This window comes from Bacteroidales bacterium, assembly GCA_041671145.1.
GTDB lineage: Bacteria > Bacteroidota > Bacteroidia > Bacteroidales > JAHJDW01 > JAQUPB01.
Map to the genome: position 1 here is coordinate 1 of JBAZBZ010000004.1, position 115343 is coordinate 115343.

Here is a 115343-nt window from a genome sequence, read left to right on the forward strand (position 1 = left end):
ATCATATACATGGAACATTTCTCTGACGGGCTCAGATATAACAGTTGCTCCAACCTTAACAACAACATACACAGTAACAGGAGTAAATGCATCGGGATGTTCAGGAACTGGTCAGGCAATTGTAACAGTGAACTCAAAACCAGGCGTAACAGCAACGGGAGGAACAATTTGCAACGGAGGAAACATAAACATTTCGGCAAACAATGCAACAACATACACATGGAATACGGGCTCAAGCAGTAATCCGTACAATGTAAATCCGACAACAGCAACAACATATACGGTGACCGGAACAAATGGAAATGGCTGTACAAATACATCACAGGCAGTTGTAACCGTAAACCCAAAACCAAATATAACAGCCACAGGCGGCTCAACATGTGCAGGCTCGCCAATATGTATAACTGCAAGCAACGGAGTTAGCTATACATGGAACACTAACTTTGTTGGTAGTTCGTTGAATGTGTCTCCAACAATAAACACAACATATACAGTAACCGGAACAGATGTGAATGGATGCACAAACTCTACAATAGCAGCAGTAACAATAAATCCAAGCATTACAATAAGCACAACAGACAAGACAATATGCAATGGAAGCACAACAATTATTTCCGCATCAAACGGCACATTATATACATGGAGTACAGGAGCGTTAACTTCAGATATAACAGTAAGTCCAAATAATACCATCACATATTACGTAACAGGCATAAACGCACAAGGATGCACAGGTACAGGACAAGCAGTAGTAACAGTAAATCCAAAACCAAACGTAACAGCAACCGGAGGAATAATTTGCAACGGAAACATCTTAGCAATAACGGCAAGCGGAGCAAGTAGCTATGCGTGGAGCGGAGGGCTTGGAGCGGGAAGTTCTATTACAGTTAATCCAGGTGTAAACATAACATATTTTGTTACAGGAACAGATGCAAACAGTTGCACAAACACAGCAGAAGCAGTAGTAATTGTAAACCCATTACCGAATATAACAGCAACCGGCGGCTCAACATGTGCGGGTTCTCCAATGAATGTAATTGCAAATAATGGCAACAGCTTTACATGGAATACCGGTTTTGTTGGCAATCCGTTAAATGTAACACCAGTTGTAAATACAACATATTCAGTAACCGGAACAGATAATAATGGATGTACAAACACAGCAGAAGCAACAGTAACAATAAATGCAACAATTTCAATAAATACAACAAACCCTGCAATCTGCAACGGAAATACAACAATTATTTCAGCATATAACGGAACACAATATACATGGGAAACAGGAGCAACGATATCTGATATAACAGTAAACCCAACCACAACCACAACATATTTAGTAACAGGAATAAATGCACAAGGATGCTCAGGCACAGGGCAAGCAGTGGTAACCGTAAATAATTTACCAAATGTAACGGCAACAGGAGGTACAATTTGCAATGGAGACAATATAAATATAATTGCAAATAATGCGACAACATATACTTGGAATACCGGTTCAAATAACAATCCGTATAATGTAAATCCCAACACAACTACAACGTATTCAGTAACCGGAACAGATAATAATGGATGCACAAACAGCACTCAGGTAACAGTAGCAGTAAACGCATTGCCAAACGTAACTGCAAGCGGAGCAACAATCTGTAATGGAAATAATATAGATATTACAGCAATCAATGCTATCACATACACATGGAATACCGGCTCAAACAACAATCCATATAATGTAAATCCGAATCAAAGCACAACCTACACTGTAACCGGAACCGACAATAACAGTTGCACAAACACAGCACAAGCAATAGTAACAGTAAATCAAAAACCAAACATAACAGCAAACGGAACAACAATCTGCAACGGAGCAAACGCAAGCATTACAGCAAGCGGAGGTACAAGTTACACATGGAGTACAAGTTTTACAGGTAACCCGTTGAATGTTGCACCAACAATAACAACAACATATTCAGTAACCGGAACAGACATGAATGGCTGCACAAACAGTACGCAGTTGGCAGTAGCAGTAAACGCATTGCCAAATATAATAGCCACAGGAGGCACAATTTGTAATGGAAACGACATAAACATTACAGCAAATAACGGAATAACATATACATGGAACACCGGCTCAAATGACAATCCATATAATATAACTCCAAACCAAAATACAACATATACAGTAACCGGAATAGATAACAATAGTTGCACAAACACAGCAGAAGCGTTAGTAAACATAAACCCATTACCAAATGTAACAGCAGCCGGCGGCTCGATGTGTGAAAATTCATCATTTGCGATAACAGCAAGCGGAGCAAACACATATATATGGAATGATGGAACAACAATAAATCCTAAAACAGTATCGCCGAAACAAACAACAAGTTATACAGTAACAGGCACGGATAATAACTCATGCACAAACGTTGCATCATGCAATGTATGCGTAATGTCGGCATTAATACTAAATGTATTTCCGAGCGAAATATGCAACGGAGGAACAGCAACAATATCGGCAACAAACGGTAGCAGTTACACATGGAATACAGGAGCAACCACATCAACACTGACAGTATCGCCAACAGTAACAGCAACATATTATGTAACGGGAACAAATATAAACGGATGTACGGCAACATCTTTTGTATCGGTAACAGTAAATCCAAATCCACAGGTAAATGTAGCAGACAAAGCAGTATGTTTCGGAGTAGCAGTAACATTAAATGCAACAGGTAACGGAGGAACAACACCATATAATTATAACTGGTCTCCGGCAACCGGCTTAAACCAAACCACAGGACAAACAGTAACAGCAAATCCGGCAATAACAACAATATACACAGTAACAATAACCGACAACAAAGGATGTGTTGGAACAAACACCGTAAATGTAGGCATATCACCACAGATGACAGCAATAATAATAAACAAGCAAGATGCAACATGCAGCCAAGCAAATGGAAATGCAACAGTAAATGCAAGCGGAGGAACACCATACACAACAGGAATGATAAATTATAATTGCTTGTGGAGCAACGGAGCGACAACACCAACAATAAACAATCTGAAAGCAGGAACATATACGGTAACAGTAACTGATTCACTCGAATGTACAGCAACAACGACAGTAACAATAGGCGATACGCCGCCATTAACACTAACACTAACAACAACACCAGAACACTGCAATAGAGCAGACGGAACAGCAACAGCAACAGCAAACGCACAGGGAGGAAGCAACTACACATACGTTTGGAATACAGGAGACACAACAAAAACAATAAATAAATTAACAGAAGGAATATACACTGTAACTGTAAAAGGAACATGCAAAATAACAGGAACAACAACTGTAAACGAAACATCGGGTCCACAAGCCGATTTCACTTACACTCCTTCAATTCTTGATATATTTGAAAACACAACTGCATTATTTGAAGATTTATCAACATCAGGCGGACAACAAATAGTAAAATGGCAATGGAATTTTTATGATGATAATTCAATATCATACATAAAGCATCCTACACATACATACCAAGAACCGGGAACTTATACGGTTTGTCTCAAAGTTACCGACTCTGAAAATTGCACCGATTTAATATGCAAGCCAATTGTTGTAAAAGATATTTTCACAATTTACATACCAAATGCTTTCAGTCCGAATGGGGATTTGCTCAATGAAGGGTTTATTCCAAAAGGATACCGCATTGACCCGAACGATTTCAAAATGCTCATCTTCAACCGTTGGGGAGAAGAAATATACAAAACTACAAATTTCAACACCCCATGGAATGGAAGGTACATGAATAAAGGCGATTTGGTACAGGTTGGTGTTTATGTTTACAGAATTACCATAAAAGAACTTGATGGACCTAAGCATGAGTACATTGGAAGGGTTAGCGTGATAAGATAAAATAGTTTAAAGTTTCTGATTTTGTTGTTAGTTGTAAGAATTTCACAACTTCAAAGTTTAAAAAAATAAAATGGCAAATGGATTAAATCTGTTTGCCATTTCTTTTTTAATAAAAAAATATATATACTTTTGCAAATATTTGAAATCAATGAATACAATATTATTCAACAAAATAATTTTCGGTCCTGTTTTCAGTAGACGTCTTGGACGTTCGCTCGGAATTAATTTGCTTCCAACAAATAAGAAGTGTTGCAATTTCAATTGTATTTATTGCGAGTGCGGATGGACTACTAAAAATAATATTGAAAAAGAAGAGTTTCCACCTGCCATATTAGTGAAGGAAGCATTGGAAAAAAGATTAAATGAATTAATTGCAACAGGGCAGGAAATTGATAATATTACTTTTGCGGGAAACGGAGAGCCAACAATGCATCCGGAGTTCATAAAAATTATTGAAGATACAATTTCCATACGCAACAAACTGATGAATAATGTTAAAATATCAGTTTTAACAAATGCTACTTCCCTTGCCAATTCTAAAATTTTAGAAGCCCTTAATAAAATTGATAATTGTATTTTAAAGCTCGATACCGGAAAAGAAAGCACATTTAAAATTATTAATCAACCTGTTTCAAATATTACACTCGGTGAAATTGTAAACAATATCAAAAAATTTAAAGGAAAAATAATTATTCAATCACTGTTTGTAAAAGGTTTTATCAACAACACTAAAATTGACAACACAACAGAAGAAGAAATAAATGATTGGCTTAAACTTATTAAAGAAATAAAACCTGAGCTTATAATGATTTACCCGATAGCACGACCAACTCCATCAGGAAATCTGGAGAAAATTTCAAATGAAAAATTAAAGACAATTGCCGAAAAAGTTATTAAATCTGGCATAAAAGCAATTGCTTATTGATATATTCATTATATTTGAAAACAAATAAAATTTATTGTATGAAATATCCATGCAAACAAAAAAAATGCACAAACCGTAAATGATTAAATGAGCAACGCAACTTTTAACAAAGTAATGCATGGATATTCACGAGCAGGTTGTGTGGTTGGCTTTTGCGGGAGTGAGTAACTAAAAAAGTTTATTAACTAAAATAGCAAATTAACAGCAGAAATTTCAATTGCTTACAAAATTTAAACACATGAAAAAAATATTCCTCATAATTGCAATAATGACAATATTTTCATTTTCATTTGCACAAAAAATAAAAGTAAAAAGCAACAGGGAAAGCATAGGAGGAGGAAAGAATGATGTTTTAACCGTAACAATTTATGAAGCAAATGAAGACGCTGCTGAAAAATCGTGGCGAAATATTATGAAAGGTTATGGAGCTAAAGTAAGTTCCGGAAGCGAAATTGTTGCGAAAGGCGCTACAATTAAAGATATACTCGATAAGCCAATTGATATTTATGCAAAAATTCAAAAGGGTTCTGACGGAATTACTTTTATTGTTGCTTTTGATTTGGGAGGAGCTTTTTTAAGTCAATCTACACATCCCGATAAATACAGAGTTGCAGAAAAAATTATTCGCGATTTTGCCGTTGATGTTACAAAGGAAGCATTTGAATTATTGCTGAAAGAACAAAATAAAAAACTTGACGGTATTCAGCATAAATTCGATAAACTTGTAAAAGAAAACGAAAAATTACATAGCGAAATTGAAAAATATAAAAAAGAAATTGAAAATGACGAGAATGATATTAAAGAAAATCTGACAAATCAGGATAACACAAAAAAAGAACTTGAAACCCAGAAGAATACAATTGATGAAATTGGAAGCAGACAGAAAAAAATAGAGTACTAAATCGGTAAAATCTTAAAAATACTTATGGGTAAACCATTGATTTTTGTTACGAATGATGATGGAATTGATGCAAAAGGATTAAGGGTTGTTATTGATATAATGAAAGAAATAGGAAACGTTGTTGTTGTTGCTCCCGACAAATGTCAGTCGGGAATGTCGCATGCACTAACGGTAAACGCACCTATAAGATTAAAAAAAATCAAAGAAGAAAAAAATTATGTTGAATATAAATGTTCGGGAACGCCTGTTGATTGTTTAAAAATTTCATTGAGCCAAATTCTCAAACGCAAACCCGACTTATGTATTTCGGGAATAAATCACGGTTCCAATTCATCAATAAATTTTTTATATTCAGGAACAGTGGCGGTAGCTTTAGACGGAGCATTGCACGGAATTAATTCCATTGCATTTTCTGTTTGTGATATTTCTCCCGAAACTGATTTTTCGCATATAATAAAACATGTAAAAACAATAACACTTCAAACTCTCAAAAACGGTTTGCCGAGAGGAACTTGTTTGAATGTAAACATACCGCAGGCAAACGGAAGTGAAATAAAAGGAATAAAAATATGCAAGCAGGCAAAAGCAAATTGGAACGATTATTATGTTGAAAAAACCGATGCGTCGGGCGAAAAATTTTATATGCTTGCAGGCAGTTTCGAAAATCAGGATAATGACGAATGTGCCGACCATTGTGCAATTGAGAATTATTATATTTCTGTAGTACCTTTACATATTGATTCTACAAATTATAATTTTATTGATAATTTAAAAACATGGAATTATGAGAAATAAATTCGACAATTTGTGGCTGGGATTATCTCTTGGATTAATTGTTCCGTTCATAGTATTGATAATTTTTTATTACAGCAAACACAAAGCATTAAGTGTTAGCGAATTTATTTCATTAATGAAAGGAATGAACATTTTTACGAAAATACTCAGTTTATGTGTTGTTCCGAACCTTGGTTTATTTTTTATTTTTGTCAGGAAAGATTTTCTTTTTTCAGCAAAGGGTGTTTTATTTGCAACATTAATATATACAATTATTGTTTTTATTTTGTTTTTTGCATTATAAAGTTTAGGAATGAAATATTATATTATTTGTGGTGAGGCATCGGGTGATTTACATGCTTCAAATCTTATGAAGCAAATTAAATTGCTCGACCATGAAGCTGAATTTCGCTTCTGGGGCGGCGACCTTATGGAGAAACAAGGCGGAAAAATCGTAAGGCATTATAAAGAGCTTTCATTCATGGGCTTCTGGGAAGTTATTTCAAACATAAGTGTTATAATTAAAAATATTGAATATTGTAAAAAAGATATTCTTGAATATAAACCCGATGCATTAATACTTGTTGATTATCCTGGATTTAACTTGCGCATCGCCGAATTTGCAAGAAAAGAAAACCTAAAAATATTTTATTACATCTCTCCTCAGATATGGGCATGGAAACAATCGCGTGTAAAAAAAATAAAAAGAGACGTAGATAAAATGCTTGTAGTTCTTCCTTTCGAAAAAGATTTCTATAAAAAATTAGATTTTGAAGTTGAATTTGTCGGACATCCATTGCTTGACGCTATTGATGACTTCAAACAAAATATTATAAGCAATGAAATTTTTATTAATAAAAATAATCTTAACGAAAAACCAATTGTTGCATTGCTTCCGGGAAGCAGAAAACAGGAAGTTTCAAAAATACTTCCAATAATGCTCGATTTGCAATCAAACTTTGAAGATTATCAATTTGTAATTGCCGGAACCGAAGCAATTTCAAAAGATTTTTATTATGAACTCATTAGAAACAGAGATATAAAAATTATTTACAATCAAACTTACCAGTTGCTAAATCATTCTTATGCAGCACTTGTGAAATCGGGAACAGGAACGCTGGAAACTGCATTGTTTGAAGTTCCCGAAGTTGTTTGCTATAAAGCAGTGAGAACATCATACTTCATCGCAAAATATCTTATAAGTTTTAAACTAAAATTTATTTCGCTTGTTAACCTTATAATGAACCGCAAGATTGTTTCTGAGCTTATTCAGGAAAATTATAAAAATATAAATTTGAAAAATGAACTCGGCAAAATTCTTAATGATAAAGAATGCCGCGAAAATATGATAAAAGAATACAAAGAATTAAGAAAAAATCTTGGCGGTATTGGCGCTTCAAAAAGGTCTGCTGAAATAATTATTGACTATCTTAGAAAAAATTAGTTCGTTGTTTAAAATGTTTGTTGTTTGTAGTTAAAAAATGTAAGTTTATTAGGTAAAGCCAAACTATATATTCTTATCCATGTACCCCTAAATTATAAAAATATTTTCTTTGATGAAATGAACTGAAACAACAACAAACAACGAACCACAAACTTTTTAAATTATTCTAAAAAATAATAATTAATACCTGATGTTAAAAAAACTATTAATTTCTCTTCTTATAATACTTCCTTTTATTTCAAATGCTTCAAGAGTGAGGGTGCGTATTCTATCGGGAACTGATATAGCTTCCATGTTTTTTATTCCTGTATCCAATAATTATGAAATTTTTTCCGACACTAATAAAATTTATGAACTTTCAAAAGCCGACACATTATTTATTTTAGTGGAAAATAAATTCATTAAGCTCAAAGCAAAAAATGGCAAAATAGGTGTATTTGAAAAAATTTATCTGAAGAAAAAAGGATTTATGAATAATTTCAAAATCAAATCTCTGCATCCCGAAAGCAAAGAATTTATGTTTGATGATGATTTGGAAATTTCAGTTATTGATAATAAAAAATTACTTCTTATTAATAATGTTGATATCAATTATTATGTTGCCGGTGTTATGGAAGCTGAAGGCGGAAGACAAGCAAATATGGAATTTTATAAAGTGCAGGCAATATTATGCAGAACTTTTGTAATGAGCCACTATCGCCGTCACGAAAAAGAAGGATATAATGTTTGCGATAAAGTTCATTGTCAGGTTTACCGAGGCAGATGCAAGCAAAGTAATATTCTCATGGCGGCTCTTTCAACCAAAGGAATGGTTATAGCAAGCGATTCAAACAATCTTATAATTGCTTCTTATCATTCAAACTGCGGAGGACAAACTGTTAATTCGGAAGATGTATGGTCGAAAAAAATCTCTTATCTGCGTTCAGTAAAAGACAGTTTTTGTGTACATTCTTCAAATGCCTTCTGGACAAAAAAAATTTCCGTAAAGGATTGGGAAAAATATTTACTGAAAAAATATAAATTAACACCAAAAGACAGTTTACACAAAAACGTTGACTTTAGCTTTCACCAACCGCATAGAAAAGTATTTTTATATGACAGCACAAAAATAAATCTTCGCGAAATCCGTACCGACTGGAATTTAAAATCAACATTTTTTGAAATCACCAGAGATGGAGATAATCTTATTTTCAAAGGCAGAGGATTTGGTCATGGAATAGGACTTTGCCAGGAAGGCGCCATGAAAATGTCGAAACTTGGCTACAATTTCCGAGGTATAATAAATCATTATTTTACTAACGTAAAAATAGTTTATCAGGATATTCCTAAATAAATAGTTTAAAGTTTGGCTACTTTAAACCTTAAACTTTAAACTATTTTCTATATTTGCAGTAACCCAACATTATAAGCTTTTATGTTTTTCTGGAATCAGGCACCGTTGTTCAGATTAATTATTCCATTCATTATCGGTATTTATGCCGCAATTCAGTTTCAAAAAGACAATCCATTTTTAAAAATTTTATTAATAATTATTTTTCTTTCTCTGCTATTTTTCACTTTCTTAAAAAAATTGAAATATGGTAAACAATGGTTCTATGGGCTTTTGTTAAATTCTGCTATATTTTTTTCCGGATACCTTATAACTATTTCCAATATTGAAATTTTTAGTGAATATCATTTTTCAAAACAAATGCAAAAATCCGGTATGGTTGTCGGAAAGGTTATAAAGCCGGTAGTTATCAAGGAAAAAACCGTAAAAGTAATAACAGAGATTGAAACATTATATGATAAAAACTATTGGCAAAACAGCCAAGGAAAAGTAATTCTGTGGCTTCAAAAAGACAGTGCATCACAAAAAATTGAATATGGTGATTTGTTATTATTAAACTCTGCATTTACGGAAATTAAACCGCCGCAAAATCCCGAAGAGTTAGATTATAAGCGTTATCTGTCGTTTCGCAACATATATCATCAGGCATATATTAAAAATTCACAGTGGAAATTAATTGCAAAAAATAAAGGGAATTTTTTTATGGCTTTTGCAATAAAACTTCAGAAAAAAATTCTGAATATATTCAAAGAAAATAAAATTGAAGGAAGAGAATATGCAGTTGTTTCCGCATTAGTAGCCGGTTATACCGACAATATCGATACTGAAACTTTAAGGGCTTTTGCCGATACCGGCGCAATGCACATACTTTCTGTTTCGGGTTTACATGTCGGAATTATTTACTATGTTTTAAATTTAATATTACTTTTTCTGAACAAATACAAGTACGGAAGAATTTCAAGAGTTATAATTTTGATTTCTTTTTTGTGGTTATATGCATTTATTACGGGATTGTCGCCTGCTGTGCTGAGAGCAGCAGCAATGCTGAGTTTTGTTATTATCGGAAAATCATTAAAAAGAGATGTAAATATTTATAATACTATTGCTGCTTCGGCATTTCTATTACTTATCATAAATCCTTTTAATTTAACCGATGTGGGTTTTCAATTATCATATCTTGCAGTCGTAGGCATTGTTTTTATTGAGCCATACATTCATAATGTTGTAATCTTTAAAAATAAAATTGCCGAAATCATCTGGAAAATGTTCTCGGTATCAATTGCAGCACAAATAGCTACTTTCCCGCTCGGAATATTTTATTTTCATCAGTTTCCGAATTATTTTCTTGTTTCAAATCTTATTGTTATTCCGCTGAGCACTATTGTTATTTATCTTGCAATAGCTGTTATTGTTTCATCTCCGCTTCATTTAATTTCTTTTTATCTTGCAAAAGCATTGGCATTTTTCACTTTGCTGATGAACAATGTGATTTTTTATATTGAGCATTTACCATTTTCAAAATTTTACGGCATGTATATAAATTCATCCGAAACATTGATTTTATACCTGATAATTTCTTTTATCCTTTCTTTTATAATTCTGAAAAGACCTGTATTTGCAAACATAACCATGGCTTTGCTTGCTATTTTTATTTTATTCACACTAATTGAAAGATTTGAAAATTTAAAGAAAAAAGAATTTGTGGTTTATTCCATAAACAAAACTTCTGCAATAGGTTTTGTTGATAAAAATAAAAATATTCTGTTATCAAATTTTAAAACAAACGAAGCCGGCAATTTTTCTTATCATCTCTCAAATCATTGGAATAAGCTGGGTTATAAAAAACCTGATACTTCAATAAATTTATCAGCAGGGTTAAAATATTTTTCTGATAATTTTTTTATTTATAATAATTGCATTCAATATTATGATAAAAAAATAATGATTATAAATAATAAAGATTATGATTTTTCAGGCGATAAAAAATTAACATTCGATTATGCAGTAATAACAGGTAATTCAAAAATTAAAATAAAAGATATACTTTCAAAAATAAACGTTAAAACAATTATTATTGATTCATCAAATTCACTTTATAAAACAAAAAAATGGCTCGAAGAATGTGAAAAGTTTCAAATTGCTTGTCATGCCGTTTCACTTGACAAAGCTTTTGTGATTGAGCTTTAAATAATTTAGTCATTGGTCATTAAGTCATTAGTAAAACTTCGATATTCAAAATTCGATGTTCGGTATTCGACATTTACAAATCAACAAACTTTATTTGCTAAATTATTAATTGTTTTTATTTTCTGATTGTAAAATAAAAATAATAAATTAATTTTACTGAAAATAATTATTTATTGTCCGACTAAAATAAGTAGTAAAAAGAATTTTTTTAAAATAAGTAAAAAACACTCATATAAAATTTGGACTAAAGTCCAAAAGGTGTTTTTTTGAGTAGCCACGACCTTAAGGTCGTGGCAATAAAACACAGCACAAACGGGCTTTAGCCCTAAAATAATATTTTTTAACCGGACAATAGTATAAAATAACCTGATTCTATATAACTTTTTGTATGGATAAAAATAAAAACACCACAAATTCACAGCTCAAAAATATTTCTGAAAGTAAATACTTAAAAGGAAAATTACCTTTACTTTGGCTTGCAATAGCGATTTTTTTGGTCTTTTCGAAATCTCTGTTTTTTGATTATATTTACTTTGATGACAACCTGCTGATAAAAGAAAATCTTTTTAACCTGAAGAAAATTTCATACATTAGCCATGCTTTCAAAGAAGATGTTTTTAATTTAAACGGACAGGGGTCATATTACCGTCCTGTTTTTACAGTAACACTGATTTTAGATGCAATTATAGGAAACGGAAATTTCGGATGGTTTCATTTTACAAATATTATACTGCATATTATTGCTTCTTATTTTGTATTTCTTTTATTTCTCGAACTTAGTTATCGGAGAAAAAAATCATTTATTTTCAGTTTTATTTTTGCACTTCATCCTATAATTACACAGGCAGTTGTGTGGATTCCCGGAAGAAACGACAGTTTGCTTGCGGTTTTTCTACTGCCATCAATAATTTATTTTATCAAATACTTAAAAACAAATTCGGTTAAATATATTTTTCTTCATTTAATATTTTTCATATTGGCAATTCTGACAAAAGAAACTGCTGTTATTTTTATTCTTATCGGCGGCTTTTATTCATATTTCATTCTTAAAAAGTCTTCAAAAAAATATTTGCTGTTATATTCAGCGTGGATTCCTGTGCTGGCTCTCTGGTACATTGTCAGAAAATTTGCTATGTGTATAAACCCCGAAGTATCATTCCTGGAAATAATTAAAACTATTCCCGGAATATTTTCCTATTTGGGAAAAATAATTTTCCCTTTTAATCTTTCCGTTCTTCCTGTTATGGAAGATATTTATTTTTCAATTATAATCGGAATTATTGCAACTTTAATTTTAATTTATTTTATTAATAAAGATAAAGAAAAACGATTGAACTTTTTATTTCTGGGAATTTTGTGGTTTGTATGTTTTCTTGTTCCTTCCTTTTTAATAAAATTTACAAATGATGTGGTTTTCTCCGAACATAGAGCTTACATTCCTTTAATAGGAGTGTTAATAATGCTTATGGAAATTAGATTACCTGTAAAAGCTGATTCTACTGATAAAAATCTTAAAACGGTTTCATTTATTGTTATAATCATACTTGCAGCTACATCATTCATATATAGTTTAAAATTTAAAGATAAATTCACATTCTGGGAAAATGCAGTAAAAACATCGCCTTCAAATTCTTTTAACTACACCAATATAGGTTCGCTATATTGCAAAGATGAAAAATATGAAATTGCAGAAAATTATTTAAAGGAAGCATTGAAGATTCACGAAAATGATTTTCTCGCTAATACCAATCTTGGTTATATTTGCATGAAAACCCATCGTGATAAGGAAGCGCAACAATATTTTCTGAAAGAAATTAAATATAATCCTAATTGCAGCGATGCATATTTATTTTTAGGATTGCTGTATATGAGAAGCGCAAATAATCCCGATTCCATTGCAATTATCTGCTGGAAGAAAGCAATTGAAATTAACCCTCACAAAAGTGATGCCTATTATGAACTGGCGTTATATTATACATTTAAAAGAAATAATGAAGCACTTGAAGAGCTGAAGAAGAAATCTTCAAAATATTTAATAGACCAGCAAATATTTAAAACCTGCGAAGATAAAATCCGGAATTTCAGAAAACACGGAACTTTGAAATAAATTACGAAGTGGTGAAGTAATGAATTTGAGAATTTGAGAGAGTTTTGTAAATTCGCAAAAAGATAAAATAATCCAATTATGGAAATTGCAAAAAAATTCGACCCCGCCTTGTTTGAAGATAAATGGTATAAATACTGGACAGAAAAAGGTTTTTTTAAATCTGTTCCCGATGCGAAAAAACCATACACAATAGTTATTCCTCCACCAAATGTTACAGGTGTTTTGCACATGGGACACATTTTAAATAATACTATTCAGGACATTTTAATAAGAAGAGCACGCATGCAGGGGAAAAATGCCTGCTGGGTTCCGGGAACCGACCATGCTTCAATTGCAACAGAAGCAAGAGTCGTAGCAAAATTAAAAAATGAAGGCATTGAAAAATCAAATTTAACAAGAGATGAATTTTTGAAACATGCATGGGAATGGACTCATAAACACGGCGGAATAATTCTCGAACAACTTAAAAAACTTGGTGCCTCGTGCGATTGGGAAAGAACAAAATTTACGATGGACGATGATATGTCCGAATCGGTTATTGATGTTTTTATTGATTTACACAAAAAAGGATTTATTTACAGAGGTGTTAGAATGGTTAACTGGGACCCTAAAGCTCTTACTGCAATTTCAGATGAAGAAGTAAATCACAAAGAAGTAAAATCAAAACTTTATTATGTTCGTTATAAAATTGATGGCACAAATGATGAATGGCTGTCAATTGCAACAACACGTCCCGAAACAATACTCGGTGATAGTGCCGTTTGCGTTCACCCCGATGATGAGAGATACAAAAAACTAAAAGGAAAAAATGTAATTGTTCCATTAATAAACCGCAAAATTCCTGTTATATTTGATGAATATGTTGACATGAGTTTTGGAACAGGAGCATTAAAAATTACACCTGCTCACGATATTAACGATTATAATCTTGGCATTAAGCACAAACTTAAATCAATAGATATTTTCAATGATAACGGAACTCTCAACGAGAATGCAGAAATTTTTATAGGTGAAGACAGATTTACAGCACGCGAAAAAGTTGTAGAAGAATTAAAACAAAAAGAACATTTAGTAAAAGTTGAAGAAATCACAAATAATATAGGTTTTTCGGAACGTACCGACGAAATTATAGAACCAAAACTTTCGCTCCAATGGTTTTGTGATATTACCAAAATAGCAAAACCAGCACTCGAAGTAGTTGAAAACAACAAAGTTAGAATTCATCCTTCAAAATATAAAAACACTTATCGCCACTGGATGGAGAATATTCACAACTGGTGCATTTCGCGTCAATTATGGTGGGGACACAGAATACCTGCATATTACCTGCCCGATGGCGAAATTATTATTGCCAAAACAAAAGAAGATGCCTTTAAAATAGCGAAAAATAAAAATGCAAATATTAAAATCGAGAATTTAAAACAAGATGAAGATGTTCTTGATACATGGTTTTCGTCATGGCTATGGCCAATTTCTGTGTTCGACGGAATAAGAAAGCCAAATAATAATGATATTAAATATTATTATCCGACTGATGTTTTAATTTCTGCTCCTGATATTCTTTTCTTCTGGATTGCACGAATGATAATGGCTGGCATTGAATACAGAAAAGATATTCCATTTAAGGATGTGTATATAACAGGAATGGTTAGAGATAAGCAAGGGCGGAAAATGTCGAAATCGCTTGGTAATTCACCCGAGCCGATGGAACTGATAAAACAATACGGAGCCGATGGTGTTCGTGTTGGAATGATGCTTTGTTCTCCTGCCGGCAACGACTTGCTTTTCGATGAAGGACTTTTGGAGCAGGGTAGAAATTTTTCAAATAAAATATGGAACGCATTTCGCCTGATAAAAGGATGGGAAGTTGACGGAAACATTCAACAACCTGGTTATTCAAAAGTAGCGGTTGAATGGTTTGAGGCAAAATTCAATGAAAGCATTGAAACAGTAAATTCTCATTTTGAAAAATACAGAATTTCCGAGGCATTGATGATAATGTACAAATTGATGTGGGATGATTTTTGTTCATGGTATCTGGAAATGATTAAACCGGCATATCAACAGCCAATTGATAAGAAAACTTACGATTCAACAATTGAAATTTTTGAAAAGCTACTAAAATTTTTACATCCCTTCATGCCTTTTATTACAGAGGAAATATGGCATTTAATAAAAGAAAGAACAACTCAAGATTGTATAATTATTTCCAGATTGCCCGATGTTGAAAAATACAAAAAAGAAATTATTGATGATTTTGAATATGTAAAAGAAATTATTGTTTCTGTAAGAAATATACGACAGAGCAATAATATTTCTTTTAAAGAAAAAATAGAACTGAAAATTAAAAAAACTTCTTCAACTTTCGATTTAAAATATTTTGAGGAATTAATCATTAAGCTTTTAAATCTGACTCAAATAAATTATGTAGAGGAAAAACCTCAGGGAGTAATATCATTCCTTGTTAAATCAGATGAATTTTATATTCCGTTTAATATAACAGGTGATGTTGAATCTGAAATAAAAAAACTTAAAGAGGAAGTTTATTATCTGGAGGGGTTTTTAAATTTAGTGAATAAGAAACTTAATAATGAAAAATTCGTAAAAAACGCAAAAGTTGAAATAATAGAAACAGAACAAAGAAAAAAAGCCGATGCAGAATTAAAAATCAGCGTAATTAAAGAAAAAATAAAAAACTTTGAAAAAAAGTAAAAAATGTCAGAAGCATTAGATATAGTAGGTGAACCCAAAAAAATAATTTTTAAAAGAGTTGTTAACTCGGGTATTTTATTTGCTTTGTCTTTTATTTCAATAAATTTTATCCAGAATTTGGTTAGTGCTATTATTGGTGAATTCTATAATTTAAGCCCGATTTTATTTTTTTCTCATGTAAAATATACAAATAAAATTATTTTTAACCACTATTCTATTTTTATCAATTATTTATCAGGACCTTTTACTTGTTTAATAATAGCGGTTTTGTCGTTCAGATTTTTCAATGCTTTAAAAAGAACAGGCGGACTTTTAAAAGTATTTTTTCTTTGGCTGGGAATAATCGGCTATGTGATGTTTTTTGGGCAATTCGCAATAACTTTAGTTTTTCCCGAAAGACATGTGGGTTCAATTTATAATTTTTTTGATATTAGTATAACTTATGAAGTAATTTCTATTCTGGCTTCCTTTTCAAGCATGGCAGTTTTGGGCATTAATATTTCAAAGTATTTTATGTATTTGTCGCATACCCGCTATTATATAAAACACAGCAGCACAAGACAGGAATTCGTAATGCAAACCGGTATTTTATCATGGATATTAGGATTTGTATTATGTTTTCTTTTTTATATACCATTCCATAATTTTTTCATTATATTAATGCTTATTTTTAATGGTATTGTTGTTGGTGTTGTTTATTTTTTCTCAAAAAATAAAAGCAACAAGTCCGTACACATATCCCGAAATCAGTCATTTTCTAAAATTTCAGTAAAAATAATTTATGTACTTGTTATAATGTGGATAATCTTTCATCTCACTCTTGCTAATGGAATAGCCATATAGTGTTGTGTTAAATATAAAATGACGTGAAGGCGAAGTTAGAAAAATCGAAAATGCCAAGCGTACAACTTCCAGCTTCATTAAATACAACAAAATATATTTAACTTATTCTTAAGAGTTTATTTTTTTATAAGCTATCAGCTTATCATAAAGAGTTCCTGGTTGGCGGTAATATACGTAAATACAATACTGATTTTCTGTTTCATAGTACGAACCTTCAATATATGATTCGTCGGCAGTTTTATTGTTGTTTTTCAAAAGCACATAAATATAATTATAGTATCCCTGTTTAAGATATAAAGTAGCTTCATAAAGATTTCTTTTGGGATTATATTTCATTTGCGATTCTTTTGAAAATTTCCAGCTTGTCAATCCACCAAATAAATACACATTTCCTTGTAATTCCAAAGGATTGTACTGCAGGCAAAAATGAACATAAGTATAATCTGCTTCAACTTCGCTGTTCCCTCTGTCCTGATTTATAATTGAAAATTTTCCGTCTATATCATTAAATGAAAGATGTGTTTTTCCCGAACGTTTCACATCACAGAGAAGGTAAACTTGATTTCCGAGCGAGTCGTAGGTTATTTTTCTGATATTTACAGATTGGTATACTAAGCTTCTTATATCAACTTGTCTGAATTCGTTGCCAGCAATAAATGTATTTCCTTTTTCATAATCATATATCAGTTCATTGCCTCTAATAAAAAGTGGTTTCAGATTCCTGATTGCATTATCCCATCTGTCGTTTTGAGTAATTACGATATTCAAATCGGTTAAAGGATTATTTATTAAATATGAACCTGTTTTAATAACAAAATCCACTTCGTGTCTCGAATCCCTGTATTCAATGGAAGTTGCCCGCTTTACATTTACTTCAACTGTTACTAAAGGTTCTACAAGCATAAATCTGCGGGTGATTATTGTATTTTCTTTATCATTTTCGAGATATACTTTCAATAAGTAATTTCCTGATTTTGTGAGCATAAGATTTTCATTCGGAAATGTAAAGCTATAATGTGTATATTTCTGAATTGTATTAACGGAATAGCTGTAATTTCTAATATTATCTTCGGTAAATCCGTCAATATATTCAAGGGCTTGCATATTTGAGGGTTGCCAGTTTGCATTGCAATGAATTACGGTATAAGAATAATTTTTTAAATCGCCATCGAGGTCATCAAAACTTAATTTTAATTTTTCTGTTCCGTTAAGTTCAATTATTGGGGGCGAAAACTCCCATGTCTCCTGATTCAGCAAAACTGTTCTAATATTGCTTTTATAAACATAGTCGTCATAATGAAAATAATCTTTTTTATAATATTCGGTTGTGTCGGTTTGCGCTTTACAGCATAAACAAAGTAAAAATATTAAAATTGTAAAATTAAATTTATGTATTTTCAACATCGTAGTATATTAGTTTTCGACAAAACTACAAACTATAAACTATAAACTGAAAACTATTTTTAAATGTCTCCGTTTTCAATTTTCAGAATTATTTCTTCAATGGCTTTATCTTCACCGAAAGGGTCATATTCATATTTAAGATTATTTTCAAAAATACGGGCTAAGGTTTGCCAGAATATTGCCTGAATAGCTCCTCTGAATTCTTTGATAATCTGATATGAAGTTTTTCCTGTTTCTCTGTCAATAAGTTTAACAAGAATTTTTCCCTGCGAATAGGTGAGGTCTCTTATATCTTTTTCAAACTGAGCTTTCAATGCATTTTCGGCATTTTTCATCAATATTTTTTTGCTTCTTTCATCTTTTATGTGAATCAGAATTGCTTCATATTCTTTCATTTTTACACCTGCTATTTTTGCAAGCGGATATACTCTTTTAACATTTCTAACAAGCCGGTCCCATTGTCTTTTTTCTTTATTGGTTTTAAAAATTTTATTTCCAAATATTTTTATTTCTGTGAGTTCGACATAAGGAATAGTATCGCCATCAATTACAATTGCTTTAACTTTTATTCCTCCTGCTATTTTTTCCTGAGCATCAGTACTTTCGCATCTGAGGAGTAATAAAAAAAAGATTGGTATGAAAATAATTTTATTCACAATAAACTTTATTATACATACAAATATATAAAACAACAACTATACCATTAAATTTTCAATCATTTTTAAACTGACGGAGTGACTCAAAGTCACTCCGTCAGTTAATCATTTCTACCGTTAACTGATTCATTGCTGCCGTTAACTTATTTGTGCTTTGAAAACCATTTAAAATGTATTATTTTTACAATAATTTAATAACGGTTTTATGTAAAATTCATCAAAAAATTTTTTATTAAAACAATTTTTATATATTTGCTATCCTAAAAATTTGTAAAAAAATAAAGTAAATAAAATAATTTAATAACCTTAAAATTTTAAAAAATGGCTAAAAACAAAAGTAATCAGGGACAAAGTTTAAAAGAAACATTGCAATCAGCTTTTGCGATGTCATCTATTGTAATAGCATTAGTTATTGCATGGATTGTTTTTAAATACATAATGGGTAATCCGGCGAATTTTCAAGATGGTAATCCTGAAGGAAATCCATTGCCAGGAAACTATTTAGCTATTATATATAAAGGAGGAATGATAGTTCCACTATTAATCTCTCTTTTAATTATATTAATAACTTTTTCAATAGAAAGATTTATAATGATTTCCAAGGCAAAAGGAAAATCGAATTTAAATGTTTTTGTAAAAAATATACAGAATTTATTGAATGATAATAAAATTGAAGAAGCATTAATAGAATGCGACAAACAAAAAGGTTCATTAGCTAACATTGTTAAAGCTTGTTTGTCAAAATACAGAGATTTGCAAAATGACGAGAGTTTATCAAAAGAGCAAAAAATATTAGCGATGCAAAAGGAATGGGATGAGTCAGCAGCACTTGAATTACCAATGCTTTCTAAAAATCTTGTTATTCTTTCAACTATTGCTTCTATTGCTGTGTTAATAGGTCTTATTGGTACGGTATTAGGAATGATTAGAGCATTTGCCGCTCTTGCACAAGCTGGTTCGCCCGATGCTTTAGCTCTCGCAACAGGTATTTCCGAAGCTCTTATCAATACTGCCTTTGGTATCAGTGGCTCAACTTTAGCAATTATATTGTACAATTTTTTCTCAACTAAAATTGATGCTTTAACCTATAAAATGGATGAAGCCGGATTCAGCTTGGTACAAACATTTGCAGCTCAGACAAAGAGATAAGTAAGTTTATAGTTTTTAGTTTATAGTTAAAACTTATAAGTTATGCCAAAAATTAAAGTCCCGACCAAATCACCCCATATTGATATGACACCGATGGTGGACTTGTTTTCGTTGTTGTTAACTTTTTTTATGCTTACAACATCATTCAGACCGCAGGAAGCCGCAGTTATTGATTCACCGTCTTCTGTTTCTGAAAAACAAGCTCCCGATAAAAACATAATGACTATTTATGTAGATAGTACCGATAAGGTTTTTTTTAATATTGATAATGGTGCCGATTCATCAACTCATTTCAGAAAAGAAATTTTCATGGAAATGGCAAAGCAATATAGTGTAACCCTTGATGAAAAAAGAGATTTAAAAATAATAGATAAGTTTACTAAATCCTCTTCCTTTGGAATGCCTTTTAAGGACATTCCAAAATGGGTTTTGTTAAGTAAGCCAAAGGAAAAAGAAAAAATGCAAACAGGAATACCTCTTGACTCTGTAAACGGAAGAGCATCTGAATTATTTTACTGGGTTAGAATTTCAAGATTAAAAAATCCTAATGTCGAAGTTGTGATAAAAGGTGATGCTAATGCTAATTATAAAGCAGTAAAAAAAATAATGGATATTGTTCTCGAAAACAAAGTGCAGAAATTTAACCTTATTACAAATCTTCAGAAAGAAGAAGCAAAATTATAATAATTAATTTTTAAAAATAATATATTATGGGCGAAATTATTCAAGAAGAAAGCAGCCAGAAAAAAGGCGGGAAAAGGCGTCCTAAAAAGCATTCTACACATATTGACATGACTCCGATGGTTGACCTTATGTGTTTGCTTATTACTTTCTTTATGCTTACAACTGCTTTCAGTAAACCAAAAGTAATGGAAATTACCATGCCCGATAATACTGATACAACAACTACTAAAAACAAAACAACTGTTAGAAAAGATTTGACTTATCATATTATTTTGGCAGGCGGAGATAAAGTTTACTGGTATCAAGGTGCCATTGATAAAGAAACACCTAACCCGTCACTTCATCAAACAAACTTTAGCAAAGATGGATTAAGAAAATTTTTATTGGAAAAAAATAAAAAAACATTTGAAGAAATAGTTAAATACAAAGAAAAGCTGATTAAAGATAAACTTATTGTTGCAGATTCAACTATGACTAAAAGAATTAAAGAAATAAAGAAAGAAGATAAAAAGGCACCGGTTATTCTTATTAAAGCTGCAGATGATAAAGTAAAATACAAAAACATCATTGATGTTATTGATGAAATGGCGATATGCAATATTGGAAGTTATGCTATTGTTGACATAACTCCACAGGAAAAGAAATTATTAGAAACAGCTGTTAAATAAATATTGATTAAAACAATATTGTAATTATGGCAAAAGAAAAAACAGAAAGTTTAGATGAGATAGTATTCTCAAACAGATATAAAGAATACGGGGCATATTATTTGCGTAAGGTTTACAAAAAATATGTTACACGCTCTTTGTTAATATCTATTGCAGCATTATTACTTGCTGTGTTAATTCCATTTTTTATCTGGAAACAAACTCTTGCAGTTAAAGAAGATAAAACTGTATCTGCTGATTTTGCAAAAATGGAGAAACCAACTGAAGAAGCACCACCACCACCACCACCACCTCCTCCTCCCGAAGCGATGGAGCAGAAAGTAAAATTTACTGCACCAGTTGTTACAAGTGATACAACAGTTGAAACAGCAAGCTTGAATCAGGAAGACATGAATCAGGCACCTCCGCCTCCGCCAACTGATGAAATAGTTGTATCGGATGTTAAAGAAAATAACGTTATTGTAGAACAGGCACCTCCTGTATTTACAATAGTTGAAGAAATGCCTTCATATCCCGGAGGCGATGAAGCCCGAATGAAATTTTTACAGGAAAATATCAAATATCCTCAAATGGCAAAAGAAAGCGGTATTCAGGGAAGAGTATTTATTACTTTTGTAGTTGACGAAAACGGTAAAGTTATAGATGTAAAAGTTTTGAGAGGCATTGGCGGTGGTTGCGACGAAGAAGCTGTGAGAGTTGTTAAACAAATGCCTCCATGGGTACCCGGAAAACAAGCAGGAAAAGCAGTTAGAGTTCAATACAACATGCCGGTTGTATTTACACTTCAATAAAAAATATGTAAATCATTATAAGCCATTGTTGAAAAACGGTGGCTTTTTTAATATATAAAACTAAAACGCTACAGATTCAGATTAAACTTATATATTTTTTCATTAATAAAATATTATGCTTAAAACAATTCTTGAACATCGTACAATTCGCAAATACAAGAGCAAAGCTGTAAGCGAAGATATTTTAAATAAAATTCTTGAAGCTGGTTTCAGAGCTTCAACAACAGGCAATATGCAAGTTTACAGTATCATTGTTTCTAAAGATGAAGCTAACAGAAAAAAATTATGGGAAATACATTTCAAGCAGGATATGGTTTTACAAGCACCTTTGCTTCTGACTTTTTGTGCCGACTTCAATCGTTTTAATAAATGGTGCCAGCAAAGAGATGCAGAGCCAGGGTATGATAATTTTCTTTCATTTTTCACTGCTTCTATTGATGCATTACTTGCTGCGCAGAATGTTGCTGTTGCTGCCGAATATTTTAGTTTGGGAATTTGTTATCTTGGCACTACAACCTATCAGGCAGATAAGTTAATTGATTTTTTTAATTTACCAGAAGGAGTTATTCCGGTTACAACTTTGGCTGTTGGTTATCCCGATGAAAACCCCGAGCTGGTTGACCGTTTGCCTACACACGGAATTGTACACGAAGAAAAGTACCATGATTACTCAAAAGAAGATATTGATAAAATTTATAAGTTAAAAGAATCACTACCACAAACTGCAGAATTATTGAAAATAAATAATCTTCCGAATCTTGCACAAATATTTACAAAAAACAGGTATTCTAAAAAAGATAATGTGCACTTTTCAAAAATATTTCTGAAAGCTATAGCCGACCAAAAATTTATGAATAATGAATAAATAAGTTTGTAGTTTAATAAGTTTGTGATTTGTTGTTAAAAAAGTTATTTTTCATTGGTCATTAAAAAATGAGGTAATACCTATACCTACCGAGAATGACTCAAAAATAAGTGCATATTATATAAGCACATCAACAAAATTACTCAACATATAAGCAGAATTGCTATTATTTGTAAGTGTTCAAATATCCAACAATATCTTCAAAGAAAATTTTAAATTCATTTTGGTATAAATCATAATTTCTTTTCAGTTCTTCGGTGGCTTTATTAAGATTAGAATAAAATTTTGTTCGTCCTTCTAATCTTTGAAAAGCAAAATTAATTCCTTTAAAAGTTAAATATGATAAAAGCAGATTTTTAAATCTCCCATATATCAATGCATGCTGAAATCGCAAAGGAAAAAGAAAGCGATGTTTTTTTAAAATCTTATAACTTCTTAAAGCAAAATTTTCGAGAGTTTCTTCGGAATAAATTTTCCAGTTAATTGCTAAAAAATGGTCGCAATAAATATCAATAATAACAGGGGTGTAATGAGAAAATTTTTTCCGTAGCCGTTTTTTACTTTCTTCAATTACAGCATGTTCGTCAATAAACTTGTCAATTTTGCGGTGAAGCCCAATGCCTTTTATTATTTCGGGTTTGTAATTTTTTATTTTATTGCCTTTAATAAAATCAGCAAGCACACCGCCAACCATCATTTCTTCGGAATGTCGCGATAAGTATAAATGTGCGAGATAATTCATAATTGGCAATTTTTAACTGAAAACAGGAAACTTTTTTATTAACTGAGTTTGTCTGATAATAATTTCATTTCCACTGCAGGAGCAATATTCTCATACAAGATGTTGTAAACAGCCTTTGTTATTGGCATTTCAACCTTATAGGTTTTGTTTATTTCCTTAATTGATTTTGCTGCATAATAACCTTCGGCAATCATTTTCATTTCGAGTTGTGCCGATTTAACGGAATATCCCGAACCGAGCATTGTGCCGAAAGTCCTGTTGCGGCTGAATTGCGAATATGTAGTAACAATCAAATCGCCGAGATAAACCGAACTTGATAAATCCCTGTCAATTGGGTGAACTGCATCAATAAAGCGTTTTATTTCCTGCAAACCATTTGAAATTAGTACTGCCTGAAAATTGTCGCCATAACCTAAACCCTTACAAATGCCGACAGCAATGGAAATAATGTTTTTTAAAACAGCAGAATATTCTGTTCCATAAATATCATCCGATAAAGTTGTTTTAACGTATCTGCAATTAAAAAAACCTGCTACTTCTTTTGAAAGATTTATATTTTGTGAAGCGGCAGTGAGATAAGTAAGTTTTTCAAGAGCAATTTCTTCGGCATGAGACGGACCGCTTATAACAACAAAATCCTGAAAAGAAACATCATAAATCGTATTAAAAAAATCGCCGATAATAAGATTATGTTCGGGAACAATTCCTTTAATTGCAGAAATTATTTTTTTATTTTTAAATATTTCTTTCGGTAAATTTTTTATCGAAACGGCAAGGAATGCAGCAGGAACAACAAAGAGCAAATGAGTAGAATCAGTAATTATTTTTTTCAGGTCGGTGCTAATATTAACCCTTTCGGAATTAATTTCAACCGAACTCAAGAATAAAGGATTGTGATGAAATTTCTTGATATTATCAACGATTTCGGGTTCTCTCGCCCACCAGTTAATGGAACCGTTATTTTCCAAAAGAATTTTTACGATTGCAGTTGCCCAGCTTCCGCTGCCGATTACTGCTATTTTATTTTTACTTTCCATCAATTTATAAATGATTAAAGAAAACAAAAATAGCAATAAAAAATAATAATTGAATTTTTAATGTTTTTGTAAATTTGATTTATCCTTAATTTGCTCATATTTTGTCTTCAATATGGGAAAAACAGCAGGAGCAATAGCCGAAACAGGTTTATACAACAAGGAATTTGAAATTGTTTTTTCAGTAATTAAAATTTTATTTGAATCGATGGAAGCAGCAATATAAATTATACAACTGATAATAAAAGCCATTTTTAGCAACCCGAAAAAGCAACCTGTTATTTTGTTAGCAAATCCCAAAGCAATTGCATCAACAAATTTTTCTAAAATTTTTGCAAACCAATACAAGCCGATAAGTATTAATATAAAAGTAACGGCAAAGGAAATTATCTGCAAAAATCCGGAATGTATATATTTTCCGAGAAGATTAGCTGTAAAATATGAAAAATGTATGCCACCGTAAACAGCAACAATTAAAGTAATAATTGATAAAATTTCTAAAATTAAACCTTTTCGGAAGCCTTTAAACGCAGTCCACAATAGAGGAACTCCAATTACTACATCAAGAAAATGCATTAATTAGCAGGGTTATCAACTGAGATATAAATAGTTTTATTTACGGTTTGATTTTTTATTAGACGTATATTGCCACTTCCATAAATAATACTTTTATAAACATGGTGAGTTACATTCGATGTGTCTGTATATGTTGAATCACCATAAGTTCCAGATTCGTAACCACTTAATGCTTTTTTCACTATAACTTTAAGTATAGCAGGATAAGGAAAAGTATGGCTTACTCTGCCAGAATAATCAGTTGTCAGCGTGCATTGTTCTTTATCAAGCTTTGGGTCAACACCTTTTCCGATTATTACTTCACAACCGGGAACTACTTTATTGTCCAAAGTATATTGGATTGTGATATTAACAGGGTATTCTTCTTTATTACAACTTAAAGAAAAAAATATTAACAGTATTAGTGCATTTATTGTAAATGCAATATATAGTTTATTTTTCATACATTAAAAAAATTTATTATTATTGTACGATAATTTAGAAGTCAAAGTTATATTAAAAATTATAAAATACAAAATTTATCACAAGTTATTTTATAAATAAGACACATAAATTTATAATTTGATTGCACGAAAATGCATTTTTTTTCAATAACTTTAAAAAAATTAAATATATGAAAAAGAAGTTTTTTTTAATTACAACGCTCATTTTTGGTGTTTTTGTTATTTTTTCATTTATGGTGAAAAAAAATAATTATCGAGCAGGTGAAACTATTGTACAGATTTCAACTGAATTAGGGAATATTAAATTAAAACTATACAACCAGACTCCCGGACATCGCGATAATTTTATAAAGTTGGTAAAACAAAATGTTTATGACGGGACACTTTTTCATCGCGTAATAAAAGGTTTTATGATTCAGGGCGGCGACCCCGAATCCAAAACTGCAAAGCCCGGACAAATGCTTGGCAACGGCGAAACTGGTCCAAGAATTCCCACTGAATTCGACAGTACTTTATTTCACAAACGGGGAGCACTGGCTGCTGCAAGGGACGATAATCCGGTGAAAGCTTCTTCAAGTTGCCAGTTCTACATTGTTCAAGGCAGAAAATTTACAGAACAGCAATTAAAAGACATGTCGAAAACTATAGGAATGAAATTAAATAAAGAAAAAATTCAGGCATATACTACAATCGGTGGCGCTCCTCACCTCGATGGAAATTATACAGTTTTTGGTGAAGTCATTGAAGGAATTGAAGTAGTTGATAAAATTGCAGCTATTGAGGTTGATGCTAATAATCGCCCACTTAAAGATATAAAGGTTACAATGAAAATTCTTGAGTAACCCAAATTTAGTTTAAAGTTAGACAGCTTTAAAATTACCAGCAGACATAAAAACTTGAACTTTAAACAATACTTTTAGAAATCCCCTAAAAATATATTTGAATTTTAACTATATTTGAAATCCTAATTGATTTAAGCAAAAAAATATGCAGGATAAAATTAATAAAATTCTTAAAGAAATTGAAAGCTGTAAGCCATTAAATAACGATGATTCGGAACAATTTCGAATTAAATACCTCGGGAAAAAAGGTGTTATTAATGATTTATTTGTTGAATTTAAAAATGTAGCTCCCGAAAACCGCAAGGAAACAGGAATATTGCTGAATCAATTAAAAAGTAAAGCTGAAGAAAAGTTTGAATTTTATAAAAAAGAATTTGACAAACATTCAGATATTTCAGGTGAAATTAAGGATTTGACATTATTTTCAAATGAACTTGAACTTGGTTCACGGCATCCCTTATCAATTGTGAGAAATGAAATTATCCAAATCTTTTCACGCCTCGGTTTCAATATTTCGGAAGGACCTGAAGTAGAAGACGACTGGCATAATTTTACCGCTCTCAATTTTCCCGAAGAACATCCGGCAAGAGATATGCAGGACACTTTTTTTGTTCAGAAAAATCCCGACATCGCTTTAAGAACGCATACTTCATCGGTTCAGGTAAGGGTTATGGAAAATACGAAACCGCCAATTAAAACAATTTCTCCGGGAAGGGTTTTCAGAAATGAAGCTATTTCTGCAAGAGCTCATTGCATTTTTCATCAAATCGAAGGATTATACGTTGACAAGAATGTTTCTTTTGCCGATTTGAAGCAAACACTGATTTATTTTGCAAAAGAAATGTTCGGTGAAAAAACCGAAATCCGCTTGCGTCCTTCATTTTTCCCATTCACTGAACCGTCAGCTGAAATGGATATTTCATGCAATATATGCGGCGGAAAAGGTTGTAATATCTGCAAACACAACGGCTGGGTAGAAATTCTTGGCTGCGGAATGGTTGACCCGAATGTTCTCGAAAATTGCAAAATAGACAGCAAAAAATATACCGGCTTTGCTTTCGGCATGGGCATTGAACGCATTACAATGCTTAAATATCAAATAAAAGATTTACGATTGTTTTTCGAAAATGATGTAAGGTTTTTGAAACAATTTAATTCTGCATTATAATTTTTTTGCAAAATCTTCAAACTTAAAACCCTTGATTACCAAAGACACCATAGATGATATTTTCAGTGCAGTTCGCATTGAAGAAATAATAGGCGAGTTCGTTACTTTGAAAAAAAGAGGCGTGAACTTTATCGGCTTATGCCCCTTTCATAATGAGAAAACTCCTTCATTTACGGTTTCGGCAACAAAAGGAATTTATAAATGTTTCGGTTGCGGAAAAGCAGGAAATGCTGTGAATTTTTTGATGGAACACGAACACTTCACTTATCCCGAAGCATTGCGATTTCTTGCAAAAAAATATAATATTGAAATAAATGAAGACAAATCCGATTTAGCGGAGAAAAGCGAACAGAACAAAAAAGAACCGCTTTTTATTGTTTCAGATTTTGCACAAAAATATTTCTCCGAACTTTTATTTGACAGTGATGAAGGAAAAGCAATAGGACTTTCATATTTTACAGAAAGAGGATTTAGTGAACAAACCATACGAAAATTTCAACTCGGCTATTGTTCGGAAAAGTGGGATTTATTTACTCTTGCAGCATTGGACAAAGGTTATAAACTGGAATACCTGAAAGAAGCAGGTTTAACAATAGAAAAAGAAGGAAAATATTTTGACAGATTTCGCGGCAGAGCAATGTTTCCAATTCATAATTTATCGGGAAGAGTAATTGCTTTTGGAGGAAGAGTGTTTAGTTCGGAAACTCAGGCAGCAAAATATGTAAATTCTCCCGAGTCGGAAATATACAGCAAAAGCAATGTTCTTTATGGAATGTACTTTGCCCGCAATTCAATAATTGAAAACAAAAACTGCTATCTTGTTGAAGGTTATACCGATGTTATTTCACTTCATCAGGCGGGAATTGAAAATGTTGTTGCTTCTTCGGGAACGTCTTTAACAACCGAGCAAATACGCCTTATCCGCAGATATGCAAATACAATTACAATTTTGTATGATGGTGATTCTGCTGGAATTAAAGCTTCTTTCAGAGGTATTGATATGATATTTGAAGAGGGCTTGAATGTAAAACTTGTTCTTTTTCCCGAAAATGAAGACCCTGATTCGTTTACAAAAAAACACAGAGTATCGGAAGTAAAAAAGTTTATTGATGATAATGTTACAAACTTTATAACTTTTAAAACTCTTGTACTTTTTGAAGAAGCAAAACACGACCCAATAAAAAGAGCCGAATTTATTAGAGAAATTGCAAACACCATTGCTTTGATTTCCGATGGAATAGTTCGTTCAGAATATATAAAAGAATGTTCCGAAACAGTTAAAATTTCCGAACAAATACTTAATCAAGAAATAAATAAAATAATAAGAAAAAAAGCAAGCGAAAGAAAAACAAACTTTTACGAGGTAGAAGAAATCAATGAAGAAAAAATAATCGCAGACCGACAAATAATTATTGGAGAGAATGATGTAGAATCACAGGAATGCAATATTATAAGGTTGCTGCTTGATTATGGACAGAAAGAGCTTATTTTTAAAGAAAAAAAAGAAAAAGAAATTATAGAACATAAAATACATGTTGCAGAATATATTATTAACGAACTCTTAAATGATATTGAGTTTGAAAACCCTTTATACAAGCGGATATTTGATGAATTTGCAATGGAGCTTAAAAATAATAATATATTACAACAACAGCATTTCATAGACCATGATGATAAAGAAATAAGAGAGCAGACAATAAATATAATATTGAGTTCCGAAAAAAATAAGATAAGTGAAAACTGGAAAAAGCACGGTATAGTTATTAATGATGAAGAAAAGGATTTGCCAAAAACAATTATACAATCTATTTCAGTTTTGAAACTGAAAAAAATACTAAAATTAAAAGAGGAAGCACTTAGTAGATTAAAAACAACAATTAATGATGATGAAATATTGTTTTATCAGAATTTATGCAAAAGATTAGATGAAGCCAAGCAAATTATAGCTAATTCAAAAGAATTAGGAAGAATAATTGTAAAATAAACTTTTTTGAAAAAAAATATTTTGTTTTTAAAATAATAATAACTTATCTTTGTCAAAGAAAAAAAACAAAATTATATAGTATATTTTAATAACTAAAATCAAACTAAAATGACAAAAGCAGACATAATAACAGAAATCAGTAACAAAACAGGCGTTGAGAAAGCAGCAGTTCAGGCAACTATTGAGGCATTTATGAATAGCGTAAAAGGTTCATTGGAAAGCGGAAAGAATGTTTACATGAGAGGATTTGGAAGTTTTATAGTAAAGAAAAGAGCAAAAAAAACAGGAAGAAATATTTCAAAAAATACTACAATAATAATTCCCGAACATTTTATTCCAGCTTTCAAACCTGCTAAAACATTCGCAAATAGCGTAAAAAATAAAGTGAAAGTTACTGTAAAAGTATAATTTTAAATTTTAATAAACTTTATATTTTATAAAATAAACTTTTTTTATAAGAATTTTTTATAAATTTGCGTGATTATTATAAAAAAGATATTTTTTAAAATATAAAATTTAGATAAAACCAAATGCCTAGCGGGAAAAAAAGAAAAAAACAGAAAATGAATACCCATAAGCGAAAAAAGCGTCTGAGAAAAAATAGACACAAAAAGAGCTAATGTATTTTCGCCTTTATAAACAATAATTTTCACGAAACTCATACTTCCTTTTCTATTGAGAATTCAGGAATGGGCTTTATTTTAAATTAATTTGATTATTTTTAAACTTTTAGCTTTCATTTTGAGTATAAGTGAAATATAAATACTATTATTGTGAACAATGAACTTATAATAAGCTCTCACTCAAATGAAGTTATTATCGCTCTTTTAAATGAAAAACGATTAGTTGAGCTTCACAAAGAAAAGAGTAACAGCAACTATTCCGTCGGGGATTTGTATTTCGGCAGGGTAAGAAAAGTAATTCAGGGACTTAATGCAGCTTTTATTGATATTGGTTACGAAAAGGATGCCTTTTTGCATTATCTTGATTTAGGACCAAATTTCAACTCACTCAACAAGTTTGTTAAATCAGTTACTCTCAATAAAAATGATGTCTTATCTATTGAAAATATTGTATTTGACCACGAAATACCAAAGACCGGCAAAATATCACATGTTCTTGCTCAAAACAACAATATTTTAGTTCAGATAGTTAAAGAACCTATATCAACAAAAGGACCGCGACTGACAAGTGAAATCTCTCTTGCAGGCAGATATGTTGTTTTAATTCCGTTTTCAGATAAAATATCAATTTCACAGAGAATAAAAAATCAGGATGAACGCATACGTCTGAAAAAATTAATTCAAAGCATAAAGCCAAATAATTTTGGCGTGATTGTTCGTACTGCTGCTGAAAATAAAAAAGTAGCCGAACTTGATACAGATTTAAAAGATTTGGTTAACAAATGGAATCTGGCAATAAAATCAATTTCTTCGGCAACGCCGCCTCACAGAGTATTTAGTGAATTAGACCGTACATCAACAATTTTGCGTGACATTCTCAACTCATCTTTCAACAGTATTCAAGTTGATAATCAAAATATGTATGATGAGGTTTCAAAATACATACAGACAATAGCACCTGAAAAAAAGGATATCGTTAAACTCTACAAAGGGAAAGAATCTATTTTTGAATTTTTCGGGGTGGAAAAACAAATAAAAAATACTTTCGGAAGAATTGTAAATCTTAAAGGTGGTGCATATTTGATAATAGAGCATACCGAAGCATTACACGTTGTTGATGTTAATAGCGGTCACAGAATTAATTCGGAACATAATCAGGAAGCAAATGCACTTGAAGTGAATCTCGAAGCTGCTACAGAAATTGCCCGTCAACTAAGATTAAGAGATATCGGCGGAATTATTGTTGTTGATTTTATCGACCTGCGGTCACCTACAAATAAGAAATTATTGTATTTGCGACTCAGAGATGAAATGAAAAACGACAGGGCAAAACATAATATTATTCCTCCAAGTAAATTTGGATTGGTGCAGATTACACGTCAGAGAGTGCGTACAGAAACAAGTGTCAATACTGTTGAAAAATGCCCCGCGTGCGATGGCACCGGTGAAATAAAGGCAAGCATAACTTTTGTTGACGATATTGAAAGTGACATTAAATATATTTTTGATGAACTGAACCAAAAGCATTTGCACCTTGAAATTCACCCTATAATATATCCTTACCTTAAAAAACTTCAATGGAAATGGTACTTTAAATTTAAAAAATGGATAAAAATAAAAAGTTCGAATTCCTGTCATTTACTCGAATGTCGCTTTTTTGATAAAAATGATGATGAAATAAAACTTTAAAATCTACTGTATCAATAAATTAATTCCGCAACGATGTGTTTTAAATATTCGGTAAGTGCTCATCAGTAATCAGTTGCAAAATGTTTCTATTTTTAATATTAACAAAAAAACAAAAATCTATCGAAATGTTATTTGAGGAAAATTTTTGGAAAAATTTTTAGGGTGACGCATTGTCGAAGTCAGGAAAAGACAGCATACTGCATATACTTCTGGATTTTTTGGTGACTTGGTGTTTTTGTTTTACCGAACTACCCTTATTATGCAAAAGACCTCAAAAACATTAATTTTTGAGGTCTTTTAAATTACCAATTAGTTATATTTAAAAAAAATCAAATTACTTTTTCGACTAAATCTGCCAGGCGATTGGAATAGCCAACTTCATTATCATACCACGATATTACTTTTACGAAATTATCGCTAATAACCTGTGTTAAGTTTGAATCGAAAACTGAAGAATGAGGATTGCCGATTATGTCGCAACTTACAATCGGGTCTGTGCAATATTCAAGTATTCCTTTCATTTGTTCTTCTGCTGCTTTTTTCATTGCTGCATTAATTTCTTCTTTAGTTGCTGCTTTTTTCAATTCGCATGTCAAGTCAACAACAGAACCATCGGGAGTGGGAACTCTCATTGCAAAACCATCGAGTTTTTTATCAAGTTCTGGAATAACAAGTGCCACAGCTTTTGCTGCTCCTGTTTTTGTGGGAATTATTGACATTGCTGCTGCTCTTGCCCTGCGCAAATCTTTATGCGGAAAATCAAGAATTACTTGGTCGTTTGTGTACGAATGAATAGTGTTCATGAGTCCTCTTACAATACCGAAATTGTCGTTCAACACTTTTGCAATCGGAGCGAGGCAATTGGTAGTGCATGATGCATTGGAAATTAATTGATGTTCTTTTTTTAGCATATTATCATTAACACCCAGGACAATTGTAATATCAACATCTTCTTTGTTATCGGCAGGAACAGATAATATTACTTTCTGAGCACCGGCTTGCAAATGTTTTGATAATTTTTCCCTGTTTCGGAAAACACCTGTTGATTCAATCACCACTGGTACACCCAAAGTTTTCCACGGCAGATTTGCAGGGTCTCTTTCTGCATAAATTTTTATTTTTTTGCCGTTTACAATAAGATAATCCCCTTCAACAGCAATATCACCGGGGAAACGTCCGTGAATGGAATCATATTTTAGCAAATGCGCTAAAGTGCTGCTATCGGTTAAATCATTAATGGCAACAACATCAATATTACTTTTATTAAGAATTGCCCGAAATGTAATTCTGCCAATTCTTCCAAATCCGTTAATTGCAATTTTAGTTTTTTCCATAAGTTTTTCGTTTATCATTATTAAATGTGTAAAATTATATATAAAAAAGCGAATATTAAAATAATTTTCTAAACTTCTTTATTCAAAAATCAAGTAAACGGTAAAAATTAAAAAAATTTGCAACCTTTTGTTCAAAACCCCGTCTTATAAAAAAGATTAAATTTTTTTTTAAAATATTTTATTGAGTATTTTTATAGGGTTAATCTGGAAAATATTTTAAACGAATTCGTTTTAAATGAAGATACGTGATGATACCGAACTTGTTGAAAAATGCCTTCAGAATGTAAAGGAAGCACAGGAAATATTATATAAGCGATTTGCTCCTAAAATGCTTGGAGTATGTATGAGATATGCTAAAGATAAAATGGAAGCTGAAGATTTTATGCAGGAAGGATTTATAAAGGTTTTTTATAATTTGCAGAATTTTCGTAATGAAGGTTCGCTTGAAGGATGGATTAGAAAAACCATGGTCCATACGTCAATAAATTTTTACAAAAAGAATTTGAAATTATTGTATTCTCATGAAGAAACCAATATGTATGAAAATAATCCCGATGTTAATCCCACCCAGATTTCTTTAATGTCGGCAAATGAGTTAATGAAAGTAATACAGGAACTGCCGGAGGCATATCGAATGGTCTTTAACCTTCATATTATTGAAGGATATAGTCACGGGGAAATAGGAGAAATATTGGAAATTCCCGAGAATACTTCAAAATCACAACTTATGAGAGCAAGAAAACTTTTGCAGGAAAAATTAAAAAGCATCAAACCTGTGGCGTTTTCGGATAAATCCGATATTGATGATAATACTAATACTGCTGCAAATACTGATGTCATCAATAGTTCTAATACTAATGCCGATACAAGTACCGAAGAAAAACAAACTTTACTTTAATATGGTTTTATCATTGCGTCTTTGTTAGCGGTTATAAAAAATATTTAAATAAAAATTTTAATAATAAAAAAAGACAAAAAACTTATAATTATCAAATAGGAAGATTGGTAGTTCCGCAGTATAAAATAATTTTTTTAAAAATTTGTTTCTATTTACTTCAAAATATATAACTTTAACCCCATTATTTCGTATAAAGAAAATCTTAACACAAAAAGTTTAAACATTATGAAATTTAAATTATCAGCAGTAGTAATAATTTTCGTTGGAATATTTCTTAGCTGCAACAGAGAGTATTACGATTTGCCAAGAAAAAAAATTAAAGGTCCTCTCGAAACAATATGGGTTAACAACAACTTGTATTTTGATGAAACCGAAGTTACAAACGTTGAATGGCGTTATTATTTAGAATGTATTGCCAAAAAATACGGTAAAAATTCACAGCAATATCATAATGCATTGCCCGATACTACGGTTTGGCTGGATACCTTAAATAAAAATCAGGCACTTGTTAGTTTGTATTATAGAGATTATAATTATGCTAATTACCCCGTAGTTGGTGTTACTTATGAACAAGCAATTGAATATTGCAAATGGAAAACTGATACGGTAATAAAAGTTTATGATAATATAAAAAACAAAAAAATATTACCAAAGAAAATCACATTTCGACTTCCAACCAAAGAGGAATGGCAATTAGCAGCAATAACAGACCTTACTTATCAAACCGAACCTTATGGTTATGAAAATATAATTTCCAAAGAAAATACTTGCAAAGTGGTTTGTAAAGAATATGTAACTTTATTTAAAAGCAATTCCTCTGAAGAGCCAAAATTATGTTCGGCTTACTACGGGCAACGAAATAGATATAATCTTTATAATATGGCAGGTAATGTTGCTGAAATGGTTGCCGAAAAGAATATGGCAATGGGAGGCAGCTGGAAAGACACGTTCAATGAATGTAAGGTTACAAGTGAACAAAAATATACAAAACCTGCATCATGGCTCGGTTTCAGGTGTGTATGCGATATTACTGTTGAATAGAAATTATTTAAAATTCTGCTTCAAGCATCACGGGACAATGGTCGGAGTGAACTGCTTCAGAAAGTATTACAGCACGTTTTAAGTTTTTTTCCAGAGCAACACTTACCATTTGATAATCCAAACGCCAGCCCAGATTTTTATTGCGTGCATTGTGCATATAGCTCCACCATGTATATTGGTGAGGTTGCTGGTTAAAGTATCTGAATGAATCAATAAATCCGCTTTTAATAAAACCATCGAGCCATTCGCGTTCTTCTGGTAAGAAACCCGAAACTGTTGCATTCCTTACTGGGTCGTGAATATCAATCGGCTTATGACAAATGTTGAAATCACCGCAGATTATTAATTTTTCTCTCGTTTTTTTTAATTCATTAATGTAATTCTGAAAATCACTAAGCCATTGCATTTTGAATGCTTGCCTTTCATCTCCCATTGTTCCCGACGGATGATAAACACTTATTACCGAAATGTCTTTGAAGTCTGTCCTTAGCATTCTTCCTTCGATATCGTATTTTTTGATTTCCATTCCGCATTTGACATTATCGGGAGTGATTTTTGTAAGAATGGCAACTCCGCTGTATCCCTTTTTCTCAGCAGGATACCAGTAACATTTGTATCCGAGATTTTCAAATTCCGAAACATCGAACTGGTCGGGAGTAGCTTTTATTTCCTGCATGCAGACAATGTCGGCATTACCCGATTTAAGCCAGCCGACAAGATTTTTGTTCATCGCTGCCCTTATGCCATTGAGGTTGTACGAAATTATTTTAACCATTTGTTTTTAATTTTCATTTAATAAAACATCGCAAAGGGGGTGTCTCAATAGTAAAATTTTAGTATTTTTTTACTCTGTGAATCTCTGTGTAACAATAGAATAAAAATTACACAGAGAGCCACAGAGAATGCACGGAGGTACACAGAACACTTTTGAGGCACCCTTAGCTTTTTACAAAGTGTGAAATAAAAAAATATTTTTATAAAAATAAATGAAATTTGAATATTTATTTTACCTTGATTTTCATTCCTATCGAAAGCACTTTATTTTTGCTGATATTATTGAGTTTGCATAAATTTTCAACTGTTGTTCCGTTGTTTTTTGCAATTCGGTAAAGCGTGTCGCCTTCTTTAACCATGTGATAATTGCCAGTTTTTGTATTTATTGTAGTATTTTGTTTTGTGGGGTTTTTCGCAGCAACAGATTTTGTTTTCGATGTTTTACCTTTTGATTTTAACCCTTTATAATAATTTTGAAATGTAGTGCCGGTAAGTAATAGTGTGTCTTTTAATAAAGAAAATTTGTCGAAATCGATAAAAATTTTAGGGTTAAATGCTTCCCCCAGAAATCTTGTTTCAAAATGCAAATGAGGGCTTGTTGCTCTGCCTGTTTTGCCTCCTAATCCTATCAAATCGCCTGCTTTTACAAATTGATTAACATGAACTGAAATATATGAAAGATGTCCGTATAAAGTTTCAAGTCCATTGTAATGTCTTATTACAACTACTTTTCCATAGCCACCGTATTTTTTAGCCATGCGAACCATTCCATCAAAAGCACAAAATACCGAATCTTTCATATTAAGCTTTATGTCCATGCCGGTATGTAATTGCCTCCCTCTGAATCCGAAAGGTGAAATAACTTTCCCTTTATGCGGAAAACAAAAACCAGAATCGGGACAAAAAATAATTTTAGTTGTATCTTTTTTATGTGATAAGTCTACCCTATGAACACGAACATTAGCGTTATCCCAATTATGGTCATAAAGGTAGTCGGCAGGAATAAACCTTAAATCGGGAGGATTGTATTTGGAAATAGAATCATAAGCAGTTGGATTGTGTTTGTTGGAGTTTGTACTTATAGTAGTATCAGTTACCTTTTGAGATTTAGCAATATTAAATATACAAAAAACAAAAAATATCAAAAGAATATTTCTCGCAGTTAAATTCAATATATTGACTTTATTAGTCCTACTCATTAATGCAAATATAAAAATATTAAAATTCTAAAATTGTTAATTATTATTAATATGGCTAAAGGATTAAAAAAATAAGTTTGTTGTTTAAAAGGTTTGTAGTTTGTCGTTATAAATAACAACAACAAACTACAAACCATTTAAACATTTATAGTTTTTATTATATTAACTTTTCAACAAAAAACAGCGAATTGTTTATAAAACTTTCTTAAAAAAAATGAAAAATTAAACTTTATTTTTATAAATTTGCCTATCTGAAAGTTTTGGATTTGAATATTAATAAAAATCCAAGAAGCTCAAATTGATAAAAAATATTCAATCCGATTAACTTAAATTGAAAAATTGCAATGAAAACGAAATATCTTGACTTAATTGAACAGACCTTTGATTTTCCCCAACCGGAGTTTAAAGTTATTGATAATGAGTTACATTTTCATGATTTGCCATTAATGGATATTATTAAACAATATGGTACGCCATTGAAAATCACGTATTTGCCAAAAATATCAGAACAAATACAAAAAGCAAAAAAAATGTTTAATGTAGCAATGGCAAAGTCGGATTATAACGCCGATTACTTTTATTGCTATTGTACAAAGAGTTCGCATTTTTCTTTTGTACTGGAAGAAGCACTTAAAAATGAAATCCATATTGAAACTTCATCGGCTTTCGATATCCCTATTATTGAACGATTATATGAAATGGGAAAGATTGATACCGATATTTTTATTATATGTAATGGATTCAAAAAACCATTATATACTCAGTACATAAGCGAATTAATCAACAGTGGATTTCATAATACCATACCAATATTAGATAATAAACGCGAACTGGACTTTTACGAAAAGTCAATTAAGGTTAAATGCAAGCTTGGTATAAGGATTGCTGCAGAAGAAGAACCGAACTTTCAGTTTTATACTTCAAGATTAGGAATAAGATACAATGATATTGTTGAATACTATAATGAAAGGATTAAAAACAATCCTAAGTTTGAACTTAAAATGCTTCACTTTTTTATTAATACCGGAATTAAAGATACGGCTTATTACTGGAACGAGCTTACAAAAAGTATTAATGTTTACTGCGAATTAAAAAAAGTATGTCCCGAATTAGACTCATTCAATATAGGAGGGGGCTTCCCGATTAAAACTTCTCTTAACTTTCATTATGACTATGAGTACATGGCTGAGGAAATTGTTTCGCAAATAAAAAATATTTGTCAGTTGAATGATGTTCCCGAGCCGAATATTTTTACGGAATTCGGAATATATACAGTTGGCGAAAGCGGAGCGGCTCTTTATTCAATTTTGGACCAGAAACAGCAAAACGACAGAGAACTTTGGGATATAATTGACAGCTCTTTTATGACCAACTTACCTGATATATGGGCGGCAAAGCAAAGATATATTCTTTTTGCAGTTAACAATTGGGACCAACCCTACGAGAGAGTTTTCCTCGGTGGATTAACTTGTGATAGTCAGGATTATTACAATGAAGAAGTTCATGTAAATGCCGTATTTCTTCCGAAGTTCAAAGAAAAAATACCTCAATATGTAGGATTTTTTCATACAGGAGCTTATCAGGAATCACTTGGTGGCTTTGGCGGCGTTCAGCATTGCCTCCAGCCAGCACCTAAATTAATAATAATAAGTAAAGACGAAAACGGTGAACTTATTACAAAACTCTTTGCTAAAGAACAAAGCGCAACTTCAATGTTGAAGCACTTGGGATATTAATAGATTTTTGATTAAAGTAAGAGCACCGTTAAGAGTTCATCAATCTTTTAAGGAATTTGAATTTATCCTCCATTAGTTTTATTTTTTCTTTCCCGGAAGATATTTTTTCTTCAAATTCTTTTCTTAGTGGTTCGGAACTTTTTGCACGTGATAGAAATCCGATATTATTTTCCCAGACAGAAATTTCGCTTTTTGCAGTATTTATTTTTCCGCTAAGAATAATGCTTTCCTGCTTAACTATTTTATATCCATCGGGTGAATTGTAAATATTTTCAAAACGCGATTTAAAATTTATAAGATTTTTTTCTGAAAAGTCGAGTTTGAGATTATCAAAACATTTATTTATTGCGTCTTTAAAGCGACTGTTAAGCTTGTCCTTTTCATTTATCGGGACATGTCCTATTTCAATCCATTGTGCCTGAAAATCCTTTAAAATTTTCAAACATTCGTCGCTGTTGACATTGTCGAATTTGTAATTTTCAATTTTTTCAAGAAGTTCTGTTTTAAGCTTAAGATTACTTTCCTGTCGCTCATCTATTGTTGCAAAGAAATTTGATTTGTTGTTGAAAAAAGTATCACAAGCAGTTCTGAATCGCTTCCATAGTTTTTCGGAATGTTTTCTTGGAACGGGACCAATTTTTTTCCATTCGTCCTGAAGTTTTAAAAATTCTTCGGTGGTTTTTCGCCAGTCGGTGTTAACTTGCAGTGCTTCTGCCTGAATGCAGAGTTCGATTTTTAAATTAAGGTTTTGTATTTTTTCTTCTTTGTTTTTCTGGTAAAATTCATGCCGGTTTTTAAAAAACGTATCATTTGCAACTTTAAATCTGTTCCAGATTTCTTCATTATTTTTTTTGGGTGTAAAACCAATATTTTTCCATGCTTTTTGAATTTCGCCTATTTCTTTTACTTTTTCTTCAGTTTCTGTGGCAGAATGAAAGTTGGTTTCGGCAAGCAATTCTACTTTTTCGCAAAGTGCAATTTTTGCAAGATAATTTTGTTCTTTTTCTTCTTTTATTTTATCGTAATATTCCTGTCGATGTTTATTGAATTTTTTTGCTGCTTCTTTAAATCTTTCCCAGATTTCATCTTTTTTGGAATTTGGTACAGGACCTATTTCACGCCATTTTTCCTGAAGTTCTTCAAATTGTAACGTAGCATTTTTTATGGAATTTTCCAGAAGGAGTGCTTCAATTTTTTCGCAGAGTGCGATTTTCTTTTTAAGATTTTTCTTCTGGTCTAAATCTTTAAGTTCTTTATTGATTTTAACCTTGTCAAAAAACATTTCCACATAATAATGGTATGTTTGCCACAAATCATTTGTTTCTTTGGGAGGAACAGTACCTATTTCGCGCCAACGCGTCTGTAATGTTTTAAAATCATCGTAAGTTTTTTTAAGAGTTTCTTCGCTGCCGACAAGTGCTTTTAGCTCTTCGAGAATTTGTTTTTTCTCAATTAAATTTTTCTCCCGTTCTTTTTCAAATTGTTCATTAAGTACTGCTTTTTTCTCTTTATATTTTTCAAATCCTGCTTTAAATGACTCGTGTATGATATCATTAAGTGGTAGGTATTCTTCTTTTTTTCCACTATCTTCAATAAATTTCTTTAATTCATTTTCGTTGTCTTCTTTGTATAGCTTATTGTATGCAACCTTTATGAGACCAATATTTATTTTATGAGAATTTAAATCTTCTTGATTAATGAAACTTCCAAGAATTTCCACTAATTCACCTCTTGATTTTAGTGAAATTTCTTCTTCAAATTTAAGAATTTCATCTTCTTGAACAATGTCAGTATCTGTATTAGTTTCAGAAGATTTTTGTGGCTGAATTTCTTTTTTTATTCTGCCTTTTTTTTCTTTCTTGATTTCTTCTGAACTTGTTGATTCTTTTTTTTCTTCAGCTATATCCGTATTTTCGGGGTTTACAGAGTTTTCTTCTTTCAAAACTTTTTTGTTTCTTGTAGAAGAAATAGCAGTTCGTTTTTCTTTAACATCCATTTTTTAATGGTTTACAATGATTTATTTTGTAAAATTAGTAAGATTTTCTGGAATTTAATAATTTAAAATATTTATATTTAAAGATTGTCAATAGTAGTTTTTTTAGAATTTATTTTTGTTGTCTTAAATTTTAAATTCTCTTTTTTTTAATTAAAAGTTTTATTGTTGAAATTACAATAAACAAAAAAACAGAAATTAAGGAAATAATTGCACTTGTATAATAAAAAGGCGGTAGATAAGAAAGCTCGACATTATTTTCTCCTTTGTCAAGAAATAACCCTATAAATCCAATGTTTATCATAAAGGGCTTAACGTCTTTTCCATTAACTTTAATTACCCATCCTTTATCATAAGGAATAGAAAAGAATAACATTTTCTTTTTATCAAGATTTATTTTCCCTTTAATTGAATTTTGGGTATGTTCTGAAATTTTTAACGTATCTATTTTAAGATTAGCAATGTCTTTAGCGTAAACATCCCATGAATAATTTTTTGAAGTATCACTTATATTAAATTCGGCAAGTTCTTTAAAACTATAAATGCTATCGTTAATAACGCATGCTTTGAATAATGTAGTTGCTTTTTGTATTTGTGAAAGTTTTGTAAAATTTTTATATCTGATAAATGTATTATACGTGAAACCAAGAGGTAAAGCAAATTTATTTTTTAATATTTTAATATCTCCGATAGTTGTGAGAGAATCATACTCCATTTGTATCAAATTTGATTTAGGAGTTTTGGTTAAAGCATATTTAACACTTGCAAAACTATGAAGTAAAGGAAAATCTCTCACTCCAGAAGCCCAACGGGTTTGAACTTCTTCAGCTCCCAAACGGGTTTGAAGTTTTTGTTTCGAATCTATAATACCCATCTCTATCAAAAATTTAACATAGTTTAATTGGTTAAATGAATGATAAGATTGTGTACCGTAAAAATCCTGTGCCTTTGCATCATTTATGCTCGAATGTATTGCCAATCCAGAGAAATAATCTTTATTTATTCTGAAAAAACTTTTATCTTTTGATTTCAAAAATTCAACCGCTTCAACTGTATAATCGTTATAACCGATTTTTTGTTTGTTCTCAATGCCCGTAATGACAGGTCTTTTGTTGATAGTAATATTTGACAGATATGATAATTCAATTATAAGAACAATAAAAAAAGCAATTTGAATTATCACTCTCACCGTATTAAATTTCAAAAGATAAATAAGAAATGCATAAATACATATAAAAATTGCTATATTACTTCTTAATTTTTCGTTAATTATTTTTTCATTTTCATAGTAAGGATAATATAGTAGAATCAATAATAATATAACGGAAATTATTAAAATTACAATATTAATTTTTAAGGTTTTTAAAATAAAGTCAAGTGCTTTAATGCTATAAAGCAGTAATATAAACGTAACAAATAATGAAAAAGACCTATAGTAATCACCAGCAAATAACCAGTATGAATATCTGAAAAAAGGGAAAATAACAGGAATAATAAAAAAGGCAAATAAAGCAGAATAAAGAATTTTTCTTTTTCTATCAAGATTAAGAAATATTTGTGGAAATAAAAGTAAATTTACCAACCCACAATAAAACAAAGGTGCCTCAAGATAATTATACCATCCTTTAAAATTCATTCCTGTTCCCATTATATCGCTCGAAAAAGAACGCAATATAGCTGTTACATAATGTGATTTTTCCTCGAATCCGAAAATAGGAAATGACATTAATTTATTGAAATAGGAAGAACTTCCGCTCACACGCGGGCTTTCAAGCATTTGAATTATATCGTTTATCAGAAAAAAAGAACTCATGGAAACACCAAGAATACCAAGACCTGCAAGTTTTGTAAAAAAGAAAAATACTTTTTTAAATTTATTTTCTTTTTCCTCAATAAACCGGAAAATAAGGTAAATTAAAAGAAACAATCCAAAAAGATACAAATCTACCGGCTGGTTAATTGTGATTAAAAAAATTGAAATAGGAAATAAAAACCAGTTGTTATCTTTATAAAGTTTTTCAAACGAATAAAGTAACAATGCGAGATAAACAGCTTCGGTAGAAAAAATTGACCAACACCCGCCGAGTATAATAAATCCGGTAAATGAATACATTACTCCTCCGATTATTGCAGTAAATTCGGAGTTAATTAATTTTTTAATAAAAAGATAAAAGAATAATCCTGCAAAAAATATTTTAAAAAACTCAGCAAAAAAAACTGTATAAGCAACATTATCTTTTCCCATAATTAAAATAAAAAGAGTAAACGGGTCAGGTATACACCCGGGAAAAAGATTTTGTCCCATACCTTGATTAAACGACCATTTGGGAATACCTTCGGTTTTTAAATAATCGGCTATATGAACGTATTGAGGAAAGTTATAATTAATGGAATCGCTTCCTATATCTTTGAACAAATAGAGTTTTTTCAGTAAAATAAAATCTTTAAAAACAAAAAATACTATTAATGAAATTAAAGACAAAAGAATATATATGCCATTTTTTTCAATGAATTTATTAATAAACAGGAAAGAATCGGGATTACTTTTTGTTTTAACCGAAACAATAGGTTTTTTTTTATGATGTAAATGTTTGTTTTTATTCTTCATTTACTTTTTTATTAAAAACAAAATAATGATTTAAAAAATATGCAAGTAACCCCATTGGCAATAAAATCAGAGCTCCTCCTATATATTCATTTAATCCAAAAAATTTGAATAATGCAATTCCGGCTGTACCACAAATATATGTAATTCCATAAACTCCAAAAAATTTAAAAATAAGCCGATTGCTTTTATTATTAAATACTATAATACCCATTGTTTTGAAGTTGAAAAGAACCCCCAGTACAGTGCTTAAAAAAATAGCTAATGAATAATGAAGTCCAATAAAAATAAGTGAAGCAAAAAGACCATAACCAAAAGCAGTATTTATTCCACTTACAAATATGAAACGAATTAACTTGATATCATATACTTTTTTTATGTGTTCCTTAATCTTCAAAATTTATTCTTTCTTTTTCAATAATTGGAAATTCTTTATATATTTTTAGCAATGCAATAACTTCAGATTTTAATTTTTTTCGGACAAAATATTTCATATTTTCATCCATCAATTCACCTAATCCGTTTAATAAATTATTTTCTTTTTTCTTTTCAATGGCTTTTATACATTTATTAAAATAAGATATTAAGTTAGTTTTTGTGCGAAATCCAACAATCTTTTTATTCACAGGAGTTCTGTTTTGCATAAAATACCAGCAATCGAATATATCTCTGTTTGCAAGCATATTTCTATCTAATAGTGCACACAACTTATGAGCAAACATATCAGATTGATTCATTACTTTCATTTTTATACCCAAAAAATCTTTCATTTCATATTTATCATCAAATTGACGATTGAAAATTTCAACTTTTAAATTTCTTTCATTTTCACCATAATCAAGCACTATAATAAGTCCAAAATGTTTTTTTGCTTCATCTTTTTTAATACGACCGTATTTGAGTAATATTTTTCTCAATTTTTCGTAAATCAAATTGCTTTTAGATAAATCTAATAAATTAAAATCAATATCAACTGAAAATCTTGGCAAATCATAAAACAACATTAGAGCTGTTCCACCTTTAAATCCAAGATTATTAGCTAATTCAATATCAGCATAAATATCTTTTAGAATTTGTACAATAAAAAATTTATGTTTATTTAAATCAAGCATTCTTCAATATTTTATTCACACGCATATTTAATTGTTTGGAATTATATATTGGAAGTAATTTTTGAATTATTTCTTTGTTTAATAAAGAAATATTATCAAAATAAAAGTTTTTATTCAAATACAATGTATCTAAAAAAGCTCTCTCTGGCGTAGCTATATTTATGCCTTCCTTACCACGTAATATACCTAATGTATTTAATAATATTTGGTTTTTTATCTTCCTAAATACCAATTTATGTTTATCTACTATAATATTTCTACTTAAATAACTTACTACGGTTATTTGCTCGTTGTATTGAAATATTATACCAGACTTATTTAAAACATATTCTAAAGAAATATAAGCAGGAACGTATATTTTGCAAGCTAATTCTTCCTTATTATAGTCGGGTTTTGAATATATTCCACGTCTTAGATTGTTAATAGCTTTTGTATGAACATAATCATTTATTTTTTGTTTTAAACGAATAAAGTTTGATATATTTAACAGCATTGATATATCTTTCAAACAAAAAACTGTTTGATTAGTTTTATACAATGTTAATATAAAGTTATTTTTCCACATTCGTGAACTATAAGTATTATATTTTCATACCTTTGGTTCACAAAGATAAATATATTTTTTTAACAAACAACAATTTATTCATCAAAATTTATTCTTTCTTTTTCAATAACTAAAGGACGTTTCATAACTTGTGTATATATTGCACCAATGTATTCTCCTATGATTCCTATAAAAAATAATTGTATTGAAGCAAAAAAGAATATACCTATAATTAGCGATGCAAAGCCCAATGGATAATCTTTCCATAGAAAAATTTTAAGTGCTAAATATAATAAAGCTACCAAGAAACTTAATGTTCCCATAATAAAGCCAATAATTGTTGCTAATCTTAATGGAACTTTTGAATGGCTTGTCATTCCGAGCATTGCCGCATCAAATAACCTGTAAAAATTTGCTTTTGTTTTTCCTCTTTTTCTTGTAGGTTGTTTGAATTCGATTTTAGCTTTTTCGAAACCAATTTCACTTATTATACTTCTTATTAAAGGATTAGTATCATCAATGTTTCTGAGAATTTCAATAATTTGCTTATCGTATAATCCGAATCCCGTATAGTTTTTAACAAAATCAATTTCTGCATCAGATATTTTGCGGATAAAATTGTAGAATAATTTTCTAATAGTAAAAATAATTTTTGATTCTTCGCTGTTTGTTTTAACTCCTATAACAATTTTATTTCCTTCTTCCCATTTTGAAATAAAATCAGGAATTAATGATGGTGGGTCCTGAAAATCGCAAGCCATAAATAAAACTGCGTCTCCGGTTGCCTGAATTAAACCATAATATGGTGAGCGTATCCAGCCAAAGTTTCTTGAATTAATAATTACTTTTACTCTTTTATCTTTCTCGGCAATTTTTTTCAAAATTAAAACGGTATTGTCTTTAGAAGCATTGTCAATAAAAATCATTTCAAATCTATATTTATCTAATTTCTCAAAAATAGTTTTTACCTGAGAATATAGTTCTTCCACATTTTCTTCTTCGTTGTAACAAGGCGTAACAATGCTTATAAGCTTCATCTGTTTAAATTTTGTAAGTAATTATAATTCATGCTATTAATTTGTTATTTTAGTTAGTTAACTTTTTTAGTTACTCGCTCCCACAAAAATCCACCGCAAAACCTGCTCGTGAATATCCATGCCTTTCATTGTTGTCAAAAGCACTGCATTTATAATCATTTTCGGTTAATGTGAACTTTTTGTTTGCATGGATATTTCATTTTACTATTTTTTATCTTTATGAATAAAAATGTAATTTGTTTCTAACGTTGAATCGTCAACTTTTTCAAACTTTTCTAAATTATTATTTCTAATTACATAACAATTATAACCAATATTTGAAAAAAGAGCGAGAATATCATTAGGATGATAATTAAATTTAGCAGACCACTTTCTTAGTATTTCGGTAAAAACAACAGGTTTGTCTTTTTTTAAAGTTTCTATTGCACCTTTAAAAACAAGAAGTTCTGCACCTTCAACATCACATTTAATAAAATCTATTTTTAAATTATTTTGCTTAACAAATAAATCTACTTTAGTGAATTTACAATTAATTTTTTCAACTGAAGAATTACCTGATAGATTTGCAAGTGAAGAATTACCCATGCATTCGGGATAGCAATAAATATCAATATTTTTTTCTTCGTCTGAAAATCCGAAATTATATGTTTTTACATTAGTGATATTATTAATTGATAAGTTTGAATTAAGGTAATTAAATGTTTTCGAAACTGGCTCGAATGCGTGAATCTTAATGTTATTAAATTTTTTTGATAAATTTAAAGAATACCATCCTATGTTAGCTCCAATATCAAGTATTGTTGTTTCTTCTTTTACAAGTTCATTTATAAATTTTAATTCTTCTTTTTCAAATGAATTAAAATTTATAATTTCAATGGGTATTATTCTTTTGTCGTTTTTATCGCAAATCAATTTTATTCCGGAATCCCTGATTGTCATTACAACAGAATCATCAGATATTTCAATTTTTGAAATATCCGTATCTTTAATTACTTCAGAGTATTCGAATAAATATTTATGAATGTCGTGCATTTTGCTTATAAAATCGGCTTTCTCGATTTTCCCGTTTTTAAATTCTTCTTTCGTTTCTTTAATTGTTTTCATAGTAGCTAAGTATTGTTCTTTTTAATCCTTCGTTAATACTATATTTTGGTTCCCATCCAAGTATTTTTATTTTTGAAATATCAGGGCAACCCCTGTTAATTTTACTTTTTAAATATTCTTTTGATATTTCATGTTCATTTTTAATAACCTTAAGATTTTTTTCGGGAAATAAATTTACTAAAATATTTGCAAGTTCAATTATGCTTGTTTCTTTATCAAATCCTAAATTATAAGCTTCACCGTTTTTACCTTTTAATAATACAGTAAAAAAACCTAAAACAGCATCGGCAAGGTAGCAAAATGCCCGAGTGGCACTGCCATCACTTTTCATTACAATATTATTGTTATTAATTACATCTGAAACAAAATCGGCAAACACTCTGCCATCTTTAAAATCCATTCCCGGACCATAGGTGTGATAAAGTCGTATTATTTTAGTTGGTATTCCGTATTGATGAAACCAGCTAACACATATATTTTCTCCCATTCTTTTACTTTCGGCATAGCAAGACCTTACGTCTGTTGGATCCAAGTAACCAAAATCTTTTTCTTTTGTTGGTATTTTATTATCATCAACAATTCCATAAACTTCACCGCCGCTAAAAAACAAAAATCCTTTTGATGATTTTTCCTGTGCTATTTTTAAAAGATTTATTGTTCCAATTGTATTAGCACTTAAAGTTCCTACAGGGTCTTTCCCGAAATATTTTGGACTTGCCTGACTTGCTGCATGAATTATAAAATCAATATTTTCTTCTGGTTTTATTTTAATTGGCTCGCAAACATCCTGAACTAAAAATTTTAAATCTTTTCTGTTTTTATGATGTTCAAATTTTTTAAATGCTTTTTCTTTATTGCGGACTAATGCAATAATCTTGATGTTTTTATTTTGTTTTTCGTTAAGGTAAAGTAATGTCTCCACCATATATGCAGGAAGAAATCCATTTGCACCGGAAATTAATACAGTAGAATCAGAAAATTTATCCCAATCTAAATTGTGATTAATAATAAATTCAATATCTTCTTGTATGATTTTATTCAATTTTGTTGGAATCACTGTTTTTTTATTAAATATTCGGTTATTATTTTTCTGTCTCTTTCAGTATCTAACGATTGCCAAAACCCATTATATTTATATGCCCACAATTCTTTTGTTTTAACTAGTTCTTCAAGCACATCTAATTCGAAACTACAATTGTTAATTGATTTAAAACTATCAAGATTAAAAATATTTTTGTTTAATAAATAAAAACCTCCGTTTATATAATCTTTTTGAAAAACAGGTTTATCTGTAAATCCTTTTACTTCTTCACTGCTGCCATATAAACCTAAAATTCTGAAACGTGTAGGATAATGAACTGCTGTAACAGTTGCTGTTTTTTTGTGTGATTTATGAAAATCCATTAATTCATTTATATCAACATCGGAGTAAACATCACCATACGTTACCATAAATGTATCATAGTTTTCAACATGTTTTTTAATATTAAGTATTCTACTTCCTGTATTTACATTTTCTCCCGTATCAACAACTTCGATATTTATTTCTTTGCATAAATTTTTATTTTTTTCTATATATTTTTTTATTATGTCACCTTTAAAACCGGTTGTTATTATAAATTTTTTAAAATCATATTTCAGGAAATATTCAATAATAAATTTTAATAATGGCTCGCCATTTATATCAACCATGGGCTTTGGAATAATTTCATTGGAACCAACATTTGTTCCATTTCCACCGGCAAGAATTACTACAGGAATATTTTTATTTGAATCGCTCATAACTTATTTATCTTTTACTATATTTTTTAATTCATTTAATTGTGTTTTAAAACAAGAAAGTATCATTTCAACGTCAACTTTATAATTTAAATATTTAACTCCAAATTTCGACCATTTTTCGATACCTTCCAAAGTATCAGTGAAAATACCGGTTGAAATATTTTGTTTGTTACAAGCGTCAATAATTTTCTTTATTTCCTTAATCACTTTCTCATGCCATATTTGCCCAGGTATTCCAAGAGATTGGCTTAAATCATAGGGACCAATGAAAATTATATCCACGCCTTTAACTTTTACAATTTCTTCAATATTATCAGCGCCTTCTTTTCCCTCTATTTGAAGAATTATTAAACTTTTATTATTTGTTTCTTTAAGATAATCTTCTTTTGAAATATTTGAAAATTCAGCAGCTCTCACAAACCTGCATAGTCCTCTTTCTCCATCAGGAGAAAATTTCGAAAATTTAACTGCAAGTTCCGCATCGCTGGAAGATTTAATATGAGGAATCTGCAAGCCATGTATTCCCATATCCAACAACCATTTTATATAATTTTCCTGAAGCCCCGGAGTACGAACAATTAATTTTATATTTCTGTTTTCCGCAGCTAAAATCAACGGATAAATTTCATTGTGTGAAATCATTCCACCATGTTCAATGTCAACAATAGCGAAATCAAATCCGGCTATTCCTATCATTTCTATAATTTCCGGTCTTGGTATCCTGATAAATGGACCAAAAAGAAACTTATTTTTATTCAGCCAATCTTCTTTTTTCATTCGTTTAAAAATTATATTTTTATTTTTTTACTTTTTTCGTGAAGTTCAATTAGCATTTCTTTTTCCAATTGTTCTCTTGTAAGAAAAGGAAATAAATCTTCAATTGGTGGAGAAACCATAGTTCCGTCCGGATTCAAACTAAATGATAATTTTGGAACAAGCGGCTGTAAAGGATGAGTTAAAACTTCACAGATTACAGGTCCTTTTTCTTCCAAAACATCAGAAATTATTTTTGAAATTTCCTTACTGGTTTTTATTTTAAAAGTTTTAAAACCAAAAGCTTTTCCAACTTTAGCAAAATCGGGACAAGAAACACCCGATTCTTTTCCGGAACCTGTAAACTTTTTACCAAATAAACCCATTTGGGTATTTTTAATGGTAAGATATCCGTCATTTATATAAATAAAAATTTTGATAGGAAGCTTATGATGAGCAATAGTTTGAAGTTCCTGTAAATTCATCATCATAGAACCGTCTCCGGTAATCAATATAATTCGTTTTTTACCTGAAGCAAAACAAGCACCAATTGCACCGGGCATTCCATATCCCATTTCACCTAACCCTGTTGAAGTAATAATTCTTTGATCTTCATTAAGCATTATTGCTTGATGAGTACAAGTCAAAGCCGTTCCCATATCTGTAACTATTATTTCATCTTTTTTAAAATGTTTTGAAAGTTCTTCAATAAACTTATATGAATTCAAATATCCTTCAGTTTCTTTGTGTATTCTTTCATCAACAAAAGGATAATCTTTTTTCCATTTATTGCATCTTTCAATCCAATTATTTATTTCAGGAAGTTTAATTTCCGGTATTTTGTTAATTAATTTTTCTAAAAAATATTTTGCATCAGATTGAACAGTTATAAAACTATTATTTGAATTAAATTTTGATAATTCCGTTTCATCAACATCAACAACGATTTTTTTTGCATCTCTTGCAAATTCTTTTATATCATAACCTATTTGAGGTATAGTAAGTCTAGTGCCTATAGCAATTAATAAATCACAATTTTGTATAACAAAATTTGCACAACGTTGTCCATAATTTCCTTCGTGTCCGAAAAAAAGTGGATGGCTCCCTGATATCATGTCTTTACCATTCCATGCAGTTAAAAAAGGAAATTTATATTTTTCAATTAAAGTATTTAATAAATCTATTCCGTTTGAAAGGCGAATTCCATTTCCGAATAAAAAAAGTGGTCTTTTTGAACTGCTTATTAATGAAGAAATTTGTTCGATTTTATCATCAATGGAAAAACTGATTTTCTCAGGAATAAAACCAATTAATTCATTTGGATTAATTTGAGCGGCTTGAATATCAATTGGAATATCAAGCCAAACCGGACCAGGTCGTCCGTTTTCGGAAAGATAAAATGCTTTTTCAAGATGATATTTTACAGTTTTTTGGTCAAAAATAATTTCAGAATATTTTGTAATGTTTTTTACAGTTTTTGTAATATCAAATCCTTGAACGCCCCACATTCTTAAATTTTTATGCTCTCTGACATATTGAGTTTTTTCCTGTCCCGAAATTATTATTGCTGGAATAGAATCCGCCCATGCATCAAGAACGCCGGTAATTGCGTTTGTAGCACCTCCACCTGAAGTCGTAATCATAACGCTGAATCGGTTTGATATTCTTTTATATGCAAGAGTAGCCATAACGCCAGCCTGTTCATGATGAGGACATATATATTCAATGTTTTTATTGTTAGCAATTGAATTTAATAAATGAACATTTCCGGCTCCTGATATAGTAAATATATGTTTTATTCCTTTCTCTACAAAGAATTCTGCTATGTAATCACTAACTTTCATTATTATACTTTTATAAGATTTGATAAATTATTTTTTGTAATAATTTCAACAATTTGCTCTGATACACATTTGGCGCCAACTACATAATTAAAAGAATTAGCATTGTCAACTTGTTCAATATATATCTCACAACCAGCATTTTTTGCAATTGCAATACCACCGGCAATATCCCAGATTTTATTTGTAAAACCAATAACTGCACCGAATCTGCCTGAAGCAGCATAACAAATATTTGCAGCAGCAGAGCCGGTTCTTAAACATCCTCTGCTATTATCATTAAATTTTCCAAAAATTTCATATTGTTTTTTCTTATATTCTACATTTTGTGTTGAACCGGAAAAAGCCATAGACAATAAAGAATTTTTTAATTCACGAGGTTTTGACTTTAATGGCTTTCCATTGAGATATGAAATTCCATTGTTAGAAGTAAAAAATATTTCTTTTAATGCCGGAAAAATCACAGTTCCTACTTCAAAATCAAGGTTTATTCCTAAACCTACAGATATTCCAAAGAAAGGAATTGAAGAAATAAAATTAGTTGTACCATCAATTGGGTCAATATACCACGTAGGATTGTTGTTTGACAGGTTTAATGTTTTATTATCGAAGGTTTCTTCTCCGATAATTTCATAACTGGTTTTTAATAATTCTTTTATCAGAAAATGTTCAATAGCTATATCCAATTCTGTAACTATATCACGGAAACTTTCTTTAGATTTAATATTTATTAAATCTTTACTGTTGTTTTCGATAATTTCAGCAGCTGATGAAACTGCTTTCAACGAAACTTCAGCTTCTTCCGCCCAATTAAAATTTGATTTATTCATTTATAATTTTTTCAAGATTTTTAGCAATACTTTCAAAACGTTCTTCTAAAATAATTTCCAAAGCTTCTCCTTTTCTTAAACCCAAAATATATGTCATAAGCATTCTTGAAGAAAATGCTTTTCTCATAAATTCCAAATGATTATCAGGGTCGTTTTTATTAACAAATAAAAGTGCAGATACAATTCCGGTTAAAATATTATCAGGAGTAAATCCCACAGAAAGACAAATTTGAGCGGCTCCAATCAAACGTCCGTCAAGTTCAAGTTTTCTTAAAGGTTCTCTGGCAACACGTGAAATAGGGTCGCACAATAATTCATTAGAAAATCTGCGAAGTTCTTTTTCAGAATACCATTCTAAAAAAGGATGAGCAATATCCCATCTTGATTTAAGAGCCATTAGCATTTCGTTCATAGCTCCCTCAACAATTTTATATATCTTCGGATAATTCATTGCATCATGAAGATATTTTACTCCCATTAACGAGCCAAGATAAGCAGCAATACAATGTGGTGTATTATGCAAATATAATTTTGCTGTCCATTGTTTTTCTAATTCTTCTTTTGAACAATAATTTATATTTCCAAAAATTTTATCTGCTCCATTATCTACAAATAAAACGCCGTCTTCTGTATTAATTGCTAAAGGATTTAATTTAAGAACTTCTTCTGACGAAGTATTTGATGTTATAACATCAGGTATTCCAAAATAAACTTTATTATAATTAAGTGAATTTTTAACGATGTTCACTGTTTCAGGGTCATTTTCCAAAAGTATAATATCTACATTTGTTTCTTTTAATACACTTGCAGCATGCAAACAATTTCTTGGACCAACACTAATGAAAATAACTAAAACGTTTTTAATATTTTTAAAGTTAAATTCTTCAAGTAAATATGCTTCTTTTACAGGTACTATTTTCTTTTCAAGTTTACCGTTTTTTGAACAATATGTTGTAAATTGTTTGTTTTGTTTTAAAGTGCTTATGATAAAAGGGTCAACATCAACATAAATAAATTCATATTTATTATCAGGAAGTATCCATGGGATAAAGCCCCTGTTTATAGCTCCAGCTCCTATTAAAACTATATTTTGCATTTATTTAATAAATTTTATATTTATAATGTTTCTCCTGTATTCCATGGAACAAATTCTTCCCATCCTATGCCATTTTTTTCACTCTTGGTTTTTTCTCCATTAGCAATTTTAATAATGTATTTATATATTTCTTTACCAACTTCATTCATAATAATTCCCTCCAGAATTTTTCCGGCATTAATATCAATATCATTTTTCATTTTATCAAATATTGAAGTATTTGATGAAATTTTTATTGTTGGTGCAATAGAACAGCCATATAAAGAACCTCTTCCTGTAGTAAATGCAATAATTTGACAACCTCCTGCCACTAATCCGGTAACAGATACTGGATCGTAACCAGGTGTATCCATGAATATCAATCCATGCTTCGTTATATGCTCCGAATATTTTAATACTTGTTTGATATTTGAAGTACCGCCTTTGATAATTGCACCCAAACTTTTTTCCAATATCGTACTAATTCCCCCTTCTTTATTGCCAAGTGATAAATTATTATCTAAATTTACTTTATTTTTCTTGACATAACCTTGCCACCATGAAAAAATTTCTTTTAATTTCTTTTTATCTTTTGTATTCACACATCGTTGTAATAAATGATTCTCCGTGCCATTACATTCAGGATATTCGCCCAATACAATTGTTCCATTTTTATCAACAAAATAATCACCTGCAAAACCTAATGCGGGATTAGCAGTAATTCCAGATAAAGCATCACTTCCTCCGCAATTTAATCCGATAATTAACTTTGAAACAGGAATAATTGTACGTTCCGGTTTCTTAAAATTATTAATAAAATTCTCGATTTTTTTAATGCCTGATTTTATTGAACTATTTGCTCCTCCTGATTCCTGAATAGTAAAATATTCGATAGGTATTCTGTTTTCTTTGATTTTAACTAAGTCATTGTAACTATCAAACAATCCTTTTTCTGTGATAACTTCACATCCCAATCCTATTATTAAAGCACCAACAACATTAGGGTTATTCAACCATCCTAAAATTGTTTTTTTATATGTTTTATAAGTATCGCCATCTTTAGCTAGAGCACATCCTCCCGAATAACATACCGGAATTATTTCGTCAATATTTTTATTTGAAAAATCTTTATTTGAAAAATTATTGCATATTTTTTTTACAACAGTTGCCGAACAATTCGAAGAAGAAACAACAATAAAATAATTTCTTATTCCTGCACGCTTATCTTTTCTCAAATAACCATTAAAAGTATCGGGCAAGTCGTTGGGAAATATTTTGCTTTTACTGTTCTTATCAAATAAATTATTTGAAAATAAAATTTTTTCTGAATAATATATGTTGTGATTATGAACATGTTCTCCTGCTATAATTTTTTTTGAACTATAACCGATAATTTGTCCATATTTTATTATTTCTTTATTTTTTTCAATATCTCTAACAGCTATTTTATGCCATTGTTGAATTTCATCTCTTAATTTCATCTTTAGTTTAATATTTTGCTCTACATAAGCAGTATCTCCTAATTTGCCTTTTTTAGTAAGAATACTAACATTATCATTTGAATTTAATAATATACTTTTTACTAGAGCCACTAATATTTAGATTGAAATTATTTAATTAAATTTAATTTAAAATTCATTCCCATTCATCTGTTATAATTTTATTCAGAAGAATATTCTTAGAATATTTTATCATTTCAAAGGGACCGAAAATAAAATATGATAAGTATTTCCTAATTTCATTAAAAATTTTAGCAATATCTAATCATATTATCAATTATTTAAATATTATTTAAAATGAAGGCACTGTTTTAACAGGCGCATTTTTCTTTTCGAAAATATAAATTAAGCTGATTTCACAACCCCCTTTAGCATGACTCACATCACTAAGCGGCGACACATTTATATCATAACTTAATCCGATAGAATAATTATTTTTATATATTAAACGCACATAAGGAATCAATGCATCATTTAACCTGTAAAACCCACCAAATGTTATATTCGATGATACATTTACTCCTGTGTATTTTGAATCAACTCCTAATTTATACTTTATTATAAAACCCAAATCTGCTTCACAGGCAGTTCCTTGTTTAAGAAAAACGACAGAAGGAATTAATGTTATGTTTGAATTTTTCTCAATAAATTCCATATAACTATGAATAGTTAATTTAGAATGTAATCTATTATCATCATATATATAACCCTGTTTTGGGTTGTTCATGTAAAATTGGGCTATTCCTGTATTTAGATTAATGTTGTCTTTTATTTTAGCAATCCAGCACATGCCTGCAGATAAGTCGAAATAATTATAATTTGAAATAGTATATTTTTCTCCTGAATACAAAGATTTGTTAAAAATATTTCCGTCGTATTGGTTATCCCATGTTAAATCGCTGTAATTAATGCTTCTTTGCGCTCCGCCTCCCTGGATTGCGACAGTTAAAGTATTACGATTATTTAGTAATATCCGCGAAGCAACAGATAAATTAATTTCCGTTAAACCCATTTTGGAATCTCCCGCCTTATCACTAAAGACAGATAATCCCATATAAAGATTATCTTTAAAAACAGGAGCATCAATTGAATTTGCAAATGTTTGATAAGAGTTTTTATTTACAGCAACCCATTGACTTTTGTAATTGCTTGTGAAACGAAAATTACCATTGAACTGCCCTGTTAAAGCAGGATTTAAAAAAAGTGGAGAAGAAAAATACTGCGAAAAATGAATGTCCTGCGAATAAATTTTAGAACTTACAAATAAATAAATACTCATTGCCAGCAAATAAAACATTTTTCTAAAAATTTCATTCATGTGTATTTTTTTATTTTTATTAAATCGGCTACGTTTGTTAGCTGACGAATGCCCTAAAATATTCATCACTGTTTAGTATTTGTGAGAATCATGATTATTTGTATAAAATTTGGTTAATGTTTTGATTTTCAATACTAATTATTCTCATTTTTACGATTTTTGCTTTTTTAGTTGTTCACTCCCACAAATCCATTGAATAACCCCGCCTCACGAACCCACATGCGTTAGCTTCTTTCCAACAAAGTACTTGAAAAATTTCATTCATTTTTTTTTGTGACAATTTTTTTGTCATGTGGGGTTTCATCTGTAAAAATCATTGCACATCGACTTTTTAGACAGCCTTATTGAAAATAATTTTGTGAGAATTGAATTTTCTTTTTAATAAATTTTTTGTAAATTCCGGTTTTTAAATAAGAAAATAAAGTTAATAAATATGCCTGTTACAATATATCTGCTAAAATTTCATTTACAAAGATAAGATTTTAATTTTATATTTTTATAATACCAGAATTCATTTTGTTTTCTTACCTTACTAACGAAATATTTCCCTGTTTTTTTATTGTTCTTTTTTTACCTAAAGAAGTTTCGGCGCTTAGGTAATAAACAAAAACAGCAGCATCCATTTTTTTACCATTGAAAGTGCCGTCCCATCCGTGAGATAAATAGTGCGATTCAAAAACCTTTTGCCCCCAGCGGTCGTAGATGTAAAAATTAATATTCTCAATACATTTTCCACGAAGGTAAAGTATGTCGTTTTCATTATCACCGTTAGGAGAAAACGCAGAAGGAACATCAATATTGCAATTACAATCCTCTCCCTTGAAATGAATTGAATCTCTAAACGAACCGCAAATATTAGCAGCCCGTACAACATACAATCCTGTATCTTTAACTATATAATAATTCGATTTAGAGCTATCCTGCCATATATATGTATTACCGTTAACCGGCAATTGAATTGTAACTTTATCGCCGGTACAAATTGTTGTGTCATTTCCAAGATTAACATAAGGTGGTTCTTTTACAGCAATAATTATTGAATCACCTGTAGTTCCACAAATATCTGATACTCTCACCCAATATAAGCCGTGTTTTAAAACAGTGAAAGAAGATGCAGTAGAGCCATCCTGCCACAGATAAGATAAATAGTTTGGATTGTATGTGCTTAAAATTATTTGCTGACCGGAACAAATAGCCGTATCATTACCTAAGTTAACAGACGGAATTTGCATATTAATAAAATTTACCGTAATAGAATCAGTTGCTGTACATCCGTTATTATCGCTTCCTGTAACAAAATATTTTGTGGTGGAAGTTGGAGTTACAATAATTGTACTGTTTTGACTTCCATTGCTCCAGATATATGTAATGCACCCATTAACACTTATTGTATCATGCTGTCCGATACATATGCTGTTGTTACCAGTAACATTTATATTTGGATTTTGATAAACATTTACAACTACCTGCAATGTATTTGAACATCCATTTACATCACTTCCGGTAACAGAATAAATTGTGTTTGAAGTCGGATTAACTGAAATAAATGATGTAAAAATTCCATTACTCCATGTATAATTTAAAGCTCCTGATGCTGTTATTGTTGCTGATGAACCAAAACATACATTTTCGCCTGTAGTTGAAATTGTTGGTTTTGGATTTACAATAATATTTATGCTATCCATATTTGCACATCCATCAGCTGTGGTGGCAACGAGATAATATTTATTTGTTCCCAAAGCCCTGAAATAAGGATTGGCACAATCAGAACAACTCAAGCCGGTTGAAGGAGACCACTGAAACGTTTGATAGACGCCATTAGTGAAATAATGAAGCAAAATACTATCGCATGGACAAATACTTGTATCATTACCCAAATCTAAAGTAGGGGAAGGGAACAAAGTAATATTAACTGTATCCGATTGTATTCCTCCGCAGGAATCCTTTACGGTTACCCAGTATTTGCCTAAGTGATAAGCGGTATAGGTTCTGTTTTTACTGCCGTCATTCCAGAGATACTCTTTAAATCCTGTGCCTGCATCAAAGGTATGTGTAGCTGATGTACACATAGAAATATCAGAACCAAGGTCAAGTTTTGGAGAATTATTGTTTGCAACTTTAATATTAACAGAATCAACAGAAAAACAACTTCCATTATATACTGTTACATAATATTTACCGGAATTAGCTACATTTATTTTTTGTGTTGTTTCGCCTGAATTCCATTTATATGAACTCCCTGTATTTTTTGCATCAAGCTCCAATGAGTTCCCTTTGCATATAATTGTATCGTTTCCTAAATTAACAACAGGTTGATTTATACAACAAGGAGAGGTTCCTTTATATAAATCCAAAATTTCGCTATCGGTCAAAGCTCTGTTATATATGGATATATCATCAATCTTGCCATCACTGAATTCCAAAACACCCCAGGGACTTTTTCCTATGAATAATGGTCCTCCATTTGTGCTTCCCAAAGAACGATTTGCTCCTGCGCTGCCAATAAAATTTCCATTTATAAAAAATTTTACTTTGCCAATAGTTCTGTCATATGTAACTGCAACGTGATACCATTGATTAAAATTAGGTGTCCAAAGTGCAAGATATAAAGAATCATTCGTAAAAAAAGTTGATGCCTTTTTATATTTATCTGCAATTTCAAAACCCCATCCTTTATTATCAAAAAGTCTGCATTTTTGAAGAATGGGAAAAATATTCCAACTCTGATACCAATCTCTGATATATATCCATGTTGTTATACTTACAGCATTATTATTTTCAATTGACTCCAAAGAAGGGCTGTTATTTACAAGAATAAAATCATCAGTTCCATCAAAATCATAAGCACTATTTGAATTTCCGAATCTATCGGATGCTAAAGTTGCACCATGAACAGTTCCGTTATTTCCATTTCCGCTTTCATCATTAGCATTTCCATTAAATGGATAACAAGCAACTAACCCATTTTTATAAACCACAGTATCTCTCACAATAATGTCAATGGAATCAACAGCATCAAGGCAATAAAAAGTATTATTACTTATTGCTTTAAATTTCATCCAATAATACCCGGCAGCATTAAATGTGTAACTTGCATTAAGAGTAGTGCTGATAATTGTAGTCGGGTTAATATACCATTGATAATTATTAGAATTGGTTGCCGTGGCTGTAAAATTAATATTAGTTCCTATAGATATATTAACCGGAGAACCCGGAACAGTGATTTTAGCTGTTATAGGTGTTGGACATGGTGTTGCACAGCTCAAACAATTTAATAAACTGCTTCGTACATTTGTTAAAAAATACTGCATACGGCTGTATTGCCCTGGTGTAAATTTATCATAACAACTCAAACTGCTATAATCCATATAATCATCACTATAATCGGCGACATCGGTTTTAAAAGGATTGTTTGTACTTTTGTCGTCAGCATCAGTATTACACGAATTTGTCGGATGATTACATGAAGCAAATGTAGTTTGGTCTGGTGGAGTATCACATACCAGGTCGCCGTCTATCAGGCAATCATCGTTTTTACAGCCATTTTGAAAAGTATGATATAAACCGAGATAATGCCCTATTTCATGCGTTCCGACAGCATCGCTTACTGCACTGCTGCCAAAATAATTTGCTTCCAGCACAACGCCGTCCATATTTAATCCGTGAGCAGAAGGCAAGTAAGCATAACCTATTACACCGCTTCCCATGCTTTGACTCAATATTTCTTTTATTACCCATATATTCAGGTAGCAATAGGGGTTCCAGCAGTTGATATTTTTTAGTGAAATATCATCAACTTCCATTGTTTCAGTTGTAAGTGCGGATACGTTTCTTGTAATGCCGTTGGTGGTATTGCCTTGCGGGTCGCGTTGTGCCAGGCAAAACTGAATGCGGTAATTATTGCTTTGAGCATACTTTGCATTTATATCAGCAATAGCAGTTTCCACCTGAGTATTGGAAATATTTTCAGGACCGTTGTTATGTATGATATGCACTACAACCGGAATATAAACAGTTGTTCTGGAACCCTGTAATAATGTATTATTGCTTTCAATAAAATACTTAAATGCTTTTGCGTCCAAATTATTTTGTGATTGGTGTAACATGGAATTTTTCTGCATTAGATCATCAGCAGCACAGCCGGTGAATACATCTTTGTTTTTGTTTTGTGCGAAAGAAAAATTGCATAAAACAATTATCAGAAAAAATATTTGCAGAATATTTTTAGGCATTGAATATTTCTTTTTGATGTAAAGTTTTGAAATATAGTTTTAATATTTTTTGGAAGAATTAATATTATTCCCATTCATCCGTTATAATTTTATTTGGGAGAATATTATTATTAACAAGAATATTCTTAAAATATTTGAGCATTTCAAAGGGACCGGAAATTAAATATGATGAATTTTTTCCATTTTCATCAATAATTTTCTCAATATCTAATTTTCCATTTAAGTTTTCAAATATTAATTTTATTGTTAAATCAGTATTTTTAATATTTTCCAAGTCATTTTGATAAATATTATAGTTTTCATTTTTTAATCCGAAGTATAATTTTGGTTTTAAAAATTCTTTAAAAGATTTATCAAGAAACAATGATAAAAAAGGCGTAATTCCTGTACCACCGGCAATAAATACACAATTATTTTTATCTGAAAATTGATTAAAAAAATTTCCGAACGGCATTTTTAATGAAATTGTTTTTCCTGTTTGTAGTTCTTTCGACATTCTTGTTGTATAATTCCCTTTAACAGCAAATGTAATTCTGATATTTTGTTCTGTAGGGCTTGATTGCATTGAAAAACATCTTGATTCGGGCCATGGAAAAGAAGGGTCATAAGTTTCCAAACTCAAATGTAAAAATTGTCCCGGCGAAAAAGTAAATTTTCTGTTTTCCGTTGATTTTAATTCAACACAATAAATATTATCAATAGGATTGGCAATATTAACAACTTCGGCAATATATTTTTTTATTAAACTCATTTTATTGAATCAATAAATTGATTAAGGACATCACTGATATAATTAATCATTTCATCGGTTATTCCCGGATACGTTCCAAGAAAGAAAGTATTGTTCATTATAAAATCCGTATTTTCCAAATGTTCAGCAATTCTAAAATTTTTTCTGATAAAAGCGGGTTGTTTGGTTATGTTGCCTGCAAACAGATTTCGGGTTTCAATGTTATTATTATTAAAATAATTAATCAATTCATTTCTTGAAAACGGAGATTTTTCTTTAACACTTACTATAAATGAAAACCATGCTGGCTCGCTTTTTTCGGTTGCTACCGGTAAAATAAAAAAATCATTATATTTAGAAAATACTTCAGAAAGTTTCTTGAAATTACTTTTTCTTTTCATGCAGAACTCCGATAATTTATCAATCTGAACCGAGCCGATTGCTGCCTGCATATCTGTCATTTTTAAATTATATCCTATTTCGGAATAAACATATTTATGGTCGTATCCGGCAGGCAGATTCCCAAACTGCTGGGTGAATCTTTTCCCGCAAGTATTATTTTCACCACCTGCACAATAACAATCTCTTCCCCAATCTCTGAAAGAACGGATTATCTGAGCTAATTCATCATTATCAGTTATAACAGCACCACCTTCGCCGGTAGTAATGTGGTGTGCAGGATAAAAAGAAAATGTTCCTATATGACCGAAAGTTCCTGTAAATTTATCATTATATTTACTTCCGAATGCATCGCAATTATCTTCAATTACCCATAAATCATTTTCTTCTGCAATTTTTAAAACCTCATCAATATTGAAAGGATTTCCAAGAGTATGAGCAATAAAAATACAACGGGTTTTTTTTGATATCGCTTTTTTGAGCATTTCAATATCAATGTTGTAGGTGGGAATAGAAACATCAACAAAAACGGGAATTAAATCATTTTGAATTATTGGAGCCACAGTAGAAGGAAAACCAGCAGCAACAGTTATAACTTCATCTCCCTGTTTTAATTTTTTGTTTCCTAATTTCTCTGAAGTTAGGGCGGATAATGCTAATAAATTTGCGGAGGAACCGGAGTTGCACAATAAAACATTTTTAACTGAAAGAAAATCTGAAATTTTTTCTGCAAATTTTTCTGAAAATCTTCCTTCCGTTAACCAAAAATCCAAACAAGAATCAACCAAAACCTGTATTTCCTTTTCATCAAAAATTCTTCCTGCGTACATTACTTTATTGCCATACTTATAATTCTTTTTCCCAAATTTAAGATTATAGTATTCTTTTATCAGTTCAAATATTTTTAATCTTATTATTTTTTCGTCCATTTTAAATCAAATAATTTTTTTAAGATTGCTTTTAAGATTTAATACGGCAGGCATTGCCTGCCATATCTTAATAAAACATTAATCGAAATCAATTTCTGTTTTATTTATTTTGTCTAACTCCTCTGTTATACTTTTTTTAATTTGTTCTATCTTTTTATATTTCTCTGCAATTTGTTTTTGTGCTTTCAAATCATATTCTCCATTTGTATTAATAGGAACTTGGATTTCTATGGGTTTAATTTTAGCAACAGTAGGTTTGTTTTCCCAATTAAAATTAAATTCTATAAACTTCTTTTTAAGTTCAAACAACAAATAATAATAATCTAGCTTTTCATCTTTTTTAATTAGCAATCTTGCATCTCCATTTATACTATATTTATGCTTATCTCGATAAAAAACAGTTCCCGCATAAACCCCATTTGTAGTAATTTGAATACATTCAGTATCGTGGTCGTAAGTATTAATATAACCAAAAATACCATTTTGTTTTGTGTTTGCCGAATAAACTACATATTCGCCTTTATTTGAATTTAAATAATCTTGTGTTAATTTTGAGTTGCCACTTATAATATTAAATAATTTGTCAATTATAAATAATTTAGTTTTATAATTATCTTCTATTTCAACATTTAATTCTTCAATATATTTTTTATGTTGAACTATTTTTAATTTTAATTCTGAAATGTATTCATGTTTTTCAATTACTTCTTTCTGCTTTTCTATGTCAATGCTATGATTTTTATTAAAAGGAATAGGAATATATAATTTTAATACTCTCTCCATTGAGCATTTATGATTAAAATTAAACCCTTCTTTAATCATACTATTTTGAATTACTATTTTTAAATAGTTATAAATTAAATTATTTTTATACTCATCTTTAATTTTTAAAACCTTTACTTTTTCATATGGCACAAATAAATTTGTTCTATAAAAAACAAAATTAGCACTCCCATCTTTATTCCATGTGAGAACATTTTTGTATTTTTTCCATTTGCTATCAGCCGAAACCCAACCAAATATTAAATTTTCTTCTTTTGATGCTGAATAAACAGGAATATTAAATTTATTAGTTTTTTCTATACTTACATCATTTCTTTTCAATCCAGAATTTGTGGATGGAGAATCTAAAAATTTTTCAATTAAGATTTCTTTGAAAGTTATTTCAGATTTTTTTTTTTCAGAAAGTTGTAAAATTTCTTCTTTAAAACTTAATATATTGTTAGCTACATCTTCGATTAAACTTGGTACTTCCTCAAACTTTATACTTTTATCTTCTTCAACAATTCCTAATTCAACTTGTTCGTCTTTACTCCACCACCTATCAACAGACCAATGATTTTCAGGTTTAAATTTTTCAAAGGGTTGTATCTTGCACCTTTTACCTCCACTATTATTTTCAATAAAATATTCTTTGCTTCCTCTAAATGCTTTGAATAATTTTACGGCTTCTTTTAAATCATCTTGTTCAATATCGAAACGATAAATATCTCTACTTTCGCCAATTTCGCTAACTAAATAAGTAAATACAGGATTTATTTGAACATCTTTTTTATTCGCTTTTTTTGTAATGCAAAGTATGTATGTTTTCTTTGGTGTTGTAAAAAATGTTTTTAATGGAAGTGAAATTATTCCATCAATATAACATTCATCAATTATAAATTGGCGTAAATTTTTATCATTCTGACGATTTAAAATTCCATCGGGAACAACTATGAATGCTTTACCATTTGGCTTTAATGCGCGAATAATCCATTCCATAAATAACCCCTCAACACCCATTGCATTTATTTTATAGTATTTTTCTAAATCACCATCTTTTTTTATTTCTTCTTTTAGGTTACTACAGCCACTTGTTACATAAGGTGGATTTGTTAGTATCAGGTCATATTCGTTTTCAACAGTTTCAGAAAGTGTTCCTAAAATTGAATTTGTTTTTAATGTAAAACTTTCATTAAATAAATCGGAAAATTCTTTTGTAATGCCTGAATTTTCTTTAATCAAATCTGAAAAATAAATAAGCATATTAGCTTTTGCTAATATTATTGTTTTTTGCTCGTCTTTATCAAAACCTTTATCGAATCCGTGAATTGTAATTTTAGGAATTAGTTTTCCTTTTTTTATTTCATAGAATTGGTCGAGCTTTGTAATTATTGGTTCTAATAAAAACTTTCCAACTCCGCATGCAGGATCGCAAATTTTAATACCTTCTTTTATATCTTCTTTTGCCATTTCAACAATAGCTCTAACAACTTTTAGAGGTGTGAAAAATTGGCCCCAATTTTTTTTGCTGATACTTTCTTTCAAGAAACTTTCAAAAAGTTGACTTTTAAAATCGTAATCAATATGCTCAAGCTTACCATAATCTTTAAATTTTCCAAGAACTTTCTTAAAAACAGTACTGTAACCTTTTACGGCTTTTTGGTCTTTACTAACAAAAATAGTTCCATTGATAATTGTTGTTTTGTCAATAGGATTTTCAGGAAAAAGAGTTTTTATTTTTGGACGTATAACACCTGCATATGTTTCTAATACCTCTTCTGCTGTGTTTGATTCAAAACTCTCAATTAAAGTATTAAAATTATAAATACCTTGTAAAACTCCTAAATCACTTAAATATTTAAAAATAAAAAGCTCAACAAATGTATATAGGCAATTCTCAGGCGTAGCTCCAGCAACAGACCATATGTCTTGCCATATCTGTTTTGCTAAATCAGTTGGGTTAACAAATTTTTTGGGTTTTATTTGGTCATTAAGTTCGTTAATTGAATAAATTATTTTTTCAATTAATTCTTGGAGATTTTCATCTTTAAGATTAAAATTAGTTTTTATTTCTTTTCCTTTTTCGTCCTTTATTCTGTTTCCGGTTAAAACATTTACCCAGATTGTATCTTTTGTATCAGTAGCAATTATAATATGAGCTTCTAATTTTTTTGCAACTTCTATTTCTTGATTTATAGCTTTATCCTTTTGTTCATCTGTTTTAAATCCAGAAGGTTTTTTAAATTCAACTATAGCAATTACATTTTTCTTTTGAACAATTAATCCATCAACTTTCTTTTTTTCAACATCAGTATAATCAATATTTCTAATAATACCATGCTCTTTTAATGCTTTTACTGTTGTTGCGCCAATATTGTAAAAATCCCATTTGCCAATTTTCTCAGGATTTTTTAATAAATCACGTTGTAATAATTCTTCACTCATAAATATTTTTGAGTTTTAAGATTTATTTTTAATAAACCATTTTGACAAATATAATATTTTTTGAAATGCTATTTTATGTAAAAAATATTTTAAGATAGAGTACTGTTAAATTACTCAATATAGCTTATGAAATTTCGGATTTTTTAATATATTCATCAATTTGCTTCAAACTAAATTTGTATGCATCAAATTTTTCATCTTCATAAAAATTTTTATACCACTCGCAAGTGTTTGCAATTGCCTCATTTGCTTTAAAAACGGGTTTCCATTTCAAATAAAAATTTGCTTTACTGATGTCGAGTTTTAAAAAATTTGCTTCGTGAAATTTATTGTCGGTTTCAACTTTGTAGTTGCCTTTTCCCCAAATGTCAATTAATTTTTTAACAACATTTTCTACTTCAAGAACATCTTCATTTGTTGGACCAAAATTCCAGCTATCACTATATTTTACGCCTTCGGTAAATAATTTTTCACCAAGAAGCAAATATCCTGAGAGCGGCTCTAATACGTGCTGCCATGGACGTGTAGCTTTCGGATTTCTGATTATGATTGTTTCATTTTTACTGATTGATTTTACACAATCGGGAATTAATCTGTCATCAGCCCAGTCGCCGCCGCCAATTACATTGCCTGCACGAGCTGAGGCAATTGCTACATTATGCTTTTTGCCGAAATCATTTATATTGAAAAAAGAATTTCTGTAAGCATTTGTAATTAATTCAACACAACCCTTACTCGAGCTATAAGGGTCGAAGCCGCCCATTGCATCATTTTCCCGGTAACCGTATATCCATTCTTTATTTTCGTAGCATTTATCAGATGTAACAATAACAACAGATTTAACGCTTTTTGTTTTTCTAACAGCTTCAAGCAAATTTATTGTTCCCGTGATGTTAGTTTCATAAGTTAATTTTGGTTCCAAATATGATAATCTAACTAAGGATTGTGCAGCTAAATGAAATACTATTTCGGGTTGTGTCTCGTTGAATATTTTTGTTAAATTGGCTATATCAAGCACATCACCTTTTATATGATTGATTTTGTTTTGTATTCCTAAAGTATCAAATAAATTAGGATTTGTTGGAGGAGCTAAAGAATAACCTGTTACTTTTGCGCCCAGATTAACCAACCACAGTGTAAGCCAAGAACCTTTAAACCCGGTATGTCCGGTAATCAGGACTTTTTTATTTTTATAAATATTATTGAAAATTGTTTTCATAAATATTATTTTTCCCAAATTTTCCAGGGGGCTTTATTTTTGCTCCATAATTCCTCAAGTTCAATTTTGTCTCTTAATGTATCCATTGGTTTCCAAAATCCATAATGTTTGTAAGCAACGAGCTGCTCGTCTTTTGCAATAGTTTCCAATGGTTTTTTTTCCCAAATAGTGGAATCTCCATCAGAAATATAATCAAATATTTTAGGTTCGAGTATGAAAAAACCACCATTAACCCATGAATTATCTCCTTTGGGTTTTTCCTCAAAAGCAAAAACATTTACTTCTTCTTTTTCATCAAATTTAATAATTCCGAAACGTCCTGTTGGCTGAACAACAGTTACCGCTGCAGATTTCTTATGTTTTTTATGAAAAGAAACAAGTTCATTTATATTAACATCTCCGATGCCGTCGCCATAAGTAAGCATGAATGTTTCATTATTTACATATTTTTCTATTTTTTTAATTCTTCCTCCCGTCATTGTATTTTGGCCTGTATCAACTAAGGTTATTTTCCATTTTTCGGCGTGTGAATTGTGAATTTCCATTTTATTTTTTTCTAAATCAATTGTCAAATCGGATTGATGCAAAAAATAATTTGAAAAATATTCTTTAATTAAATATCCTTTGTAACCAAGACAAATAATAAATTCATTAAATCCATAATGGGAATAGATTTTCATTATGTGCCACAATATAGGTTTGCCGCCTATTTCAACCATTGGTTTTGGTTTAAGGTCTGTTTCTTCACTAAGACGAGTTCCATAGCCACCTGCTAATATTACTACTTTCATATCCTTAAAAATTAGACTTTAATTTATATTAATGAAGCATAAATTATACTTTAATATTAAAGCTTCAAAGTTTCGGAAAATTAATAACATCCTTAACTATAAACGAATTTTGAAATTCTGTTTCAATAGTTTTTAAAAACCTTTCGGCATCAAGGCGGGTACGAAAATCACCAACCCTTATTTTGAAATAAGGTTGCTGAAAAAGCAGGTATGCCTGAGTATCAGGATATTTATTTAAAAAATCATGTTTTACCTTTTCTGCTTTATTTCTTGCGTTATTTCCGGAATCAAAAAAGATTTGTATTCTGTAACCGTTAATTCCCTTAGAATGTTCATTGAAATTGATATGTAATTTTACAAGTTCATCTATTTTTGAATCCTGAATAATTTCAACATTTCCTTCATTTTGGGAATAAAGTTTTAAAAAACAAAAAAGAATAAAAATAAAAACCGTTAAATGTTTCATTCGGTAATTTGAAGATTAATATTTAAATACATTAAGTTTTCCTTTTTCTTCAGGTCGGATTGTTATTATCGGAATATTACTACGATTAACCATTTGCTGCGCATAAGTACCCAGAAGTATATTTTGAGTTGAGGTTTCCTGTTCAGTCATAATAACAATAAGTTCGGCTTTTACCAGTTCTGAATAGTCCATAGTAATTTTTGCAATATTGCTTCCTGTAATCATTTTTGTTTGAAATTGCAGTTTTCTGTTATTTATGTACGTTGAAACCTGCGTGAGGTATGCATTAAGTAATTTAGTGGTTTCTGCTGAAGTTGAATTTGAAACACAAAGAACATGAAGTTCAGCTTTGAATAATTCAGCCAAATCACAGGCAAACGGAACTTTTTGACGTGATTCTTCACTTGTATCTATCGGAAGAACTATTTTTGTTATTGAACTCGGACAAATACCTTTCCTTATTGTCAAAACAGGACACTCTGAAGCAGATACAATTCTGAAAGCATTGCTTCCCATAAAAAATTCCTCAAACCCTGATGCTCCGTGTGTGGTACAAACTATCATATAAGCATCGTTATACTTTGCCTGATTTACAACTTCTTCATAAATACTTCCTTTACGTATTTTGTAATTCAGCTTACAGCCGGCTTTAAGTTTACTTTTAAATTTATCTATTATTTCTTCAAATTGTGCTTCTGCCCATTCCAGTTCTTCTTTTACCGAAACCGAGAGGTAATCACTTGTGGTTTTTCTTTGTACATAAACCATGCAGATGTTTTTCTTTAAAGCATTTGAAAAAACAATAGCTAAACGCAGACCGTTCAATGATTCCTTTGAAAAATCAATTGGAACTACAATACTTTTACTTTTCATAAAGTTAATTTTGACTTGATTTCAAGAGGCTAATATAAAAATATTTTTTTATTTAAAAATATTTATGTTTGTGAATTATAGAAAAAAGTATGAAATTTATTGTTAATTTTGTTTTTGTTTAATTTTTTTTATGAATGAAAATCTGAACACAGACCCGGAAAATCTGACACAAGTTGATAAGGAATTTGAAAAACTTCTGAGACCTTCGGCTTTTAATGATTTTGTTGGGCAAAGCCAGATTATAGAAAATCTAATAATTTTTGTAAGAGCTGCAAAACAAAGAAATGAAGCTCTTGACCATGTTCTTCTGCATGGTCCTCCCGGCTTGGGTAAAACAACACTTGCGTACATAATTGCGAATGAACTGAACGTAGGAATAAAAGTTTCATCAGGTCCTGTTTTAGATAAACCGGGTGACCTTGCGGGGTTACTTACCAACCTTGGTGAATTTGATGTTTTATTTATTGATGAAATACACCGCCTTAGTCCTGTTGTTGAAGAATATCTGTATTCGGCTATGGAGGATTATAAAATAGATATAATGATTGATACCGGACCTAATGCGAGAAGTGTTCAGTTAAAGCTGAATCCTTTTACATTAATCGGAGCAACTACACGTTCGGGTTTACTTACGGCTCCCCTTAGAGCAAGGTTCGGAATAACTTCACGTCTCGAATATTACGAATCAAAACTTCTGAAAAATATTATTAAACGCTCTGCGGGTATTTTAAATGTTCCATTACTTGAAACCGCAGCAGAAGAAATTTCCCGAAGAAGCCGCGGAACACCTCGTATTTCCAATGCATTGCTTAGAAGAATAAGAGATTTTGCCCAAATAAAAGGCGATGGCACCATTGATGAAAAAATAACACAATATGCTTTAAATGCACTGAATGTTGATGAACACGGTCTCGATGAAATGGATAATAAAATTCTCTCAACAATAATTGATAAATTTAGTGGAGGTCCTGTTGGGATTTCAACCATATCAACCGCTGTTGGCGAGGAAGCCGGTACTATAGAAGAAGTTTATGAACCATTTTTGATACAGGAGGGATACATTTCAAGAACGCCACGCGGAAGACAAGTTACTGAACTTGCTTATAAACATCTTGGAAGAAAATATAATAAACTTCAAAACGGTTTGTTCGGTTGAAAAAAATAAAATTTGCTAAGGGTAATATCGAAAACTACAATCATTTTTCGGGGTCATAAATAAGTTGCATAGTCACACTGTTTACTTTATTTTTAGAAAGCACTTCTTTGATTTTTTTCCTGAGTTTTTTTGTTTCACTCAGCATCATATCGCTTTTTAATTCAATATGACAAAATACCTGAATATCATTGTCGCCGAAATTTATTGCTTTTATTTTAAGTAAGTGTTTTACTTCAGGAAAAGCCTGTATTTCAAATTTAATTTTTGATAAACTTATGTCTTCGGGAACCGAATTCATAGCCGAAAAGAATGCCTGCTTTATTGAATAAAATGTTTCCCTGAAAATTAGTACAGCAATAAAAAAAGTTGCAATGGAATCAACAACGTAATTGTTGTAATAAAAAGAAAAAATTCCGCTGATAACCACTATTACCGAAGAGAATAATCCTAAAGTCTGGTTATTAAAAAAATGTTTGAGTTTTTGACTTTTTTTCGAACTCTTATATAAAAGAAGTATTGAAATAAGGTTTGCAAGAAATCCGGCAGAGCCGAATATAATAACTTTATGCACATCAATATTTCCCTCTGTATCAATTGCCCTGTATGCCTCAACCAAAAATAATGATGTTAAAACAATGAAAAGAATCGCTTTGAAAAAAATAATTATGATTTCAAGTCTTTTTATTTTTAAAGCCGTTTCAAAATTATCTTCGCGTTTGTTTTTTTTACTGATGGAATAATTTATTAAAATGGAAATTACGTAATCTAATTTTTTAAATGCATCTAATGATAATGCAATACTATTAGATAAAACACCAATTATAATTTGTACAACTGAACTAGAAAAATTAAAAATCAAACTTATGATTAAATTCGGATTGTAATAAATGGATTTGTTTCCATAATTACTGTGGTATATATGAGAATGCCCGTTGTTACCGTAGTTATTTTTGTTTTTATTGTCTGGCATTTGTTTTTATTTTTCGGAAACAAATTTATAAATATTTTTTTAACTCACTTAGTTGAAAAATTCCTTCATAAATAGCTTTACCTATAATTACTCCGTAAATATTTTGCTCTGCTGTTTTTTCAATATCATTTATTGAAGAGATTCCGCCGCTTGCAATGAGATTAATATTGGGAAAAGCGGCAATGATTTTTTTATACAAGTCAAATGAAGGTCCTTCAAGCATTCCGTCTTTGCTTATATCGGTGCATGTTACAAATTTTAAATTTTCACTTTCAAAACTTTTAATAAAATCAAAAATTGATATTTTTGTTTTCTCTTGCCAGCCGTGTATTGCAATATTTTCATCTTTTACATCGGCACTCAGAATTATTTTTTCATTTGAATATTTTTTGAGCAGGTTTTTAAAAAGCTCAGGTTGCTTTACTGCCATACTGCCTATATTTACCTGATTTGCTCCACAATCAAAAATAATTTCAATATCTTTTTCAGTTTGAATGCCTCCGCCAAAATCAATAAGCAAAGAAGTTTTTGAAACAATTTTTTCGAGAATATTGTAATTTACCACGCGTTTTTCTTTTGCTCCGTCCAAATCGACCAGATGCAAATATTGCAAGCCCGCATCTTCAAATTGTTTTGCAACTTCAAGAGGATTTGTGTTGTAAATTTTCTTTTGTGAATAATCACCTTTTGTAAGCCTTACACACTTTCCATCAATAATATCAATGGCGGGAAAAATTTTTAACATAATTCAATAAAATTTTTTAAAATTAAACTGCCTTCTTTACTGCTTTTTTCGGGATGAAACTGAACTGCGTAAAAATTGTTTTTATGCAAAGCAGCACTAAATGACAGAATATATTCGCAGCTTGCAATTGAATTTTCATTTAATTCGGCATAAAAACTGTGAACGAAATATACGTAACTTTCTTCAGTTAATCCTTTAAACAAAGGACTTTTTAGATTATAAATATTATTCCACCCTACGTGAGGAACTTTTTGTTTTGGCGGAAATAATTTTATTTTATTTTCAAAAATTCCAAGACACTTCGTTTCGTTTTCTTCCGAATATTTGCAAAGCAGCTGCATGCCGAGACAAATACCAAGTACTGGCTGTTTCAACGAAACAATAATTTCATCAAGTTTCGTTCTTTTCAGACATTCCATTGTGGTGCTTGCTTCGCCAACTCCGGGGAAAATAACTTTATCCGCACTTTTTATTTCCTCTGCATTGTCGGTAAGAACAGTATCTATTCCCAGTCCTTGCAAGGCAAAAACCACCGATTGTATATTTCCTGCATTATATTTTATTATTGCAATCTTCATTCAATTATTCGTTTGTTCATTTATTCGAATGTTCGTTTGTTCGAATGTTCAATTGTTCTTAGAGTTTTCCTTTTGTACTTGGAATATTTTTATTTTTCGGGTCTTTTTTTACAGCCATTTTAATTGATTTTGCAAATGCTTTAAAAATTGCCTCAATTTTATGATGTTCATTTTTACCTTCAGCTTTAATATTCAAATTACATTTTGCAGTATCGGTGAATGATTTGAAGAAATGATAAAACATCTCTGTCGGCATATCACCGATTTTTTCTCTTTTAAATTCGGCATTCCATTCAAGCCAGCTTCTGCCCGAAAAATCTATTGCAACCTGTGCAATGCTGTCGTCCATAGGTAATAAAAATCCATAACGTTCAATTCCTTTTTTATCACCGAGAGCTTTATTGAAAGCTTCTCCGAGTGCAAGTGCAGTGTCTTCAATAGTATGATGCTCGTCAACATGCGTATCGCCTTTCACAATAATTTCCAAATCCAGATTGCCGTGTTTGCCGATTTGTTCGAGCATGTGGTCAAAAAAACCAATGTCTGTTTTAATTTTTGATTTTCCTTGTCCATCAAGATTCAAAAAAATCTTTATATCGGTTTCTTTTGTCTTTCTTTCAACCTTTGACTGCCGCTTTAATTTTATTGTTGTGGATTTTTTCATAAAAAAATTTCAATGTCTGCAAAGGTAAGAAATTTTAAAACGAAGCAAAAAGCGAAAAAAAATATTGTGGAATTTTTTATGTTTAACAAATGGATTTCAAAATAATCTCACAGGATTTTTTAATTTGTTCTTCGGTAATTGTAAGAGGTGGCGCTATTCGCATTGATTGAGCATTAAACAAAAACCAGTCGGTAATAATTCCGTTAGCAATGCAATTTATTATTATTTTTTTATTTAATTTTTCATCACCAAAATCAACAGCAAACATTAAACCCTTGCTTCTTATTTCTTTTATTGAATGATGAACGAGAAGTTCCCTGAATAATTTTTCTTTTTTATTAATTTTTTCAATCAAATTATTTTTTAAAATAAATTCTAATGAAGCAATGGCAGCAGCGCAGCTAACAGGATGTCCGCCAAATGTTGTTATATGTCCAAGTGCAGGATTTTCTGAAAGACAACTCATTATTTTTTTCGATGAGATAAAAGCTCCGAGTGGCATTCCTCCACCTATTGCTTTTGCCAGACAAAGTATGTCGGGTGTAACTCCGAATTGTTCGAACGCAAACAAACTACCTGTCCTTCCGAATCCTGTTTGTGCTTCATCTAATACCAGTAAAGTTCCTGTTTCGGTACATTTTTTACGAAGTTGTTTTAAAAAATCATTTTCGGGAATTATAACTCCTGCTTCACCCTGAATTGGCTCAGCTATAACACATGCAGTTTTACGGGATATATTTTTTAAATCATCAACACTATCAAATTTTAAAAATTTTACATCTGGTAAAAGTGGTTGGAATTTAGATTTGTAATTTTCATTCCCCGTTACACTCATTGCTCCATACGTACTTCCATGATATGAATTTTTAAATGCAATTATTTCCGTTCTTCCTGTATATCTCTTTGACAGCTTTAAAGCACCTTCCACTGCCTCACTACCCGAATTTACAAAATACACCGAGTTCAAATTTTCCGGTAAATGAGTAGAAAGCATTTTAGCAAACAAAACCTGCGGCGATTGCACATATTCGCCATAAACCATAAGATGAGAATATTTACTCAACTGTTTTTTTACTGCATTGCTTACCGAAGTATTACAATGACCTATATTACTAACGGAAATTCCCGAAATCAAATCAATATATTTCTTGCCTTCAATATCGTAAATGTATATTCCTTTGGCTCTTTCCGGCTCAAGCATTATTGGCTCGGAAGATGTTTTCGCCAGATATTGCAGAAATAATGGTTTATGTGTAAGCATTATTTTTTAGATATTTTATTCAGGAATTCAAATGTAGGAAATAAATGGAAATGTAAAAGAAATTGCTAAGTTGTCAGTTTGTTTAAAGCGAACAAGCAATTAAACAATTTAGCAATCCAACAATTTAATCAATCATTAATTTTTTTTTATCTTTGCAACCTTAAAAAAATATCATTTTATATAAAGATGAAAGAAAAATACGCTGAATACAAATCGCTCAACCTACCTTCAATTGACAAGGAAATACTGAAATTCTGGAAAGCTAATAGCGTGTTTGAAAAAAGTGTGGAAACAAGAAAAGGAAAAAAGGAATTTGTTTTTTATGAAGGTCCTCCTTCAGCCAACGGACTTCCCGGGATACATCATGTTATGGCGCGAACCATAAAAGATATTTTCTGCCGCTACCGAACACTTAAAGGATATCTTGTGAAACGCAAAGCGGGATGGGATACACATGGATTACCTATCGAAATTGCAGTTGAAAAAACACTTGGAATTACAAAAGATGATATAGGAAAAAAAATATCTATTATTGATTACAACAATTCATGCCGTAAGGATGTAATGAAATATAAAGACAAGTGGGATGAAATTACCATAAAGCTCGGATTCTGGCTCGACCTTGAAAATCCTTACATTACTTTCGATAATAAATATATAGAATCTGTCTGGTATTTGCTGAAAGAACTTTATAAAAAAGAACTTTTATATAAAGGTTATTCTATTCAGCCGTATTCACCTGCCGCAGGCACCGGTTTGAGCACGCACGAACTTAATCAACCGGGATGTTATAAAAATGTTAAGGATACTACAATTGTTGCTCAGTTTAAAATTGTAAAAAATGAACATCCTTTAATTTCCGAATTATTTAAAAATCATTCCGGTGATGTTTTCTTTCTTGCATGGACAACAACTCCATGGACATTGCCTTCAAACACGGCACTTGCCGTTGGTAAAAATATTGATTATGTTGTTGTAAAAACTTTTAATCAGTATAATTTTAAACCGGTTACTGTTATTCTTGCAAAAGCCCTTATGAATAATTTCTTTTCTGAAAAAAATTCAGAATTAAAAATTGAAGAATATCAAGAGGGACAAAAAGAAATTCCGTTTCAGGTTATTGGTGAATATAAAGGAAGCAAACTCGACGGAATGCGTTACGAACAATTGATGCCATACTCTCAGCCCACTGATGGCGATGCTTTTAAAGTTGTAATAGGTGATTTTGTTTCTACCGAAGATGGAACAGGCATAGTTCATATTGCACCGAGTTTTGGTGCCGATGACTTTCGCATGAGCAAATTATACGGATTAGGTTCTCTCACAATGGTTGATAAACAAGGAAAATTTATTGAAACAATGGGAGAATTTGCAGGAAAATTTGTGAAAAATGAATACAAAGAAAATTATGACCCGAAAGAAAAAACCATTGACGTTGATATTGCAATAAAATTAAAAGAAGAAAATAAAGCATTTAAAATAGAAAAATACGAACACTCCTATCCACATTGCTGGAGAACCGACAAGCCGATATTATATTATCCTCTCGACTCGTGGTTTGTGAAGACCACCGCATTGAGAGAAAAAATGCTCGAGTTAAATAATACAATCAACTGGAAACCGGCTTCTACGGGAACAGGACGTTTTGGCAACTGGCTTGAAAATATGGTTGACTGGAATTTATCGCGTTCACGATACTGGGGAGTGCCTTTACCCGTTTGGAGAAGCGATGATGGTAAAGAAGAGCTGTGTGTTGGTTCTGTTGCCGAACTAAAAGAAGAAATTGAAAAGTCAATTAAAGCAGGATTCATGAAGTCAAATCCTCTCGGTGATTTTGCTCCAAATGATTTTTCCAAAGAGAATTATGAAAAATTTGATTTGCATCGTCCGTTTGCCGATGAAATAATTCTTGTTTCCCCGTCAGGTAAAAAAATGTTCAGAGAAACGGATTTGATTGATGTATGGTTCGATTCCGGCTCAATGCCTTATGCACAATTTCATTATCCTTTCGAAAATAAAAATTTAAAAGAATATTTTCCTGCCGATTTTATTGCCGAAGGTGTTGACCAGACAAGAGGATGGTTTTATACATTACACGCAATTGCCGTAATGGTATTCGGTTCGGTGGCATATAAAACCGTTGTTTCAAACGGATTGGTGCTTGATAAAAATGGAAATAAAATGTCGAAACGACTTGGCAATGCGGTAAATCCCTTCGAAACAATTGAAAAATACGGCGCTGATGCCACTCGCTGGTACATGATTACAAACTCACAGGTATGGGATAATCTCAAATTTGACACAGACGGTATTTCCGAAATCCAAAGGAAATTTTTTGGTACACTTTATAACACTTATGCATTTTTTGCACTTTATGCAAACATTGATAATTTTAAATATTCCGAAGAAGAGATTCCTGTTCCCGAGCGACCTGAAATTGACCAGTGGATTATTTCAACTTTAAATTCACTGATAAAAGAAGTTGATGAAGCATATTTTAATTATGAAGCCACAAAGGCAGGCAGAGCCATACAATATTTTCTTGATGGACATTTGAGTAACTGGTATGTTCGACTTTGCCGCAGACGATTCTGGAAAGGCGAATACAGCAAAGATAAAATAGCAGCGTATCAAACTCTTTACAAATGTCTTGAAGTTATTGCTCAGCTTTCTTCTCCACTTGCACCATTTTTTATGGAAAGAATATTTCTTGATTTGAATGAAGTTACAAAAAAATATAATGTTGAATCAATTCATTTGACGGACTTTCCAACATTCAATAAAAAGCTTATCAATAAAGAACTTGAAGAAAAAATGGAAATTGCCCAGAAAGTTTCTTCAATGGTACTTTCGTTAAGAAAAAAAGTTAATATAAGAGTGCGACAGCCTTTGAGCAAAATTTTAATTCCTGCAACAGATGAAAAATTTATTAAAAAAATAAAATCTGTAGAAAATCTAATATTATCCGAAACCAATGTTAAAGAGCTTGAAATTATAACCGACATAGGTGATAAGGTTATTAAAAAAATAAAACCGAACTTCAAAATTCTCGGACCCAAGTATGGTAAACAAATGAAAGATATTGCCAATGCTGTAAATAATTTCAGTCAGCTCCAGATAAATAAAATTGAAACCGAAGGTAAATTTGAACTGAAAGATTTGAATATAGAAATTACACCCGAAGATGTTGATATCACAACAGAAGATATACCCGGCTGGCTTGTAACCAATGATGGCAGCATAACAGCTGCTCTTGATATAACCATAACCGAAAAACTCCTTGAAGAAGGAATTGCACGTGAAATGGTGAACAGAATCCAGAACCTTAGGAAAGACAGTGGTCTTGATGTAACTGATAAAATAATTCTAAAAATACAAAAACATGATAAAATAAATAGTGCAATTAAAAATAATTTATTGTATATTTGTACTGAAACTCTGACAGCTACGTTGGATTTAGTTGATGCGCTTGATAAATCCGATGCCGTTGTGTTGGAAATTGACGACAATGCAGAAACATTAATATCTATTAATAAAAAATAAAAAATGATGAAAAAAAATCAGGAAAAACAGGAAAAGACCAGATATTCAGATAAGGAACTTCAAGAATTTAAAAATATTATTTTAAAGAAACTTGAAGAAGCCCGCAATGACTTGCAATTACTGGTAGAAAACTATACTTCGAAAAACAACGACACAAATGATACTTCTCCTACTTTTAAAATTCTTGAAGAAGGTGCTCAGGTATTAAGTAAAGAAGAAAATGCACAATTGGCTGCCCGCCAATCAAAATTTATAAAAGGACTTGAAGCGGCATTAGTAAGAATTGAAAACAAAACATTCGGAATTTGCCGTGTAACAGGAAAATTAATACCTAAAGAACGCTTAATGCTTGTTCCTCATGCTACTTTAAGCATGGAAGCTAAAAAAGAACAGTATAAAAATCAGGAAGCTGTCACTGTAACAAGTACAAGCGAAGAAGTAGAATAAAATCAGTACTTCAAGTACTTGAAATTATTAGAAAACATGTCTTTCATTAATTACGAATAAAGAAGATATTCATGCAGAAGCTAAAATTACTGTGGAAACCGGTTGCGATTATTTTTTTTATTTTATTGATTGACCAGATTTTTAAAGTTTGGATAAAAACTCATTTTTTTCTTGATGAAGAAACAACTGTTATCAAAAATTTATTTTATCTTCATTTCACAGAGAACAACGGAATGGCTTTCGGTTATGAATTTGGAGGAATATACGGAAAACTTATTCTCAGTACAGTTAGATTAATTGCTGTAGTTGCTATTGGATGGTATTTATATGTTCTTTGCATTAATAAAGCTTCAATAGGTTTGATTGCAGGGTTTTCATTTGTTCTTGCAGGTGCCCTTGGAAATATTATTGACAGCTTATTTTATGGCTTGTTGTTCAACGAAAGTACATATTTTCAGATAGCTGAATTTTTACCAAACAGCGGAGGATATGGAACTTTTCTGCATGGCAAAGTTGTTGATATGCTTTATTTCCCCGTTATAAAAGGACATTTTCCCGGATGGTTTCCTTTATGGAAAAATGAAATGTTTACTTTTTTTCGTCCTATTTTTAATATCTCCGATTCATCAATTACAATAGGTGTTATTTATATGATTCTTTTTCAGAGGAAATTTTTTGTACAAACGAAAAGTTTGGAAAACGAAGTGAATAATTCTTCCGAAGATAAATAGATTGAGTTTATTGGAGTAGTTATTGTTCAAACTCATATAGTTTTGCCGGCCAATTATCGCTTTCTCCAATCTGATGGATTATTTTAAAACTATACGGATATTTCATGATTATAGTATATATGTATCTTTGAATAGTATTACTGATTCCTGTAGTTTCTTCGTCTTTTTTGTTTTTTGCTTTTGTAATATCAACATCTATTAAATATTTTATTTTATTTCTTTTAAAATAATTATATAACGAATCCGGAATTAAACAATTAAATTGTTCATTTGCTTCATACATACTTTCAATATTATTGGAAAATTCTATGTTATTTCTTTTTAAAAAATTAATTGAAGCAGTATCTTTTTCGAAGTCATAAATATTAATTCTGGAGTTTTCACCAACAACTATAATCTTTAAAAACCGAGCAACTTTAATGCTTATTTCCGGTTTATTCTTAAAAAACGCACTGTTTATTAAATAATAAATTTTGTTGTCTTCTTTTAATTTTTTAATTGTTTCTTTAAAATTAAATTTTGGAAACTTTGAAATTCCATAAAACTTTCTGCCATTTCCGTATATAAATGACATGGATGGTTTTCGGACTGCAATCACAGCATCTTTCGGTAAATTCTCCGATGCCCAATTACTCATTTTTAAATAATTTACCAAGTTTGTTGTATAGCCATAGTATTTATCGCCATCAATATTTTTCTTTAGTATAGGAATATTATTATTTACATTTATAAATGTTTGTTTCAGTTCAAATAATATTAAAAATAAAAATACTACAGGAATAAATATTTTCAGAAAAGAAAAATCTTTAAGCTTCGACAGCTCATACATTGCAAAGAAAAACAAAAGAAACAAGAAAGGAACAAATATTAAAATCAATCTTGGTTGGTCCCAAAGTGTCTGTAAAATAAAAAAAGTAACAACTAATGAAATAAACGAATAAATTGAAATAAACTTCAGATATTTATTTTTTTTAAAAGCGAAATAAAACGAAAAAAAAAGTGCAATACAAACGAAAATAGTTAGAAAAACATTTGTAGTATCTGATTCTATTGATTGCAATCCTAATATTTTAAATAGATTTTTAGATAAATAAAGATTTGAATTATCGAAAAAACGCGTAATAAAACCTGATATATTTTCTTGTCCTTTTAATTTATCATAAGGGTCTTTCTGAAGCAATACACTGAATTGTCCTCCGTATTGTGTTTGTGATAAATTCCAATAAATTATTTTATAAAAAGAATAGGGTATTTGAAAAATTAAAAATGAAAAAAAAGAATATAACACATTCAAATAATTTTTGTTAATTAAAAAGAAGATTATAACAGCAATTAAAAAACAAATACCTATATTTCTGGTATTACTTAATAAAAACATAAACAAACCAAATATAAGCCACGTTTTCCATTGTGTTTTAAAATTATTCTGACCTTCTTTTGATTTATCAAGTATTTTGAAGAAAAAATAAATTGTTATTATTTGAATGAGCATATAGAATGCTTCGCTGTACGTTGTGCTTGCATAAAAAAGAATATAATAATTTATTGCCGTAAAAATTATTGTATATAAAAGCAAAGATGAGGAAACTTTGTTTTTAAAAGTATAATAAAATAATATCAAACATCCGATAGTAAAAAAGTAAGATATGATTTTAAAAACAAATACATTGATGCCGAAAATAAACATGGGAAAACCAAGGAAAATAGGATATAAAGAACCATGCCATGTCGGAAATATTTCACCCGATAAAAAATCTTTTGCACTCATAATATAGTCCGAGTCATCAGCGCCTTCGTCAATTTTTATATTAAATAATAAAGCACCTAAAATAATTGTTGCAACTACTGCACTTAAAAAAAGTGTTTTATTGTATTTTAAAAAAAAGTTATCTGTTTCTGCAAGAAAATCATTATTTGCGGCAGTATTAGTCTTATTTTTAACAATAAGTTTTTGATTCTTTGCTTTTATGTTATTTTTTTCTTTTTTACTCATTTTTATTAAAAATAGAAAATTATCACCAGACATTTCTGTAATATATCCTATAAAAATCAATGTTTCTATTTTAGCGAATCAAATTGCCAATTTGATTTTTTCAGCAATTTCAGTGAATTCTTCTTTAGTTAAAGTAAGTTTTGGATGTGCAAAATTCATATCACCGGGGCGGTTTAATGGTATAAGATGAATATGAGCATGCGGTACTTCAAGTCCTTCAACCACTACACCAATTTTTTTGCATTTAACAACTTTTTCTATTCCTTTCGATACTTTTTTTGCAAAAAGAAAAAATTCTTTATATATATTATCTTCAATATCAAAAATATAATCAATTTCCTTTTTCAATATAACAAGAGTATGTCCTTTTGTTAAAGGAAATATATCGAGAATTGCGATAAATTTATCGTTCTCGGCTACTTTGTATCCGGGAATTTCATTATTTATAATTTTTGTAAATATTGAAGGCATGACTTTAAATCTTAAAACGTTTGTAGTTTGTTGTTCGTTGTTGTTTTAACTTTAACGACACCACAAACCTTTTAAACCACAAACTTATTTACTGATTTTAACTATTTCAAGTTTTATTTTACCGGCGGGAGCATCTACTTCAACTTTATCTCCAACTTTTCTTCCAAGTAAAGCTTTACCTATCGGAGAATTAATTGCAATTTTTCCTGTTTTTAAATCAGCTTCATTTTCCGAAACAAGAGTATATTGCATAGTTTTTCTGTTTTTTGTATTTTTTATAGTAACAATTGACAATATCATTGCTTTGGAAGTGCTTATCTTTGATTCATCAATTATTCTTGCATTACTTATTATTTCCTCGAGTTTTGAAATTTTCATTTCAAGCATACCCTGTGCGTCTTTTGCGGCATCATATTCTGCATTTTCACTTAAATCACCCTTGTCTCTGGCTTCAGCAATTTGTTTTGAAATCAAAGGTCTTTCAATACTTGTCAAACGCGTTAATTCTTCTTTAAGTTTTTTTAACCCTTCTGCGGTATAATAATTGATTTTTGTCATAATCCGAAAGTTTTATGGTAAATAGAATTAAAAAAGAATCCCGATAAACTCAGGACCCTTTTTCTTAAAAGCAACAAAATTAATACTTTAATTTGAATTTTACAAATTTATTCTTACTCCAATACTATGTGAACCATCAAAGGGATTTGTTGCCCGGTAAGAATAATCAAGTTCGAAAAACGAACTTCCTTTATCTTTGCTTTTTTCTTTTTCTTTGCTGCTGAGAGGAACCCGCAAAGTAAAGCCGGCAGCCAGACCTGTGAAAACTGTAGTCCTGTCACTTGCTTTGGTGATACCTTTTTCATATAAGTAACCTGCTCTCAGCATAAAATATCTGCTGAATCCAAATTCCAAGCCGCCACTGTACTGGTCTTTTGTAAATGAATTTGAAGTGAAACATAAAGCAGGAGTTAACCTGTAATTTTCTTTAATGTTAATGTCATAAGCAAAGCCGATATTTATCAAAGAAGGAAGTTCAAAATCCTGTGAGCGCTGTGAGATAGCCATTGTATATGAAGAACCGGGAGCGTCAGACCTGAAAGTTAATCCGTCACCGTTATATTTCATTCTTGTTCCTACATTTTTTAAGGCAATTCCGAATTTAACATTATCGGTAGGACCGGTAACATATTGTATTCCGGCATCAATAGCAAGTCCCATTCCTTTCATATCGGAAATCTGTTCGGAGATTATCCTGAAATTAATTCCCCCGTAGATACTGTTGGAAAATGCTTTTGCATAAGAAACACCAATATTTGTAAAAGTAGGAGAAAATTCACCGAGTCCTCCTTCCGGTTGGTCAACGGTTGTAATCATAATATTGCCGAAATTCATCAGCATCACTCCTAAACCAAGCACACCGGTTTTGCCTACTTTTTGTGTTATACCAAAAGAGTTTATGTTTACATCACTTCCTTTCAGCCATACAGTATGAGCAAATAATATTTCGGTTTTTTTTGTAAAAGCAGTACCAGCAATATTCAGATACATGCCTTCCAAACCTCTCACACAACCGCTATTTGCACCAGCCCATCCGGAACTTCTTGCCCATGGGTTAATTAATAATTCTCCGGCACCTGCCTGACCTGCTCTGTCGGGATTTCCGGCTTTTGCAGTATTGTGTGCCGAAAATACTACTAATCCAATTATTGCAAATGATATTAATACTTTTCTCATAAATATATTTTTTTATTCTGTTAAATAATAAAAAATCAAATTATTAATTTCATAATTAAAAATTTTCAAGGTCAATCGGTCTTAAAGCTCCGTACCATTTAATGGTTCTTTCGCAAACTCCGTCAATATTTACATGTATGATATATAAACCGCTGGCAATAGGAATACCCGCAGTATTTTTCAAATCCCAGTCAATGGATGTTTTTTCTTCATCTTTATTAAAACGTCTTACTAAAACTCCATTTACAGTATATATTGAAATTTGACATTTTTTCGGAAGATTAATAATTTTTACCCTGTTATCTGCCTGGCTTGTTTCATAACCCGAGAATCCGTAATAAGGGTTAGGGACAATACCTATTAAATCGCATGCAGTTTTTGCAGTTGGCAGGTCATTTTTAACTGTTGCTATATCCGATGTTGAGAAACGATAAGCCGGAAAATTATTATTTATCGGACCGCTGCCATAATTATAATAAACCCTTGTTGTATCAACCGGTCCGCCTGTTTGTGTATATGCCCATTTTTCAGATTCTCCGTTTCCTGATATAGCATAATTCTTCTGATAAGGTTTTATAACTCTAATTCGTATTTTAGCTTCATTTGACAACCATTCCTGCCCTGGCATTGCAAGAGGTATTCCAACCCACATTGCCGATTCAAGTGCCATAGCAATGGTATCTTTATGCTTTGTGGTTCCTACAGATGGTTCTGAGAACTTTGTGTAAAGCCATTTTCCATAATCATAAGAAGGAGAAATTTGCCATTTGAATTTGTGTGTAAAGTATTTGGAATGTCCAAAAACATAAATATAGTGTTTACCTCCAAATATAACAGGCGCATTAAGTCCCAATTTTGCCAAAATATTGGAAGTGGGGTTAAACAGCATATCTCTTCCGTTATCACTTATCTGCCATGAATCTTCACCGAATACAATATTCAATCTTTCGCCTGTTTCAACATTTATTGCATAACCGGGGAACCAACTCATACCGTTGGCAGATATAAAATTAGGACTGTTTGGGTCGGTGCTTGCTGTATTTGAAGGGTCTGTATTGCCATTCTTATCAACTGATTTATGCTTTCGGATATCAAATACATTTGCATTTCCTTCTGATAAGGAAAAGTCATCGCACATTTCAATTACAGGACATCTTGACCATTTACTTTTATCGGGTGTTAAAACAATATCTACACCCGCAAGATTTTTCATGAGGATTTTTGAAAGTGAACTTTGAAGTTCCCTGTATTGTGGACCGCCGGCATATTGCCAACCATCTCCAGAGTTATAATGCGAAGTGAAGTAATATGGAGCCCATGTTCCTCCCGAATAAAAATTTCCATTTACCAAAACAGTTTGTTGTACCAATTTTTCAAAAACCTGATTCGCATCGCCTGAGTAATCACAATCTAATCCACAATTAGATGTTGCAGTACCACTTCTTATCCAATTAAATGAACCTGGAATTCCGTCAATATCGGGAACACCGCTTAGCCATTTTTTTGTACTATCGGCATAAGTTATTGACGACATTATTACACCGTTATTATAATTATCTACTATGTTGGCATTTCCCCATAAAAGATTATAAAAATAAGTACTTCCTATTATTGCAAGAGGATTCTGCTGAATAGTAACAGATAAGCCGATTTCAGGAATGAGTTGTTCATTTGAAACTTTTATGGTCTTTTCCGAATTATAAACCGCTCCTGTAGTTTCGTTTATTAAATTCCACGAAGCAAGGTGAATTGAATCAAGTTTAGCGTTAGGTGGTGTAGTTATTATATCCATATTAAATTTTAAAAGAAAGCTTGCATTAACAACATTAAGCGGGTCAATTACCTGAACTGTTATCGGACCATGACTGTTTTTATAAGTTGGGGTATAACAAATTGCAGGTGGTTGGCTTTTTGAAAGAATTTCGTTTATTGATTCATCAGTTAGGTCAAGATATTGGTCGGTTTGACCAACATTTAAATAACCACTGCCTTGTCCTTCTATTCTTGTAATTTTTGGTCCATATCCATATTCTGAGTTTTGAATTGTTCCGCCTGCTTCAGGTGCCGGTTTATGCGGTATTGCAGAATAAGGTGTTATTGATTTCCCTGTTGAAGTTTTTCTGCCTGCGAGATATGGTATTTTCTGACCACCAAGACCTGCACCGGTAAGAACATCCTGTTGCGTAGGGTCGGTTGAGTACTTTGCATATTGATTATATGCATAAGCAATTGCAATAAAATAATATGTTTTATGATTTACAAGGTTGTCGTTGCCAGTAGCAAATCTATCGGAAAGTATTCTGAAAGAATGTCGTATCCCTTTATTTTCTCCATTTACTTTTTCTTTAGGCACATCGGCATTTAAACTCAAATCCTGCTCATAATTAATTAATCTTGAAACTCCGTCTTTGGTGTCGCATTGAGCAACCAATCTTGCATAATCGGGGTCGCTAAGCTGAGTAACAGAAACAGATTGGTCTTTAACCTGGTAAATCTGGTATCCCTGAAAATGAAATTTTGTATCATTGGTTATAGTTTTGTTTACATTAACTCCAGGTTTTGTAATAGTATTACCTCTATCTGTATCATTAACAACATAAGATATAGTTACACTGCCGGAAATATTATATTTCCCTTTATTTACAAGTGTAACAACACCATTACCTGTTCTAATGCCTTCAGAAGTTAATAATGTATGAGCGGAATCTTCGTATAAGCGTACTTTTATTGAACTGGAGGAATCAATTAAAGTCCAGTATAATTTTGCTTGATTTTTATAATTAAAATTGGTAAGTACCCAATTAGAGCATTGATTTTTAGTATCACCAGTTACCACTATTGTTGTTGTATCTGTAGTAGCATATTCGTATTTATCACGAATTTGAGGGTCTTTTTCTTCATATAATTCATCATAGTTATTAGAACTTGATTTATTGGATATTGTTAATATCAATTCTTTATCAAGTTCCTGAATAGTTAAATCAGGAGCATCGGGTCCGTCAACAACTTTAAAACAGTTGTCAAACAACCTCTGGCATTTATCGTCAACAATTTTAAGAAGTTCAACTGAAGTCCAGTTATCACCCTGAGTAGCTTTTGCCCAAGGAATACCCACAGTAATATAATTAACCGCACCCGGTTGAAGAGTAAAAGGACCTGATGATTCCATAAATCTTCTGTCGGAAGGTACATTACCCATAACTTTTTCTGTCCAATTATCAGCATTGCAAACGGGAGGTTTACCATCTGTTCCCCAGTGATATTGGTCGGTGTTGCCCGGAAACATAAAATTAGCATTGGGTCCGCAGGTATTATCGTGTCCGTTGCCTCCGTATTGCATGCGCATACCATCTCTCCATATTCCTCTCATAAGGTTATATATTTCGGCAATTTTATCAGGGTTGCCAATAGGAGAATTAACGTTATTATGGTACAGAAATCTTTGCATACCGAGACGCTCATTATCTACAATAGTATCTTGAAAATTAACTCCATTAATACCATTCCATGCAGGGTCGCCAGAAGCAGGAGTGTGTCCAGTACTAAAAGTAAAAGCATCTAATTTGTTATTATTATCCATATATGGACCCTGGAAATAGTCAACCCCAACTGCAGGCGGAATACCTTGATAAGCCAATTCCCCTGAAGAGGGAGAATCTTCCAAATCACCATTATAACAATATCCCAAACCTCTTGTAACATCGCAGCCAACAAAATCGTCCCATCCGCCGCCCAAATCGGGGTCAACCCACTGGCAGAAATAAGTGCTTGTGAGCGTGTAAGTTGAACGGTTGATTAACTGGTAATTATAAAAAGTCATATTATTTATTTCATCGTTGGTGGCGAAAGCAAATGCCTGCGCTCTTATTTCCATTCCTATTGGTTGACCTTTCATTTCGGAATGAATGTTTCCGTTATCATTAAACACCCACCACAAAGTTTCGTCTCCGAAAACCAGATTATCTCCATCACCTCTTTGGTGGCAGTCAACTCTATTTTTTTGTTTAAAAGTAACCGGGTCTATTCCAAGGTCATAATAAGGATAATCTCCTAGTTCAGGATGGTATTCAAAATCTCCATCAATATCATAATATGGTGCTAAAAATTTATCAGTTATTTCGGTGCTTGTACAGTTTCCGATTTCGGAGGGATAATTACCGGGCCATTCACGTATAGATTGTGGCATATCAGCACCTGTTTTTTTATTAACAACAAAATCCAATACATCGGCTTTAGTAATTCTGAAATGTTTGTCAAATTTCTGGCACATTGAAGCATCAATAGCAGCAGTACCATCGTGTGTCAAGGGACCTGTCCAGAAATCGTTTCCGGAAGTTCTATATAATAATGCGGCTCCCTTTAACTGGTTGTTGGCATCAATACCTGCCATCCAAAGCGATGAGGAATACATAGAACTTATACCGCTTCCTTTTGGGATTTCATATTGAGGACGACTTTGTAAATCCCACCACATATCACCACCTGTGTTGATACGTGCTTTTACATTATTAAGAGCAAGTGTGGAACTTCCGTTTGGCGGCTTGCATGCAATTGCTCTTATACCTTTTGAGTTATTGGTATTTGTAGTTGGGTTGGCTTGCTTTCCGCTAGAATTTAAAGGGTAATTTGGTTTTTCTGCATTCACTCCTTTGAGCAGCATTAAACTTATTAAAATAATTAATGCTATTTTTATTTTTATTTTCATAATTAATTTATTTAAAATTTTGTTCAAACTATAATTAACAATTTAAAAATTAAGCGATACTCCTAATCTAACCAATCTTGGTATTCCGTAACAGGCAGGATTATCCACTTTAACAGAATACAAATCCTGAAAAGACAACGGGTTGTAGGAATCTTGAATTGCCTGTTGATATTCCGGTGCTGTCAGATATCCATCGTCATTAGGAATACCTGTAGCTCTATAAACATAAACTATGTTCTTTATATTTAAAATGTTTGTAACAACTACATAAACATTCACAAATAACTGTTTGCCACCCTTCATGGGTTTCAGGTCAATATCCCTGTCAATTCTTACATCTAGTCTTGTCTGCGAAGGCATTCTTGCTCCGTTAATCATTCCTTTAAGGGATGGTGTTTTTCCTGAACCACCGATTTGTGCCTCTTCAGTAACCTGGCTTTGCTTGCTGTATGGTGTTCCTGATGCCCAGTTAATTGTAAAGTTTGCTCCTGTATTTTGAAGCAATAATATTGTTTTTGTTTTATCGGTGCCTTTTATTTTCTTTGTAATTTTTGGTCCATTATATTCTTTACCGGTTCCGTAACGATAATCAACCACTATTGAAATATTGTGGCGACGGTCGTAATCAAGCGGTTGCAGATTTCTTAAATTAGGTAACCCTGCTGCAGCTAAACTTCCACTGGTAGCTGCATTTGAGCCGGTACCATCGGCAAACTGCAAGGTATAACTTGCTTTCAGCAAAACATTTCCGGTTCTTCTGAGGTCGTAAGCTAAAGTTAATCCTTTTACAGTACCGAAGTCAATATTTGTATATGTTACGTAATTAACAGGATAAGCACCGGACAAAAAAGTTTCCTGAACCATATTTCTTAATTCACGATAATAAGTAGATATTTTCAAAGACGAAGTATTGCTTATTTTTTGCTGGAATCCTACTTCGTAGTCAATTGTTCTTTCGGGTTTCAAGTCAGGGTTATTCAGTGGCCATAGCCCCATTTGCCTGATAAACAGATATTGGGTTGGATTCAGAGCCGCTTGGTTAGTATTAGGACGTTTTGTCAATTCATCATAATGAGCAAAAAATAATGCTTCGTCGGAAATAGGGAAAGAAAAAGCAATACGAGGCATAAAGTTTATTTGTGGTTCATAATCTTTAAATGCTTTGGCACTTACTTCAGGTCCCTCGGGGTCAACAAGGTATGGATTAATAACTCCATTTGAAAGCAATATTCCAGGGTCCTGAATTATAGCTCCATCTTTATTGTACCATGTGTTATCATTTCTGTATCCCATAATTGACGTAGGAGTTTTTGCATTATCAACATAAACAACAAAATCGTCCCCGATATTTGAAGGATGAGGACCGAGGTCGGTTACTTCTTTTTTTGTTTTAGCTTCACTCAATAAATATTTATCTTTTAAAACTTTCTGGTTTGCATCAAATCTGTCAAGACGGATTCCTACGTTAAATATCAAATCGTTGAAAGCAAATTTATCCTGAATATAACCGGCAGTATAAATTGGCTGATAAGGAGCTATTTCTCTTTTGTAATATCCTAATTGGTCTTTAGCAGTGAAAAAATCGTCAAGTGTCGGGTTATTTTTTAAGATATTACCTTTGTAATCATAACCTCTGTACCCAACATATCCGCGATAGGGAGAAGTAACAAGATTGCCATTATACAATAATTCATCGGCGCTAAACATATCAATAGAGAAAGTGCTTGGGTCATAAGAATCAACATCAATCCAGTCAGTCCCATTAATAGGCAGTCCAAGTTTTTTTCTTAAATTAATATCGAAAAATGATTGCGAACTTGCATCGTAAATATGGTCATAATTTATAGTATCTAAAAATACAGTTCCTGTTTCGTCATAAACAGGATGAGGATTGTTTTTGTCAAGTTGTACTATATGTTTATTTGCAAGCTGCCTCATCAAAGTCCATAAACCAGTAGGATTTACTCTCCATGACCTGTAAGTTCTTTGTTCGTATAAGAATCCAAGTGTGATTGCATGATTTTTTATATCAGCAGAACCCGAAGCATTTATACTAACTTGACTGGTATTACCATAATCATAAAGGTTAAACTGGGTTCCTGTATTGTTCCACAAATTATAAGCTGTCGGCACACCATCACCGTTTAATAAGCCACCTCTGAAAGATTGAACAATTTCTTTCATTGGAATTCCGCCAGGGAAAAAATCATATATGTCTTGCGTATAATTAGCTAAGTCGCTGTTTATATCACTTCTTTCAAAAGTATAATTATAAACCTGGTCACCTTGGTATAACCATCCATTTTTTCCGGTTACTTCATCGGTATCGTGTATATAATTTTTTCTCATGTATGTTTTAAATTTGCCGATATAACCGTAATCGAACAATTTGTTTTTATGATTGTATGATTCATCTCCTGTGTTAGTTCTTGAGTAATCTGCATTTATTGAATAATAAATATTTTTTATCAGCGCCTTCTTTTTTGTTCTACTGGTATCGGTGTTTGCAAATCTCTGTGTGAATTTTCCATAAAATGCATAAGTATTGCTTTTTGACAAACCGTTATTTTCGGAATTCATAATATTATTGTTATTGCTGACAGCTCTCCATCGGTTAAGTTCAAACCTGCCACCAAAAGTAAGATTGGTATTGGGTGTTGTTTTAATATCAATTTTCCCGGCAAGAGAGTACTTTTTAATACCCGCATTTTCTCTGTATTTAACCTTTTCCAAACTGTCTTTAGTAAGAAATTCGGAATTCAGAAATGGTTGGTATTGTTCGTTTTTTATTGAAAAGTAAACCGGATTTTTTTCAATTCTGTCGAGCACACTTTTTTTTGCCCTCCAGATACCGATATAAGAAGGATTTTCGTCGGCTGCGGTAGTGGCGTCTCCGGCAAGGAAAAATCCCAATAAAGAAGAAGTTTTTGCTTTATTTTTTAATAATGGTCCCTGCAAGCTGAAATTTATAGAGTTATATCCTGTTTTATCAATAATTTCGGAAGTAATTAATTCCAATCCTCCACCCCATTGACGCGAGGGTCCTTTTGTAGTAATGTTAATAACACCGCCTGTAGCGTCACCGTATTGTGCGGGAAGTCCTCCGGTAATAACAGAAATCTGTTCTATTGATTGGGCAGGTAGAGCCACATTTGTTGTAGTTACTTTAACACCGTCAATGTAAGTAACAGTTGCATCGCCACGGGCACCTCTGATGCTTCTTACATCTCCTGATTGAACAACACCTCCCACTGTGGCAACCACTGAATTTGCATCGCGTCCTGCCATTTTTGAAATTTGTTCGGATGTAGCAGTTTCTCCCGATGCTGTTTCATCTTTTGAAATTAAAGGTACTTTATAATCGGTAACAACAACTTCTTTGATGTTAACAGCAGTTTTTGTAAGTTTCATTTCAACAAATGTAATTTTATCCGAATTTATAATAACACCATTCAATTGCTGGGGTTGATAACCCACATACGATGTTTTTATATTGTACTTCCCCGGAGGAATAGGTTTAATAGTAAAATTACCATCGAAGTCCGTAGTTGTTCCGCTAACCTGCCTGCCGCCGGCTTCCATAACAACATTAGCAAAAGGTATAGGTTCTTTAGTTTCGTTATCGGTAATTTTTCCTTTTAATGTACCTGATTGCCCAAATATCTGGATATTTGTTGCTAATACTACTGCAATTGTGTAAAGTACTTTTTTAAACATAGCGTATTTTTTTTCTTATTAATTTGCATTAAAATATAAGGGGGTAAAATTAAAAATAAATTAAAATATTTTCCAAAATTATTTTTTATTTTATATTAAAAATTATTTATTATCTTGCCATTCTTGACTTTTTATATTTTTATTATAATTCCCGGACACTCTAATAATTCTCCTTGTTTTTATATTTTTCAAAAAACTTACATCTCACATTGTAAAAATAAATATTTTAAAAGCAATAAAAAACAAGTAATAAGTGAACGGTCGTTTTGGACAAGTTTTCGGTATATTTAAAAAAGTTTATGGATAAAAATCAAAGATTATTTATTATATCAATTATTGCTTCTCTTTTTCTTCTTGAGACAGGTATAATAGTTTCATCAGCCATAACAATGCTTCCGCCGTCAGTACGCATATATGTTTTTACATATTTTAAATTAATAAGATGTGATTTATGAGGACGTATGAAATTATAACCGCTGAGTAATTCTTCAAAATCTTTTAGTGTTTTTGAAACGAGCATTTTCTTTCCGTCCAAAAAATAAAAATTTGTATAACAATCTTCTGCCTTACAATGAATGATGTTATCTATATCAACCACATGCATTCCTTCAAAGGTTGAAAGCACAATTTTTTTGAAATGGCTGTCAGTATTTTTAGTGTTTTCAAGAAGGACTTTAATATTGGGTTTATTTGATATAGAATTTTTTTTACTTTCAAATTTTTCAAGGGAACTAATGAGGTCTTCGGGGTCGATGGGTTTGAGCAAATAATCTAATGCGCTGTATTTAATAGCTTTTATTGCATATTGGTCGAAAGCAGTTGTAAATATCACTTCATAATTTATATCGTGAGTTTCTTCAAGGAGCCGGAACCCAGAGCCATCAGGCATTTGAATGTCGAGAAATATCACATCAAACTCGGTGTGTTTTTTCATTTCTTCAATTCCGCTTTTATAACCATCTGCCTGCCCGACAATTTCAACGTTTTTACAATATCTGCATAAAAGACCGCTAAGTGCATCTCTTGAAGTTTTTTCGTCATCAATTACAATTGCTTTAATCATAATTTGTTGATAAGTTTATTGTTTGTCGTTTGTAGTTATGTGTTTTTCAGGTAATATACCTTAAACGGCTACATTGTCATATTGTTAAATTGCTGATTGACTTTTAACAATTAAACAATTTAGCAATTCTATTTCAGCAAAAGCTGAATTTAAAACCGTTTGTAGTATAATATAATTTTATCTTTTAAACAACAAACTAATTTTAATTATTTTCAAAAATAAACATAATAAAGTAATAAGCAAAAAAATGTTAAATTGTTGAACTCGGTATTTCATACTTCAATTCTTCATAATTCCCGAAGCGGAAGAGTGATTGTTACTTTTGTTCCGGATGGATTTTTGTTTTCATCATAAAGGTCGGTTATGTTAACTGAAACGGGTTCTTTGCTTCGTTTATTAAGAGCTTCGAGGCGTTCTTTTGTTATCAGCATTCCTTTTGATTCGCGTTTTAAACCTGATTCTTTTTTGATTTGCATCGCTTTTTGTCTTCCTACGCCATTATCTTCGATTATGCATAATATTAAACTTCCCTGCAATGTGATACTTATATTGATACATCCTCTGTTTTCCTTATGAAGTATTCCGTGCAATATGGAATTTTCAACATAAGGTTGAATTATCATTGGCGGGATACCTACAAACTCGTCGTCAATATTTTTATCAACTGAAAAATTATAATCGAATTTATTATTAAAGCGGATTTTTTCAATATCCATATAATATGAAAGTGATTTTATTTCATCGCTTATAGGAACAAATTCTTCTCTTGAATTTGCAAGAATTATGCGCATCAGTTGAGCAAATTTTGATAAATACAAAACAGCTTTATCAATATCGTTGTTGAGGATGAAACTTTGTATTGAGCTTAATGAATTGAAAATAAAATGCGGATTCATTTGCAGACGCAAGGTTTGTCGTTCAAATTCAAATAATTGTTTTTCTATTGCGAGCATCTTTCTTTCTGCTTCATTTTTTTCTTTAATTCTTTTTATACGCAAATAAATAATATACCAGATAAGCAGAATGAGTGCAAGTGTTGATGAAATCCGGAATGTCCACGTTCGCCACCATGGTGGAGTTATTATTATTGTAAATGAAATTCCATCTTCGTTCCAGATGCCGTCGTTATTCGAACCTTTTACCCTGAAAGTGTATTTACCCGGAGCCACTTTTGTATATTCGGCGTAGCGATGGTTTGCATTGCAATTAATCCAGTTCTTATCGAAATTTTCAAGTTTGTATTTATAATTATTATTATCGGGATTTGAAAAATCAAGAGCTGAAAATTCTATTGTAAAAAAATTATCGAAATATTTAAGTTTTATGATTTCTTTATCAAATACATCAACTTTATATGTTTTGTTAAAGATTTTGAAAGAAGTAATTGCTAAAGCCGGTACAAAGGAGTTAAAGTTTATTTTTTCGGGGAAAAAAGAATTAAAACCATTCATTCCGCCGAAAAACATTTCTCCGGAATGAGCTTTAAAATATGAGCCACCGTTAAATTCGTGACTTTGAATTCCATCTTTTACAGAATAATTTGTGAAATATTCTTTTTCTATATTAAATTTAGAAATGCCGTCATTTGTGCTCATCCAAAGGTTGTCTGAATTATCTTCAAGAATAGAATACACAGTATTATCTGCCAGTCCGTCTTTTGTGGAATAATTTTTAAAAGTATTTTTAACCGCATTGAATTTACTCAATCCGCCGCCATATGTACCAATCCAGAGAATATTATTTTCATCTTCATAAATTGAGGCAATGCTGTTGTTGCTGATTGAATTTTTATTTTTTCTGTTTGATTTATAAACGTAAAATTTTTCTGTTCGCTTTTCAAATTTATCCAACCCATTTCCTGTTCCCACCCATATATTTCCTTTTTTATCCTGAAATATAGCGTAAACAGTATTATTGCTGATACTATATTTATTTTTTGGATTGTTTATATATGAAATGAATTTTTCTGATTTTTCATCAAATTTATTTAATCCGTTATCTGTTCCGAGCCATACATTATTATCTTTATCTTTATAAATACACCATACATTATTTCCGCTTATGCTTGATTTATCCGAAGGATTATTTTTATAATTTTTAAATAGTCCTGTTTTTCTATTATAAATGTCAATTCCTTTATCTCCGGTACCTATAATAAGAACATTGGAATTAAGTTCACATATACTTCTTATTCTATTACTCGAAATGCTGTTTTTATTTTCGGGATTATGGTGAAATAATTTTCTGTAATTTTTTTTCCTGTTGTAAATTGTGAGCCCGCCGCCATCGGTTCCAATCCACAAATTATTGTCTTTGTCCATGTACAATGCACCTACTGCATTAATGTTATTATTGTTTGCATCAGGAATATATTGGTAATGAACAAACTTTTTAGAGTTTTTATTAATCTTAGTTATGCCCTTATATGTACCAATCCAGATGATTCCGGTTTTGTCTTCGAAAATACAGCTTACATTGTTATTTATTAAACTGTTTTCATCTTCAGGATTATTTTTCAAGTGTGAAAATACATTTTTTTCTCTGTTGAAGATATTAATTCCGCTGCGTGAAGTTGCAATCCACAATATGCCTGTTCTGTCTTCATAGATATCGGAAATTTCGTTACTGCTGATGGAATTGATATTGCGAGTATCATGAAAATAATTTACAAACTGTTCGTTATTTATATTAAAACCACATAATCCGCTTGGAGTGCCAACCCATAAAATACCTGATTTATCCTGAAAAAGCGATGTTACCGAATCGCTGCATAAAGTATTTTTTATTTTTTTTTGATGAGTAAAATGAGTAAATTTTTGTGCGAGAATATTATATTTATCAAGACCGCGATTTGTTCCGAGCCACAGGAAACCCAGATTATCAACAATAATTTTTCTGACAACATTATTGCACAAAGAATTTATGTTATTTTTATCATTAACAAAATGTTCGAATCGGCTTTCACTTCTGTGAAATAAGTTTAATCCGTTTTGTGTGCCGAGCCAGAGATTGTTGTTTTTATCTTCAATAATTGAATAAATCGTATCGCTGCTTATACTGTTTTTGTTTGTTTTGTTATGGTTGTAATGAATAAATTCCTGTGTTTTGTTATCAAATCTGCTGAGACCTTTATTTGTCCCGAACCATATAAAACCGCTGTTATCAGTGTATATTACGTTTATTGTCTGGTTGCTCAAATCGTTGTCTTCAGTAAAGTCGAGTTTATAAACCATAAAATCATAACCATCGTATTTATTAATTCCATCCCACGTTCCAATCCAGATGTATCCTCTTTTATCCTGATTTATACAATACACCGAATTAACCGACAATCCTCTTTCGACTTTTATTTTTTCCGAAGAAATTCTTTCAAATCTCATTTTATCGTACTGTGGGAATGCATTATGGTATGATGTTACCAATAGAAAGGAAATAGTGAAAAAATATATTTTTATTTTCAATCGGACTTGCATTATAAAAACATTTTTTTCAAAATTATGAAAATAACATAAAGAAAAGAATTTATTCTATAAAAAAAGCCCCAATCTCTCAGGGCTTTTTTAACTGAAAACTCTAAACTGTTTTAGTAGCGAAGAGGATAATACACCCATTAAACAAGTGAAAACATCAACTTAACAAAGTCAATAAAATCAATGCTTTTAATTTTTTTAATACTATTTCTTTTCACTTGTTTTCTCTTTTTTTATAAAAAACCGTCCCCCAAACGTACCCCCAACAAAAATTTATTATTATATTTGTAAACAAAGGAAAACAAAGCACAAATATAAATAAAAAATATATAACTATGGGAGTAAAATTAAGATTTAATGAAAAAAAGAATGTAAAATCTTTTTTTCTTGACATAAACAATAACAATAATAGAATAAAGGAATACTTGGGATTGCATTTAATTAAAGCAACTACACAGGCGGAACGAGAAAGAAACAAAGAGGTAAAACAATTAGCAGAAAGCATAAGAGCCAAAAGAGAACTGGAAATACAGGCAAGCGGTTATGAATATACACCCGCTTTTAAAAGAAAAACTGATTTCATTTCTTATTATGAAAAATTCCTTGAAAAATACACAAACCAAGATATAAGAATTGTAAAATACTCTTTTGAGCATTTAAAAAAATTTGTTGCATTAAAAGGATTTAAAAGCGGCGTAATGGCTAAAGATATTACAGAGGAGTTGTGCCAACAATTCAAATCATATCTTACAGAAAACCTCAACGGTGAAACTCCATGCAATTATTTTACAAAGTTTAAAAAAGTTTTGAAGCAAGCTACAAAAGATAAAATCATAAAAGAAAATCCAGCGGAGGAAATTAGAAATACAAAAACAAGCGGTTTAAAAAAAGATATTCTAAACATAAATGAAATTTCAAAACTTGCACAAACTCCATGTGGTAGCGACAATGTAAAACGAGCATTTTTATTCAGCTTAAATACTGGTTTAAGGTGGTGTGATTTGAAATTGCTTAAATGGAAAAATATTGACTTAGGTACAAATAAATTCAAGATAACACAGGAAAAAACAAAACACAGTTCAAAAGACGCTATTTTAAACAGTGATTTAAACAGTAATGCTTTAAAAGTAATTGGTAAAAAAGGCAAGCCCGATGAATTTGTTTTCAATTTGCCAAGTCATTCAGCAAGTAGCAGGACTTTAAAAAGGTGGGTAAAAAAGGCGGGGATTGATAAAAGCATTTCTTGGCATTGTGCAAGACATTCTTTTGGTGTTAATATGCTCGATACTCAAATTGGTAATGCCGATGTTAAAACCGTTGCAAGTGCTTTAGGACATAGCAGTATTAAGTATATGGACGTTTATTCAAGAGTAATTGACGAGAGAAAAAAACAAGCAATAAATAATTTGCCTGAAATTAAAATTTAATTAATATTGAGGTTTCAAAATAAAACTTTAAAAGTAAAAATCATGGTATCACAATTTGTGATACCACTTAAAACACAATAAGAACATGGAAATACAAATTATTCAAAACAAAATATATGAAATAAGAGGACAAAAAGTAATGTTAGATTTTGATTTAGCAAACCTCTATGAAGTAGAAACCAAAAACCTAAACCTTGCAGTAAAAAGAAATATAGAGCGGTTTCCTGCCGATTTTATGTTTCAACTAACAAAAGATGAATGGGAAAGTTTGAGGTTGCAAATTGCAACCTCAAACAATAATTTTTTGAGGTTGCAAAATGAAACCTTAGAAAAAAGAGGAGGCAGGCGTTATTTACCTTATGCTTTTACAGAGCAAGGACTGGCAATGCTAAGCGGTATATTAAGCTCTAAAAAGGCAATTACTGTGAATATTGCTATTATGAGAGCTTTTGTAATGATTAGGCAGTATTACATGAATTATAAAGAATTGAAACTGCAAATTGAAAAACTTGAAAAGGAAATGAACAGAAAATTTAAAGATATTAATGAAGCATTGCATTTTTTACTCGAACCTCCTCAACCACCAAGAAAACGGATAGGTTATAAAATACCGGAAAAAAATAAATAATTTACCTGAAATGGAAATTTGATAAATATTGAAAAATAATTTAAAATTTAATAATACTATGGATTCATTGAAAGAGTTGGAACAAATATTTAGTAGTAAAAATAACTACGAAAATATGATATTATCTTATTCAATAAAGGGTTATAATAACCCGAATGATGAGTTAAACATAATTTTAAAAGAAAGAGAAAAATTAAGTTTGACAGATGAACAAATAAGAAAGGTAAAATTAAGCCATACTGCTAAACTATTAGAAAATCAAGTGAAGCAATTGATAAAAAACATTAGGCAAAATATTTCGGAAAAATTAAATGTTTTAGCAGAAAATCATTTAAAAGTTGAATATATAGATAATAAAATAAAAATATTAAACACTTTATATGTAAAAGCTATAATTATTATTGCCGAATACCCTGAATTTACAGAAGAAAGAGCAAATGAATTAAAAGAACTTAGCGTATTCTCTTTAAATATTTTTATAAAAGAAAATAAATCTTTGTTATGTGAAGATTTAATAAAAAATTTACGTAATGCTGCTCCAAAAATCCTTAATAATATTGATACTAATAAAGACAATTTTTTAAATACAATTAATAAAATTTCCAATGAAGAAATATTAGTTATGTACTTAATTACTTCAACACAGTATATTTCTGATTTATGTGAGACAATAATAAAAGACAATCGTTTTATAATTGAGAAAGAATATGAAATTATTAAAAATAAATTTGGTTTATTTGAAATAAAAAATAAATTTACAAGCAATAATAAAAATTATATTTTGTTAAATTGTGAATTAACAAATATACAATTAGCAAAACTATACAGGGAGCTTAAAAATGATATAAATGAATTTATTGCAATTGATACCGACGAAAATAATTTTATATCCGTTTTTAAAGATAAACAACCAAGTGAAAAAATTAAATGGATTAAATCAAACCCTAAAAATAAAAAGGAAGTAAATAAAAAATCACTTTTTGCATTTTTTAAAATACTTGTAGATAAAGGAAAAATAAATAAAGATTATCAAAATAATAATAGCTTACTTTTTTCATTCTTGGAAAGTAATTTTAAAGATGGAATAAATGATAAAGATTTTACACCTTTCACTAATAGCAATTGTCAGAAAAAATCGGCATTTCAGAATGTTTTTGAAAATATAATTTCTTCCCTTTAATACTTTTCTCAAAATAGCTTATTGCTTACTATCTGTGTGTAAGCAATTGCAGTACCCTGTTTTTACTTATATTTTTGTTGCAAACGTTGCAGATAATATGTTTTTCATATTGTCTTTATAATTAACCGACTTTGCAAAGTCATTTTATTAATCTTTAAAATTATTATTAAAATGATAAAAGAAAACTTAACTATCGAGCAACGCCTCGATAACATTGAGAATTTGCTTATAGGAAGCAAAGAAGTATTAACCTTTGAAGAATTTTGCAATTATTGTGGAATATCAAAGAGTTTCGGATACAAACTAACTGCAAGAAAAGAAGCTCCGCATTATTGCCGGGGTGGGAAAATGCTTTATTTCAGTAAAGCTGAAATAGATAATTGGCTTTTACAAAATCCAATTAAAACTACTGCACAAATTGAACAACAAGCAGCAACTTATGTAACGCTTAAAAATAAAGGAATTAATAAAAAATAAAAAATATGAAAGAGTGGAAATTACATCATTACTCCGTTATTTCGGAGAGATCAAATATAGCATATAATATAGGACAAATTCCTAAAGAAGCAAAGGTTATAAAGACATTTAAAAATACTAATTCGGGTATTTTGTCAAGTATAACAGATTTACAACTTCTAAAAAACAAAAGGAATAAATATTTGTTAGAGTTTCTTTATAAATACAAAAAGTATTTTGAAAAAAAAGAAATATCAATTCTTACTGGTGTAATAAATTTAGAGCATTATACTAAAATAGGAAGTTTTGTTTCTGATTTTAAAAAGAAATTAAAAAGAAAAAACATCGATGTTTACGGTTATGTATGGGTTAGGGATTTTGGTAATGAAATGTTTAAAATTCATGCTCACATATTAATTGCAACCGCAAGAATTAATGAAACTACTTTTAGTAACCTTTTTTCTAAAAAAACTCATTCAAAATACAATTTTCAATTTGCCAAATCAATAGGAAAATTAACAAATTACCTAAAGAAAAAAGAATTGTACGGAGTAAATAAAATGAGAGCATATAGTAAATCAAGAAAGTTTTTAACACCGAAAAAAATAATATAAACTATGATAACAAGTATTACAAAAAAACAACTTGCTCAAAAAATGGGTGTTTCGCAATCTACATTGCAAAAGTATTTGAATAATATTTGGTTTGAAAAGCTAAAAGAACTGAATTATGTAAAACGCCAACGAATATTAACCCCGAAGCAACTTGAATTGATTAAAAATATTTGGGGCGAATTTGAAACAAACAATAATAATTAATTTCAATTAATTCTATATAACAGCAAACGCCAATAAACAATAAGCAGTGTATATACTCACTGTATATTTGCAATAACTCTTGTATTGTTTGTATATAGCAAATATATATTTATTGTATTGTCAGAATATATAAAAGCAATATAACAGCTATTTAACAGGCAAATAACAATAAAAAGTTATATAAATAAATTTAAAAATATTAATTATGATACGAAAAAATTTTAAAAACATTCAAATCATGGCTAAAGTTGAATTGTGGGAACACTTTAACGATATTTTTATGCAATCGGAAGCAAATAGCAAGGGTGAATTTTTATCAATGCTCTTGGAAAATTACTTAAATCCTGATTACGAAACTGCTTTAAAAAAAATAACTGATGAAAAAAACAATGAAGTTTCAAAGCTAATTGCAGGTTTTGAGCAACTTCAAAAATCTTTTGACGATTATAAAGCTGCAAAAGAAAAGGAAGAACAAGAAGCCAAAGAAAAGGCAGAGGCGGAAGCTAAAGCCAAAATGGAACAGAAAGAAAATGAACTTAAACTTGCAGAAGAAAAGGCAAAAGCGGAAACGGAAAACAAAAAAAATGAGGCGGAAGCCAAAGAAAAAAAGAAACAAGAAGCCGATAAGTTAGAAGTAGAAACTAAAGCAAAGGCAGAACAAGAAAACGCCGACAACAATGTTTCTTTTTGGGATAATATTCATGAGTGGTAATAGCATTAAAAAAACAGGCATAAAATAAGAAGTTATAAAATGGTTGTCTTGCCTTACTTTTTAAAGTGCCTGTTTTTTATTTCAGAGGTTCAATATAAAGGTAGAGAAAAATATATTGAAAAAATGCTGAAAAATCAAGCATTTTAAAATTATAAAAAGTAGCTCACAGAAAACACTTGTTTAAAATGAACCAGTCAGAGAAAAATAATGTTTGTTTATTTGTTCGGGTTAGTACCGATAAACAAGATTATCAAAGACAAATCAACGAACTTAACGAATATTGTACACAAAAAGGTTTTAATATTACAAAAACCATTGCGACACAAATTTCAGGAACAAAAACCGACAAAAACCGCCCGGACATTAAAGAATTATTTGAAGCTGCCAAACAAAAACAATTTAATAAAGTTGTTGTTTGCGAAATATCACGACTTGGGCGGGTTGCAAAGGATATAAGAAACACGATTGATTTTTTGCATAAATTAAAAATTCCAATTATTTTTAAAAATCTCGGTGGACTTGAGAGCATTTCCGAAAACGGAAATGAAAGTTTCGTTACAAATATCATAATTGCTATATACAGCGAACTTGCACAGGAAGAAAAACGGTTATTATCCGAAAGGGTTAAATCGGGCTTGCAAAATGCTTTGAAAAATGGCAAAATAATAGGAAGGGCAAAGGGAAGTATTAAAAACAAAAAGAAACTATTAAAAGAATATTCCAAACTTGCAGAGGACTTAAAAAAGGGCTTTTCGCTTAACCAGTGTGTAAAACTGCATAATGTTTCAAAAAATACGGTTTTAAAAGTAAAGAATATGTTAAAAAATGAATAAAAATTTGTTTTTTGAAAATTTGTATATACATTTGTATAATTGTTTACCCCCCTATGATGAGACATTCATAGGTTGACCCCACAAATGCAGTGGGGTTTCAATTTATATAAACATGAGTGATAAACAAAAAATAATCTTTTACATTGATGGATTTAATTTCTATTATGGTTTAAAAAGCCAAAATTGGAAAAAATATTATTGGATTGATATTGTTAAATTTTGTCAATCATTTATTAGACCACATCAAGAACTTATAGAAGTTAATTATTTTTCCGCAATTCCAACAGGAAATAAAGGTAAACAAGAACGACAAGATTTATTTTTTTCCGTTAATAAACAAAATCCTTTATTTAAACTCCATTTAGGCAAATATTTAAGCAAAAAAATACATTGCAAAAATTTTAAATATGACGAACATTGTAAAAATTGTGATGGTTTTGTTTACACTTTTGAAGAAAAGGAAACGGATGTTCGGCTTGCTACACAAATGATTCGGGATTGCGTTAAAAAAAGATGTGATATTTCTGTATTAATTTCTGCCGATAGCGATTTAATTCCCCCAATTGAATTTATTAGAGAAAACAACACAGAATTTTCTAAAAACCATAAAATATTTGTATTCTTTCCACCCAAAAGGTTTTCATACAATTTGCATAGTTTAGCCGATTTTAGTTTAAAACTTGAAACAGTCAAAAAAAGATTTGAACTTGCAATTTTACCTGATGAAGTTGTATTGAAAAATAAGTATGTTTTGAAAAGACCTGATAAATGGAAATAAATCTATTCTATTAACTATTTATTATTTTAGAATTTACAATTACTTTTATTATATTTGCCCTGTTAATCCGTTCTTTACTTATGAAAAATAAAAAGCGTTAATTTTTATTTTTGTCTTAGAAAACTGGTAACTTTCAAAAGGAACAATTAATAATAAGTTAATGCTCATGCTAAAAGCGTGGGCTTAATTTATTTTGTTCCTTAGGTATACCAGTACCTCTAAGACGGATAATATTACAGTCCACGCTTTTAGCATTTATTAACTAACCGCTTTAGGAACTGGAGTAGAAAGGATTTTGTAATTAAATAAAATTATTTACTAACATTTAAACTAAAAAAACTATGAAAAAATATTTAATATTTTTATTAAGTGTTGTGCTAATTGCATCAACAACTTTTACATCTTGTAAAAAAGAAACAGCTATTAAAGGCGATAAAGGGGAAACAGGAGCTAAAGGCGACAAAGGAGATAAGGGCGACAAAGGAGATAAAGGCGATACTGGACAACAAGGTATTCCGGGTGTACCGGGTCAAGATGGTAATGCAAATGTCCACAGTTACACCTATAATGCCACATCGAGTAATTGGAATCAATCAAATCCTTATTATTATGCTCATTTGTTAGTTCCAGCAATTACTCAAAATATTGTTAATTATGGTGTTGTTTTAGTGTATATGAGCGACGGTTCAGGTGGGTGGTTTGCTTTGCCTTACACAGATTATTTAACAAGTTCTATTTTCACGCTACATGATATAAATTACGGATTAGGTTTCGTTGACATTTGGGTTTCTGACTCTGACAAGACACAAACTGCAAATCCAGGTGATGAAACTTTTCGGGTTGTTGTAATTGAAGGCACAGCTGGGGCAATACCAAAAAATATTAATGTTAAAAATTATAGTGAAGTTAAAGAATATTTTAATTTACAATAATTATAAAACTTTGCTGAAAATTAAGAAAGCCCTGTAAATTCGGGGCTTTTTTATGTTGCTATTTTATTACTTCAAAAATGATATACAATCAGCTAAAATTACCAAAACCGTCCCCCAAACGTACCCCCGACAAAACAAAAGCCCTGAATTAACAGGGCTTTAAGCATATAATTAGTAGCGAAGAGGGGAGTTGAACCCCTGACCTCCGGGTTATGAATCCGGCGCTCTTACCAACTGAGCTACCTCGCCAAATTTTTTTAAGAATGCAAACCTACGGAATTTTTTTAAATTTTAAAATAACTAAAATGAAATTAATTTGATTGTTGCACGTTAATAATTTATAATTTTATACAAAATTTATAATATTGAAAAAAGCAATAGTATCGGTAACAAATGATTTATCAACCGACCAGAGAGTTGATAAAGTTTGTTTATTTTTAACAAAACTTGGTTTTGAAGTTACTTTAATCGGCAGAAGAAAAAAAAATAGTTTGCAGCTTGAAAAGAGGCAATACAAAACCGAAAGAATGTTGTTGTTGTTTGAAAAAGGACCTTTCTTTTATGCCGAATATAATATTCGTCTTTTCTTTTTTTTATTAAGAACCAAATCCGATTTGCTTGTTTCAAACGATTTGGATACGTTGCTTGCAAACTATTTTACAAAATTAATTAAACGTTCCGATTTTGTTTACGACACTCACGAGTATTACACAGGCACACCCGAACTTGCAAACAGACCTTTTGTAAGAAGCATCTGGAAGAGGATTGAAAAAAGTATTTTCCCAAAATTAAAATATGTTTTTACCGTTAATCAGTCAATTGCCGATTTGTATAAATCGGAATACGGAATCGAGCTGAAGGTTGTGAGAAACATACCTTCCAAATCATTGAAAGAAAAATTGAATTTTAATATTTCTCAAGAGAAAAAGAAAAGCGAATTTGGATTACCAGTAAATAAAAAAATAATTTTACTTCAGGGAGCGGGAATAAATATCCAAAGAGGCGCTGAAGAAGCCGTACTTGCAATGAATTATATTGACGAAGCAATATTGTTGATTATCGGAGATGGGGATATTTTACATTTATTAAAAAAAATGGTTAAAGAAAATAATCTTACCAAAAAGGTTATTTTTATTGACAAACTTCCGTATTTAAAATTACTTGAATATACAATTCTTGCTGATATCGGGTTGACTTTGGATAAAGATACAAACATAAATTATAGATATAGTTTGCCAAACAAATTATTTGATTATATTTATTGCGAAGTACCTGTTCTTGCTTCATCTTTGATAGAAATAAAAAACATTATTGAAAAATATAATATTGGTAAAATTATTGAAACACACGAACCCCAACATATAGCATCAAAAATAAAGTCAATGCTCAATAATAATGGAAATATAAAAAAATGGAAAGAAAATCTCAAAATTGCTGCAAATGAACTTTGTTGGGAAAATGAAGAAAAAGAATTATTAAAAGTTTACAGTCAATATGTCTGAAAAACATCTACATATAATTTCTTTTGATATTCCTTACCCACCTTATTATGGAGGTGTAATTGATATTTTTTACAAAATAAAATATTTGTCTGAAGAAGGAATAAAAATTCATTTGCATTGTTTCGAATATGGAAGAGGTGAAAAAGGAAAGCTTGAACAATATTGCGAAACCGTTAATTATTACAAAAGAAATACATCAATTTTTAAACATTTAAGTTTTAAACCATACATTGTAAATTCAAGAATTTCGGAAAAGCTTATTCAAAATCTTTTGAAAGATAACTATCCGGTTTTATTTGAAGGATTGCATACATGCGGAATAATAAGCGATACAAAATTTAAAAACAGATTTAAAATTTTCAGGGAAAGTAACATCGAGCATCATTACTACAAGCAACTTTGTAAATCGGAAAGAAATATTTTAAAAAAAATATTCTTTTTTATTGAAGCATTGAAGTTGAAAAGTTTTGAATCAATTGTAAGATATGCCGATTTATTTCTTGTTGTTTCAAAAGAAGATGAAAAATATTTTAAAGAAAAATATCCGGCAAATAAAGTTGTTTATTTACCATCATTTCATCAGAATAATGGAGTTAACTCTGTTACAGGTTTTGGTAATTATGTTTTATATCATGGAAATCTCAGTGTACCGGAAAATATAAGTGGTGCAGAATACATAATCAATATTTTTAAAGATTCAGATGTAAAACTCATAATTGCGGGTTTAAATCCCCCCGAATTTTTAAAAATTAAAATTGCAAATTGCAAAAACATTGAATTGTTTGCAAATCCATCAGAGGAAGAAATGAATGAACTTATAAAAAATGCACATATAAATTTTCTTATTACATTTCAGGAAACCGGATTAAAATTAAAACTGCTGAATGTTTTATTTTTGGGAAGACATTGTCTTGCTAATTTTGAAATGCTTGCAGGTACAGGTTTATATGATTTGTGTGAAATTAAAAATTCCGAAAAAGAATTCAGAGAAGAAATCACGGAATTGATGAAAAAAGAATTCACAAAAGATAAAATCGAAAAAAGAAAGCAAATACTAAATAAAAACTTTTCAAATTCTGAAAATATAAAACTTCTTATTAGTTTAATTTTCAATTGCAGGAGCTACTGATGTTTCAAAAATTCTTCCGTTTTCGCATTTTAAAGTTCTTGCGGGAAATTTTGTAAACAAAGGATAGTCGTGGGTTGCCATTAAAACGGTTCTTCCGGTTTTATTAATATCAAATAAAATATTTACTATTTCTCCAGAAGTTTCCGGGTCAAGATTTCCTGTAGGTTCATCGGCAAGAATAATTTCAGGGTCGTTTATTAATGCTCTTGCAATGGCAACTCTTTGCTGTTCTCCGCCGGAAAGTTCATGTGGCATTTTAAATCCTTTGGTATTTAATCCGACTTTTGTCAACACGTCTTCCAATCGGGCTTTAATAAGATTTTTATCTTTCCATCCGGTAGCTTTCATAACAAAAATAATATTATCGTTAACTGTTCTATCCATCAATAACTGAAAGTCCTGAAAAACTATACCAAGTTTTCTTCTTAAAAAAGGTATTTCTCTTCTTTTAATTTTTTTCAAGTCATAACCCACAATACTGCTATTGCCATCGTATAAATCAATATCTGCATATAAAGTTCGCAGCAAAGTTGTTTTTCCTGTTCCTGTTTTACCTATCATGTAAACGAATTCACCCCGTTTGATTTTAAATGTAACATCAGTTAAAATCAAATTAAATTTATGTGATATTGTTGCTTTGTTAAATTCAATAACAACATCGAGAGACATTGTGATTTCTGTCATAAAAGAGTTCTTTTAAATTTTCTGCATTTATAAAATTTTTGTATTTTTGTTTTAAAGTTTTTCCAACCCTCACCTTTTCCGCAACTTCCTTTTGCAAAATTAATTTTTAATGAAAAATATAAATCAAGTCCTGTAAAATCATTAAAACTGAGGAGTCCGCCGAATTTATCGGTTCCAATAGTAAGGTTAAATAATCTCACTGAAAATCCCCACCGCGGATAAATATAATCATAAAGTGATAAAGGTAAATTCACTTCAAACCATCTTCTTTCATATCTCGGAGTAAATGAAATTTGCGAAGGTCTCCGTACAAAAGCATTTCCGAAGTTCAAACCCTGAACTAAAGTGCTATTGAGGTACCAGTATTTTCTGTATTTATAATCAAACTGAACTGAAACACCTTTGGGCATACCGAGATTGAATTTGTTTGTTTTTGTAATTTGATTTCCGAATCCATTAAGTAAATCTTCGTCAAAACTGTTTTTGCTGGAAATTTTTTGTATATTTACAAAAGTGGTTGTTCCATTATTAATGACATATTTTGTTGCATTATTTTTAAAATTAATTGCACCGATATCAAGAAATGACAATCCTATTTTATAAATATAATCTCTATATTTTTGTTCGCAGAGTTTTTTAAATTGCATGGTTGATTCACTCGGTTTCTTTTCATAAGTAAAGCCAATATCAAAAGCAAAGCCGCTGCCGTTGAAAGCATGTGCATTTGTAGAGCCGTATTGTGCTTTAAGATTATTCATTACTAAAGTTGTATCATTTGGAACATTGTATTTGCAGCCATAATCGTTTAAATAAATACCCATAATGCCCATTTCTTTTTTAACAGTAATTCCGCCGGAAAAAAAATTCATATTCTCTGAATAAAAAATATACGCATAACTAAAAGCAATTTCACCCCACAGCAATCCTGCCATTCTTAGTTTATCCATATTATAATTAATATTTTGCTGAGGAGTATAGCGCAAACCATCATAAATAAATTTTGCAATATGGTAAGGAACATGATTAATACTGATTGCTGACCGCACTCCTTCATAAAATCCAAAGGCATGTCTGCCGATACAAACCATCGCAGAAGGACCATTCACGCGGAGATTTGCAAACAGGAATTTATCTCTTTTGTTATAATAATCAAGAGTTACTTTATTATTTTGAACTTTCAAATTCGGATTTTTGCTGAAAAAGCTCGGAAAATAATAATTTCTTTTATCCAGATAAATATAATTGTTTTGAACAAAAATATTGGCTGTAACTATTGAAATATCAAGATAAAGCTTTGAATCAACCATCGAACTCGGATTAATAAGAGTTCCATTAATACCGGCATAGTTGCTATTTACCATCCCAAGCATTTCCTGAGCTTTAGAATGAAAAATACTTAAAAAAATAAATATCAATATAATTATAATTTGCCTCAATAGCGTATTTTTACCAATGATTTTACGAATATAATAATTTTAAGTTTTAATTTAATTGCAAAAATACAAATATAAAAGATGATATTTAATCTGTAAATCTGTGGATTTTTATTTTTATTAATTTTAAATTTGTGTCTTATTCTGAAAAATGATTGAACTATTAGGCAGTTGCAAACTTTGTCCGCATAAATGTGGAATTGACAGGTACAAGCAAACCGGTTTTTGTAATTGTTCTGAAAAAATTCTTATAAATACTTATCATTTACATCGTTGGGAAGAGCCAATAATAAGTGGTAACAACGGCAGCGGAACAATATTTTTTTCGGGATGCAATTTGCAATGTGTATTTTGCCAGAATTTTAAAATAAGTCATTACAGATATGGTGAATTATATGATATTGCTGAATTAAGCAATATTATGCTTGAACTTCAGAATAAAAAAGCACACAATATAAATCTTGTTACACCCACTCATTTTTCTTTACAAATAAAAGAAGCAATAATTACCGCAAAAAATAAAGGACTTGAAATTCCTGTTATTTGGAACAGCAACGGTTATGAAGAAGTTGAAACTCTGGAAATGCTTGACGGGTTAATAGATATTTATCTTCCCGATTTTAAATATTTTGATTCCGAACTGTCGCTGAAATATTCCGGTGCAGCCGATTATCCAATAAAAGCTAAAGATGCAATAAAAGAAATGTTTCGGCAAGTGGGGAATATAAAACTGAAAAATAATATTGCTTTAAAAGGATTATTAATAAGATTGCTTGTATTGCCCGAAAATATTAATGGCATAGAAAATATAATGAAATGGATTTTTGAAAATATAGGAAACGAAGTTTTCATAAGCCTGATGGGGCAATATTATCCAACGCATAAAGCAAAATTATTTCCCGAAATAAACCGCTCAATAACAAATAAAGAATATCAATTTGCAATTGAACAAATGGAAAAATATGGATTTGAAAATGGTTTTATGCAGGAAGTAGGCTCAAGTGCAAATTATACGCCGGATTTCGAAGAAAGTTAATTGTTAATTGTAAAAAAATTAGTACAATAGCTAAATTGTTGATTGATTTACAATTTTAGAATTAAAAATATCGAATGTCGAAGTTTTTACTAATGACTGTTTACTTTGAACTAAAAACTAGAAACTGAAAACTATTTTTCAAAGTTACAATCCCGAAGCTAAAATATCAATAACGTGAATAGTTCTAATTGGCAGTTTATTTTTTTTGATGTAACTTTCAAGGTGCATTAGGCATGAGGCTTCGGTGGAAACAATATATTCCGCACCTGTTTTTATGGCATTTTCTATTTTTTGCTGAGCCATTGCCGTGGAGATAGGTTCATTTTTCACCGAAAAAGTTCCGCCAAAACCGCAACAGGTTTCCGATTCTTCCATTTCAATTAATTTTAATCCCTTTATTTTCCCGAGCAAAGTACGTGGTTGCATTTTTATTCCGTATTCGCGCAATGCAGCGCAGGAATCGTGGTATGTAACAGTTGCATAAAATTCAGAACCCAAATCGGTAACATTTAAAACATTTACAATAAAATCGGTTATTTCGTAAATATTTTTCTGTATTTGCTTGTATTCGTTATGAAGTGCAGTGTTATGAAATAATTCGGGATAATAATTTTTCACCATTCCAACGCATGAAGCCGAAGGAGCGACAATATATTTGCTGTTTGCAAATTCTTTAATAAATTTTTCTCCGATTTTTTTGGTTTCATCCCAATATCCGCTGTTAAAAGCAACCTGTCCGCAGCATGTCTGCTCCGGATTATAATTAACTTCAATGCCCAATTTCTCAAGAATCTTTACCATGTTGAAAGCGGTCTGAGGATAAATCTGGTCAATAAAGCAGGGTACAAAAATATCTACTGTCATAAAATGAATTTTCGGTTTACAAAGTAACAAAATAAGTTTATTAAAATGAATTCCACAGAAATATTATTTTTGCAGGAGAGTTTGTCCAAAATGTCCGATTTCTTCGTTACTCTCGTTTTACAAGTCAGTCAATTACTTCAGTAAACTCCTGACTTGTAAAACTTCGAAAGCCTCGAACTCAGACATTCTGAACCAAACTCTCACCATTAATTATGGACTGACAAATAAATTTTATCAGAATAAATTAAAATGAAATATAAACATCTTTTTTTCGATTTAGACCGAACTATCTGGGATTTTGAAAGTAATTCGAATGAAAATTTCAATTATATTTTTGAAAAATATGAATTGAAAAAAAAGGGTATTCCTTCGGTTAAAATATTTCAGGAAAAATATCAAACATACAACGCGATGCTTTGGGATTTTTATAAAAAAGGGCAAATTCCTAAGGAAGTTCTTAAAACAAAAAGGTTTGAGCTAACACTTCTCGATTTTGGAATTGATAATTATTTAATGGCTGTTGATATTGGCAATGATTATGTGGAAAACCTCACGAATAAAACTTATGTTTTTCCAAATACTTTTGAAGTTTTGAATTATCTGCACAAAAAATATGAACTTCATATTATCACAAATGGTTTTGATGAAGTTCAGTTTAAAAAAATAATTTCGAGTAATCTTAATAAGTATTTTAAAAACATTATAACTTCTGAAGAAGCAGGTGTAAAAAAACCTGACCCGAAAATATTTTTAACTGCACTCGAAAAAGCAAATGCTAAAGTTGAAGAATCGCTTATGATTGGTGATGACATGGAGGTTGATATTATTGGAGCAAGAACAATGGGAATAGACCAGGTGCTTTTTAATCCCAATGAAATTAAACATAATGAAACAATAACTTACGAAATAAAAAACTTAAAAGAACTAATGGTTATTTTGTAGTACTTTCCGAAAGTTTTGTACTTTCGGAAAGTTAAAAATAAATAAAATGAATATTGATTTAAAACAAATCCCTTCACCCTGCTACGTTATAGAAGAACGCCTGCTCAGAAAAAATCTTGAACTTATAAACAAAGTTCAGAAAGAAGCAGGTGTAAAAATAATTCTTGCACTGAAAGGTTTTGCAATGTTCAGCACTTTTGGAATTGTTAAACAATATCTCGAAACATGTACTGCAAGCTCGTTCAACGAAGCCAAGCTTTGCAACGAAGAAATGAAAAGCAAAGCTCATCTATACAGTCCTGTTTATCTTGAAAATGAATTTGATGAATTGCTAAAGCTTTGCTCACACATTACTTTTAATTCACTTTCGCAATGGGAAAAATTTAAAAGTAAAGTTTTTTTAGTACCACAAAAAATTTCATGCGGATTAAGAATAAATCCCGAATATTCCGAAGTTAAAACTGATTTATATAATCCATGTATTGCCGGCTCACGCCTCGGCATAAGAGCAGAAAATCTCGGAAATAAACTGCCCGGAGGAATTGATGGTTTGCATTTTCATTCTCTTTGTGAAAATAATTCATACACTCTTGAAAATACATTAAAATCAGTTGAAGAAAAATTCGGACAACTCTTAAAGCAGGTAAAATGGCTGAACATGGGCGGAGGACATTTAATGACTCATAAAGAATACAATGTTCAACATCTGATTGATTTATTGAAAAATTTTAAAAATAAATATCCTAATCTTGAAATTATTCTCGAGCCCGGAGGGGCTGTTGGATGGCAAACAGGATATCTGGTTGCAACAGTTCAGGATATTATTGACAGCAAAGGAATAAAAGTTGCAATGCTCGATGTTTCGTTTTCCGCACACACGCCCGACTGCTTAGAAATGCCATATAAACCAATGATTCACGGAGCTACTGATATCACCGAAGGAAAACCAACTTATCGAATGGGCGGAATAACATGCCTCGCCGGTGATTATTTGGGTGATTATTCTTTTGCTCGGCCATTAAAAACAGGTGATAAAATTATTTTCGATGATATGATTCATTACACAATGGTGAAGACAACAACATTCAACGGCGTTGCTCATCCTTCAATAGGAATATGGACTGACGACAGTAAATTCAAGCTTGTGAGGAAGTTCGGATACGAAGATTATAAAAATAGGTTGTCGTAATATTTAATAATTCTACAAGCCCTGCAAGGGTTAAAAACCATTGCAGGGCTTGCGTTTGATTGGAGATAATAAATTTAAGCTTGTTATAAAAATTTTCTTACTGCTAATTTATCTTCACATTCCTCCAATAATTTTTTAATAGTTTTTTTTAAAACAGGATGAACAAAATCCCCAGCAATTTCGGCAAGTGGCACCAAAACGAATTTTCTTTTATGCAATAAAGGATGTGGAATTTTCAAGTTGTTTTTTTCAATAATCAAATCATCAGTAAATAAAATATCAACATCAATTGTGCGGTCAGTGAATTGTTTGGAAGAGCGAACCCTATCAAGTTTTTTTTCAATTAATAAAATATTTTCAAGAATATTTTCTGGAGATTTTTTTGTATCAATACAGGTAACCTGATTTGCAAATTTATTTTTACTTTTAAATCCCCAAGGTTCACTTTCGTAAACTGAAGATTTTAAAATTATTTTTCCAATATTTTTTTCAATTAAATCAATTGCTTTTTTCAAATAATAAAGCTTATCCCCAATATTGCTTCCTAAAATTAAATATGTTTTCATTTACAATTGCAAAAGTAATTTTTTATTCCGAATTTCTAATATCGAATAATTTGATGAATGACTAATTAACAATAACTTTAAGTACTCGAAGTACTTGAAGTACTCAAAGTACTTTTATTCTGTGGCTATTTTTTTTATAATATTTTAGGTAAATAAACCTCTTTTCACTAATATTGCAACAATAAACTTAAATCTTAATACTATGAAACAATTCTTTAAATTCATGTTTGCCTCTATGCTGGGCTTTTTCTTAACGTGGCTCATAATTGTGATAATTATGATTTCAATATTTGCAACTGCTATAACCTTTTCGAAAAACAATAAAACTGAAATTTCGAACAATTCGTTGCTATATTTAAAATTAGACCAACCAATTGAAGACAGAGCTGCAAATAATCCTTTTTCGAATTTTTCTTCTTTTTCAAATAAAAAAGCAATTGGTCTTAATGAAATTATAAAATGCATAAAAGCTGCAAAGAGTGATAAAAAAATAAAAGGAATATTTTTAGAATTGAATGATGTTCCTTCAGGAATTGCAACTGTTGAAGAAATACGAAATGCTTTACTTGATTTCAAGACATCAAAAAAATTCATAATAAGTTATAGCGAAGGATATTCACAAAAAGCATATTATCTGGCAACAACATCGGATGAAATAATTCTGAACCCTGAGGGAATACTTGCTTTCGGAGGCATCGGAGCAAGGTTGATGTTTTTCAAAGGTTCACTTGAAAAATTAGAAATAGAACCCGAAGTTATAAGACACGGGAAATTCAAAAGTGCAGTTGAACCATTTACACTTGATAAAATGAGCGATGCAAACCGTGAGCAAACAAAGGAATTTGTAAGTACAATATGGAACACTATTTTAAAAGGTATTTCGGAAACCCGTAAAATCAGTACCGAAGAACTTAATCTTATTGCCGACAGCTTAAAGCTTTCCAATGCCAATAATGCATTAAAATATAAAATGATTGATGCAATAATGTATAAAGATGAGGTTTTAGCGAAGATTAACGAAAAACTTAAAGTTGACAAAAATTCAAAAATTAAATTAATTTCAATTAACAGCTATTTACAATCTCCGCATGTTATTTCAAGTGTTGAAAGAAATACTAAATACGATAAAATTACTGTAATTTATGCTTCCGGCGATATTATCACAGGCGAAGGCGGAGATGATAATATAGGTTCTGAAAAATTTTCCAATGTAA

At 30.8% G+C, this 115343-nt stretch carries 92 protein-coding genes, 1 tRNA gene and 1 pseudogene (1 of these 94 running past the window's edge); 44 read left to right on the forward strand and 50 right to left on the reverse strand.

Annotation, left to right across the window (positions count from 1 at the left end):
• The 11 genes from WC223_02150 to WC223_02200 form a co-directional block, all read left to right on the forward strand.
• On the forward strand, window positions 1-3910 hold a 3910-nt coding region (locus WC223_02150), incomplete at its 5' end, for a gliding motility-associated C-terminal domain-containing protein (protein ID MFA6923031.1).
• A 148-nt stretch (window positions 3911-4058) separates the two neighbouring features.
• On the forward strand, window positions 4059-4835 hold the full coding sequence (locus WC223_02155; GenBank protein ID MFA6923032.1) for a radical SAM protein: 777 nt from the start codon (window positions 4059-4061) through the stop codon (window positions 4833-4835).
• A gap of 238 nt (window positions 4836-5073) precedes the next feature.
• The gene (locus WC223_02160; GenBank protein MFA6923033.1) at window positions 5074-5736 is read left to right on the forward strand and encodes a hypothetical protein; all 663 of its coding nucleotides are present in this window, start codon (window positions 5074-5076) and stop codon (window positions 5734-5736) included.
• Window positions 5737-5760: 24 nt separating this feature from the next.
• Complete coding sequence (gene surE / locus WC223_02165; protein MFA6923034.1) at window positions 5761-6531, forward strand: 5'/3'-nucleotidase SurE; 771 nt, start codon at window positions 5761-5763, stop codon at window positions 6529-6531.
• The gene (locus WC223_02170) at window positions 6521-6814 is read left to right on the forward strand and encodes a hypothetical protein (GenBank protein MFA6923035.1); all 294 of its coding nucleotides are present in this window, start codon (window positions 6521-6523) and stop codon (window positions 6812-6814) included. The genes surE and WC223_02170 overlap by 11 nt, the downstream gene beginning before the upstream one ends.
• A 9-nt stretch (window positions 6815-6823) precedes the next feature.
• Window positions 6824-7954 carry a lipid-A-disaccharide synthase gene (gene lpxB / locus WC223_02175; GenBank protein ID MFA6923036.1) on the forward strand — a complete coding sequence of 377 codons (1131 nt, stop codon included), beginning with the start codon at window positions 6824-6826 and terminating at the stop codon, window positions 7952-7954.
• A 190-nt stretch (window positions 7955-8144) separates the two neighbouring features.
• Entirely contained in the window at window positions 8145-9287 is a 1143-nt protein-coding gene (locus WC223_02180) for a SpoIID/LytB domain-containing protein (GenBank protein MFA6923037.1), read from the forward strand.
• A gap of 81 nt (window positions 9288-9368) precedes the next feature.
• Window positions 9369-11471 (forward strand): ComEC/Rec2 family competence protein, encoded by a 2103-nt coding sequence (locus tag WC223_02185; GenBank protein MFA6923038.1) that lies wholly within the window; start codon window positions 9369-9371, stop codon window positions 11469-11471.
• Between the two features lie 388 nt (window positions 11472-11859).
• On the forward strand, window positions 11860-13578 hold the full coding sequence (locus tag WC223_02190; GenBank protein MFA6923039.1) for a hypothetical protein: 1719 nt from the start codon (window positions 11860-11862) through the stop codon (window positions 13576-13578).
• Window positions 13579-13656: 78 nt separating this feature from the next.
• Window positions 13657-16290: a valine--tRNA ligase gene (locus tag WC223_02195; GenBank protein MFA6923040.1), complete on the forward strand. Its 2634-nt coding sequence runs from the start codon at window positions 13657-13659 to the stop codon at window positions 16288-16290.
• Window positions 16291-16293: 3 nt separating this feature from the next.
• Window positions 16294-17133 carry a hypothetical protein gene (locus WC223_02200; protein ID MFA6923041.1) on the forward strand — a complete coding sequence of 280 codons (840 nt, stop codon included), beginning with the start codon at window positions 16294-16296 and terminating at the stop codon, window positions 17131-17133.
• A gap of 108 nt (window positions 17134-17241) precedes the next feature.
• Here the strand turns inward: WC223_02200 and WC223_02205 are convergent, their stop codons facing one another.
• Both WC223_02205 and WC223_02210 read right to left on the reverse strand, forming a co-directional pair.
• A complete protein-coding gene (locus WC223_02205) occupies window positions 17242-18537 on the reverse strand; it encodes a DUF5103 domain-containing protein (protein MFA6923042.1) in 1296 nt (431 codons plus the stop codon).
• A 59-nt stretch (window positions 18538-18596) separates the two neighbouring features.
• Window positions 18597-19193, reverse strand: coding sequence for a DUF4294 domain-containing protein (locus WC223_02210; protein MFA6923043.1), 597 nt, complete (start codon window positions 19191-19193; stop codon window positions 18597-18599).
• 321 nt (window positions 19194-19514) lie between these two features.
• Here WC223_02210 and WC223_02215 point away from each other — a divergent pair, with 321 nt between their 5' ends.
• From WC223_02215 to WC223_02235, 5 genes are all read left to right on the forward strand, one after another.
• Window positions 19515-20342 carry a MotA/TolQ/ExbB proton channel family protein gene (locus WC223_02215; protein MFA6923044.1) on the forward strand — a complete coding sequence of 276 codons (828 nt, stop codon included), beginning with the start codon at window positions 19515-19517 and terminating at the stop codon, window positions 20340-20342.
• 42 nt (window positions 20343-20384) lie between these two features.
• A complete protein-coding gene (locus WC223_02220) occupies window positions 20385-21026 on the forward strand; it encodes a biopolymer transporter ExbD (GenBank protein MFA6923045.1) in 642 nt (213 codons plus the stop codon).
• A 26-nt stretch (window positions 21027-21052) separates the two neighbouring features.
• On the forward strand, window positions 21053-21694 hold the full coding sequence (locus tag WC223_02225) for a biopolymer transporter ExbD (GenBank protein ID MFA6923046.1): 642 nt from the start codon (window positions 21053-21055) through the stop codon (window positions 21692-21694).
• Between the two features lie 26 nt (window positions 21695-21720).
• Window positions 21721-22485: a TonB family protein gene (locus tag WC223_02230; GenBank protein MFA6923047.1), complete on the forward strand. Its 765-nt coding sequence runs from the start codon at window positions 21721-21723 to the stop codon at window positions 22483-22485.
• A 115-nt stretch (window positions 22486-22600) separates the two neighbouring features.
• Complete coding sequence (locus WC223_02235; protein ID MFA6923048.1) at window positions 22601-23350, forward strand: nitroreductase family protein; 750 nt, start codon at window positions 22601-22603, stop codon at window positions 23348-23350.
• A 166-nt stretch (window positions 23351-23516) separates the two neighbouring features.
• On the opposite strand, the gene WC223_02240 is transcribed toward WC223_02235, so the two are convergent.
• From WC223_02240 to WC223_02255, 4 genes are read right to left on the reverse strand one after another with little or no spacing between them, the layout of a single operon-like run.
• A complete protein-coding gene (locus WC223_02240) occupies window positions 23517-24092 on the reverse strand; it encodes an ACP phosphodiesterase (GenBank protein MFA6923049.1) in 576 nt (191 codons plus the stop codon).
• A gap of 38 nt (window positions 24093-24130) precedes the next feature.
• Window positions 24131-25129, reverse strand: a complete 999-nt coding sequence (locus WC223_02245; GenBank protein MFA6923050.1) for an NAD(P)H-dependent glycerol-3-phosphate dehydrogenase — start codon at window positions 25127-25129, stop codon at window positions 24131-24133.
• A gap of 57 nt (window positions 25130-25186) precedes the next feature.
• A complete protein-coding gene (locus WC223_02250; GenBank protein ID MFA6923051.1) occupies window positions 25187-25702 on the reverse strand; it encodes a CvpA family protein in 516 nt (171 codons plus the stop codon).
• On the reverse strand, window positions 25702-26145 hold the full coding sequence (locus WC223_02255) for a hypothetical protein (protein ID MFA6923052.1): 444 nt from the start codon (window positions 26143-26145) through the stop codon (window positions 25702-25704). Before WC223_02255 ends, WC223_02250 begins: the two co-directional genes overlap by 1 nt.
• 170 nt (window positions 26146-26315) lie before the next feature.
• Here WC223_02255 and WC223_02260 point away from each other — a divergent pair, with 170 nt between their 5' ends.
• The 5 genes from WC223_02260 to WC223_02280 all read left to right on the forward strand — a co-directional run bounded on the left by WC223_02260 (window position 26316) and on the right by WC223_02280 (window position 32451).
• Window positions 26316-26987 carry a peptidylprolyl isomerase gene (locus WC223_02260; protein ID MFA6923053.1) on the forward strand — a complete coding sequence of 224 codons (672 nt, stop codon included), beginning with the start codon at window positions 26316-26318 and terminating at the stop codon, window positions 26985-26987.
• Between the two features lie 145 nt (window positions 26988-27132).
• Complete coding sequence (gene pheS / locus WC223_02265; protein ID MFA6923054.1) at window positions 27133-28155, forward strand: phenylalanine--tRNA ligase subunit alpha; 1023 nt, start codon at window positions 27133-27135, stop codon at window positions 28153-28155.
• Window positions 28156-28186: 31 nt separating this feature from the next.
• Entirely contained in the window at window positions 28187-30139 is a 1953-nt protein-coding gene (gene dnaG / locus WC223_02270) for a DNA primase (protein ID MFA6923055.1), read from the forward strand.
• 108 nt (window positions 30140-30247) lie between these two features.
• Window positions 30248-30547 carry an HU family DNA-binding protein gene (locus WC223_02275; GenBank protein ID MFA6923056.1) on the forward strand — a complete coding sequence of 100 codons (300 nt, stop codon included), beginning with the start codon at window positions 30248-30250 and terminating at the stop codon, window positions 30545-30547.
• 365 nt (window positions 30548-30912) lie between these two features.
• Window positions 30913-32451: an Rne/Rng family ribonuclease gene (locus tag WC223_02280; protein ID MFA6923057.1), complete on the forward strand. Its 1539-nt coding sequence runs from the start codon at window positions 30913-30915 to the stop codon at window positions 32449-32451.
• Between the two features lie 329 nt (window positions 32452-32780).
• Here the strand turns inward: WC223_02280 and gap are convergent, their stop codons facing one another.
• Window positions 32781-33785, reverse strand: a complete 1005-nt coding sequence (gene gap / locus WC223_02285) for a type I glyceraldehyde-3-phosphate dehydrogenase (protein MFA6923058.1) — start codon at window positions 33783-33785, stop codon at window positions 32781-32783.
• A 235-nt stretch (window positions 33786-34020) separates the two neighbouring features.
• Between gap and WC223_02290 the strand changes: the two genes are divergently transcribed.
• Both WC223_02290 and WC223_02295 read left to right on the forward strand, forming a co-directional pair.
• The gene (locus WC223_02290) at window positions 34021-34683 is read left to right on the forward strand and encodes a sigma-70 family RNA polymerase sigma factor (protein MFA6923059.1); all 663 of its coding nucleotides are present in this window, start codon (window positions 34021-34023) and stop codon (window positions 34681-34683) included.
• Between the two features lie 225 nt (window positions 34684-34908).
• The gene (locus tag WC223_02295; GenBank protein ID MFA6923060.1) at window positions 34909-35724 is read left to right on the forward strand and encodes an SUMF1/EgtB/PvdO family nonheme iron enzyme; all 816 of its coding nucleotides are present in this window, start codon (window positions 34909-34911) and stop codon (window positions 35722-35724) included.
• 7 nt (window positions 35725-35731) lie between these two features.
• Here WC223_02295 and WC223_02300 read toward each other — a convergent pair whose 3' ends face one another.
• Both WC223_02300 and WC223_02305 read right to left on the reverse strand, forming a co-directional pair.
• The gene (locus WC223_02300; protein ID MFA6923061.1) at window positions 35732-36499 is read right to left on the reverse strand and encodes an exodeoxyribonuclease III; all 768 of its coding nucleotides are present in this window, start codon (window positions 36497-36499) and stop codon (window positions 35732-35734) included.
• 226 nt (window positions 36500-36725) lie between these two features.
• Entirely contained in the window at window positions 36726-37697 is a 972-nt protein-coding gene (locus WC223_02305; protein ID MFA6923062.1) for a M23 family metallopeptidase, read from the reverse strand.
• A 344-nt stretch (window positions 37698-38041) separates the two neighbouring features.
• Between WC223_02305 and WC223_02310 the strand changes: the two genes are divergently transcribed.
• Window positions 38042-39433, forward strand: coding sequence for an arginine decarboxylase (locus tag WC223_02310; GenBank protein ID MFA6923063.1), 1392 nt, complete (start codon window positions 38042-38044; stop codon window positions 39431-39433).
• Window positions 39434-39461: 28 nt separating this feature from the next.
• Here WC223_02310 and WC223_02315 read toward each other — a convergent pair whose 3' ends face one another.
• The 23 genes from WC223_02315 to WC223_02425 all read right to left on the reverse strand — a co-directional run bounded on the left by WC223_02315 (window position 39462) and on the right by WC223_02425 (window position 69772).
• Window positions 39462-41429, reverse strand: coding sequence for a DUF349 domain-containing protein (locus tag WC223_02315; protein ID MFA6923064.1), 1968 nt, complete (start codon window positions 41427-41429; stop codon window positions 39462-39464).
• A 130-nt stretch (window positions 41430-41559) separates the two neighbouring features.
• A complete protein-coding gene (locus tag WC223_02320) occupies window positions 41560-44034 on the reverse strand; it encodes a YfhO family protein (protein ID MFA6923065.1) in 2475 nt (824 codons plus the stop codon).
• Complete coding sequence (locus WC223_02325; protein ID MFA6923066.1) at window positions 44024-44428, reverse strand: GtrA family protein; 405 nt, start codon at window positions 44426-44428, stop codon at window positions 44024-44026. Before WC223_02325 ends, WC223_02320 begins: the two co-directional genes overlap by 11 nt.
• Window positions 44418-45143, reverse strand: coding sequence for a nucleotidyl transferase AbiEii/AbiGii toxin family protein (locus WC223_02330; protein MFA6923067.1), 726 nt, complete (start codon window positions 45141-45143; stop codon window positions 44418-44420). Before WC223_02330 ends, WC223_02325 begins: the two co-directional genes overlap by 11 nt.
• Window positions 45136-45651: a hypothetical protein gene (locus tag WC223_02335; protein MFA6923068.1), complete on the reverse strand. Its 516-nt coding sequence runs from the start codon at window positions 45649-45651 to the stop codon at window positions 45136-45138. The genes WC223_02330 and WC223_02335 overlap by 8 nt, the downstream gene beginning before the upstream one ends.
• 131 nt (window positions 45652-45782) lie before the next feature.
• A complete protein-coding gene (locus tag WC223_02340; GenBank protein ID MFA6923069.1) occupies window positions 45783-46724 on the reverse strand; it encodes a glycosyltransferase family 2 protein in 942 nt (313 codons plus the stop codon).
• Between the two features lie 204 nt (window positions 46725-46928).
• On the reverse strand, window positions 46929-47828 hold the full coding sequence (locus tag WC223_02345; protein MFA6923070.1) for an FkbM family methyltransferase: 900 nt from the start codon (window positions 47826-47828) through the stop codon (window positions 46929-46931).
• Window positions 47815-48885 (reverse strand): NAD-dependent epimerase/dehydratase family protein, encoded by a 1071-nt coding sequence (locus tag WC223_02350; GenBank protein MFA6923071.1) that lies wholly within the window; start codon window positions 48883-48885, stop codon window positions 47815-47817. The genes WC223_02345 and WC223_02350 overlap by 14 nt, the downstream gene beginning before the upstream one ends.
• Entirely contained in the window at window positions 48882-49610 is a 729-nt protein-coding gene (locus WC223_02355; protein MFA6923072.1) for a sugar phosphate nucleotidyltransferase, read from the reverse strand. The genes WC223_02350 and WC223_02355 overlap by 4 nt, the downstream gene beginning before the upstream one ends.
• Window positions 49611-49613: 3 nt before the next feature.
• On the reverse strand, window positions 49614-50387 hold the full coding sequence (locus tag WC223_02360) for an aldolase/citrate lyase family protein (protein MFA6923073.1): 774 nt from the start codon (window positions 50385-50387) through the stop codon (window positions 49614-49616).
• A gap of 11 nt (window positions 50388-50398) precedes the next feature.
• The gene (locus tag WC223_02365; protein ID MFA6923074.1) at window positions 50399-52207 is read right to left on the reverse strand and encodes a thiamine pyrophosphate-binding protein; all 1809 of its coding nucleotides are present in this window, start codon (window positions 52205-52207) and stop codon (window positions 50399-50401) included.
• Between the two features lie 2 nt (window positions 52208-52209).
• Window positions 52210-53034: an inositol monophosphatase family protein gene (locus tag WC223_02370; GenBank protein MFA6923075.1), complete on the reverse strand. Its 825-nt coding sequence runs from the start codon at window positions 53032-53034 to the stop codon at window positions 52210-52212.
• Window positions 53027-54130 (reverse strand): hypothetical protein, encoded by a 1104-nt coding sequence (locus WC223_02375; GenBank protein ID MFA6923076.1) that lies wholly within the window; start codon window positions 54128-54130, stop codon window positions 53027-53029. The genes WC223_02370 and WC223_02375 overlap by 8 nt, the downstream gene beginning before the upstream one ends.
• Window positions 54131-54150: 20 nt before the next feature.
• Entirely contained in the window at window positions 54151-55701 is a 1551-nt protein-coding gene (locus WC223_02380) for an altronate dehydratase family protein (protein ID MFA6923077.1), read from the reverse strand.
• Between the two features lie 199 nt (window positions 55702-55900).
• Window positions 55901-56926, reverse strand: coding sequence for a PorP/SprF family type IX secretion system membrane protein (locus WC223_02385; protein MFA6923078.1), 1026 nt, complete (start codon window positions 56924-56926; stop codon window positions 55901-55903).
• 524 nt (window positions 56927-57450) lie between these two features.
• Window positions 57451-61158 (reverse strand): LamG-like jellyroll fold domain-containing protein, encoded by a 3708-nt coding sequence (locus WC223_02390; GenBank protein ID MFA6923079.1) that lies wholly within the window; start codon window positions 61156-61158, stop codon window positions 57451-57453.
• A gap of 64 nt (window positions 61159-61222) precedes the next feature.
• The gene (locus WC223_02395; protein ID MFA6923080.1) at window positions 61223-61909 is read right to left on the reverse strand and encodes an FAD-dependent oxidoreductase; all 687 of its coding nucleotides are present in this window, start codon (window positions 61907-61909) and stop codon (window positions 61223-61225) included.
• Complete coding sequence (rfbH, locus tag WC223_02400; protein ID MFA6923081.1) at window positions 61906-63216, reverse strand: lipopolysaccharide biosynthesis protein RfbH; 1311 nt, start codon at window positions 63214-63216, stop codon at window positions 61906-61908. Before rfbH ends, WC223_02395 begins: the two co-directional genes overlap by 4 nt.
• A 78-nt stretch (window positions 63217-63294) precedes the next feature.
• Window positions 63295-66423, reverse strand: coding sequence for an N-6 DNA methylase (locus tag WC223_02405; protein ID MFA6923082.1), 3129 nt, complete (start codon window positions 66421-66423; stop codon window positions 63295-63297).
• A 124-nt stretch (window positions 66424-66547) separates the two neighbouring features.
• Window positions 66548-67642: a CDP-glucose 4,6-dehydratase gene (rfbG, locus tag WC223_02410; protein MFA6923083.1), complete on the reverse strand. Its 1095-nt coding sequence runs from the start codon at window positions 67640-67642 to the stop codon at window positions 66548-66550.
• 5 nt (window positions 67643-67647) lie between these two features.
• A complete protein-coding gene (gene rfbF / locus WC223_02415; protein ID MFA6923084.1) occupies window positions 67648-68433 on the reverse strand; it encodes a glucose-1-phosphate cytidylyltransferase in 786 nt (261 codons plus the stop codon).
• A gap of 64 nt (window positions 68434-68497) precedes the next feature.
• Window positions 68498-68899, reverse strand: coding sequence for an SPOR domain-containing protein (locus WC223_02420; protein ID MFA6923085.1), 402 nt, complete (start codon window positions 68897-68899; stop codon window positions 68498-68500).
• Window positions 68900-68914: 15 nt separating this feature from the next.
• Window positions 68915-69772 carry a universal stress protein gene (locus tag WC223_02425; protein MFA6923086.1) on the reverse strand — a complete coding sequence of 286 codons (858 nt, stop codon included), beginning with the start codon at window positions 69770-69772 and terminating at the stop codon, window positions 68915-68917.
• Between the two features lie 130 nt (window positions 69773-69902).
• Between WC223_02425 and ruvB the strand changes: the two genes are divergently transcribed.
• Complete coding sequence (gene ruvB, locus WC223_02430) at window positions 69903-70928, forward strand: Holliday junction branch migration DNA helicase RuvB (protein ID MFA6923087.1); 1026 nt, start codon at window positions 69903-69905, stop codon at window positions 70926-70928.
• Window positions 70929-70968: 40 nt separating this feature from the next.
• Here ruvB and WC223_02435 read toward each other — a convergent pair whose 3' ends face one another.
• From WC223_02435 to WC223_02455, 5 genes and pseudogenes are all read right to left on the reverse strand, one after another.
• Window positions 70969-71898, reverse strand: coding sequence for a cation diffusion facilitator family transporter (locus WC223_02435; GenBank protein MFA6923088.1), 930 nt, complete (start codon window positions 71896-71898; stop codon window positions 70969-70971).
• Between the two features lie 25 nt (window positions 71899-71923).
• The gene (gene hisA, locus WC223_02440) at window positions 71924-72643 is read right to left on the reverse strand and encodes a 1-(5-phosphoribosyl)-5-[(5-phosphoribosylamino)methylideneamino]imidazole-4-carboxamide isomerase (GenBank protein MFA6923089.1); all 720 of its coding nucleotides are present in this window, start codon (window positions 72641-72643) and stop codon (window positions 71924-71926) included.
• The gene (gene hisH / locus WC223_02445; GenBank protein MFA6923090.1) at window positions 72637-73221 is read right to left on the reverse strand and encodes an imidazole glycerol phosphate synthase subunit HisH; all 585 of its coding nucleotides are present in this window, start codon (window positions 73219-73221) and stop codon (window positions 72637-72639) included. The genes hisA and hisH overlap by 7 nt, the downstream gene beginning before the upstream one ends.
• Window positions 73222-73279: 58 nt before the next feature.
• A pseudogene (gene hisB, locus WC223_02450) lies at window positions 73280-73858 on the reverse strand (imidazoleglycerol-phosphate dehydratase HisB).
• Between the two features lie 109 nt (window positions 73859-73967).
• A complete protein-coding gene (locus WC223_02455) occupies window positions 73968-75146 on the reverse strand; it encodes an aspartate aminotransferase family protein (protein MFA6923091.1) in 1179 nt (392 codons plus the stop codon).
• Between the two features lie 186 nt (window positions 75147-75332).
• Between WC223_02455 and ileS the strand changes: the two genes are divergently transcribed.
• From ileS to WC223_02470, 3 genes are all read left to right on the forward strand, one after another.
• Window positions 75333-78689, forward strand: a complete 3357-nt coding sequence (gene ileS, locus WC223_02460; protein MFA6923092.1) for an isoleucine--tRNA ligase — start codon at window positions 75333-75335, stop codon at window positions 78687-78689.
• A 6-nt stretch (window positions 78690-78695) separates the two neighbouring features.
• Entirely contained in the window at window positions 78696-79136 is a 441-nt protein-coding gene (locus tag WC223_02465) for a TraR/DksA C4-type zinc finger protein (GenBank protein ID MFA6923093.1), read from the forward strand.
• 71 nt (window positions 79137-79207) lie between these two features.
• On the forward strand, window positions 79208-79867 hold the full coding sequence (locus WC223_02470; protein MFA6923094.1) for a lipoprotein signal peptidase: 660 nt from the start codon (window positions 79208-79210) through the stop codon (window positions 79865-79867).
• A 19-nt stretch (window positions 79868-79886) separates the two neighbouring features.
• Here the strand turns inward: WC223_02470 and WC223_02475 are convergent, their stop codons facing one another.
• The 8 genes from WC223_02475 to WC223_02510 form a co-directional block, all read right to left on the reverse strand.
• A complete protein-coding gene (locus tag WC223_02475; GenBank protein MFA6923095.1) occupies window positions 79887-81860 on the reverse strand; it encodes a hypothetical protein in 1974 nt (657 codons plus the stop codon).
• A 78-nt stretch (window positions 81861-81938) separates the two neighbouring features.
• Entirely contained in the window at window positions 81939-82331 is a 393-nt protein-coding gene (locus WC223_02480; protein MFA6923096.1) for an HIT family protein, read from the reverse strand.
• 84 nt (window positions 82332-82415) lie between these two features.
• The gene (gene greA, locus WC223_02485) at window positions 82416-82892 is read right to left on the reverse strand and encodes a transcription elongation factor GreA (protein ID MFA6923097.1); all 477 of its coding nucleotides are present in this window, start codon (window positions 82890-82892) and stop codon (window positions 82416-82418) included.
• Between the two features lie 96 nt (window positions 82893-82988).
• On the reverse strand, window positions 82989-84065 hold the full coding sequence (locus WC223_02490) for a PorV/PorQ family protein (protein MFA6923098.1): 1077 nt from the start codon (window positions 84063-84065) through the stop codon (window positions 82989-82991).
• Between the two features lie 55 nt (window positions 84066-84120).
• A complete protein-coding gene (locus WC223_02495) occupies window positions 84121-88770 on the reverse strand; it encodes a T9SS type A sorting domain-containing protein (GenBank protein MFA6923099.1) in 4650 nt (1549 codons plus the stop codon).
• Window positions 88771-88812: 42 nt separating this feature from the next.
• Entirely contained in the window at window positions 88813-92487 is a 3675-nt protein-coding gene (locus tag WC223_02500; protein MFA6923100.1) for a carboxypeptidase-like regulatory domain-containing protein, read from the reverse strand.
• Between the two features lie 310 nt (window positions 92488-92797).
• Window positions 92798-93550 (reverse strand): LytTR family DNA-binding domain-containing protein, encoded by a 753-nt coding sequence (locus WC223_02505; GenBank protein ID MFA6923101.1) that lies wholly within the window; start codon window positions 93548-93550, stop codon window positions 92798-92800.
• 287 nt (window positions 93551-93837) lie between these two features.
• On the reverse strand, window positions 93838-97011 hold the full coding sequence (locus WC223_02510; GenBank protein ID MFA6923102.1) for a two-component regulator propeller domain-containing protein: 3174 nt from the start codon (window positions 97009-97011) through the stop codon (window positions 93838-93840).
• 344 nt (window positions 97012-97355) lie between these two features.
• On the opposite strand from WC223_02510, the gene WC223_02515 reads away from it, so the two are divergent.
• The 10 genes from WC223_02515 (at window position 97356) to WC223_02560 (ending at window position 104784) form a co-directional block, all read left to right on the forward strand.
• Window positions 97356-98447: a site-specific integrase gene (locus WC223_02515; GenBank protein ID MFA6923103.1), complete on the forward strand. Its 1092-nt coding sequence runs from the start codon at window positions 97356-97358 to the stop codon at window positions 98445-98447.
• 85 nt (window positions 98448-98532) lie between these two features.
• The gene (locus WC223_02520) at window positions 98533-99075 is read left to right on the forward strand and encodes an ORF6N domain-containing protein (protein ID MFA6923104.1); all 543 of its coding nucleotides are present in this window, start codon (window positions 98533-98535) and stop codon (window positions 99073-99075) included.
• Window positions 99076-99133: 58 nt separating this feature from the next.
• Window positions 99134-100255 (forward strand): hypothetical protein, encoded by a 1122-nt coding sequence (locus tag WC223_02525; protein ID MFA6923105.1) that lies wholly within the window; start codon window positions 99134-99136, stop codon window positions 100253-100255.
• A gap of 171 nt (window positions 100256-100426) precedes the next feature.
• The gene (locus WC223_02530) at window positions 100427-100732 is read left to right on the forward strand and encodes a helix-turn-helix domain-containing protein (GenBank protein ID MFA6923106.1); all 306 of its coding nucleotides are present in this window, start codon (window positions 100427-100429) and stop codon (window positions 100730-100732) included.
• A gap of 5 nt (window positions 100733-100737) precedes the next feature.
• Window positions 100738-101325 (forward strand): hypothetical protein, encoded by a 588-nt coding sequence (locus WC223_02535; protein MFA6923107.1) that lies wholly within the window; start codon window positions 100738-100740, stop codon window positions 101323-101325.
• Window positions 101326-101328: 3 nt separating this feature from the next.
• Window positions 101329-101529 (forward strand): helix-turn-helix domain-containing protein, encoded by a 201-nt coding sequence (locus WC223_02540; GenBank protein MFA6923108.1) that lies wholly within the window; start codon window positions 101329-101331, stop codon window positions 101527-101529.
• A gap of 205 nt (window positions 101530-101734) precedes the next feature.
• Window positions 101735-102241, forward strand: coding sequence for a hypothetical protein (locus WC223_02545; GenBank protein ID MFA6923109.1), 507 nt, complete (start codon window positions 101735-101737; stop codon window positions 102239-102241).
• Between the two features lie 185 nt (window positions 102242-102426).
• On the forward strand, window positions 102427-103074 hold the full coding sequence (locus WC223_02550; protein MFA6923110.1) for a recombinase family protein: 648 nt from the start codon (window positions 102427-102429) through the stop codon (window positions 103072-103074).
• A gap of 112 nt (window positions 103075-103186) precedes the next feature.
• Window positions 103187-103852 carry an NYN domain-containing protein gene (locus WC223_02555; protein MFA6923111.1) on the forward strand — a complete coding sequence of 222 codons (666 nt, stop codon included), beginning with the start codon at window positions 103187-103189 and terminating at the stop codon, window positions 103850-103852.
• Window positions 103853-104193: 341 nt separating this feature from the next.
• The gene (locus WC223_02560; protein ID MFA6923112.1) at window positions 104194-104784 is read left to right on the forward strand and encodes a hypothetical protein; all 591 of its coding nucleotides are present in this window, start codon (window positions 104194-104196) and stop codon (window positions 104782-104784) included.
• Window positions 104785-104959: 175 nt separating this feature from the next.
• Here WC223_02560 and WC223_02565 read toward each other — a convergent pair.
• A tRNA-Met gene (locus tag WC223_02565) sits at window positions 104960-105033 on the reverse strand.
• A gap of 116 nt (window positions 105034-105149) precedes the next feature.
• On the opposite strand from WC223_02565, the gene WC223_02570 reads away from it, so the two are divergent.
• Both WC223_02570 and WC223_02575 read left to right on the forward strand, forming a co-directional pair.
• Window positions 105150-106286: a glycosyltransferase gene (locus WC223_02570; GenBank protein MFA6923113.1), complete on the forward strand. Its 1137-nt coding sequence runs from the start codon at window positions 105150-105152 to the stop codon at window positions 106284-106286.
• Window positions 106279-107415, forward strand: coding sequence for a glycosyltransferase family 1 protein (locus tag WC223_02575; GenBank protein MFA6923114.1), 1137 nt, complete (start codon window positions 106279-106281; stop codon window positions 107413-107415). Before WC223_02570 ends, WC223_02575 begins: the two co-directional genes overlap by 8 nt.
• Here the strand turns inward: WC223_02575 and WC223_02580 are convergent.
• Window positions 107389-108099 (reverse strand): ATP-binding cassette domain-containing protein, encoded by a 711-nt coding sequence (locus WC223_02580; protein ID MFA6923115.1) that lies wholly within the window; start codon window positions 108097-108099, stop codon window positions 107389-107391. The two genes, WC223_02575 and WC223_02580, sit on opposite strands and share 27 nt — an antisense overlap.
• The gene (locus tag WC223_02585) at window positions 108096-109535 is read right to left on the reverse strand and encodes a DUF5723 family protein (GenBank protein MFA6923116.1); all 1440 of its coding nucleotides are present in this window, start codon (window positions 109533-109535) and stop codon (window positions 108096-108098) included. Before WC223_02585 ends, WC223_02580 begins: the two co-directional genes overlap by 4 nt.
• A gap of 148 nt (window positions 109536-109683) precedes the next feature.
• On the opposite strand from WC223_02585, the gene WC223_02590 reads away from it, so the two are divergent.
• Entirely contained in the window at window positions 109684-110568 is an 885-nt protein-coding gene (locus WC223_02590; protein MFA6923117.1) for a radical SAM protein, read from the forward strand.
• Between the two features lie 144 nt (window positions 110569-110712).
• Here WC223_02590 and WC223_02595 read toward each other — a convergent pair whose 3' ends face one another.
• Window positions 110713-111432 (reverse strand): (Fe-S)-binding protein, encoded by a 720-nt coding sequence (locus tag WC223_02595; protein ID MFA6923118.1) that lies wholly within the window; start codon window positions 111430-111432, stop codon window positions 110713-110715.
• 249 nt (window positions 111433-111681) lie between these two features.
• On the opposite strand from WC223_02595, the gene WC223_02600 reads away from it, so the two are divergent.
• Together WC223_02600 and nspC are read left to right on the forward strand one after the other, a co-directional pair.
• Window positions 111682-112374, forward strand: a complete 693-nt coding sequence (locus WC223_02600) for a YjjG family noncanonical pyrimidine nucleotidase (protein MFA6923119.1) — start codon at window positions 111682-111684, stop codon at window positions 112372-112374.
• 46 nt (window positions 112375-112420) lie between these two features.
• Complete coding sequence (gene nspC / locus WC223_02605) at window positions 112421-113563, forward strand: carboxynorspermidine decarboxylase (protein ID MFA6923120.1); 1143 nt, start codon at window positions 112421-112423, stop codon at window positions 113561-113563.
• A gap of 83 nt (window positions 113564-113646) precedes the next feature.
• Here the strand turns inward: nspC and folK are convergent, their stop codons facing one another.
• Entirely contained in the window at window positions 113647-114129 is a 483-nt protein-coding gene (gene folK, locus WC223_02610) for a 2-amino-4-hydroxy-6-hydroxymethyldihydropteridine diphosphokinase (GenBank protein MFA6923121.1), read from the reverse strand.
• A 202-nt stretch (window positions 114130-114331) separates the two neighbouring features.
• Here folK and sppA point away from each other — a divergent pair, with 202 nt between their 5' ends.
• Window positions 114332-115343, forward strand: partial view of a signal peptide peptidase SppA gene (gene sppA, locus WC223_02615; protein ID MFA6923122.1) — the 5' portion only. Its footprint extends 758 nt past the window's final position; 1012 of the gene's 1770 nt are visible here — the first part of the coding sequence; its start codon is at window positions 114332-114334; the stop codon falls past the right edge of the window.

Excerpts from the sequence above, each read along its gene's own strand:
- WC223_02220 (MFA6923045.1), top strand. The coding sequence starts at position 20,385 with ATGCCAAAAATTAAAGTCCCGACCAAATCACCCCATATTGATATGACA.
- WC223_02330 (MFA6923067.1), bottom strand. The coding sequence starts at position 45,143 with ATGCTTGATTTAAATAAACATAAATTTTTTATTGTACAAATTCTAAAA.
- WC223_02455 (MFA6923091.1), bottom strand. The coding sequence starts at position 75,146 with ATGCTTACACATAAACCATTATTTCTGCAATATCTGGCGAAAACATCT.
- WC223_02545 (MFA6923109.1), top strand. The coding sequence starts at position 101,735 with ATGATACGAAAAAATTTTAAAAACATTCAAATCATGGCTAAAGTTGAA.
- WC223_02600 (MFA6923119.1), top strand. The coding sequence starts at position 111,682 with ATGAAATATAAACATCTTTTTTTCGATTTAGACCGAACTATCTGGGAT.
- WC223_02395 (MFA6923080.1), bottom strand. The coding sequence starts at position 61,909 with ATGAGTTTAATAAAAAAATATATTGCCGAAGTTGTTAATATTGCCAAT.
- rfbG (MFA6923083.1), bottom strand. The coding sequence starts at position 67,642 with ATGAAAACAATTTTCAATAATATTTATAAAAATAAAAAAGTCCTGATT.
- WC223_02245 (MFA6923050.1), bottom strand. The coding sequence starts at position 25,129 with ATGGAAAGTAAAAATAAAATAGCAGTAATCGGCAGCGGAAGCTGGGCA.
- WC223_02470 (MFA6923094.1), top strand. The coding sequence starts at position 79,208 with ATGCAGAAGCTAAAATTACTGTGGAAACCGGTTGCGATTATTTTTTTT.
- WC223_02555 (MFA6923111.1), top strand. The coding sequence starts at position 103,187 with ATGAGTGATAAACAAAAAATAATCTTTTACATTGATGGATTTAATTTC.
- WC223_02305 (MFA6923062.1), bottom strand. The coding sequence starts at position 37,697 with ATGAGTAGGACTAATAAAGTCAATATATTGAATTTAACTGCGAGAAAT.
- WC223_02425 (MFA6923086.1), bottom strand. The coding sequence starts at position 69,772 with ATGAAAAGTAAAAGTATTGTAGTTCCAATTGATTTTTCAAAGGAATCA.
- lpxB (MFA6923036.1), top strand. The coding sequence starts at position 6,824 with ATGAAATATTATATTATTTGTGGTGAGGCATCGGGTGATTTACATGCT.
- WC223_02195 (MFA6923040.1), top strand. The coding sequence starts at position 13,657 with ATGGAAATTGCAAAAAAATTCGACCCCGCCTTGTTTGAAGATAAATGG.
- WC223_02300 (MFA6923061.1), bottom strand. The coding sequence starts at position 36,499 with ATGGTTAAAATAATTTCGTACAACCTCAATGGCATAAGGGCAGCGATG.
- ruvB (MFA6923087.1), top strand. The coding sequence starts at position 69,903 with ATGAATGAAAATCTGAACACAGACCCGGAAAATCTGACACAAGTTGAT.
- WC223_02360 (MFA6923073.1), bottom strand. The coding sequence starts at position 50,387 with ATGAAAAAAGAAGATTGGCTGAATAAAAATAAGTTTCTTTTTGGTCCA.
- WC223_02205 (MFA6923042.1), bottom strand. The coding sequence starts at position 18,537 with ATGTTGAAAATACATAAATTTAATTTTACAATTTTAATATTTTTACTT.
- WC223_02345 (MFA6923070.1), bottom strand. The coding sequence starts at position 47,828 with ATGAAAACAATTAAAGAAACGAAAGAAGAATTTAAAAACGGGAAAATC.
- WC223_02355 (MFA6923072.1), bottom strand. The coding sequence starts at position 49,610 with ATGAGCGATTCAAATAAAAATATTCCTGTAGTAATTCTTGCCGGTGGA.
- WC223_02390 (MFA6923079.1), bottom strand. The coding sequence starts at position 61,158 with ATGCCTAAAAATATTCTGCAAATATTTTTTCTGATAATTGTTTTATGC.
- WC223_02340 (MFA6923069.1), bottom strand. The coding sequence starts at position 46,724 with ATGAAGCTTATAAGCATTGTTACGCCTTGTTACAACGAAGAAGAAAAT.
- WC223_02250 (MFA6923051.1), bottom strand. The coding sequence starts at position 25,702 with ATGCATTTTCTTGATGTAGTAATTGGAGTTCCTCTATTGTGGACTGCG.
- hisA (MFA6923089.1), bottom strand. The coding sequence starts at position 72,643 with ATGTTAAAAATTTTTCCCGCCATTGATATTATTGATGGAAAGTGTGTA.
- pheS (MFA6923054.1), top strand. The coding sequence starts at position 27,133 with ATGCAGGATAAAATTAATAAAATTCTTAAAGAAATTGAAAGCTGTAAG.
- nspC (MFA6923120.1), top strand. The coding sequence starts at position 112,421 with ATGAATATTGATTTAAAACAAATCCCTTCACCCTGCTACGTTATAGAA.
- WC223_02560 (MFA6923112.1), top strand. The coding sequence starts at position 104,194 with ATGAAAAAATATTTAATATTTTTATTAAGTGTTGTGCTAATTGCATCA.
- WC223_02490 (MFA6923098.1), bottom strand. The coding sequence starts at position 84,065 with ATGAGAAAAGTATTAATATCATTTGCAATAATTGGATTAGTAGTATTT.
- WC223_02260 (MFA6923053.1), top strand. The coding sequence starts at position 26,316 with ATGAAAAAGAAGTTTTTTTTAATTACAACGCTCATTTTTGGTGTTTTT.
- WC223_02160 (MFA6923033.1), top strand. The coding sequence starts at position 5,074 with ATGAAAAAAATATTCCTCATAATTGCAATAATGACAATATTTTCATTT.
- WC223_02495 (MFA6923099.1), bottom strand. The coding sequence starts at position 88,770 with ATGAAAATAAAAATAAAAATAGCATTAATTATTTTAATAAGTTTAATG.
- WC223_02185 (MFA6923038.1), top strand. The coding sequence starts at position 9,369 with ATGTTTTTCTGGAATCAGGCACCGTTGTTCAGATTAATTATTCCATTC.
- WC223_02170 (MFA6923035.1), top strand. The coding sequence starts at position 6,521 with ATGAGAAATAAATTCGACAATTTGTGGCTGGGATTATCTCTTGGATTA.
- WC223_02200 (MFA6923041.1), top strand. The coding sequence starts at position 16,294 with ATGTCAGAAGCATTAGATATAGTAGGTGAACCCAAAAAAATAATTTTT.
- WC223_02550 (MFA6923110.1), top strand. The coding sequence starts at position 102,427 with ATGAACCAGTCAGAGAAAAATAATGTTTGTTTATTTGTTCGGGTTAGT.
- WC223_02315 (MFA6923064.1), bottom strand. The coding sequence starts at position 41,429 with ATGGATGTTAAAGAAAAACGAACTGCTATTTCTTCTACAAGAAACAAA.
- ileS (MFA6923092.1), top strand. The coding sequence starts at position 75,333 with ATGAAAGAAAAATACGCTGAATACAAATCGCTCAACCTACCTTCAATT.
- WC223_02295 (MFA6923060.1), top strand. The coding sequence starts at position 34,909 with ATGAAATTTAAATTATCAGCAGTAGTAATAATTTTCGTTGGAATATTT.
- WC223_02480 (MFA6923096.1), bottom strand. The coding sequence starts at position 82,331 with ATGCCTTCAATATTTACAAAAATTATAAATAATGAAATTCCCGGATAC.
- WC223_02235 (MFA6923048.1), top strand. The coding sequence starts at position 22,601 with ATGCTTAAAACAATTCTTGAACATCGTACAATTCGCAAATACAAGAGC.
- WC223_02420 (MFA6923085.1), bottom strand. The coding sequence starts at position 68,899 with ATGAAACATTTAACGGTTTTTATTTTTATTCTTTTTTGTTTTTTAAAA.
- WC223_02475 (MFA6923095.1), bottom strand. The coding sequence starts at position 81,860 with ATGAGTAAAAAAGAAAAAAATAACATAAAAGCAAAGAATCAAAAACTT.
- WC223_02230 (MFA6923047.1), top strand. The coding sequence starts at position 21,721 with ATGGCAAAAGAAAAAACAGAAAGTTTAGATGAGATAGTATTCTCAAAC.
- WC223_02155 (MFA6923032.1), top strand. The coding sequence starts at position 4,059 with ATGAATACAATATTATTCAACAAAATAATTTTCGGTCCTGTTTTCAGT.
- surE (MFA6923034.1), top strand. The coding sequence starts at position 5,761 with ATGGGTAAACCATTGATTTTTGTTACGAATGATGATGGAATTGATGCA.
- WC223_02320 (MFA6923065.1), bottom strand. The coding sequence starts at position 44,034 with ATGAAGAATAAAAACAAACATTTACATCATAAAAAAAAACCTATTGTT.
- WC223_02465 (MFA6923093.1), top strand. The coding sequence starts at position 78,696 with ATGAAAAAAAATCAGGAAAAACAGGAAAAGACCAGATATTCAGATAAG.
- WC223_02215 (MFA6923044.1), top strand. The coding sequence starts at position 19,515 with ATGGCTAAAAACAAAAGTAATCAGGGACAAAGTTTAAAAGAAACATTG.
- gap (MFA6923058.1), bottom strand. The coding sequence starts at position 33,785 with ATGGAAAAAACTAAAATTGCAATTAACGGATTTGGAAGAATTGGCAGA.
- WC223_02375 (MFA6923076.1), bottom strand. The coding sequence starts at position 54,130 with ATGCAAAATATAGTTTTAATAGGAGCTGGAGCTATAAACAGGGGCTTT.
- WC223_02225 (MFA6923046.1), top strand. The coding sequence starts at position 21,053 with ATGGGCGAAATTATTCAAGAAGAAAGCAGCCAGAAAAAAGGCGGGAAA.
- WC223_02255 (MFA6923052.1), bottom strand. The coding sequence starts at position 26,145 with ATGAAAAATAAACTATATATTGCATTTACAATAAATGCACTAATACTG.
- WC223_02435 (MFA6923088.1), bottom strand. The coding sequence starts at position 71,898 with ATGCCAGACAATAAAAACAAAAATAACTACGGTAACAACGGGCATTCT.
- rfbF (MFA6923084.1), bottom strand. The coding sequence starts at position 68,433 with ATGAAAGTAGTAATATTAGCAGGTGGCTATGGAACTCGTCTTAGTGAA.
- WC223_02310 (MFA6923063.1), top strand. The coding sequence starts at position 38,042 with ATGAAAACGAAATATCTTGACTTAATTGAACAGACCTTTGATTTTCCC.
- WC223_02365 (MFA6923074.1), bottom strand. The coding sequence starts at position 52,207 with ATGAAAGTTAGTGATTACATAGCAGAATTCTTTGTAGAGAAAGGAATA.
- rfbH (MFA6923081.1), bottom strand. The coding sequence starts at position 63,216 with ATGGACGAAAAAATAATAAGATTAAAAATATTTGAACTGATAAAAGAA.
- WC223_02515 (MFA6923103.1), top strand. The coding sequence starts at position 97,356 with ATGGGAGTAAAATTAAGATTTAATGAAAAAAAGAATGTAAAATCTTTT.
- WC223_02535 (MFA6923107.1), top strand. The coding sequence starts at position 100,738 with ATGAAAGAGTGGAAATTACATCATTACTCCGTTATTTCGGAGAGATCA.
- WC223_02385 (MFA6923078.1), bottom strand. The coding sequence starts at position 56,926 with ATGAATGAAATTTTTAGAAAAATGTTTTATTTGCTGGCAATGAGTATT.
- WC223_02540 (MFA6923108.1), top strand. The coding sequence starts at position 101,329 with ATGATAACAAGTATTACAAAAAAACAACTTGCTCAAAAAATGGGTGTT.
- WC223_02500 (MFA6923100.1), bottom strand. The coding sequence starts at position 92,487 with ATGTTTAAAAAAGTACTTTACACAATTGCAGTAGTATTAGCAACAAAT.
- WC223_02520 (MFA6923104.1), top strand. The coding sequence starts at position 98,533 with ATGGAAATACAAATTATTCAAAACAAAATATATGAAATAAGAGGACAA.
- WC223_02370 (MFA6923075.1), bottom strand. The coding sequence starts at position 53,034 with ATGAATAAATCAAATTTTAATTGGGCGGAAGAAGCTGAAGTTTCGTTG.
- WC223_02580 (MFA6923115.1), bottom strand. The coding sequence starts at position 108,099 with ATGACAGAAATCACAATGTCTCTCGATGTTGTTATTGAATTTAACAAA.
- WC223_02505 (MFA6923101.1), bottom strand. The coding sequence starts at position 93,550 with ATGATTAAAGCAATTGTAATTGATGACGAAAAAACTTCAAGAGATGCA.
- WC223_02290 (MFA6923059.1), top strand. The coding sequence starts at position 34,021 with ATGAAGATACGTGATGATACCGAACTTGTTGAAAAATGCCTTCAGAAT.
- WC223_02190 (MFA6923039.1), top strand. The coding sequence starts at position 11,860 with ATGGATAAAAATAAAAACACCACAAATTCACAGCTCAAAAATATTTCT.
- hisH (MFA6923090.1), bottom strand. The coding sequence starts at position 73,221 with ATGAAGATTGCAATAATAAAATATAATGCAGGAAATATACAATCGGTG.
- WC223_02595 (MFA6923118.1), bottom strand. The coding sequence starts at position 111,432 with ATGACAGTAGATATTTTTGTACCCTGCTTTATTGACCAGATTTATCCT.
- WC223_02180 (MFA6923037.1), top strand. The coding sequence starts at position 8,145 with ATGTTAAAAAAACTATTAATTTCTCTTCTTATAATACTTCCTTTTATT.
- folK (MFA6923121.1), bottom strand. The coding sequence starts at position 114,129 with ATGAAAACATATTTAATTTTAGGAAGCAATATTGGGGATAAGCTTTAT.
- WC223_02240 (MFA6923049.1), bottom strand. The coding sequence starts at position 24,092 with ATGAATTATCTCGCACATTTATACTTATCGCGACATTCCGAAGAAATG.
- WC223_02525 (MFA6923105.1), top strand. The coding sequence starts at position 99,134 with ATGGATTCATTGAAAGAGTTGGAACAAATATTTAGTAGTAAAAATAAC.
- WC223_02575 (MFA6923114.1), top strand. The coding sequence starts at position 106,279 with ATGTCTGAAAAACATCTACATATAATTTCTTTTGATATTCCTTACCCA.
- WC223_02530 (MFA6923106.1), top strand. The coding sequence starts at position 100,427 with ATGATAAAAGAAAACTTAACTATCGAGCAACGCCTCGATAACATTGAG.
- WC223_02590 (MFA6923117.1), top strand. The coding sequence starts at position 109,684 with ATGATTGAACTATTAGGCAGTTGCAAACTTTGTCCGCATAAATGTGGA.
- WC223_02405 (MFA6923082.1), bottom strand. The coding sequence starts at position 66,423 with ATGAGTGAAGAATTATTACAACGTGATTTATTAAAAAATCCTGAGAAA.
- WC223_02275 (MFA6923056.1), top strand. The coding sequence starts at position 30,248 with ATGACAAAAGCAGACATAATAACAGAAATCAGTAACAAAACAGGCGTT.